Genomic DNA, 114133 nt, shown 5'->3' with positions numbered 1-114133 from the left:
CCTCGGCACGCTGGATGGCCAGGCCGACGTCGCCCATCTCCTCCGAGATGCCGGAGAAGGACTCGGCGATGCGGGTCTGCGCCTGGGCCGCGGTGTAGGTGGCCTTGATGGTCTCCTTCTTGGTGCGGAAGGCGTCCACCTTGGCCTGCAGCCGCTGGGAGGCGAGCGTGAGCTTCTCCTCCTCGGCCTGCAGGGCCTGGTACTGCGTCTCCAGGTCGTTGATCTGGGACTGCATGTTGGCCTTGCGGGTCAGCGCCTCGCGCGCGAGGTCCTCGCGGCCGAGCGACAGCGCCTTGCGGCCCTGGTCCTCGTACTTCGCGGACTGCTGCTGGAGCTGGGTCAGCTGGAGTTCCAGGCGCTTGCGCGAGGTCGCGACGTCCGCGACACCACGCCGTACCTTCTGCAGCAGTTCGAGCTGCTTCTGGTAGGAGTAGTCAAGCGTCTCACGCGGATCCTCCGCCCGGTCCAAGGCCTTGTTCGCCTTGGAGCGGAAGATCAGCCCCATACGCTTCATGATTCCGTCGCTCATGGGCCTCGGGTGCCCCCTTCTCCGGCCTGCGGTGTATATCTCGTTACCAGACACGACGAGTGTATGTGCAGCGAGCCCGTCGCCGCAGTGCACCTGCCTGCAACAAGACTGCTACAGCGACCGGTGGCAGTTCCTCATCCCCCGGGTGGATCCGACTCTCATCCTCCCCATAGTCCATCCGACTGATCCCCTACGGGAAGGGCTCGGGAAACCCGGTTCGGGGCCGGACCCGGAGGATCGATATGCGTTTGGGTCCGAGGGGACCCGTGGTCGCGGCGACGCACCCCGTACGCTGGTGGTGTGTTCCGACGCCGTTCAGATGATGCCGCCGCCTCCGCCACCGTGCTGGAGAAGCAGGACGAGACGACCCAGGCCCGCCACCCGCAGGCCAAGAAGGGCCGCCCCACCCCCAAGCGCAGTGAGGCCGAGGCCAACCGGCGTACCCGGGTGACGGTGCCCAAGGACCGCAAGGAGGCCTCCCGCCAGGCGCGCGACCGGATGCGGGTCGAGCGCGAGAAGCAGCGCCAGGCCCTGATGGACGGCGACGAGCGCCACCTGCCGGCCCGCGACAAGGGCCCGGTGCGTAAGTTCGCCCGTGACTACATCGACTCGCGCTGGTCGCTGGCCGAGTTCTTCCTGCCCGCCGCCGTCGTCATCCTGGTGCTCAGCATCATCAAGGTGCAGGCCCTGCAGCTGCTGTCGACGCTGCTGTTCCTGCTGTTCTTCGTCCTGGTGGTCCTGGACTTCGTGCGCCTCGGCTTCGGCCTGCGCAAGCAGCTGGGCGAGCGCTTCGCCGGGCAGAACACCCGCGGCGTGGTCGCCTACGGCATCATGCGCACCCTGCAGATGCGCCGGCTGCGCCTGCCCAAGCCGCAGGTGCGGCGCGGGGAGAAGCCCTGACCGCCGAACCGGTGGACTCCGGCTGGGCCCCGCCCTCCTGGGAGGGGCCCGGCCTGTACGCGCTTCCCGGACAGGGGGACGGCGGCCACGACCGGCTCGGCCAGGAGCGTCGGCTGCCCTCGCGCAGCGGCTCCTTCGCCGGCGGCGCCGGCGCCTGGCTGGACCGGCTCGGCGGACTGCGCAACTTCGTCCGCCAGGAGCTCGTCTCCCGCCAGCTCGCCGAGCAGCTGACCGGCCGCACCGCGCAGCGCGTCCTCGACATCGGCTGCGGCCAGGGCACCCAGGCCCTGCGGCTCGCGCGGGCCGGCCACTACGTCACCGGGATCGACTCCGACCCGGTCGCGCTCGACGTCGCCCAGGGGGCGCTGGCCGAGGAACCGTCCGAGGTGCGCGGCCGGCTGCAGCTGCTCAGCGGTGACGGCCACCAGTGCGGGCGCTGGTTCGGCCCGCGCAGCTTCGACGTGGTGCTCTGCCACGGCGTCCTGATGTACCTGCCCGACCCGGACCCGATGATCGCCTCGCTGGCCCGGCTGCTGGCGCCCGGCGGTCTGCTCTCGCTGCTGGTCCGCAACCGCGACGCGCTGGCGCTGCGGCCCGCCGCCGCCGGGGACTGGCGGGCCGCCCTGCACGCCTTCGAGAGCGACCGGTACTACAACCGGCTCGGGCTGGCCGCCCGGGCCGACCGGCTCGCCGACCTGACCGTCACCCTCTCCGAGGTGTCGGTGCCGCTCAAACACTGGTACGGCGTGCGGGTCTTCACCGACAACGCGCCCGACGACGCGACCCCGCCGGTGGACGGGCGCCAGCTGGCCCAGCTGCTGGAAGCCGAGGACCGGGCCGCCCGCACCGACCCGTACCGGCGGGTCGCCGCGCTGCTGCACGTGATCGGGGCGAAGTAGCGGCTGATCGCCCGCCGTCCCCCGGGGCGGGGGCTCAGGCCTCGTGCAGGCTCATCGCGTAAATCTGCTGACCGTCGTCCAGCAGGACCGCGGTGTCCACGCCGTCCTCGACGAGCTGCTTCCAGCTCTCCCCGATCCAGGTCTCGGCGTCCCCCTGGCCGGCGAACTCCTCCTGGCCGCCGGTGGGCGTCACCGCACTGCCGTCCGCCTTCTCGTACCGCCACGTCCAGACCATGCCCGGCTCCTCCCGCGCTTCCCGCTGCCTATGTGGTGCGCACCATAGCCTGCCCGGCTCGATCTTCCGTATGCCTGGTCGGGCAGGATGGGCGCCATGTCGCCCCACTCCCCGCTCCCCCGCACGCTGCTGCTCGGCGGCGCGCGCTCCGGCAAGTCCACCCGCGCCGAGCAGTTGCTCGCCGACCGGCCGGACGTCCTGTACGTGGCCACCGGCGGCACCCGGGACGGCGACGCCGAGTGGGCCCAGCGGATCGAGCTGCACCGGGAGCGGCGGCCGGCGAGCTGGCGCACCGCCGAGACCTGCGACCTGGAGGCCGTGCTCACCGACGCCGCCGACCCGTCGCCGGTGCTGATCGACTGCCTGGCGCTGTGGCTGACCTCGGTGATGGACGAGTGTGACGCCTGGGACGACCGGGCCTGGGCGGACGGCGGCGAGGCCGCGGTGCAGCGTCGCTGCCAGGCACTGGCCGCGGCCTGGGCGGCCACCTCACGGACGGTCGTCGCGGTGAGCAACGAGGTCGGCATGGGTGTCGTCCCGGCGACCGCCGCCGGCCGCCGGTTCCGAGACACCCTCGGACGGCTGAACATGGCGGTGGCGGACGCCGCGGACCGGGTACTGCTGGTCGTGGCCGGACAAGTCCTGACCATCAAATCCGTTGGCGTGTAGCCTTCCGGACGGTGACTCCTCCGCCTCAGCAAGTGAGGCGGCTTCTCACTCGACCGCTTGCGCAGTCTCATGACGGCCAAGCCCTGACCACTGCCTGGTGCAGACCCCGAACGTACCTCGCGCATCCTGCGCTGTGAGCGAGAAACGGATATATGGACAAGACCGTGGATCTCGACGCGTTCTCCTCGCTCGTCGAGCGCCCCGACGACAGCGCCCGGCGGGCCGCCGAGGAGCGCTGGCAGGAGGCCGGCCGACCGCGCGGCGGGCTCGGCAAGCTGGAGGAGCTGGGCAGCTGGCTGTCGTCCGTACAGGGGCACTCCCCGGTGCGGCCGGTGTCGGCCCCCAAGGTGCTGCTGTTCGCCGCGGACCACGGTGTGGCCGCGCTCGGGGTCTCCCGGCTGCCCGCCCAGGGCGGCACCGCGGCCCGGGTGCGGGCGGTGCTCGACGGCACCGCGCCGGTGGCCCGGCTGGCCGCGCGCTACGGCGCCGAGGTACGGGTGGTCGACGTCGGCGTGGACACCGACGCCGCGAACTTCCCGGACGAGGTGGTCACCCACCGGATCCGGCGCGGCTCCGGCCGGATCGACGTCGAGGACGCGCTCACCCCGGAGGAGACCGTACGGGCGTTCCGGGCCGGCATGGCCGTGGCCGACGAGGAGGCCGACTCCGGCACCGACCTGGTGCTGCTCGGCGACCTCGGGGTCGGCGCCACCACGGTGGCCGCCGTGCTGGTCGGCGCGCTGTGCGGGACGGACGCCGCCGCGGTCTGCGGACGCGGCTCGGGCATCGACGACCGGGTGTGGATGGTCAAGTGCGCCACCATCAGGGACTCGCTGCGGCGGGCCCGGCCGGTGCTCGGCGACCAGATCGCCCTGCTCGGCGCGACCGGCGGGGCCGACTTCGCGGCGATCACCGGCTTCCTGCTGCAGGCCGCCGTCCGCCGGCTGCCGGTGGTGCTGGACGGTGTGGTCTCGGCCGCCTGCGCGCTGGTCGCGCAGCGGATCGCCTTCCGGGCCCCGGAGTGGTGGCGGGCCGGGCAGTCCAGCGGCGAGCCGGCCCAGGCGAAGGCGTACGACCGACTGACCCTGACGCCACTGCAGGACCAGGGGATCACCATGGGCGAGGGTGTCGGCGCGCTGCTGGCGCTGCCGCTGCTCCAGGCGGCGGGCGACGCGCTCGCGGACGAGGCGCCGAGGCCGTTCGTCCCGGCGGCTCCCAAGGAGCAGCCGAAGCTGCCCTCGGCGGCGGATCTGCTCAGGAGGCTGTAGCAGGGGCGGGGCGCCTGCGACTGAGCGTTGGTGCTCAGGCGGCAGGCCCGGCCCTTCCGCTTCGCGCAGTTCCCCGCGTCCCTTTCGGGGCGCGGGGATTCTGTTTGTCCGGGGCGCGGGGCTTCGGTCGGTGCGGGGCCCGGGGGTTTGGTTCGTGCGGTGCAGTGCGGTGCGGTGAGGGAGTGGGAGCGATGGCCGGCGACGGCGAGCGGGCGACGTGGGGCGAGGGGCTGCGGTTCACGTTCGGGACGCTGTCGGTGCTGCGGGTGCGGGTGGAGCGGTGGGACCGCGCGGCGGGGGCGCGGGCGATGACGGTGGCCCCGGCGGTGGGGTTGGTGCTGGGCGCCGTCGCGGCCGGGGCGGGGGCGCTGGTGGCCTGGCGGGCGGGCGGGCTGCTCGGGGCGGTGACGGCGGTGGGGGCGCTCGCCGCGCTGACCCGGGGGCTGCACCTGGACGGTCTGGCGGACGTCGCCGACGGGCTGGGCAGCGGCAAGCCGGCCGAGGACGCACTGCGGATCATGAAGCAGTCCGACATCGGCCCGTTCGGCGTACTGACCCTCCTTCTCGTACTGCTGGCCCAGGTCGCCGCGCTGGCCGGGCAGTTCGGGCACTCGGTGCCGCGCGGCGCGCTCGCGGTGCTCGCCTCGGCGGTGGCCGCCCGGTGCGCGCTCGGCTGGGGCTGTCTGCGGTCGGTGCCGGCCGCCCGTCCGGGTGGGCTCGGGGCGATGGTGGCGAGCACCGTGACGCCCGCCGGGGCCGCCGCCGGGACGGCCCTCGGGGCACTGGCCGTCGCAGCGGCCGGGCTGTTCGACGGATGGTCAGCTCTTCGACTCCCGCTGGCCGTTGTGCTCGGCGTCGGCTGCGCCCGGCTGCTGCTCGGACGCTGTGTCCGACGGTTCGGCGGAATCACCGGGGACGTGCTCGGCGCGACGGCGGAGACGGCGGCCACCGGCACGCTGTTCGCCTTGGCGTTGCTCGGCTGACACCGGGCGGCGCGTGATCCCACCATGCGGACTACCATGCGTGAAGCACCGCAGCCCTGCACCGTGGCAGGTCCTGCCCGCCGGCGGGTACCGAGGAGCCGGGGCCTCTGGTGTGCGCGGCCGCCACGGCGGACGCGCGCACCAGGGGGCCCGGACCCGCAGACCCGTCGGCGGACGGCCTGCCACGGCGGGCTGCGCCGGTTCGGCAGTCACGCCGCGACCGGCCGTGGACCCGCGAAAGAACAGGACGCATTACGTGACTGCATTGTCTGTGAGCACCTCCTCCGCCGCCTCGCTGCGCGCGGACGCCCTGGTGGTCGGTCTCGCGAAGGGCCCGAAGGGCATCGTGCTGGCCCCCGGCGCCGAGGCCGTGAACGAGGCGTTCGAGGGCAAGCTGGCCGAGGTCCTCAGCACCCTGGGCGCGACCGGCGCCGAGGGCGAGACCGTCAAGGTGCCCTCCCCCGCCGGCCTGAAGGCCCCGCTCGTCCTCGCGGTCGGCCTCGGCGAGGCTGCCGAGGAGCGTTACGAGCCGGAGGCGCTGCGCCGCGCCGCCGGTGTCGCCGCCCGCGCCCTGGCCGGCGCCAAGAAGGCCGCGCTGGCCCTGCCGACCGAGTCCGCGGACGACGTGGAGGCGCTGGCGCTGGGCGGTCTGCTCGGCTCGTACGCCTTCGGCACGTACAAGGGCAACGGCAACGGCAAGGAGCCGGTCGGCGAGCTGGTCGTGCTGGCCGCCCGCAAGGGCAGCAAGGACGCCAAGGCCGCCGTGGAGCGCGCCGCCGCGATCGGCGAGGAGATGAACCGCGCCCGCGACCTGGTCAACGCCGCGCCGAACGACCTGAACCCGAAGAGCTTCGCCGCGATCGCCCAGGCGGCCGGCAAGGAGCACGGCCTCAAGGTCGAGGTGCTGGACGAGAAGGCCCTGACCAAGGGCGGCTACGGCGGCCTGCTGGGCGTCGGCGGCGGCTCGGCCAACCCGCCGCGGCTGGTGAAGGTGGCCTACACCCACCCGAAGGCGAAGGCCACGCTGGCCTTCGTCGGCAAGGGCATCACCTACGACTCGGGCGGCATCTCGCTGAAGCCGGCCGGCCACAACGAGACCATGAAGTGCGACATGGCCGGCGCCGCCGCCGTGTTCGCCGCCGTGGTGGCCGCCAAGCGCCTGGGCCTGGCCGTCAACGTCACCGGCTGGCTGGCGCTGGCCGAGAACATGCCGTCCGGCTCCGCCACCCGCCCGGGTGACGTGCTGCGCATGTACGGCGGCAAGACCGTCGAGGTGCTGAACACCGACGCCGAGGGCCGTCTGGTGCTGGCCGACGCGATCGTGCGGGCCGGCGAGGAGAACCCGGACGTCATCGTCGACGTGGCGACCCTGACCGGCGCCATGGTGCTGGCCCTGGGCACCCGCACCTTCGGCGTGATGTCCAACAGCGACGAGCTGCGCGAGAACCTGCACGCCATCGCGGGCGAGGTCGGCGAGCAGTCCTGGCCGATGCCGCTGCCGGCCGAGCTGCGCAAGGGCTTCACCGAGTCGACCATCGCCGACCTGGCCAACATGGGCGAGCGGATGGGCGGCGGCCTGGTGGCCGGCCTCTTCCTGAAGGAGTTCGTGGCCGAGGGCACCGACTGGGCGCACCTGGACATCGCCGGCCCGGCGTTCCACGAGAGCGCGCCGTTCGGCTACACCCCGAAGGGCGGCACCGCGAGCGCGGTGCGCACCCTGGTCCGCTTCGCCGAGCAGACCGCGGCCAACGGCAAGGCCTGATCCGACCGGACCTGAGCCTCCACGGGGGCCCGGCGCACACGCGCCGGGCCCCCGTCGGCGTTCCCGCGGGGGTTACCTGCGAGTAGGCCGGGACACCCGGGCGCACCTCTGTTCGCCACGGGCGAAACTTTGTTCCACAGAGCGGAAGAGGTAGCGGCGAACAGGGCGGAAGGCGCCCGTCCGGCGGCTGTCAATACCGCGTTGAGCTGCGATGATGCCCTTCCGTCTGGGGTGTTCCCGCCCCGGCGACCACCCTGTGGGACACCCCTGGGGCGGACCCGGACATCAGCCGCCGCGAACAAGTGCGAAGATGTATTTCCGGCACGACTGGGCGCCTCACAAAGGCATCCGACCCACCGGACCGCGACCGGCCCGGCGACCCACCCCATTGCATGGAGGACGTGACGTGGCGAACGACGCCAGCACCGTTTTCGACGTAGTCATTCTCGGAGGCGGAAGCGGCGGTTACGCCGCGGCGCTCCGCGCCGCTCAGCTGGGTCTGAGCGTTGCCCTGATCGAGAAGGGTGAGCTGGGCGGCACCTGCCTGCACCGCGGCTGCATCCCGACCAAGGCGCTGCTGCACGCCGCCGAGATCGCGGACGAGACGAAGGAGGCCGCCGAGTTCGGCGTGCTGGCCACCTTCCAGGGCATCGACATCAACGGCGTCCACAAGTACAAGGACGACGTCATCGCCGGCCTGTACAAGGGCCTGCAGGGCCTGGTGGCGTCCCGCAAGGTCACCTTCATCCAGGGCGAGGGCAAGCTCTCCTCGCAGACCTCGGTGGACGTCAACGGCCAGCGCATCGAAGGCCGCCACATCGTCCTGGCCACCGGTTCGGTGCCGCGCTCGATCCCGGGCCTGGAGATCGACGGCAACCGCGTGATCTCCTCCGACCACGCCCTCAAGCTCGACCGCATCCCGAAGTCGGCCGTCATCCTGGGCGGCGGCGTCATCGGCGTCGAGTTCGCCTCGGTCTGGAAGTCCTTCGGCGTCGAGGTCACCATCGTCGAGGCGCTGCCGCACCTCGTCCCGCTCGAGGACGAGAACTCCTCCAAGCTGCTGGAGCGCGCGTTCCGCAAGCGCGGCATCAAGTTCGAGCTGAAGGCCCGCTTCTCGGGCGTCGAGTACACCGAGAGCGGTGTCCGCGTCTCCACCGAGAACGGCAAGCAGATCGACGCCGACCTGCTGCTCGTCGCCATCGGCCGCGGCCCGGTCTCGGCCGGCCTCGGCTACGAGGAGAACGGCGTCGCGATGGACCGCGGCTACGTCCTGGTCGACGAGTACATGCGCACCAACGTGCCCACCATCTCGGCCGTCGGCGACCTCGCCCCGACCCTGCAGCTCGCCCACGTCGGCTTCGCCGAGGGCATCCTGGTCGCCGAGCGCCTGGCCGGCCTGAAGCCGATGCCGATCGACTACGACGGCGTCCCGCGGGTGACCTACTCCAACCCCGAGGTCGCCTCCGTCGGCATCTCCGAGGCCAAGGCCGTCGAGCTGTACGGCAAGGAGAAGGTCGTCACCCTCAAGTACAACCTGGCCGGCAACGGCAAGAGCAAGATCCTGAAGACCGCCGGCGAGATCAAGCTCGTCCAGGTCAAGGACGGCGCCGTGGTCGGCGTCCACATGGTCGGCGCCCGCATGGGCGAGCAGGTCGGCGAAGCCCAGCTGATCTACAACTGGGAGGCCCTGCCGGCCGAGGTCGCGCAGCTGATCCACGCGCACCCGACCCAGTCCGAGGCCCTGGGCGAGGCGCACCTGGCGCTGGCCGGCAAGCCGCTGCACGCGCACGACTGATCGCGCCCACCACCCCCTTTTCCAGTACTTCCCGTACGCAAGACTTGATAGGAGTCGCTGAAACCATGGCGGTCTCAGTAACACTGCCCGCGCTGGGCGAGAGCGTTTCCGAGGGCACCGTCACCCGTTGGCTGAAGGCCGAGGGTGAGCGTGTCGAGGTCGACGAGCCGCTGCTGGAGGTGTCGACCGACAAGGTCGACACCGAGATCCCGGCTCCCGCCTCCGGCATCCTGGCCTCGATCAAGGTCGGCGAGGACGAGACCGTCGAGGTCGGCGCCGAGCTGGCGATCATCCACGACGGCTCCGAGGCCGCCGCTGCCGCCCCGGCGCCCGCCGTCGAGGCCGCTCCGGTCGCTGCCCCGGCCGCCCCGGTCGCCGCTCCGGCTCCGGTCGCCGAGGCCCCGGCTGCCGCTCCGGTTGCTGCCGCGCCGGCCGGCGACGCCCACCCGGTGCTGCTGCCCGCGCTGGGCGAGTCGGTCACCGAGGGCACCGTCACCCGCTGGCTGAAGGCCGAGGGTGAGACGGTCGAGGTCGACGAGCCGCTGCTCGAGGTCTCCACCGACAAGGTCGACACCGAGATCCCGTCGCCCGTCGCCGGCGTCGTCGTCAAGATCCTGGTCGGCGAGGACGAGACCGCCGAGGTCGGCGCCCAGCTCGCGCTGATCGGTGCCCCGGGTGCTGCCGCTCCGGCCCCGGTCGCTGCGCCGGCTCCGGTCGCCGCTCCGGCCCCGGTCGCCGCTCCGGTCGCCCCGGCTGCCCCGGCTCCGGTCGCCGCCCCGGCCCCGGTTGCCGCTCCGGTCGCCCCGGCTGCCCCGGCCCCGGCTCCGGTCGCCGCTCCGGCTCCGGTCGCCGCTCCGGCTCCGGTCGCCGCTCCGGCCCCGGTCGCCGCTCCGGCCCCGGTCGCCCCGGCCGCCGACGCCGGTGACGCCTACGTCACCCCGCTGGTGCGCAAGCTCGCCGCCGAGCAGGGTGTCGAGCTGTCCTCCGTCGCCGGCACCGGCGTCGGCGGTCGCATCCGCAAGCAGGACGTCATCGCCGCCGCGGAGGCCGCCAAGGCCGCCCCGGCCCCGGTCGCCGCCGCCGCTCCGGCCGCCGCGCCGAAGGCCGCCGCCGCGCCGTCCGTCCTGCGCGGCCAGACGGTCAAGATGACCCGCATGCGCAAGGTCATCGGCGACAACATGATGAAGGCCCTGCACGAGCAGGCCCAGCTGACCAGCGTGGTCGAGGTGGACGTCACCAAGATCATGTCGCTGCGCGCCAAGGCCAAGGACGGCTTCCTCGCCCGCGAGGGCGTCAAGCTCTCCCCGATGCCGTTCTTCGTCAAGGCCGCCGCCCAGGCGCTGAAGGCCCACGCGGTCGTCAACGCCCGGATCAACGAGGCCGAGGGCACCATCACCTACTTCGACACCGAGAACATCGGTATCGCGGTGGACTCCGAGAAGGGTCTGATGACCCCGGTCATCAAGGGTGCGGGCGACCTCAACATCGCCGGCATCTCGAAGAAGACCGCCGAGCTGGCCGCCAAGGTCCGCGACAGCAAGATCACCCCGGACGAGCTGTCCGGCGCCACCTTCACCATCAGCAACACCGGCTCGCGCGGTGCACTGTTCGACACCGTGATCGTGCCGCCGAACCAGGCCGCCATCCTGGGCATCGGCGCCACCGTGAAGCGCCCGGTCGTCATCGAGGCCGACGGCGGCACCGCCATCGGCATCCGCGACATGACCTACCTGTCGCTCTCCTACGACCACCGCCTGGTGGACGGCGCCGACGCCGCCCGCTACCTGGTCGCGGTCAAGGAGATCCTGGAGGCCGGCGAGTTCGAGGTCGAGCTCGGCCTGTAAGGCACCCCGGTCGTACCGAACCCCGCGTCGTCCCCGGACGGCGCGGGGTTCCGCCGTTCCCGGACGGCGCGGGATTCCGCCGTCTTCTCCTCGGGTCGCGGCATGCGCCGAGGCGGCCGAGCGGGGATGCTGGAGCGGTGATGGACGAGACCGACTTCTGGCAGATCATCGACGAGACCCGGGAGGCCGCCGAGGGCGATCCCGACGAGCAGGCCGACCGGCTGGTCGAGCACCTCGTCCGGCTGACCCCGGACGACGTGATCGACTTCGCCCGGCTGTTCGAGGCCCGGTTCCAGCGCGCCTACCGCTACGACCTGTGGGGCGCGGCCTACCTGCTGCTGGACGGCGCCTCCGAGGACACCTTCGACTTCTTCCGCTGCTGGCTGATCGGCCAGGGCCGGGAGGTCTTCGAGGGCGGGCTGGCCGAGCCGGACGACCTGGCGGACCTGCTGCCCGAGTTCGACGAGGAGGAGGACGGCGAGGCCGAGGACCTCGGCTACGCGGCCGACGAGGCGTACGAGCGGCTGACCGGCCTGCCGTTGCCCGAGGTGGGCGGTCGACAGGCCGGGCGGCCGGCCGGGGCGGCGCTGGACTTCGACGACCCGGACGTCATGGCGAAACGCTTCCCCAAGCTCTGGGAGCGCTACGGGGACTGATCGGGATCGGTCAGGTGCTGCTGCCCGAGCTGCCGTCCTGCTTGATGCCCTTGAGGATCTGGTCCAGCACCGAGGCGTCCGGCGCGGCCGGGTCGTCGTCCACACCGCCCTCGAAGACCACGTAGCCGCCGCCCTTGGCCGGGACGGCGGCCAGCAGGACGTAGCCCTGGGTGCCGTCCGAGGTGCGGACGTGCCAGCGGGTGGCGTAGCCGAGCACTCCGGCGACGCTGACGGAGCCGGAGCCGGAGTCGGTGTGCGAGGTGATCCCGGTGAAGATGCCCCCGGCGTAGGCCGGCATCGCGGCGTCGGCGGCCGCCTTGGGCGAGTCGCCCTGGATGGTGTCCTTCTCCACCGAGAACTGGCCGCGGATGCACGCGTTGCCGTCCGCGCAGGTGTAGCGGCCGCTGCCGAGGTAGACCGTGGAGTGCGCCGGGTTGGGCGACACGTCCCAGCCGTCCAGCACCGGGACGGTTATCGCGTGCTGGGCGTCCGGGACGGTGCTCTTCACGACCGGGACGGGCTTGGGCGGCGCGACGGTGGTCGTGCTCTCGGTCGGGGAGGGGGTCGGCCCGGGGCTGTCGCTCCGGCTGACCGACACGGTGGGGCTCGGGGTCGGGCCCGCCTTCGGGTCGCCGCCCTGGCTGAGCACGAGCCCGGTGATGATCACGCCCACGGCCAGCACGCCGACCGTGATCCCGATGATCACACCGGGCTTGGTCCCCGCGGGGGCGGGCGGCTGGTAGCCCTGGCCCGGGTAGTAGCCACCGCCCTGGTAGGCCTCCTGGCCGGGGTAGCCGTACCCGGGGGTCTGGCCGGCGTCCTGGCCCGGGTAGCCGTAGCCGGGGGCCCGGCCGTCCTGGCCGGGGTAGCCGTAGCCGGGGGCGGGCGAGCCGCCCTGCGCCGGGTAGCCGTAGCCGGGCTGCGGGGGCTGCGGGGCCGGCGGCTGCCAGGCCTGGGTCGGGGCGTCGGCGAGCTGTCCGGCGCCGCCCTGGAGCGGCCGGACCTCGCTGGTCCAGGCATTGCCGTCCCACCAGCGCTCGTGACCGGGGGTGCCGTCCGCACCGGGGACCGGGTACCACCCGGGAGGCGTCGAGTTGCTCACGGGCGTACGGTACCCGGCGGGGCACGGCTCCAGACAGGGTGGGTACGTCACGACTCTGCAGCGCCCGCTCCACTGACGCCACGTCAGCTCGTGTGCCTCAGTCGACCAGTCGGCGGGCCATCCAGATGTCGTCCACGTACTGGCCGTCGATCAGGAACTCCTCGGTCAGCGAGCCCTCCACGACGAAGCCGCAGCTCTCGTACAGCCGACGGGCCGGGGCGTTCCAGCCGAGCACCCGCAGGGTCAGCCTGCGGGCGCCCTCGGCCCGGGCCGCGGTGCAGGCCGCCTCGACCAGGCGGCGGCCGATGCCCCGGCCGCGGACCGTGTCGTCGACGACGAGGCCCTGGATCTGCCGGACGTGCCGGTTGCTGGCCAGCGGGGTCGGCGGGACCTGGCGGGTGTAACCGACGATCCGGCCGTCCAGCACGGCGAGCAGGTACTGGTCGGGAGTGTGCCGCTCGTCGAAGATCCCGTCCCTGGCCTGCGGCTCCGGGGAGACGTCGGAGAGGGTGGACCAGGAGGCCCGGTCGAGGGCGGCGAGCTCGCGGTCGTCCTCCGACCGCGCCGGACGGATGATCAGATCGCCATGGGAGTCACGGGGCATGCGCGTCAGCCTAATGACGCGCGTACGAACGTGACGGGGATTAAGTACTGCGAGGATGGGGCCCATGCGCATCGCTGTCACAGGCTCCACGGGATTGATCGGTTCGGCACTCGTCCGCTCCCTGCTGGCGGACGGCCACGAGGTGGTCCGGCTGGTCCGGCGCCGCACCAGGACGGGCCCGCAGCCCGACGGCAGTACGGCGATCGGCTGGAACCCGCTGCTCGGCCAGGTCGAGCGGGACGGCCTCGCCGGAGTCGAGGCGGTGGTGCACCTGGCCGGTGCCGGGGTCGGCGACCGGCGCTGGACGGACGCGTACAAGCGGGAGATCCGGGAGAGCCGGGTCTACGGCACCGAGACCCTGGCCGTCGCACTGGCCGAACTCAAGGAGCCGCCGCGGGTGCTCGTCAGCGCCTCCGCGGTCGGCTGGTACGGACAGACCGGCGACCGGGTGATCGACGAGGACTCCCCCGCCGGGGACGACTTCCTGGCCGAGGTCTGCCTGGAGTGGGAGGCGGCGGCGCGGCCGGCCGAGCGGGCCGGGATCCGGGTCGTGCACCCGCGCACCGGGATGGTGCTCTCCACCGCCGGCGGGGCGGGCGGGCGGCTGTTCCCGCTGTTCAAGCTGGGCCTGGGCGGACGGCTGGGCAACGGGCGGCAGTACTGGAGCTACATCTCGCTGGCCGACGAGGTGGCCGCGCTGCGGTTCCTGATCGACCGGGAGGACCTCTCCGGCGCCTTCAACCTCACCGCACCGGAGCCGGTGACCAACGCCGAGCTGACCACGGCGATCGGGCGGGCACTGGGGCGGCCGACGCCGTTCCCGGTGCCGGAGGCGGTGCTCAAGGCGGTGCTCGGGGAGCTGGCGGTCGAGGTGGTCGGCAGCCACCGGGTGGTGCCGCGGCGGCTGTTGGACGCGGGGTTCCGCTTCGCGCACCCGGACGTGGACTCGGCGGTGCGCGCGGCGCTCTGACTCCCGCTTCGCGCGTAGGCCTCCTACGGCATTTGCCCTGGCCAGGGGCATATGCCGGGCGGGGGTCGGACGGGGCTCCGGCAGGGGGCGCACGGGAGCACATGGCGGGCGCGTCGCACGCCCCCGGTGACCGTACGCGCCCGCCGACCCCGCATCCCGGCCACCACGGCGCACTGTCCGTGACCGCGCCCCCGCCCGGCGCCGCACAACCCCTCCCGACCCCCGCATCCGGTCCGTTGCGCTTGTCTGACGCTCACACTGACTGGGCATCACCTTCCACGGACCGTGTCCCGGCACCCCGCTGCCTGCGTCGGCCGGAGCCCCGGGACCAGGGAGGGAGCACGCCAGTGCCCACATACGACTTCACCCGCCGCGCCCGTCGACCGTCCGACCCGGACGTCGTCGTGGTCGGCGCCGGACTCGCGGGCCTGGCCGCCGCCCGCGCACTCACCGGCCGCGGCCTCGCCGTTCAGGTCCTGGAGACCACCGACCGGATCGGCGGCCGGATGGCCACCCGCGAGCTGGACGGATTCCGGCTCGACGACGGCAGCCACCTGCTGAACACCGCCTTCCCCGAGCTGCGCCGGGCGCTCGACCTCGACCGCCTGGACCTGCGCCAGCTCACGCCCGGCGTGCTGGTGCACAGCGCCGGACGCCGCTACCGCGCCGGGGACCCACAGCTCACCACCGCCCGCCAGGCCGCCACCCGGGCGCCGCTCGGCAGCCCGCTGGACAAGGCCCGCCTCGGCAGCTGGCTCGGCCGGATCGCCACCACCCCGGCCGGCCGGCTGCAGGCCCGCCCGGAGACCACCGCCGCCCGCGCCCTGGCCGGCCACGGCCTCGCCCCGCGCACCGTGGACGGCTTCCTGCGCCCGTTGCTCAGCGCGCTGCTCAGCGATCCGGCGCTCGGCACCAGCAGCCGGATCGCCGACCTGGTGCTGCGCTCCTACGCCCGCGGACGGCTCTGTCTGCCCGCCGACGGGATCGCAGCCGTGCCCGCCCAGCTGGCCGCCGCACTGCCCGCCGGCACCGTGCGGACCGGGGTGCAGGTCACCTCGGTCACCGCCGACGGCGTGGAGACCCTCGCCCACGGGCGGATCGGCGCCCAGGCCGTCGTGGTCGCCACCGACGCCCGCTCCGCCGTCGAACTGCTGCCCGGGCTACGGCTGCCGGACTTCCACCCCGTCACCACCTTCTTCCACGCGGCCGACCGCGCCCCGCTGAACGAGGCCGTACTGCTGCTCGACGGCGACCGGCCGAACGGGCACCCGCCGCTGGTCTCGCACTCGCTGGTGCTCAGCGAGCTGCACCCGTCCTTCGCCCCGGCCGGGCAGGCGCTGGTCGCCACCACCGTGCTCGGGCGGCGCTCCTTCGACGCGGGCGGCCCGGCCGGACTGGAACCGGCCGTCCGGGCCCGGCTGGCCGAGCTGTACGGCGCCTCGACGGCGGGTTGGCAGTTCCTCAGCGTGCGGCACGTCCCGGACGCGCTGCCCGCGATGCCGCCGCCGCACAACCCGCGCCGACCGGTGCGGGTGCTGGCCGGGCTGTACGTCGCCGGGGACCACCGGGACACCAGCACCGTGCAGGGCGCACTGGTCTCCGGGCGGCGGGCGGCGTGGGCGGTGCTGCGCGACCTCGGGCTGCCGGCGGACGCGCGGGAGGCCGAGGCGGCGGCCTGAGGCCGTAGGCCTTGGGGCGTGCTGCTCGGACGTGCCGCTCGGGCGTGCTGTTCGGTCGTCCGAACACGCCAGCGGTCTGCCGGGGTGACAGACCGACGGCGTGCCGGGATGCCGATGTACACGCTCTGACCGTTCATCGGATGACTTCCGCCGATCGACCGTCTCGCGGTGAGCGCCTCCGCCCAGCCGGTCGCACTGATCCTGATCCCCGCGGCAGCCGTCGCCGCGCCACTGCTCACCGACCGGCTGCCGCGGCGGATCGCCGTACCGCCGTACCGACCGTCGTGTTCGAGATCGTGCTCGGTGCCCTGATCGGCCCGGGCCCTCGGCTGAGCAGCCGAGGGTCCGGGCCGGGAGCCGGTAGTCCTGCTCGGCCCGGTTGTCGGGTGGTCGGGCGGGTGATCCGTGTGGTCGGGTGTCGTCAGGCGCGCGCTCAGATCACCCCCGCCTGGCGGGCCGTCTCCTCGAAGGCGCGGGCCACCGGGCTGCCCCGGTAGGGGGTGAGACGGCGGTGGAAGTCCCGGACGTACTCCAGCGAGCGGGCCGAGCGCATCTCCCCCGCCGCCCGCAGCGCGTCGGTGGCCATCGTGCAGGCCTCGTCGAGGTCGCCCATGCCGAGCCGGGCGGTGGCCAGCACCAGCCGGCAGAAGATCCGGCTGCGGGCGTAGGCGGGAGAGCGCAGCCGCAGCGACTTCTCGGCGTGCTGCGCGGAGGTGCGCCACTGCTGGAGGTCGCGGTAGCAGTGGGCGAACTCGTCGGAGAGCTGCGCCTCGTCGAAGTACCGCGCCCAGGAGGGCAGTTCGTCGCCCGTCCGGGAGGCGGCGAGCGAGCGCTCGGCCCGGACCAGGGCGGTGGTGCAGGAGCGGACGTCGCCCAGCAGGCCGTGCCCGCGCGCCTCGGCGGCGTGCATCAGCGACTGGACCACCGGCGGAACGGCGGTGCCCACGCCCTGCTGGGCGACCCGGGCGAGCTGGACGGCCTCCCGGCCGTGGCCCAGGTGGACGGCCTGATGGCTCATCGTCACCAGGACGTAGCCACCGAGCGCGCGGTCCCCGGCGGCCTGGGAGAGGCGCAGCGCCTGGACGAAGTAGCGCTGGGCGAGGCCGTGCGCGGCGATGTCGAAGGACGTCCAGCCGGCCAGCCTGGTCAGGTCGGCGACCGCGCCGAACAGGGCCCGGCCGATCTGCTCACCGTAGCGGCCGCGCAGCATCGGCTCGGCCTCGCTCTCCAGGTAGCGGACCAGTGCCTGGCGGGCGTGACCGCCGCCGTAGGCGTGGTCGAGCGCGCGGAAGAGGTCGCCGACGGCGCGGATGGCGGCGATGTCGCCGCGGCCGACCCGTAGGGCGGGGCGCGTCTCGCGGGTCGGGTCGGTGTACGACGGCTCGACGGCGGCCGGCGGGCGGCGGCTCTGGGTGGGCACCCGGCCGATGGTGGCGGCGGTGCCGGTGGTTCCGGCGGTGCTGCGGGAGCCGGGGACGCCGGGGGCCTGGCCGCGCGCGGGGCTCAGGGCGAGGGCGCCGGGCGCGCTCGTGGCGCTCTGCGCGGGTGGGGTGGGGGCGGTGCCCGGCGGGCCGGTGGCGGCGTCCGGGCGGACCAGGGTGGAGCCGTCCCGGGCGACCCGCTCGTCGGTGCGGCCGATCAGCCAGTCGCGGCTGGGGACGACCAGCCCGGCCGGGGTGAAGGCGATCCGGCGCAGCTCGGACTGCGGGCCGTTGTCCTTGCGCCACATGCTCGCCACGATGTCCACCGCCTCCTGCGGGGTCTCGGCGAACTCCAGGCCCGCGTAGACCGGGGCGCAGGCGTCCAGGCCGAGGTCCTGGGCGGTGAGGCGGCGGCCGAGGCGGCGGGTGAAGACCTCTGCGATCAGCGCCGGGGTGGCGCCGCGGGGCTGCTGACCGCGCAGCCAGCGGGTGACCGAGGTCTTGTCGTAGCGCAGGTCGAGGCCGTGCTCCAGGCCGAGCTGGTCGACCCGGCGGGCCAGGCCGGCGTGCGAGAAGCCGGCCTCCTCGATCAGCGCGGCGAGCTGGCCGTTCTGCGGGGCCGAGCCGGAGTGGCCGGTGTGGCTGCCGCGGCCGCTGGTGGTCGCGGGGGCGGGTGCGGCGGTGGCTTCGTGCCGGTTCGGTGCGGCCTGCACGGGCAGCCGCAGTTCGTCTGCGGTCGGGGCGTCGGTGGTCAGCGTGTCGCCGGTCAGGGCGTTGGGGGCCAGGGCGTCGGGGGCGTCCGGAAGGGCCCGGCCGACCGGACCTCGGTGCTGGCCGAGCGGGTCGAGCGGTCCGTACGCCGGGCTGTCGGTTGCAGGCCGTTGGGGCATGTCAGTCAACACCTCTCGGACGTCGCACCGGGCTCTACCAGCACTTCGGCGGCCTGGGGCGGCGCCCCCTGTCGGGAATCGGCGTGAATGTAGCGAGCATTCGGGCGCTATGGGTGGATCTGACCGAGCAATCCTCCGAACGGGTGAAGCAACCGCGCCCATTGTGGGGAAGCGAGGTCAGGATGGGTTTGGCCTTCCGGGGTCGAACCGCCGATCGACCGTCATGTCGGTTTCCGACATGGGGAACCCTGCTGCTGTAGCGGCCCGCCACATGGGAGCCGCGCCGCCGGATTCCTACCGTTCTCGGCCATGGACACCTCTACTGCCCGCCCGCTCGACGGCCGCACGGCCCTGGTGACCGGCGCCGCCTCGGGCATCGGCCGCGCCTGCGCCGAGGCCTTCGCCGGGGCCGGCGCCCGGGTCTACGTCGTCGACCTCGCGGCCGGCCCGGCCCGGGACCTCGCCGAGCGGATCGGCGGGCGCGCGATCGTCACGGACCTCGCGGACCCCGAGGCCGTGGACGCCCTGCCGGACGACGCCGACATCGTGGTCAACAACGCCGGCCTGCAACACCTCGCGCCCGTGCACGAGTTCCCGCTCGACCGCTTCACCCTCATGCAACGCGTCATGGTCGAGGCCCCGTTCCGCATCCTGCGCCGCACCCTCCCCCACATGTACGGACAGCGGTGGGGCCGGATCGTCAACATCTCCTCCGTCCACGGCCTGCGCGCCAGCGCCTTCAAGTCCGCGTACGTCACCGCCAAGCACGCCCTGGAAGGCCTCAGCAAGACCGTCGCGCTCGAAGGCGCCCCCCACGGCGTCACCAGCAACTGCCTCAACCCGGGCTACGTCCGCACCCCCCTGGTCGAGCGGCAGATCACCGCCCAGGCCCTCGCCCACGGCATCCCCGAGGACGAGGTCGTCGACCGCGTCATGCTCGACCGCACCGCCGTCAAGCGCCTCATCGAACCCTCCGAGGTCGCCGCCCTCGCCCTCTGGCTCTGCTCCCCACCCGCCTCCTACATCACCGGCGCCAGCCTCCCGATCGACGGCGGGTGGACGGCGCACTGAGTCGATCCCCTACGAGCACCTGGCGCGCATCCTCAAGTGAGAGAGGGAGAAAGAGAGATGTGAGGGAGGGCGAGAGCGGTAGCTCAGCTCCCGCTACTTCAACTGCTTCGGCAGCGCCGAAGCGGTGACGGGCGGGACGGGACGGGGTCAGGGGTGGGAGGTGGGCAACGGCCAGGGACTGAGGCGGTCATGGGGTGGTCGGCCATATCCATCCGAGGCGATGTGTGAGTCGGTCACATAGTCCCGGGGGCGTGGGGTTCCTACCTTGTGGCGACATCCTCCCCCTCTGGACCTGGAAGTGGTGACCCATGAAGGCCCCTGCACGTGGTTCGGCGGCGACCAGCTCACTCCCGCGAGTGGTGGCCGCGAGTCTGATCGGCACGACGATCGAGTGGTACGACTACTTCCTGTACGGAACGGCGGCGGCGCTGGTGTTCGGGAAGCTGTTCTTCCCGAACACCGATCCGCTCACCGGGACGCTGCTGTCGTTCCTGACCTATGCGATCGGGTTCGCGGCGCGGCCGCTCGGGGCCTTGGTGTTCGGTCACTTCGGGGACCGGGTGGGGCGGAAGAAGCTGCTGGTGGTGAGCCTGCTGCTGATGGGCGGGTCGACCACGGCGATCGGACTGCTGCCGACGTACGGGTCGATCGGGGTGGCGGCGCCGGTGCTGTTGACGACGCTCCGGCTGGTGCAGGGGTTCGCGCTCGGCGGGGAGTGGGGCGGGGCGGTGCTGCTGGTGTCGGAGCACGGGGACCAGCGGCGGCGGGGGTTCTGGGCGTCGTGGCCGCAGGGCGGGGCGCCGGCCGGGAACCTGCTGGCGGCGGGGGTGCTGTCGTTGATGACGACGGTGCAGTCGGACAGCGCGTTCCTGGCGTGGGGGTGGCGGGTGCCGTTCCTGTTGTCGGCGGTGCTGGTCGGGGTCGGGATGTGGATCCGGCTGGCAGTGGACGAGTCGCCGCTGTTCCGGCAGGCGCTGCGGGCGGCGCAGGCCCGGAAGGAGGCCGAACCGGCGCCACTGGTGGGGGTGTTGAAGCACCACTGGCGCGAGGTGCTGGTGGCCATGGGCGCGCGGATGGCGGAGAACATCTCGTACTACGTGATGACGACCTTTGTGCTCACGTACGCCGTCAACCACGCGCACTTCGACAAGCAGAGCGCGCTGAACGCCGTACTGATCGCCTCGGCGATCCAGTTCGCGCTGATCCCGCTGTTCGGGGCGCTGTCCGACCGGGTCGGGCGCAAACCGGTGTACCTGGTGGGAGCGGCCGGGGTCGGCGTCTGGGCGTTCGTGTTCTTCGGGATGGTGGACACCGAGTCCTTCGGGGCGCTGGTGGTCGCGGTGACCGTCGGTTTGGTGTTCCACAGCGCGATGTACGCGCCGCAGGCGGCCTTCTTCACCGAGCTGTTCGCGACCAGGCTGCGGTACTCGGGGGCCTCGATCGGCGCCCAGTTCGCCTCGGTGGCCGCCGGGGCGCCCGCCCCGCTGATCGCCACCGCGCTACTCAGGGACTACGGCAGCGCCACCCCCATCGCGGCGTACGTGGCCGTCGCGGCGGCGATCACCGTGCTGGCGGTGCTGTGCGCACGGGAGACCAGAGGGCAGGACCTCACCGAGGTCGAGGAGCAGCCGGCGGACGGTGCCGCGGCCGGAAAGCCCGCCGTGGCCCGAGGGTTGAGCCGATAGCATCGCGGTTCCTCGCAACCGTCGGAACCGACGCCGATTGGCGGCCCGCACCATGAACCACCCCGACGAGGGCGCCGCACCCGCGCTGCGGCGGCTGCTCGACCTGCTCGCCTCCGGCGCCGCCACCGAGGACTTCGCCGAGGTGCTGGCCGACGCCCGCCGCCGCGGGGCGCCGGCCGGCGTCCTCGCCGAGATCGACGACGCCACCTGGCAGGCCCTGCGGGTGCACCGTACGTTGCATCAACACCGGCGCCGAGAGGCCGAGTTGACCGCACTGTTCGACACCGCCGGGGACCTGGCCGCCTCCCGGGAGCTGGACACCGTGCTGCAGGCGATCGTCCGCCGGGCCCGGATGCTGCTCGGCACCGACACCGCGTACCTGACCCTGCCGGACGAGGCCGCCGGCGACACCTACATGCGGGTCACCGACGGCTCGGTCTCCGTGCTCTTCCAGACCCTGCGGCTCAGCCTCGGCGACGGCCTGGGCGGGCTGGTCGCCCAGACCGCCCGCCCGTACGCCACCCCCGACTACCGCACCGACGAACGCTTCCACCACACCGGCACGATCGACGCGGCCGTGCTGGACGAGGGCCTGGTGGCGATCATCGGGGTGCCGCTGCTGCTCGGCGGGCAGGTCATCGGCGTCCTGTTCGCCGCCGACCGCTCGCCGCGCGCCTTCTCCCCCGACGAGGTCGCGCTGCTCTGCACGCTGGCCGCGCACGCCGCGATCGCCCTGGACACCGCCAAGTCCCTGGCCGACACCCGGGCCGCGATCGCCGAGCTGAACACCGCGAACGAGCTGGTCCGGGCCCACTCCGCCGCCGTCCAGCGCGCCGAGCAGGCGCACGACCGGCTCACCGACCTGGTCCTGCGCGGCGCCGAGGTGCCGGACGTCGCCGCCGCCGTCGCGCTCCTGCTGGACGGGGAGATAGCGGTCCTGGACGCCGAGGGCGAGCCGCTGGCCGGGCGGCCGACGCCCGCCGCCGAGCTGGCCGGGGCAGTGGCCGCGTCCCGGGCCGAGGGCCGGTCGGTACGGCACGGCGGGCTGTGGGTGTGCGCGGTGCTGGCCGGACACGACGCGCTCGGCACCATGGTGCTGCGCGGACGGCCCGACCTCGACGACGCCGACCGGCGGCTGTTCGAGCGGGCCAGCGTGGTGACCGCGCTGCTCCTGCTGCTGCGCCGCTCGGTGGCGGAGACCGAGAACCGGGTCCGCGGCGAGCTGCTCACCGACCTGCTCACCGCCCCCGAGCGCGACCCGGCCGGGCTCACCGCGCGCGGCCGCCGGCTCGGGGTCGACCTCGCCCGGCCGCACCTGGTGCTGGTCGCCGAACCGGCGCACGGCGACGGCGACGAGCGGGGACGGCTCGCGGGCGCCGCCCGGCGGTACCTGTTCGGCGCCCGGGGCGTCGGCGCCGAGCACGGCGAGGCGGTGGTGCTGCTGGTGCCGCTCGAAGCGGGCACGACCGGCGACGCCGAGGGGACCGCCCGGCAGGCCGCCGAGCGGCTGGCCCGGCTGGCCGGCTTCCCGGTCACCGTCGGCGCCGGCCGCCCCGCCGCCGGACCCCGGGCACTGGCCGCCGCGTACGCCGAGGGCCTGCGCTGCGTGCGCGCCCTGCGGGTGCTCGGCCGCGCCGGGGAGGGCGCCTCGGCCGACGCGCTGGGCTTCCTCGGGGTGCTGCTCGGCGACGGCCACGACGTGGACGGCTTCGTCGGCGCGACGCTCGGCCCGCTGCTCGCGTACGACGCCCGGCGCGGCACCGAGCTGGTCCGCACCCTGCGCGCCTACTTCGACTGCGGCGGCAGCCTCACCCGGGCCAAGGACGAGCTGCACGTCCACGTGAACACCGTGGTGCAGCGGCTGGACCGGGTCGAGGCGCTGCTCGGGCGGGACTGGAGCCGGCCGGAGCGCTCGCTGGAGCTGCAGTTGGCGCTGCGGCTGCAGCTGCTCTCGGGCGGCTGAACGGCCGGTACGGGCGTGGGCGTACAGTGGCGAGGTTGGTCTCGAACGCGAGGCTGGTCCCGTAACGCAAGGCCGGCCCCGAACGCCTGGCGAGGAGCGCGGTGCGGTGAGCGATAACGTGCGGTTCGTGCGGATGGGCATAGGCGAGCACGTCGTCCCCTATGAGGAGGCGTGGGAGGAGCAGCAGCGCCTGCACGCACTGCGGGTCGCGGACGAGATCCCCGACACCGTGCTGCTGCTGGAGCACCCGCCCGTCTACACCATGGGCAAGCGCACCAACCCCGCCGACCTGCCGCTGGACGGCACCCCCGTGGTCGAGGTCAACCGGGGTGGGGAGATCACCTGGCACGGCCCCGGCCAGCTGGTCGGCTACCCGATCATCAAGCTGCCCGACCCGATCGACGTGATCGCGTACGTCCGCCGGCTGGAGGAGGCGCTGATCCGCGCCGCCGCCGACTTCGGCGTCGAGACCACCCGGGTCGAGGGCCGCAGCGGGGTCTGGGTGCTGGGCCAGAACATCCCGGACGCCGTGGTGGACCCGGCCGAGGTGGTGGACATCGGCAAGCTGACCCTGCGGATGGGCCTGCCGCTGGGCATCGACCCGCGCCTGGCCGGGCCCGAGTACGCCCCGTCCAACGCCGGGCAGCGCGGCGGCGACCGCAAGCTCGCCGCGATCGGTGTCCGGGTCGCCCGCGGGGTGACCATGCACGGCTTCGCGCTCAACTGCGACCCCGACATGACGTACTTCGACAAGATCGTGCCCTGCGGCATCCGGGACGCGGGCGTGGCCTCGCTGGCCGGCGAGCTGGGGCGCGATTTCGGTGTCGGCGAAGCGCTGCCGGCCGTCGAGCGGCACCTGAAGGACGTCTTCGCCGAGCTGCCGGAGCCTGCGCTCAGCCGCTGAAGCCCGCCGCCGTTCAGCCGCTGAAGCCCGGTGCCGATGCGGCTGGAACCGCCAGCCGCTGGGAATCTACTGGCCGGTAGCCGCGTTGCCCTGCGATTGCAGGGCGGCAGGCCCGGCACAGGCCGTACAACCACAGGCGTACCCTGGGGGTACCCCGTCTAGTTCTAGGAGTCGCACGTGTCCGCTGTCGCGCCCGACGGCAGGAAGCTGCTCCGCCTGGAGGTCCGCAACAGCGAGACCCCCATCGAGCGGAAGCCCGAGTGGATCAAGACCCGCGCGAAGATGGGCCCGGAGTACAACGCCCTCCAGTCGCTGGTGAAGAAGGAGGGGCTGCACACGGTCTGCCAGGAGGCCGGCTGCCCCAACATCTTCGAGTGCTGGGAGGACCGCGAGGCGACCTTCCTCATCGGCGGTGACCAGTGCACCCGCCGCTGCGACTTCTGTCAGATCGACACCGGCAAGCCCGCCGAGTTCGACCGCGACGAGCCGCGCCGGGTCGCCGAGTCCATCGTCACCATGGACCTCAACTACGCCACCATCACCGGCGTCGCCCGCGACGACCTGGAGGACGGCGGCGCCTGGCTGTACGCCGAGACCGTGCGCCAGGTGCACGCGATGACCGCCGAGCGCGCGGGCGGCCGTACCGGCGTCGAGCTGCTCATCCCCGACTTCAACGCGGTGCCCGAGCAGCTGGCCGAGGTCTTCTCCTCCCGCCCCGAGGTGCTCGCGCACAACGTCGAGACGGTTCCGCGCATCTTCAAACGGATCCGCCCGGCGTTCCGGTACGAGCGCTCGCTCGACGTCATCACCCAGGCCCGCGCGGCCGGGCTGGTGACCAAGTCCAACCTGATCCTGGGCATGGGCGAGACCCGCGAGGAGGTCAGCCAGGCGCTGGCCGACCTGGTCGGGGCCGGCTGCGAGCTGATCACCATCACCCAGTACCTGCGCCCCTCGCTGCGCCACCACCCGGTGGAGCGCTGGGTGAAGCCGCAGGAGTTCGTCGAGCTCCAGGAGGAGGCCGAGGAGCTGGGCTTCGCGGGTGTCATGTCGGGGCCGCTGGTGCGTTCGTCGTACCGGGCCGGCCGGCTGTACCGGCAGGCGCTGGAGCGGCGCGCGCAGGCCACGGTCTGACGTTCCGGGGCAGGATTCGGCCACTGAGCCATTCGAAGGGCGGAGCTGCGGCTCCGCCCTTTCGAGCTTCACCACGCTTTGACTGCCTGGTCACGGGCTGGTAACACGGGGTGGGGATGATGGACGCCTAGTGAGCGTTCGATTCTTCTCAGCCACGAGAGGAGCTGTTCGGCATGCGGATGCGGATCCGGTCGGTGGGGGTGGCGCTGCGGTTCGCCGAGAGCGTCCTGCTGGCGCCCGGCCAGCGGCACGCGCGACTCAACGCCTGGGCGGCGGTGTGCGAGAACCGCCGGTACGCGGCGGACCGCCGGCACGACGCCCTGGCGGGCGGGGCGGCGGCAGGCACGGCGAGGGCACGCTCCGTACGCCCCTGAGGCCCCGCCGTCGCTGTGCGCGACGGTGCACGCGCACACAGGTCACGGTTCGGGCGAACGGGTACCCGGGCTTGGATATCCCGTACCCGCGCCACGTACCATGAGCGTTATGGCGAGGGAAACATCCGAGAACCCCGGGCGACTGAAGCAGATCCGCCTGGCGTACACCATGACCAAGAAGGTCGACACCAAGATCGGCCTGATCATCGCCGGCGTCGGCCTGCTGACCTTCGGCGTGTTCCTCGCCATCGGCTTCGCGATCGACCACCCCATCTACCTGGGCATCCTGGGCTTCATCGTGGCCGTCCTGGCCATGGCGATCGTCTTCGGGCGCCGGGCCGAGCGCGCCGCGTTCGGTCAGATGGAGGGGCAGCCGGGCGCCGTCGCGGCGGTGCTGAACAACATCCGGCGCGGCTGGAGCTCCAATTCCACCCCGGTCGCGGTCACCCGTAACCAGGACGCGGTCTACCGCGCCGTGGGCCGGGCCGGCATCGCGCTGATCGGCGAGGGCAACCCGAACCGGGTGCGCCAGCTGCTGGCCTCCGAGAAGAAGAAGATGGCCCGCGTGGTCGGCGACGTGCCGGTGCACGACATCGTGGTGGGCAACGGCGAGGGCGAGATCCCGCTCAAGAAGCTGCAGATCCACCTGATGCGCCTGCCCCGCGCCATCACCGCCTCCCAGGTCACCGAGACCAACGACCGCCTGCGCGCGCTGGGCGACCTGCTCTCCAAGGCGCCGATCCCCAAGGGCCCGATGCCCAAGGGCGCCCGAATGCCCAAGGGCGGCCAGGCCCGCTGACCTCTCCCCTCCCCTGACGACACGAGAACGGCCCCGCTGAGTTTCCTCAGCGGGGCCGTTCGGCGTTCAGCCGTTGGGCGGTCGCAGCTGTCGTGCGTGACCGCCCACGTGGACGTCGTCAGATCCGGACCTCGACCGTGCCGACCGCCTTGTCGTGCAGGCCGCGGGTGTCGCGGTCCCAGACCAGTGCCGGCACCACCAGGCAGAGCAGGACGGTGCGCAGCAGGACCTGCGGGATGGTCGCGCGGCGGCCGTCCAGGCGGACCACCCGGAGGCCGAACAGCCGCTTGCCGACGGTCGTGCCGGTGGTGGCGAGCAGGACGGCGGCGACCAGGAAGTAGAGCGGGAGGGTCCACAGGTTGGCCTCGGCCTGGTCACCCTTGGCGATCAGACCGTAGGAGACCAGGGCGACCAGCCAGCCGTCCACGAACAGGGAGCCGATCCGTCGGCCGGGGCCGGCGATCGAGCCGGGGCCCTCCTCGGGCAGTCCGAGGCGCTCGCCGCGGTAGCCGAAGTCGGCGCCCATCTTCTCGGCGGCCGCCTTCGGGCCGTCGATCCACGATCCCAACGCTTCTCTGGTGTCCACGAATCCACACTAACCGGGCTGACCCCGGGCGCCCGCACCGGCTCCCCTCCGGGCGGGGCGCGGCACCGGGCCCCGCCCCGACCGGGTGAATCCCGATCACCGGGCTTACCAAGTGGTCCAGACCATTTGCCCAAGGGTCTCCAGGTCGGCGGGGTGATTTGCCCCGTGCCGTACACCTTTGCCACCCGTTCGGCGGTCCTGGTTAACATCTAGGAAACGAGCGGGTCACCGACTGGAAACGACCCATTCCTAGGGTGAGCCCAATTCGCACGCCGAGGAGGATGGATGTTCAACAACGCCGCCGAAGTGAAGCAGTTCATCCAGGACAACGACGTGAAGTTCGTCGACGTCCGCTTCTGCGACCTGCCGGGCGTACTGCAGCACTTCTCCGTACCTGCGGCGACCTTCGACCCGTCCGAGATCCTGATGTTCGACGGCTCGTCGATCCGCGGCTTCCAGGCCATTCACGAGTCCGACATGGCCCTCGTGCCGGACCTCGCCACCGCCCGCCTCGACCCGTTCCGGGCCGAGAAGCACCTCAACATCAACTTCTTCATCCAGGACCCGGTCACCGGCGAGGCCTACAGCCGTGACCCCCGCAACGTCGCCAAGAAGGCCGAGGCCTACCTCGCGTCCTCCGGCATCGCCGACACCGCCTTCTTCGGGCCCGAGGCGGAGTTCTACGTCTTCGACTCGGTGCGGTTCGAGACCAGCGCCAACGCGTCCTTCTACCACATCGACTCGGAGGCGGGCGCCTGGAACACCGGCGCCGCCGAGGGCGACGCGCGCGGCTACAAGGTCAAGTACAAGGGCGGCTACTTCCCCGTCCCGCCGGTGGACCACTTCGCCGACCTGCGCGCCGAGATGTCGCTGGAGCTGGCCAAGGCCGGCCTTGAGGTCGAGCGCCAGCACCACGAGGTCGGCACGGCCGGCCAGGCGGAGATCAACTACAAGTTCAACACCCTGCTGCACGCCGCCGACGACCTGATGCTGTTCAAGTACATCATCAAGAACGTCGCCTGGCGCAACGGCAAGACGGCCACCTTCATGCCGAAGCCGATCTTCGGCGACAACGGCTCGGGCATGCACGTCCACCAGTCGCTGTGGAGCGAGGGCTCGCCGCTCTTCTACGACGAGCAGGGCTACGCCGGCCTGTCCGACACCGCCCGCTACTACATCGGCGGCCTGCTCCGGCACGCCCCCTCGCTGCTGGCCTTCACCAACCCATCGGTGAACTCCTACCACCGTCTGGTGCCGGGCTTCGAGGCGCCGGTCAACCTGGTCTACTCGCAGCGCAACCGCTCGGCCGCGATCCGCATCCCGATCACCGGCTCCAACGCCAAGGCCAAGCGCATCGAGTTCCGCGCCCCGGACCCGTCCTCCAACCCCTACCTGGCCTTCTCCGCCATGCTGATGGCCGGCCTCGACGGCATCCGCAACAAGATCGAGCCGCTGGAGCCGGTCGACAAGGACCTCTACGAGCTCGCCCCCGAGGAGCACGCCAACGTCCCGCAGGTGCCCTCCTCCCTCCCCGCCGTCCTGGAAGCCCTGGAGGCCGACCACGAGTACCTCCTCGCCGGCAACGTCTTCACCCCGGACCTGATCGAGACCTGGATCGACTTCAAGCGCACCAACGAGATCGCCCCGATCGCCCTCCGGCCCCACCCGCACGAGTTCGAGCTGTACTACGACCTGTAAGGAAGCACCCACCCTGCGGGGGCGCGGACGCCACGTCCGCGCCCCCGCAGGCGTTTTCGCCGGCGGGAATCCGGTTGCGGGGGTGGGTTGGATGGGGGCATGGGAAGCAGGAACGGCGGGATGACGCCGACGGTGTACGTGTCGGTGGACGTGGAGGCGGACGGGCCGATCCCGGGGCCGTACTCGATGGTGAGCTTCGGGGCGGTGGTGGCCGGGTGGCACGACGGGGAGGGGTTCCGGCGGGCGGAGCCGGGGGTGGCGGCGGCGTTCTACCGGGAGTTGCGGCCGATCAGCGCGGAGTACGACCCGCAGGCGCTGGCGGTGTCGGGCTTGGAGCGGGCCGCGCTGGAGACGGGTGGGGCGGAGCCCGGGGCGGCGCTGCGGGAGTTCGGGCGGTGGGTGGAGCGGGTGCGGACCGGGCCGCAGGGGCGGCGGTACCGGCCGGTGATGGTGGCCTACCCCGCGGTGTACGACTGGCAGTTCCTGTACTGGTACCTGATGCGGTTCACCGGTGCCAGCCCGTTCGGGCACTCCGGATGCCTGGACCTGAAGACGCTGTACGCGGCGCGGGCGGGGGTGCCGTTCGCCGGGATCGGGAAGCGGTCGATGCCGCCGGAGCTGCTCCCGGACCTGCCCCACACGCACCACGCGCTCGACGACGCACGCGAGCAGGCGGTGCTGTTCGCGAACCTGTGGGAGTGGCAGGGGGCTACTCCGGGGTGAGGGCGAGGACGGCGAGGTCGTCGGCGAGCAGGCCGGCGAACCCGTGGACGTCCTGGGCCAGGAAGGAGACCACCCGGTCGGGGGCGGTGCTGCCCAGGGCGGCGAGGCGCGGGGCCAGCGGGTAGAAGGCGCCGGCGCCGTCGCGGGCCTCGCTGACGCCGTCGGTGTAGACCAGGACGGTGTGGCCCGGGGGCAGGGCGACGGTGGTCGGTTTGGCGGGCTCGTCGTCGGGCCCGAGGTGGCCGAGGCCGAGCGGGAGCTCGTCGGCGCAGGCCACCGGGGCGATGGTGCCGGCGGCGAGCAGCAGTGGGATGGTGTGGCCGCGGTTGACGATCTCCACGCAGTCGGTGCCCGGCCGGTACTGGAGCAGGACGGCGGTGACGAAGAGCTCGTCGTCGCCGCGCTCGGCCGCGTCGCGCAGCACCGCGCGGTCCAGCTGGTCGGCGAGCTCGACCAGGCCCAGGGTGTCGTGGGCGGCCGCCCGGAAGGCGCCGAGCACGTCGGCCACCGTACGAACCGCGCCGAGGCCCTTGCCGCGGACGTCGCCGAGCAGCACCCGGACCCCGAAGCGGGTGTCGCACACCTCGTACAGGTCGCCGCCGACCAGCACCTCGGCCTGGGCCGGGCGGTAGAGCCCGGCCACCCGCAGGCCGCCGACCCGCTCGGGGACCGGCCGCAGCACGGTGCGCTGGAGGGTCTCGGCGACCGTGCGGGCCTGGAGCAGGTTGCGGTTCTGCCGGGTGCGCTGCCAGGACAGGACGGTGCCCATCACCCCGGAGAGCAGGGTGGCGATGTAGACCCAGACGTGGTGCTGCTCGTTGATGTGGCCCACGCGCAGGGCCAGCAGCAGTTGCAGCACCAGCGAGCCGCCGGTGGCGCCGGCGGTCAGCACCGGGCCGTAGCTGAACGCGGCCACCACCGGCAGAGCGGTCAGCAGGAAGCCGGCGGCGACGGCGTCCGGGACGACGGCCTCGGCGATCAGGTCGATGACCAGCAGCAGGACGGGCAGCCAGGGCACCCAGCGCGGCACCCGGGACTGCGCGACCGCGAGCTGCGGCGGGCGGGGTGCTGACACGACGGGGACCTCCTGGCTGACCGGCCAGGCCGGTCCGGGAGGAAAGGCCCGGAATGGCCGGTTCATCCCTCCATGGTCCCCCACGAACGGGCCCGGTCACGAACGGCCGAACGTCCCGGATTCCGAAGCCGACGGGGCCGGCAGGGCCGGACGGGGCCGACGGCGGCCCCGGAGGCGCAGGGCCGCCGGGGGCCGGGGGCCGGCCCCCGGCCCCCGGGGTCAGCGAACGGTCACCGGCAGGGACTCGAAGCCGCGCAGCACCAGGCGGTCGCGCCGGGTGGGGACCCCGCCCGGGGCGAGCCGGGGGAAGCGATCGAGCAGCGCCGGGATCGCGACCTCGGCCTCCAGCCGGGCCAGCTGGTAGCCCAGGCAGAAGTGCTGGCCGCCGCCGAAGCTGAGCGGCTGGCTGTCGGTGCGGGTCGGGTCGAACACCTCCGGGCGCTCGTAGCGGGTCGGGTCGTGGTGGGCCGCGCCGATCAGCAGGGTCACCCCGCTGCCGAGCGGGACGGGCAGGCCCTCGACGCTCAGCCCCTCCTCCAGCGCGACCCGGCCGGTGGCCTGGACCGGGGAGTCGAAGCGCAGCACCTCGTCGGTGAAGCCGACCGGGGTGACGGCGCCGCTGCGCAGGCCGGCGGTCGCCCCGGGGTGGCGGAACAGCAGTGCGAGGCCGTTGCCGAGCAGGTTGGTGGTGGTCTCGAACCCGGCCACCAGCAGCAGCACCAGGTTGGCCAGCAGCTCCTCGGCGGCGAGCCGCCCGTCGTCCTCGGCGGCGATCCGGGCCAGGTCGCTGACCAGGTCGTCCTGCGGACGGGCCAGGCGTTCGGCGGCCAGCTCGGTGAAGTACCCGGACAGCTCGTCGGCGGCCCGGTCGGCGTCGTCCAGCTCGTCGAGGTCCTGGATGATCTCCAGGGCGACGGTCAGGTCGGCGGCGAGGCCGCGGAAGCGGTAACGGTCCTGCTCGGGGACGCCGAGCAGCTCGCAGATCACCCCGACCGGCAGCCGGAAGGCGAAGGCGTCCATGAAGTCCACCGGCGAGCCGTCGGCGCCCTGCTCGGCCATCCCGTCCAGCAGCCGGTCGACCGCCGCCTCCACGGCCGGGCGCAGCGCGGCGACCCGGCGGGCGGTGAACACCGAGGCGATCAGCGAGCGGACCCGGGGCTGGTCGGGCGCGTTGCGCTGGAGGATCGAGCGGCCGAACAGGGCCAGTGAGGAGTGCGAGGCGAACTCCGGGGCCAGGCCGGCCATCATGTCGGCGGTCGCGACACCGAAGGCGGGGGTGCGCAGCACCTTGTTGACCGCCGCGTACCCGCTCACCACGTACATCCCGTCCCCCGCCGGGACCGCCGGGCCGAGCTCGTGCGCCCGCGCGTACAGCGGGTACGGGTCGGTCCTGACCTCCGTCGTCATCAGCTGCTCGATGATCGTCGCGCCGTCCATCCGGTGCTCCCCTCCGAAGACGATGGTTCCTGATGCGTGAACCACCGGCGGGTACGCCACAGTTCCCGTCCGGGCGGTTCGGACGCGGGTCCGGGGAAGGGCCCTCGATAGGCTGGCCGACATGGAGATCTGGATCAACCCGCGCTGCGGCAAGTGCAGGACGGCCCTCAGCGAGCTGAACGGCGCCGGGGTGGAGTACACCGTGCGGCGCTACCTGGAGGATCCGCCGACGGCGGCCGAGCTGGAGCAGGTGCTGGAGCGCCTGGGCCTGGAGCCCTGGGACATCACCCGCACCGACGAGCAGGTCGCGAAGGACCTGGGGATGAAGACGTGGCCCCGGGAGGCGGGCGAGCGGGCGCGCTGGATCGCCGCCATGGCCGAGCACCCGGTGCTGATCCAGCGGCCGATCATCACCGCGGACGACGGCCACGCCGTCGTGGCCCGGACCCCCGAGGCCCTCAAGTCCGTCTTGCCGTAGAGCGGTTGGCCGTTCCCGGCGGCCGTTTCCAGCGACCGTTCCCGGCGGCCGCCGCGGCTGCCGGGAACGGTCGGGAGCGGTCAGTGGAGCCGGGTCGTCTCCACCGGCCGGCCCGGGTGCCAGTTGTGGACCAGCAGCTGGTCGCCCTCCAGGGCGGTGTGCACCACCTGCTGGAGGTCCAGCCGGAACAGGTGGAACGGGGTGGGCGGCGGCTCGGGCAGCTCGGCCGAGAAGGCGGCGATCTCGTCCTCGTCGGTGACCTCCACCGCGCGGCCGGAGAGCTTGGAGTCCCCGCCGGCCATGGTCTCGTCGCCCGGGCGGGCGTGCAGCGCGAAGCGGGCGTCCCGCTGGAGGTCGCGCGCCTTGACCGCCTGGTACATCGATCCGAGCCAGGCGTCGGCGCCGATGAAGTCGACCTCCGTCCCGCTCACCCGGGGTGAACCGTCCCTGCGCAGCGTCGCCAGGACGTGGTGCTTGTTCGCCTCGAACCGGGCCCGTACCAGGGCTGCGAGTTCGGGGGCCTCGTGCTCGAAATCCTGCCAGGTGGCCATGGCGCCAGTCTGGCAGCCGGCGCCGACAACCGCCGGGTACGAGCGACCGGGCGCAGCACGCGGTCCGGACCGGGCGTTGTCGGCGGCCGGTGCCACACTGGCGGGGTGACCACCACGACCACGTACATCGCATTCCTGCGGGCCATCAACGTCGGCGGCCGGACGGTGCGGATGGAGCGGTTGCGGGCGCTCTTCGCCGAACTGGGGCTGGCGAACGTCCGCTCGTACATCCAGAGCGGCAACGTCTTCTTCGACACCGACGGACCGGACCGGGCCACCGACCGCGCCGCGCTGACCCGGCGGATCGAGGAGCACCTGGAGCGGGCGTTCGGCTACCCGGTGCCGGTCATGCTGCGGACGGTCGACGAGGTGGCCGGGCTGCTCGCCGCCGAGCCGTTCCGGGGCGTCGAGGTGACGCCGGACGTGCGGCTGGTGGTCGCCTTCCTCTCCGAGCCGCTGCCGGCCGAACTCGCCCTCCCGCGCCGCTCGGCGAGGGGCGACGTCGAGGTGCTCGGCGCCGATCCCGGGGCCGCGTACATCGTGGTGCGCCTCCAGAACGGCAAGTGGGTCACCAAGGACATGTTCGGCAAGGGCTACCGGGGGTCGGTCACCTCCCGGTTCCTGCACACCACGGAGAAGATCCTCGCGGCCGCCCGCAAGGTCTGACGACCCGTCCGGGGAACTGGAACCGCGTCCCCGGTCCGGGCGTCTGGAGTGCAGTGACGTACGAACCGAGCGCCGGAGCACGGCGCGATCTGGACAGTCCGAGCCGGTCGATCCGACAATCGGGCCATGACGCAGCCTGAGCTCCCCACCGGCCAAGCCCGGCCCTCCGACGCCGAACGGGAAGCGGCGCTCGGGGTGCTGCGCGAGGGCGCGGGCAGCGGCCGACTGTCGCACGACACCTTCCTCGGCCGGATGGAGATCGTCCTCCAGGCCACCAGCCGCGCCGAGTTGGACGCGGCGGTGACCGGGCTGCCCACCGGCGGGCCGGTGGAGCGCTTCGCACTGCGGCTGGTCGGCCGGGTGTCCGGCTTCGGCGACCGGCTGAACCGGGCCTGGCGCACCGAGCGACTGCCCGGGCTGAGCCTCCCGCACTCCGGGGCCGGGCAGTTGACGATCGGACGGATCCCCGGCTCGGGGCTGCGGCTGCACGACGCCTCGGTCTCCCGGCACCACGCGCAGCTGCGGCACGAGAACGGCGGCTGGGTGCTCTACGACCTCGGTTCGACCAACGGCACGCACGTGAACGGGCGGCGGATAGCGGGCGGGGTGCCGGTCCGGCCGGGCGACCAGGTGCGGTTCGGCAACCTGGAGTTCCGGCTCGCCGCGCACTGACCCGGTCACCGGCGGGCGGCGGCGCACCGGCGGGGGCCACGCCGGTGGATCGTCAGTGGTGGGTGCGAGGGAGGCGGAGCGGATCGTCGCTCCGCTGGAGTGGCTCAACCGCCTGCCGGAGTGGGCGCCGGGAGCACGATCCCCCACGGGGCAGAGAAGTTGGGCACACCGACCGGATGTCGTCATGTGCCCGCGGCCGGTGCCACGCGCGTAGATCAACGGCCCGCGAAAAGAGCCGCGGGTCAGTCGACGACGCTCCCCAGGCCGCCGAGGCCCTCGCCGAAGATGCTCAGGTTGCCGCCGACCGGCCCGCCGTCGACCGCTCCCCCGCCCAGGTCACCCGACGGCCCCCACAGCGGCGCCGTGCAGCGCTGGTAGGTCGCCTGCCAGTGCGGCCAGTTGCGGGCCACGTCGTCGTCGCACTCGGCCAGCAGCCGCTCGACCGTCGCCGGCTCCACCCCGTCCAGCAGCCAGGCCAGCGCGTCCGCGCTGCCCGGGCCGTCCGCCGAGCGCAGCAGGTCGAGCAGTTCGCCCAGGCCGCCGAGCCGGGAGTTGTCGGTGACCACCCGCTCCATCCGGGGCAGCAACTGCCGCTCCTCGACCCGCAGATGGGTCTCCAGTCGGGCCGCCAGGTCCTCCATCGCGTACGCCACCGGCCAGGCGCTGCCGGTGTCCCGGCTGGCGATCCGCACCAACGTGGTGACCCGGGTGAAGGAGTGGTCGAGGTTGTGGTGGTCGGCCTCCAGCCAGTTGAGCAGCAGCCGCAGCTCGGGTGCGAAGCGCCGCACGATCGGCCAGATCCGGGTGTCCTGCTGCTCGTGGTGGCAGGTCAGCATCGCGGTCATGAAGGTCCAGTGCCGCAGCAGCGCCTCGCCCTTGTGCTCCTCGTCGGGCTGGAGCAGCCGCAGCGCGTTGGGCAGTCGGGCGAGGTCCCGGCGCAGTGCGGCGTGCACCAGCCGCAGCCCGGCGAACCGGGCGATGAGCGGCTCCTCGTCCGCGGTCCGCCCGTACGTGTCCGTCCCCCGGGAGTCGGCAGCGGACTCCGCCTGCGCGGGCACGGAGCGAGCGGGCTGGGGCAGCAGGTGGATCGGCATGAGGCTCTCTTCACGACGTGGCAGGACGGCTGGGGCGGCCCGTGAAGGCCGCCCCAGCCAAGGTGCTCGCAGTCGATCAGAAGCGAATCAATGTCCGATTGACGCGCAGGTCACGGGCCTGCGCACGGGCCGAAGCCCTCCCGCCGAACCACCCTCCGGCTCAGTCCGAGGCGGGGCCCGCCAGGTTCTTGGTGAGCCACTGCAGGGTGTCCGGGATCATCTTCTTGAAGTCCGAGGTGAGGTGCTTGCCGCCGGGCTGCTCGTAGTACTCGATGGACACCGGCGGGACGGCCTTGGCCACCCAGCTCTTGACGACGTCCTTCTCGTAGCCGTTGGCGCCGCCCGCGGTGACGTACATCTTCACGTCGGCCTTGCCCTGGGTGATCAGCTGGTTGGGGCTGTTGGCCGCCTTCTCGGCGTCGTGGCCCTTCCACAGCCCGGAGTCCGGGATGAAGTAGCCGTCGATCGGCACCGCGGCCTTGTAGACGTCCGGGTGCTGCAGGGCCATCTTGGCGCTGCAGAAGCCGCCGGTGGAGGCGCCCATCACGCCCCAGCTGTCGCGGCCCTTCAGGGTGCGGAAGCTGGCGCGGACCCAGTCCGGGATGTCCTCGGCCATCCAGGTGCCCATCTTGGGCTGGCCCGGGATGTCGGAGCAGTCCAGCGCGTTCTTCTCGTCGCTGTTGAAGTTCTGCACCGGCATGATCATGATGAACGGGTGGGCCTTGCCCTCCTTGACCAGCCGCTCGTCCTCCTCCTGGATCGGCAACTGGTTGTCGGTCCAGGTGTTGTAGCCGTTGCTCTGGCCGCCCGCGTAGAGGGTGAGCACCGGGAAGCCGGTCTTGGCGAACTTGGGGTCGTTGTACTCGGGCGGCAGCCAGACCCAGACCTGGCCGGTGACACCGGACTTGGCGCCGGCCACCTTGGTCATCATGATCGGGCCGGCCGCGGTGTCCCGGACCTTGCTCATGGCGGGGGCCGGGCCGGTCGGCATCTGCACCGCCCCGTTGGCCGCGGTGGGCTGCTCGACGGAGGGCACGGCCGAGACGGCGGCGCCGGCGCTCGGGCTGCTCGCACCACTGGTCGCTGCCGGGGTGCCGTCCGCCGAGACATTCCCCTTCCCGCCGCCGGAACTCCCGCAGGCCGCGAGCGAGGCGGCCAGAGCAAGGACGGCGGCGCCGGTCAGGACGGCACGGGAACGGGACGACTGCCTAAGCACGGTGAGAACTCTCCGACCGATGTCACGCCCGGTCCGTCTGACCGGGCGGCGGCCCCCCGGTGGGGCCGGACAGGCCCGGGGGCGCGGTGCTGGTGCGGTCCCCGGAGTGGTGGGCGCGACGTCCCTTACGGAACCGCACCTTCCTGCGATCTTATGACGTGGGCCGGGGTGGGCCGGTTGCGAGGTGGCCACCGGAAATCCAATGTTTGTTCGCGATCAGGTAAAGGCCTTCACCCCTCCCGCCGGACGGCGGGGGCCGGACGGCGGGGCCCACAGCCGCCCACCGGTCGGGCCGTCCGGTTTTTGGGTGCTTTGACCAGTGACGGCGGCCCGCACATCCGGAACGATCTCCTCAGCACGCCCGGAGAGTGACCGCACCGGTACCCGTCCACCGAGGAGAGCACCATGTCCGAGCAGATCACCGCCGCCACCGCCGGAACGGCCCCGGCTGCCGGAGTCGCCGTCGTCACCGGGGCCGGGAGCGGGGTCGGCCGGGCCGTGGCGGTCGAGCTGGCCGCGGCCGGCTGGCGGGTGGTGCTGGCCGGACGCCGCGCCGAGCCGCTGCGGGGGACGGCCGCGCTCTGCGCCGCCCCGGCCGAGGTGGTGCCGACCGACGTCACCGATCCGGCGGCGGTGGACGCGCTGTTCGCGACGGCCGTCGAACGCCACGGCCGGGTGGACCTGCTGTTCAACAACGCCGGCACCTTCGGCCCGGCCGTCCCGGTGGAGGAGTTGGCGGTCGAGGACTGGCGGGCGGTGGTCGACCTCAACCTGACCGGCGCCTTCCTCTGCGCCCGGGCCGCGTTCCGGCAGATGCGGGCCCAGGACCCGCAGGGTGGCCGGATCATCAACAACGGCTCGATCTCCGCACACGTCCCGCGCCCGCACTCGATCGCCTACACCGCGACCAAGCACGCGATCACCGGCCTGACCAAGTCGCTCTCGCTGGACGGCCGTCCGTACCGGATCGCCTGCGGCCAGATCGACATCGGCAACGCGGCGACCGACATGACGGCCGCGATGAGCGTCGGGGTGCGGCAGGCGGACGGCCGGATCGCGCCCGAGCCGACCATGGACGTGGCCGATGTGGCGCGCACCGTACGGCACATGGCCGGGCTGCCGCTGGAGGCCAATGTGCAGTTCGCCACCGTGATGGCGACGGCGATGCCGTACATCGGGCGGGGCTGAGGACGTCGGCCCGTACGCCCTCACCCGGCGTCTCCACGGGCTTTCGAGCCCGAAGGCTCCGCTCCCGCCCGTCCCGCGGCACCTGACGGGGACTCCCACCCGAAGGAGTGACCCCCGTCGGTCCGGGCCGACGGGGGTCACCAAGGGTCCCGGGGCTACGACTGCCAGCTGTCGTTCAGCGTGACGTTCCCCGAGGAGGGCGCGGTCGCCGTGCGGTTGGCCCCGGACTCCCAGGTCACCGCCCCGCTCGCGTCCTTGCGGACGTACTTGTACTGGAAGGACGTGCCGCCCGGCAGCGACAGCGCGAGCGACCAGACCGGGTAGCCGGCCGAGGAGAGCGGCAGCGCCTTGGCCGGGTCCCAGCCGCCGAGCGCGGGGATGTCACCGACCACATAGATGTTCTGACCGTACGAGGTGGTCGCGTTGACGTTGAAGGAGGCGCCGGAGACGTTCGTCCCGGGCTGCACGTACAGCGCGACCGCGTCGCCCGCGCCGACCGTCGCGGTGAACTGCCCGTTGGCGCCCACCTGGTACGTCGGGCCGGTGCAGCCGCCGCCCGGCTGCGGGTCGCCGTGCTGGACGTCGCAGTACGTCCCGGCCGGCAGCCCGGTCTGGAAGGTCTGGGTGATCGCGCCGCTCTCGTGGTTGATCGCGACGTAGCCCCGGTTGCCGCGGCCGAAGGCGATCGCGTTGTTGCCGTTGGACCACCAGTCGGTCACCCCGGTGCCCGCGACCGCGTTGCGGAAGCCGACCATGTTGGCGATCTGCCGCCAGGCGTGGGTGCAGTTCCAGCCGTCCCGGTAGCAGGCGTTCACGGTGCCGCCGTTGGGCGGGCCGTCGTCGTTGTTGGTGAAGCTGTAGCCCGAGTAGATGTTGGGCGAGCCGTAGGTCGAGGCCAGCAGGAAGATGTTGGCCAGCGTGTAGGTGTTGCCGTAGGTGTAGTTGAGGGTGGAGCCGTTGCGCTCGGTGTCCCAGTTGTCGATGAAGCTGCGCGCCTGGTTGCTCGGCAGGTAGCCCCAGGAGGCACCCCAGCCGCTGAGGTTGGCGAGCTTGTCGCTGGTGAAGATGCGCTTGAGGTCGGTGCCGACCCGGAACTCGTCGACGTCGCCGTTGCCGGTGTACTCGGAGGGCTGGATCGGCTCGCCGGCGCCGTAGATGACCTCCTGCACCCAGTAGGCGTTGGGGTTGGCCATCTTGGCCTTGATCGCGGCGAGCTCACCGGCCGCGATGTGCTTGGCGGCGTCGATCCGGTAGCCGTCGACACCGAGCGAGCCCAGGTCGTCCAGGTAGTGCGCGATGGTGGTCTGGACGTAGGCGCTGCCGGTGTCCAGGTCGGCCAGGTTGACCAGTTCGCAGTCCTGCACGTTGGTGCGGTCCTGGTAGTTGGTGATCGGCTGGCGGCAGGTGTGGAAGTCCTGGTCCTGGTACGTGCCGGGGTAGTTGTACTTGGTGTACACCGTGCCGCCGGTGCCCGTCCCGGAGCCGGCCGTCATGTGGTTGACGACGGCGTCGGCGATCACCTTGACCCCGGCCGCGTGGCAGGTGTCGACCATGTTCTTGAAGGAGGTGCGGTCGCCGAGCCGCCCGGCGATCTGGTAGCTGACCGGCTGGTACGAGGTCCACCACTGCGGGCCCTGGATGTGTTCCTGGGGCGGCGAGACCTCGACGAAGCCGTAGCCCTTCGGGCCGAGGGTGGAGGTGCAGGCCTGGGCGACCGAGTCGAAGCGCCACTCGAAGAGGGTGGCGGTGACGTCCTTGCCGTTGTTCGCGGGCGGGGTGGCGTGGGCGGCGGGGGTGCCGAGACCGCCGGTGAGCGAGAGCGCGAGCGCCGCCGAGGCGGCGAGCGCACCGGCCGCGCGGGCGGGCCGGCGGGTGGGGGTGGTGACCACGTTGTCTCCATGGGGGTGGCTGGGGTGGGGCAGCCGGGATGAATCTCTGGACCTGGTCCTGCAAGAAAATTCTGTAACTTGCCGGAAACTTGCAGAGAACTTAGAGCCATGGAAAGACAGCGTCAAGGCAACCGACAGAAACGTTTCCGCATCAGTATCGGAGTTGAGCATCCCGAGCACGGCATCCGGAGCACGGCGAAGGCCCGGCAGCCCTGGCTGCCGGGCCTTGCCTACCGACCGGACGTCAGCTGGTCTGGATCGAGGTGTCGTCGATCACGAAGCTCGTCTGCAGCGAGGAGTCCTCGGTGCCGGTGAACTTCAGGGTGACCGTCTGGCCCGCGTAGGACGAGAGGTCGAAGGTGCGCTGCTGGTAACCGGCCGCGGCGTCCACGTTGGAGTAGGTCTTCAGCGTGGTGCCGTTCACCGACACGGCCAGCTTGTCGTACGCGGTCGAGCCCGACTCGGCGGTGTCGATGTGCAGCCAGAAGCTCAGCGTCGCCTTGCAGCCCGCCGGGATCGTCACCGTCTGGGACAGCGTGTCGGTGTGGGTGCTGCCGTAGCCGTTCAGCCACGCCTTCCACGAACCGCCGTGCGCCGCCTGCGAGGAGCTGTTGTCGACCACGCCCGAGCTCGCCGTCCACGGCGCCGCCGTGCCCGTCTCGAAGCCCGGGTTGCCCAGCAGCTGCGCCGGGGTGCAGCCGCCGCCGCCACCACCGGTGACCGCCCAGGTGAAGCTGGTGGTCCCGGTCTTGCCGGCCGAGTCGGTGACCGTGACCGTCACGTTGGAGTTGCCCGCGGTGGTCGCGGTGCCGGTGATCACGCCGGTGCCGGCGTTGATGGCCAGGCCGGCCGGCAGACCGGTGGCCGAGTAGGACAGCGGAGCCGTCCCGCCCGAGGCCTTGATCTGCAGGTTGACCGAGCCGCCCACCGCGGTGGACTGGTTGCCCGGGCTGATGACGGTGATGCCGCCCGGGTTGGGCAGCGAGCCGACGTTGACCGCGGCCCAGGCGGTGGCGACCTGGTTGTACTCGGTGCTGTTCGCGCCGTACAGGTCGGTGGCCGCGTTCAGGGTCGCGGTGCGGGCGGCGGCGTAGTCGGTGGTGGAGGTCATGTAGGCGGTCAGCGCCTTGTACCAGACCTGCAGCGCCTTGTCCCGGCCGATGCCGGCGACGGTGATGTTGTTGACCGTCGGGCTGTTGTAGCTGAAACCGTTGATGGTCTTGGCGCCGCTGCCCTCGGACAGCAGGTAGAAGAAGTGGTTGGCGACGCCGGACGAGTAGTGGACGTCCAGGTTGCCCACGCCCGAGTACCAGGAGTCGGCCGAGGAGCCGTCCTTGGAGGGCTTGTCCATGTAGCGCAGCGGCGTGCCGTTGCCGTTGATGTTGATCAGCTCGCCGATCAGGTAGTTCGGCGGGTTGGCGGGCAGGTTGGCGTAGAACTCGACGCCGGTGCCCATGATGTCGGAGGTCGCCTCGTTGAGGCCGCCGGACTCGCCCGAGTAGTTCAGGTTGGCGGTGGCCGAGGTGACGCCGTGGCTCATCTCGTGGCCGGAGACGTCGAGTTCGGTGAGCGGGTGGGTGTCGCTCGCGCCGTCGCCGTAGGTCATGCAGAAGCAGCCGTCGTCCCAGAACGCGTTGACGTAGCCGGTGTCGTAGTGGACCCGGCTCATGGCGCCGACACCGTCGTTCTTGATGCCGCTGCGGCCGAAGGTGTTCTTGTAGAAGTCCCAGGTGGCCGCGGCGCCGAACTGGGCGTCCACGGCGGCGGACTGACGGTTGCCGACCTGGCCGTTGCCCCAGGTGTCGGTCGAGTTGGTGAACAGCGTGCCGTTGCCGGAGGTGCCGTTGGCCATGTCGGTGGTGTACTGGCCGCCGCGACTGGCGTCCTTGAGCTGGAACTGCGAGCCGCTCTGGGTGGTGGTCAGCGGAACCTGACCGACGAACACGCCGGTGCCGCTGCCGCGCTTGATGCCGTCGGCCTTGCTGAGCACGTCACCGGTCCTGGCGTCGGTGACCACGTGCAGCTTGCTCGGGGTGCCGTCGGACTCGCGGCCGTTGACGACCGTCTCCCAGGCGAGCTTCGGGGCGCCGTCGGCAGCCCAGACGACCAGGCGCGGGGCGGAGTCGACCGAGCCCTGCTCGGCGGCGAGGGCAGCCTCCTGGGCCTTCGGGGCGGCCAGGGCCGGGGTGGTGTCGACGCCCGCGAGGCTGGCCTCGCTGGCCTTGGTCACGCTCTTGGTGGCGCCGGCCGCGTCCTGGTGGACGATCAGGTCGCCGCCGAGGACGGGGAGTCCGGCGTAGGTGCGCTCGTAGCGCAGGTGGCGACCGCCGTTGGCGTCCTGGACGACGTCCTTGGTGACCAGCTTCTCCTTGCCGTCCAGGCCGAGGGTCTGGGCGAGGGAGGCGGTCTGCTGGTTCGCCGAGGCGATCAGCGCGGCCCGGGTGGTCTGCTGGGCGGCGACGGCGGCCGGCGCGTCCGGGGCGGCCTGGGCGATCACGGGTATGCCCGTGACCAGCAGCGCGGTGGTGGCGGCCAGGACGACCGCCGCCTTCCGGGTGTGAGCGTAACGGGACATGCGGACTCCTTTTCCGACCGGCGCCGGTTCGCGCGCGGTGGAGAGAATCTGGGCCGCGGGGTTGCGGCGCAGTGGGGGCCCCCGCCTGGTGCAACGGGGGTGCGGTTGCGGTGCTCACGGGCGTTGCAGGGGTTCGTTGCAGGGTTGGGACGCGCTGCACCTCAACTGGAGCGACTGCACCGGGGGGTGGGGCCCCCTCGTCTGCAGCCGGAGGAATCGTGGCAGCAAACGCGCCGTTAATGACAGATGCATGCCACTAATTGGCCGATTCATTACCGAAACCGTATGCACGACGGTCCGTCAGCTGTGTTACGGCATGACCAAGTCTTGAACACGGTTTTCATGGTCCTGACAAAGTTCGATCACGGTCGGAGGTGACTGACCAGCGCTCAGTCCTCCGGCGCCTACCGCGCGGTGGGCGGCAGCGTCGCGCGGGTGCGGCACGTCACAGTTCCGGCCGTGCCACCGCCGGATTCCGGCCATTCCCCGGCCGAAACGGAACCGGGCCCCGCACGGCTGCAACAGCGGTGCGGGGCCCGGGAGTTACCGGACAGTCGGAATCAGTTGGTCAGTTCTGGACGAATACCGCCACGGTACGACCCGGCACGGTGAAGGTCCCGGTCGCGGCGTCGAAGCCGGATTGCTTCACCACCTGGTCCGCCCCGGCCGCCTGGGCGGGGTGCAGCGCCTGGCCGGTCCCCTTCAGCTCGGCGACGGCCTGGGTCTGGGTGGTGGGCGTGGCGTTGAAGACCACCGTGATGCCCTTCTCCGCGCCCGGCAGCCCGGTGCCGTCCAGGTGCAGGGTGATCACCCCGGGCGTCTCGCCGGACGTGCCGGAGAGCGGGTACGACAGCCGCTGCTGGACGTCGGCCAGGGTGGGGAGCGAGAACAGCGGCGAGGACTGCTTGATCCGCAGGAAGTCCTGGAACTGCGCGGTCGTCGCCCGGATGTCGGCCTCGCCCACCGTCAACTTCGGGTTGGCCAGCAGGGATCGGGCGGTCGGCCACATCTCCTGGTTGTCCTTGGCCATCGGCAGGCCGCGGCCCCAGCCGTTGCCCTGAGTCGCGTCCCAGTGGATGGCGTTGAACCAGTCGCCCGAGTCGTAGGCGTTGGAGTCCAGCGACTTGGAGCGCAGCAGGTCGCTGCCGGCCTGGGCGAAGCCCGCGCCCTGGGTGAGCGCGGTCAGCGACAGCCCGAGCGCCTGCATCCGGGCCCGGTCGGCGGGCGCGGTGCCGGTCGGCAGCTTGTACGCGAGCGCGTCGAACAGGTCGGTGTTGTCGTGGGCGTCCACGTACTCCACCGCCTCGCCCGGCTTGGCCGCGTACCCGGTCGGGGCGCCGTTGTAGTCGACCTGGGCGCCGGTGACGGCCTTGCCCGAGCTGTCGGCGAAGGAGTAGCCGGCCAGGTTGCCGGTCAGCCCGACCTTCAACTGGTCCATCTGGTGCAGCAGTCGGGCCTTCTGCTCCTCCGGGTCGCCGTTCGCGGGCGAGCCGTTGGGGTCGGTGTACAGGCCCGAGGCGAAGCCCTGCTGCGGCGCCGAACTCAGCATGAAGTTGCCGCCGCGGGCGGCGTCGCGGATCCGGTCGTCGAAGGTGGCGATGCCGGTGCCGGCCATGTTCTGCTGGGTGGCCTGCTCGAACCGGGCGTTGTTGGCGACGGTGCCGAAGTTCCAGCCCTCGCCGTAGAGGAAGATGTTCTTGCCGTCCACGCCGTCCGACTCGGGCGTCATCTTCCGCAGCGCGGCCTGCACGTCCAGCATGGTGGACTTCGGGTCCAGGCCCATCAGGTCGAAGCGGAAGCCGTCGACCTGGTACTCGCGGGCCCACAGGGTCACCGAGTCGACCACCAGCCGGTTCATCATGGCGTGCTCGGGCGCGGTGTCGGCGCAGCAACTGTCCGCCGTCACCTTGCCGTCGGCGTCCAGCCGCTGGTAGTAGCCGGGGACGACCTTGTCCAGCACCGAGTGCTCGGCCTGGCCGCTGGCGGCGGTGTGGTTGTAGACCACGTCCAGCACCACCCGCAGCCCGGCCGCGTGCATCGCCTGCACCATCTGCCGGAACTGCACGGTCCGCGCCGTACCGTTCGGGTCAGTGGCGTAGGAGCCCTCCGGCACGTTGTAGTGCAGCGGGTCGTAGCCCCAGTTGTACGCGTCGTCGGCGGCGACGGCCGCCACGCACTCCTGCTGCTTCGGGCTGTCCGGCGGCAGGGACTTGAGGTCGCAGGCCGGCAGCTTCTGGTCGGCCCGGTTCTCGTGGATGGTGGCGATGTCGAAGGTCGGCAGCAGGTGCACCGTGGTCACCCCGGCCTTGGCGAGGTCCCGGAGGTGCTTCATCCCGGCCGAGTCGGACTCGGTGAATGCCAGGTAGGTGCCGCGCTCGGCCTCCGGGACGGTGGTGTCCTCCACCGAGAAGTCCCGGACGTGCAGCTCCTGGATCTGCTGCCGCGCGGGCGGGACGGCCTGCGGGCGGGGCTGGTCGTCCCAGCCCTGTGGCTTGAGCTCCTTGGCGTCCAGGTCGGCGACCAGGCTGCGCTTGGAGTCGGTGGACAGCGCCACCGAGTACGGGTCGGTGACGGTGTTGACCACCAGCTGCTGCACCGACGGCGCCCAGACCTTCACCTGGTACAGGTAGTACTTGCCGTCCAACTCCTGCTTGTCGCGGACGACCTCCCACACCCCGGTCTCGTCGTCCAGCTTCAGCGGCAGCGTCCTCGGGGTGCCCCCGGTGGCGCTGTCGAAGACCTGGACGGAGACCTCCTGGGCGGTCGGCGCCCAGAGCGAGAGCGCGACCTTGCCGTCGTAGTACGCCGGACCGAAGTCCACCTTGCCGGTGCGGCGCGCGTACAGGTCGTCCAGCACGCCCGGGGTCTGGACGCCCGTCCCGGCCAGCACCGCGCCGCTCGGCAGGTGTTCGGTGAACAGCAGCTGGCCGCGCAGCGCGGCCGGGACGCGGGCGGTGTCCCGGGCGTCCACGGTGAAGGCCCGGTAGCCCGCCAGGTGCGGGTACTTGGCCTTCTGGGCGTCGGTCAGCCCGCCGGCCACGGGGTTGAGGCGGATCCACTTGCCCGGCTTGGTCAGCACGCCCTTGTCGGCGCGGATGCCGCCCTCGGGGTCGTAGACGAGCTGGGCGCTGGTGCCGCCGGCCAGGGCCTGGTCGGTGGCGCCGTAGTTCGCCGGGACGACGACGGTCTTCGCGTCGATCCACTGGGCCTTGGCGCCGGAGAGGTCCAACTGCGAGGAGGCGGCGGGGTTCTGCGGCAGCAGGTAGCCCTCACGGCCGCCGAGGATCCACACCTCCTTGCCGTTGACGGCGAAGTCCAGCGACTGGTCGGCGGGCAGGTCCTTGTCGTTGCCGTTGTGCAGGATGTAGCTGAGGCTGGTCGCCCCGGGGGCGAGCGGCACCTCGAAGACGGCGCCGAAGGCGTCCCGGCGGGCCGGCATCAGCGGCTTGCCCCAGTCGGTGGGGTTGGCGGCGCCGGTCCAGTCGTGCAGGCCCCAGCCGTCGTAGTTCCCGTCGGCCCGGTTGTAGTGGATCACGGCGGTGTTCGCCGGGATTCCCGAACCGGTCGACCCGGCCGCCGGGCCGGGGTCGGCCGTGCGGACGGTCGCGTCGCCCTGCTTCAGCCACACCTCGCCGGTGGCACCGACGTCGATGTGCCGGTCGGCGTCCACGTCCTTGACGCCGTTCTTCTCGACGATGAAGCCGACGTCCGAGGCCCCGGGCTTCAGCCGCACGTAGGCGAAGGCCCCGTACGCGTCCCGCCCGACGAAGGGGTGCCCGGCCGGCCACTGGGTGCCCTCGCCGTCGGCGAGGTCGCCCCAGGCGTAGAGGTTCCAGCCGTCGTAGTCGCCGTCCGGCCGGTTGTAGTGGACGACGGCGTACGGGCGGGCGCCGGCGGTGGGCACCGGCTTGGGCGCGGGGGTGCCGGTGGTGAAGCTCGCAGTGGCGGAGCGCAGATGGCCGCTGGAGTCCTGCACGACGGCCTTGTACCGCACGACCGTGCCGGGCGCGACCGCGCTCAGGTCCTGGGTGACGGCGAAGAGCCTCTGCCCGTCGGAGCCGGACTTCCCGGTGTCGGCCGTCCCCAGGGTCTGCCAGGGCCCGTTGCCGATCTGCGCGGCGAAGCTCACCCGGTTGAAACCGCCGCCGTCCGCCGTGGCGCCGACCGTGACCGGGCCGGTCGAGCCGTCCGCCGGCGGCTGCACCGAGAGCTGCGGCGCGGCACTGGTTTTGGAGGCGGTGGCGGCGGCCAGCTTGGCGCCTGCCTTGAGCACCACGGAGGACAGCGCCGGGACGGTCACGGTCACCTTGCGGTCCGCGCCGCTGGTGACCCGCGCTCCGGCCGAGGGGTAGATCGGGTCGAAGCCCATCCCCGCCGAGAAGGTGTCCAGCGTGACGGTCTTCGCCTCGGTGGCGTTGTTGACCGCCACCAGGTACTCGACCTGCTGGCCGGCGTCGATCCGGGAGAAGGCGTACACGCCCGCGCCGTCGGCCGCGTAGCGCTCGATCTGCGCGCCGTCGGCCAGCGCCGGGTTGTCCCGGCGCAGCTTGGCCAGGCCCGCGACGCCCTGGTAGAGCTCGCCGCCCTGCCCGTACCGGTCGGCCGGGCCGGAGGCGCCGCCGAGCACCCGGTCGCTGTTGTAGGAGGGCGTCCTGGAGGCGAACATGTCCTGCCGGGCGTCCTTGTCGCCGCCCGCGCCGGTGAAGCCCTGCTCGTCGCCGTAGTAGACGACGGGCTGGCCGCGGGTGAGGAACTGCAGCTCGCTGCCGAGCCGGTCCTTCCTCAGCAGGGTGGCGTCGTCGGCGCCCGGGTTGTCGGCGAGCAGGAAGGAGCCGAAGCGGCCCATGTCGTGGTTGCCGAGGAAGGTCGGCAGCTCGTACGCGTCGGTGTCGGCGCTGGTGTAGCGGTAGTCCTGGGCGTAGACGTCGGCGAGGTTCCTGGCCGAGCCGCCCTGCGAGACGTAGGAGCGGGCCGCGCCCTGGAACGGGAAGTCGAGCGTGGCCTGCAGCTTGCCCTTGGTGACGTACGGCGAGGTGACGGCCGGGTCGCCGGAGTAGACCTCGCCGAACATGAAGAACTTCTTGTTGCCCTGCTTGGTGGCGAAGTCCTTGAGCGCGGGCGCCCACTGCTGCCAGAAGGCCATGTCGACGTGCTTGACGGTGTCGATCCGGAAGCCGTCCACACCGGTGTCCTTGACCCACTGCTGGTAGACCTGCTCGAAGCCCTTCACCACCCGGGGGTTCTGGGTGTCCAGGTCGTCCAGGCCGTTGAAGTCGCCCTCGGTGGCGGACTCGCCGACGAAGGTCGAGTCGCCGCGGTTGTGGTACAGCGCCGGGTCGTTGAGCCAGGACGGGCTCTTGGCCTTGGCGTCGGCCGGGGTGCGGAAGACCGGGGTGTAGGGGAAGGAGTCCTTGGTGATCTTCGGCCAGGGGGCCTGGGCGTCGGCGATCGCGGTCTCGTCGACCGGGTTGCCGTCGGCGTCGAGGGTCGGGTACACGCCGACCGAGCGGTAGCCGTGCTGCTGCTCGGCGTCGTCGATGACGTCGGCGGTGTGGTTGGTGATGACGTCGAAGAAGACCTTGATGCCGCGCGCGTGCGCCTTGGCTATCAGCTCCTTCAGCTGCTCGTTGGTGCCGAAGTGCGGGTCGACCTGGGTGAAGTCGGTGATCCAGTAGCCGTGGTAGCCGGCCGAGGCGTCGGCTCCGCTGCCCTGCACCGGCTTGTTCTTGAAGATCGGGGCCATCCAGATCGCGGTGGTGCCGAGGTTCTGGATGTAGTCGAGCTTCTGGATCAGTCCGGCCAGGTCGCCGCCGTGGTAGAAGCCCTTGTCGCCGGGGTCGAAGCCGTTGTCCAGCCGGCCGCCGGTGATGCCGCCGGTGTCGTTGGCGGTGTCGCCGTTGGCGAAGCGGTCGGGCAGGACGAAGTAGAACTGCTCGCGGGTGAGGTCGTGCCGCCCGGCGGTGGCCGCCAGCGCGGCGTCCGAGGGCGGGGGCGGCGGAGCGGCGGCGAGGGCCGCGGGGGCGCCGCCGAGGGTGGCGGCGGTCAGTGCGGCGGCCAGCAGCACGGCCGTGCGGCCGGGTCTGCGGCGGCCGGTGCTCCGTCGGGCGGTGCTCCGTCGGGGGCGGAGCGGCGTATCGGCCACTGAGGGGCTCCCTTAGGGGGAAGGGCGATCGATTTCCCAGGAAGCTAGCGGCCTGCAATATGTTTCAGCAAGATGCAGAAAGCGTTTCGTGCCGGGAAAATCCAGGCCACGGGCGCTCCGGACCACCCCGGTTACGCCCCTTCGGCCGCCGGCCTGACAATGGGACGTATGTCCGCTCCACCGGTAAGCACCAGAACCGATCGCACCCCCTACCCCGGTGGGATCCGCCCCCTAGCCCTCAAGGGGGACAGCCGGTGAAGAATCCACTTCCAGAGGATGAGCAGACGGCTACGAGCGGTCTGGCAGACTTGCCGACCATGGGGGAACCGACCGAGATCCAGCGAGGCGACGCCGGGCGCGCCGACGCGGCCCACGGTGGCGGTTCCGAAGCAGCGGCGGCCACCCCGGCCCGGCTGCCCGATGGAGCCACCCGTGCCGCCCAGTCCCGCACCGCCGCCCTGCGCGGCCGCATCCGCGACCAGCGCCGCTCACCGGCCCGGCCGCGGATCTGGTTCGAGTTGGCCCTGATCGGGATCAGCTACTGGCTCTACTCGATCGTGCGCAACGCCGTCCCCGAACAGGAGGCGGTGGCGCAGCGGAACGCACACTGGATCTGGGAGCTGGAGCAGCACCTCGGCATCGCCGTCGAGCATTCGATCAACCACGCCATGGACAGCGTCGGGTGGCTCATCACCGGGATGAACTACTACTACGCGACGCTGCACTTCATCATCACGATCGGCGTGCTGGTCTGGCTCTACCGCAGTCACCCCGGCCGCTACGTCGCGGCCCGCACGACGCTGTTCGTCACCACCGGGATCGCCCTGATCGGCTTCTACTTCTTCCCGCTGGCCCCGCCCCGGCTGATGACCGGCGGCGGTTTCATCGACACCGTCCAGGTCCACCACACCTGGGGCTCCTTCGCCTCCGGTCCCGCCGCGCACGTCTCCAACCTGTACGCGGCCATGCCCTCGATGCACATCGGCTGGTCGATGTGGTGCGGTCTGGCGATCTTCTACCTGGCCCGCCGGACCTGGGTCCGGGTGCTCGGCCTGATGTACCCGCTGACCACCCTGACGGTCATCATCTCGACCGCCAACCACTTCTGGATGGACGCCGTCGGCGGCGAGATCTGCCTCGCGGTGGGCTTCCTCACCTCCCGCTGGATCTACCACGAGTGGGTCTACAAGCTGCCGCAGGTGCCCGCCCGGGAGACGGCGACGGAGGAGCCGATCACCGTCCCGGAGCAGTGGAGCGAGCCGGCGGTCAGCACCGCGCGGCGGTAGCGGTACCGAACGGGGCCCCTCACGCAGGGGCCCCTTTCACATGCCCGTGAAGGCTCAGCCGGACCCGTAGAACAGCCGGTCCACCACCGCCCGGGCCCGCCGGGTGGTGCGCCGGTAGTCGTCCACCAGCTCCCCGCTGTGCCCGGCGCCGTACCCCAGGTAGCGGGCCACCCCGGCCAGCTCCCGGGCCTCGCCCGGGAAGCTGTCCCCCGGCCGCCCGCGCACCAGCATCACCGCCGCCCGCACCCGCGAGGCCAGCACCCAGGCCGTGTCCAGCACCTCCGCGTCCGTCGGCTCGACCAGCCCGGCCTCCGTGGCGGCCGCCAGCGCGGCCCTGGTCCTGGTGGTGCGCAGGGCCGGCAGCTCGTGCCCGTGCTGGAGCTGGAGCAGCTGCACCGTCCACTCCACGTCCGCCAGCCCGCCCCGGCCGATCTTGGTGTGGGTGGTCGGATCGGCCCCGCGCGGCAGCCGCTCGGCCTCGATCCGCGCCTTGATCCGGCGGATCTCCACCAGGTCCCGCTCCGGCACCCCGGTGCCCGGGAAGCGCAGCGGGTCGATCAGCTGCCGGAACCGCGCCCCCAGCTCCTCGTCCCCGGCCACCGGCTCGGCCCGCAGCAGCGCCTGGCTCTCCCAGGCGTGCGACCAGCGCCGGTAGTAGGCGGCGTACGAGGCCAGGGTGCGCACCAGCGGGCCGCTGCGCCCCTCCGGCCGCAGGTCGGCGTCGACCAGCAGCGGCGGCTCGGTGGACGGCGCGGCCAGCAGGGTCCGCAGCTCGTTGCAGACCGCCTGGGCGGCCCGGGCCGCCTCCTGCTCCAGCGAGCCGAGCAGCGGCTCGTGGACGAAGAGCACGTCGGCGTCCGAGCCGTAGCCCAGCTCGTGACCGCCGAAGCGGCCCATCGCGATCACCGCGATCCGGGTCGGCAGGTCCCCGTGCTCGGCCTCCCAGCCGGCCACGCAGGCGCGCAGCGCGCCCTGGAGGGTGGCGCCGTTGAGCGCGGTCAGCGCCTCCCCCGCGGTGTCCAGCGCCTCGCCCGGATCCTCCCCGAGCCGGCCGAGCACGTCCGCCGCAGCCGTACGGAACAGCTCCCGGCGGCGCACCGACCGGGCGGCGGCCACGGCGGCGGCGGCGGACCCGGCCCGGCCGACGGCGGCCAGTATCTCCGACTGCAGCGCCGCCCGGCCGCGCGGCACCAGGCCCTGCGGGTCGCCCAGCATCGCCACCGCCTCGGGGGCGCGCAGCAGCAGGTCGGGGGCGAGCCGGCCGGCCGACAGCACCCGGGCCAGCTGCTCGGCGGCGGCGCTCTCGTCCCGCAGCAGCCGCAGGTACCAGGGGGTGCGGCCGAGCGCGTCGGAGACCTGGCGGAAGTTGAGCAGCCCGGCGTCCGGGTCGGCGGAGTCGGCGAACCAGCCGAGCAGCACCGGCAGCAGGGTGCGCTGGATCGCCGCCTTGCGGCTCACCCCGGAGGCGAGCGCGCTGATGTGCCGCAGCGCGGCGGCCGGATCGGCGTAGCCGAGCGCCTCCAGCCGGGCCCGGGCCGCGTCCGGGGTCAGCCCGGCGGCGCCGGGCGGCAGCTCGGCGACGGCGTCGAGCAGCGGACGGTAGAACAGCTTCTCGTTCAGCCGCCGGACCTCCACCGCGTGCCGCTTCCACTCGCGCTGCAGCGCGGCCACCGGGTCGGAGCGGGTGTCGTCGTTGATCAGCGCGGCGAGCGAGCGGGCGAGGCGGCGCTGGTCCTCGTCAGCGGTGGGCATCAGGTGGGTGCGGCGCAGCCGGTGCAACTGGATGCGGTGCTCCAGCGAGCGCAGGAAGCGGTACGCGGCGTCCAGCGAGGCGGCGTCCGCCCGGCCGACGTACCCGCCCCGGGAGAGCGCGGCCAGCGCCTCCAGGGTGTTGCCGCTGCGCAGCGCCGGATCGGTGCGGCCGTGCACCAGCTGGAGCAGCTGGACGGAGAACTCGACGTCGCGCAGCCCGCCCGGGCCGAGCTTGAGCTGGCGGTCCAGTTCGGTGGCCGGGATGGAGTCGATCACCCGGCGGCGCATCTGCTGCACGTCGGTGACGAAGTTCTCCCGGGCGGCGGCCTGCCAGACCATCGGGGCGAGCGCCTCGACGTACGCGGCGCCGAGTTCGGCGTCCCCGGCGACCGGGCGGGCCTTGAGCAGCGCCTGGAACTCCCAGGTCTTGGCCCAGCGCTGGTAGTAGGCGAGGTGGCTGGCCAGGGTGCGCACCAGCGGGCCGTTACGGCCCTCCGGGCGCAGGTTGGCGTCCACCGGCCAGATGGTGCCCTCGCCGGTGGTGTCCGAGCAGAGCCGGGTGAGCGCGGCGGCCAGCCGGGTGGCGGCCTTGACCGCCTCGTGCTCGTCCACGCCCTCGCGCGGCTCGGCGACGAAGATGACGTCCACGTCCGAGACGTAGTTGAGTTCGCGGCCGCCGCACTTGCCCATGCCGATCACCGCGAGCCGGCAGGCCGCGGCGGCCTCCGGGTCCTGCTCGGCGGCGAGGTCCAGGGCGGTCTGCAGGGTGGCGCCGGCCAGGTCGGCGAGTTCGGCGGCGGTCTGGGCGAGGTCGGTGGTGCCGGTGAGGTCGCGGGCGGCGATGGCCAGCAGGCAGCGGCGGTAGGCGACCCGCAGCGCGTTCGCCGGGCCGAGGGTGTCGTCCCGGACGCCCTCGGCGAGGGCGCGGCGGAAGTCCTCCGGGCCGGGGTGCATGTCGCGCAGCTCGAAGGTGACCAGCACGTGCCAGTCGTGCGGGTGCCGGGCCAGGTGGTCGCCGAGCGCGGTGGAGACGCCGAGCACGCCGAACAGCCGGTCGCGCAACGGCTTGGAGGTGGCGAGGGTGTCGCGCAGGGTGTGCCGCTCGCCTTCGTCGGCGGCCTCCAGCAGCCGGGCCAGGCCCAGCAGCGCGAGGTCGGGGTCGGCGGTGGCGCCGAGCGCGTCCAGCACCACCGGGTCGTCGGCCAGGCCCACCAGTGCGGGGCCCGCCAGCAGCCGCACCGCCTGCGCGGGGTCGGTGAACCCGCGCCGGACCAGCCTGATCTCGGGCCGGCTGACCCGGCTCCCGGCCCGCTGTTCCTCCGCCGCCATCGGCCCCTCCATCCGTCCCCCCAGCAGGTTACGCGCCCGCGCGACGCGGCGCCGGGCATGACCGGCGGGTGGACCGGCCCGGCCGTTCGAACCCGCCCCCGCCGCACCGCGGGCCCGCCGTCGTCCGAACGAACGACAACGGGCCCGAAGGGGTTTGAGCCGGACTCAGAGCACCTGGAGGTTCTTCCGCAGCTCGAACGGGGTGACCTCGGAGCGGTACTCCTCCCACTCCTGGCGCTTGTTCCTGAGGAAGAAGTCGAAGACGTGCTCGCCCAGCGTCTCCGCGACCAGTTCGCTGCGCTGCATCAGGTCGATCGCCTCGCCGAGGTTCTGCGGCATCGGCTGGATGCCGAGGGCACGGCGCTCGGAGTCGGACAGCGCCCACACGTCGTCGTCGGCGCCGGGCGGGAGCTCGTAGCCCTCCTCGATGCCCTTGAGGCCGGCCGCGAGGGTGACGGCGTAGGCGAGGTACGGGTTGCAGCCGGTGTCCAGGGAGCGGACCTCGATCCGGGTGGAGCCCTGCTTGCCCGGCTTGTACATCGGCACCCGGATCAGCGCCGAGCGGTTGTTGTGGCCCCAGCAGATGTACGAGGGGGCCTCGCCGCCGGCGCCGGCGGTGCGCTGGGAGCCGCCCCAGATCCGCTTGTAGGAGTTCACCCACTGGTTGGTGACGGCGGCGGTCTCGGCGGCGTGCCGCAGCAGGCCGGCGATGAAGGATCTGCCGACCTTGGAGAGCTGGTACTCGGCGCCGGACTCGTGGAAGGCGTTGCGGTCGCCCTCGAACAGCGAGACGTGGGTGTGCATGCCGCTGCCCGGGTGCTCGGAGAACGGCTTGGGCATGAAGCTCGCGTGCACGCCCTGCTCCAGCGCGACCTCCTTCATGACCAGCCGGAAGGTCATGATGTTGTCGGCGGTGGACAGCGCGTCGGCGTAGCGCAGGTCGATCTCCTGCTGGCCGGGGGCGCCCTCGTGGTGCGAGAACTCGACCGAGATGCCCATCGACTCCAGCATGGTGATCGCCTGGCGGCGGAAGTCGTGGCCCACCCCGCGCGGGGTGTGGTCGAAGTAGCCGGACTGGTCGGCCGGGATCGGCGGGGTGCCGTCGCCCGGCAGGTTCTTCAGCAGGAAGAACTCGATCTCGGGGTGGGTGTAGAAGGTGAAGCCCAGGTCCGAGGCCTTCTCCAGGGTGCGCTTGAGCACGAACCGGGGGTCGGCGTAGGAGGGCGAGCCGTCCGGCATCAGGATGTCGCAGAACATCCGGGCGGTCCCCGGGGTCTCCGAACGCCACGGCAGGATCTGGAAGGTGGTCGGGTCCGGCTTGGCGATCATGTCGGACTCGTAGACCCGGGCGAAGCCCTCGATCGCCGAGCCGTCGAAGCCGATGCCCTCCTCGAAGGCCTGCTCCAGTTCGGCCGGCGCCACCGCGACCGACTTCAGGAACCCGAGCACATCGGTGAACCACAGCCGGACGAACCGGATGTCACGCTCTTCGAGCGTCCGAAGCACGAACTGCTGCTGCTTGCCCATGGGGACAGTCTCACCTCTGCTCTTTACGCTCGTGTTACGCCCGGGCGACCCCCGAAAGACCTCGCGCGGCGACTGCCCCCATCATGGCCGATCATCGCGCCGCCCGGCAGTGCCGACCCCGGTTCCGGACCCCCTCGCGGGACATTGCGTCAGTTAGACGATTACACTCGGGGCATGCCCAATCTCCGTCTCGCCCTGTGCCAGATCGACCCCTGGGTCGGTGACATCGCCCGCAACAGCGATGAGGTGGTGCGCTGGACCAGGCAGGCCGTCGAGGCCGGTGCCCAGCTGGTCGCGTTCCCCGAGATGGCCCTGACCGGGTACCCGGTCGAGGACCTCGCCCTGCGCAGCTCGTTCGTCGAGGCCTCCCGCGGTGCGCTGGTCGAGCTGGCCGGGCGGCTGGCCGACGACGGGCTGGGCGAGGTACCGGTGGTGGTCGGCTACCTCGGGCGCTCCGACCACGCCTCGCCGCGCTTCGGCCGCCCGGCCGGGTCGCCGCAGAACTGCGCCGCCGTACTGCACCGGGGTGAGGTGGTCACCCGCTTCGCCAAGCACCACCTGCCCAACTACGGCGTCTTCGACGAGTACCGCTGGTTCGTCCCGGGCGACCAGCTGCCGGTGCTGCGGGTGCACGGGGTGGACGTCGCGCTGGCCATCTGCGAGGACATCTGGCAGGACGGCGGCCGGGTCACCGCCGCCCGCGAGGCCGAGGCCGGACTGCTGCTGGTGGTCAACGGCTCGCCGTACGAACGGAACAAGGACGACCAGCGGCTGGAGCTGGTCCAGCGGCGCGCGGCCGAGGCAGGCTGCACCCTGGCGTACGTCAACATGGTCGGCGGCCAGGACGAGCTGGTCTTCGACGGCGACTCGATCGTGGTCGGCGCGGACGGCGAAGTCCTCGCCCGCTCCCCGCAGTTCGAGGAGCACCTGCTGGTGCTGGACCTCGATCTGCCGGCGGCCAGCAGCGACCACACCGACGGCCTGCTGCTGAGCGACGGGCTCCGCCTGGTCCGCACCGAGCTGGGCGGCGAGCAGGCCGGGGCCCCCGCCGGACGGCTCGACGCCGGGGTCGCGCCGCGACTGTCCGACGAGGCCGAGATCTGGGCGGCACTGGTCGCCGGCACCCGGGCCTACGTGACCAAGAACGGCTTCGAATCGGTGCTGATCGGCCTCTCCGGCGGCATCGACTCGGCGTTGGTGGCCTCGATCGCGGTGGACGCGATCGGGCCCTCGAACGTGTACTGCGTCTCGATGCCCAGCCGCTACTCCTCCCAGCACTCCCGGGACGACGCGGCCGAGCTGGCCCGCCGCACCGGGCTGCACTTCCGGACCGTCTCCATCGCCCCGATGTTCGACGCCTACCTGAGTGCCACCGAGCTGACCGGCCTGGCCGAGGAGAACCTGCAGTCCCGGCTGCGCGGCACCCTGCTGATGGCGATCTCCAACCAGGAGGGGCACATCGTGCTCGCGCCCGGCAACAAGAGCGAGCTGGCGGTCGGCTACTCGACCCTGTACGGCGACTCGGTGGGCGCGTTCGGGCCGATCAAGGACGTCTACAAGTCGCTGATCTTCCGGCTGGCCCGCTGGCGCAACGAGGAGGCCGAGCGGCGCGGCGAGGTGCCGCCGATCCCGGCGAACACGATCAGCAAGCCGCCGTCCGCCGAGCTGCGGCCGGACCAGAAGGACACCGACTCGCTGCCCGACTACGACCTGCTGGACAGCGTGCTGGACCGCTACATCGAAGGCGACGAGGGCCGGGACGCGATCGTCGCGGCCGGCTTCGACCCGGCCGTGGTGGACCGGGTGGTCCGGCTGGTCGACACCGCCGAGTACAAGCGGCGCCAGTACCCGCCGGGCCCGAAGATCTCGGTGAAGAACTTCGGCCGGGACCGCCGGCTGCCGATCACCAACCGCTGGCGGCGCGGCTGACCTACGAGGAGTACCGGTAGGCGGCGGCCACCGCGAGGTGGTCGCTGCCGTCCCGGGGCAGGGTGCGGGAGTCCACCGGCTTGAGCCCACCCTTGCTCATGATCTGGTCGATCCGCGCCATCGGGAAGGCGGACGGCCAGCTGAAGCCGAAGCCGTCCCCGGCGGCGCCCTGGGCCGAGCGCATCTGCGAGGTGACCGGCGCCAGGCTGCGGTCGTTCATGGTGCCGTTCAGGTCGCCGAGCAGCAGGACCTTCTTCTGCTGCTCGCCCTGGATCGCGTCCCCGAGCGCCTGGGCGCTGACGTCCCGCTGGTCGACGGTGAAACCGCTCTCGGCCTTGAGCCGGACCGACGGCAGGTGCGCGACGTACACCGCGACCGGGCCCTGCGGGGTGGCCACCTGGGCCCGGAACGCCCTGGTCCAGCCCATCTTCAGGTCCACCGGGGAGACCCCGCTGATCGGGTACTTCGACCAGAGCCCGACCGTCCCCTCCACCGCGTGGTACGGGTACGCGTCGGCGAGGCCGGTCTCGTAGGCCCGCAGAGCCTTGCCGGCCAGCTCCTGCAGGGCGACGATCTGGGCGTCCGAGGCCACCAGGCCGCGGATGGTGCCCGGCACGTCGGTGTTGTCGGCGGCGACGTTGTGGCTGACCACCGTCCAGTCGCCCTTGCCGCCGCTCTTGTCGGTCAGCAGCCCGCCGAACAGGTTGGCCCACAGCACGGCGGGCAGCAGCAGGGCGAGCAGCGCGGTGGCGGAGCGGCGCAGCAGCGCGGGCACCAGCAGCACCGGGACGGCCAGGCCCAGCCAGGGCAGGAAGGTCTCCAGCAGGCTGCCGAGGTTGCCGACGCCGTTGGGCACCTCGGCGTGGAAGGCCAGCAGCACGGCGGTGAGCACGGCCAGCAGGGCGATCACCAGTCCGCGCCGCCAGGTGCTGCTGCCGCGGCCGTCCCGGCCCCAGTCCCGCAGGCCGAGGAAGCCGCCGGTACGGCCGCCGGGGGCGGCGCCCGTGCCCCAGGCGGCCGTGATGCGGTCGGTGCTGTCCGCCTGCGTCATGCCGTGGCTCCCTCGTTCGTGCCGTCGCCGGTCCGGCGTCCGGTCCGTGCGGGTACGGGCGGAGTGCCGGACTGGTGCCGGTTTGATCGGATACCCGGCTCAGCCTATGCCGGGACAGACGCCCGCCCCCGGGAGCGGGTTCCGGCGTGGCCCGGTTTGGTGAGCCAGGCCACGTCCGGACACGATCCACTCGGGCGCTGCGTGGGCGCTGCGTGGGCGCTACTTGGGCGCGAGACCGTCGAGCAGGGCGTCGACCATCTTGCGGGCGAGGTCCGGGTCCTCCAGGTCGGAGTCGTCCCACAGGATGCTGCGGTAGAGGATCGGGCCCATCAGCAGGTCGCCGAGCAGGTCCAGGTCGAGGTCGTCACGGATGATGCCCTCGGCGACGGCCTGGCGGATCAGGCCGAGCCCGGCCTCCCGGCGGGGCTTGATCACCCGCTCGCGGTACGCGGTGTACAGCTCGGGGAGGGTCTGCATCTGGCCGAGGGCGGCCTTGAGCACCCAGCGGGTGCGCTTGGCGAGGCCGCGCCGGCGGACGTAGTCGATCATCTCGATCAGGTCGTCCCGGGCACTGCCGCCGGACGGCTCCGGCACCGGGACCTCCAGCCGGCTGACCACGTCGACCAGCAGGGCCTCCTTGTTGGACCAGCGCCGGTAGATGGTGGCCTTGCCGACGCCGGCGGCGGTGGCGATGCCCTCGATGGTGAGCTCGGAGAGTGTGGTGCCGGCGGCCATCATGTCCTCGACAGCGGTGAAGATGGCCTGCTCGGCGGCCTCACTGCGGGGCCGGCCGCGGCGTGCGGCCGCACAGTGCTGCCCGGTGTCGGCGCTCGGCGTGTCCGTCCTCATCCCCGATGTCTCTCCCTCGCTGACCCCGGGCGCGCGGGCGCCGTGGCGTTTCGGTAGGTGGGTCCGCGGGCGGGTGGCCCCGCCTGGACCGAGGCCCTGCCGACCGGGTGCACCGGTCGGCAGGGCCATTGTCGCGCAGCTGATCCGCAGATCAGGCGTCGGCGGCCGCGGCCTCCCGGGTCTGGCCCGGCTGCGCCGGGGCCGGTCCGGCCGGGCCGCCGGGGGCGGCGGTGCGGCGCGGCAGCAGGAACCAGGCGACCAGCGCACCGACCAGCGAGATGCCCACCGAGAGCGAGGCCACGACGTGCATGGCGTGGATGAAGGCGTCGTTCGCCGGGGCGATCAGCGCCTTGCCCGCGCCGTTCGGGATCCGCTCGGCGATGGCCAGGGTGGACTCCAGCGACTCGCCGGCCTTCTCGCGCAGCCCCTCGGGCAGGTGGTTGAGGGTGTCGGCCATCCCGTCCCGGTAGACGGTGGAGAGCACCGCGCCGAGCACGGCGACCCCGAGTGAGCCGCCGACCTGGCGGAAGGTGTTGTTGACGGCCGATCCGGCGCCGGCCTTCTCGCGGGGCAGCGAGCCCATGATCGCGACGGTGACCGGCGGCATGACGTGCGCCATGCCCGCACCCATCACCAGGCCGAGCACGATCAGCACCCAGATCGGGGTGGTCGCGGTCAGCACGGTGTAGCCGACGAAGCCGATCGCGACCAGCACCATGCCGCCGGCGGCGGTGGCGGCGACGCCGAGGCGGTCGACCACCAGCCGGGCCCGCGGGGCGAACATCAGCTGGGCGACGGCCAGCGGCAGCATCAGCAGACCGGCCTGCAGGGCGCTGTAGCCGCGCACGCTCTGGGTGTAGAAGACGCCGAAGAAGGAGACGCCCATCAGCGCGAAGAAGATCACGGCGACGACCACCACCGAGGCGCTGAACACCTTGTTGCGGAACCAGGTGACGTCCAGCGCGGGGAACGGCGTGCGGCGCTCGAACCAGACGAAGGCGACCAGCGCGAGCACTCCGAGCAGGGTCGGGCCCCAGGCCTCGAAGGAGGTGAAGTCGGCCAGCTCGCCGCCCTTGATGATGCCGTAGATCAGCGCGACCAGGCCGATGATCGACAGCAGCACCCCGACCGGGTCCATCTTGCCCGGGCTGGGGTCCTTGGACTCGGGGACCAGGATCGCCATCGCGATCACCGCGACGACCACGATCGGGACGTTGACCAGGAAGACCGAGCCCCACCAGAAGTGCTCGATCAGCAGGCCGCCGGTGATCGGGCCGATGGCGATGGCCAGGCCGACCGCGCCGGCCCAGATGCCGATCGCCTTGGGCTGCTCCTCGCGCTCGAAGACGTTCATGATGATCGCCAGCGTGGCGGGCATCGCGAGCGCGCCGCCGACGCCCATCAGGGCGCGGTAGCCGATGAGTTCACCGGGCGAGCCGGCCATCGCGGACAGCAGCGAGGCGATGCCGAAGACCACCATGCCGGCCAGCAGGGCACGCTTGCGGCCGAAGCGGTCACCGAGCAGGCCCGAGGTGAAGAGCAGCCCGGCGAACACCAGGGTGTAGGAGTTGATCGCCCATTCGAGGTCACTCTGGGTGGCACCCAGACCGACCGGGGCGGGGGTCGCGATGGTCTTCATCGCGACGTTGAGGATCGAGTTGTCGAGCACGACGACGAGCAGGGCGAGCACCAGGGTGCACAGGATCGCCCAGCGTCTGCGGTGGATGGCTTCCGGCACACGGGGTGGCGCGGCTGCGGTGGTCATTGGTCTTCCCGTCCGTGTTGGCGTGGCACTGGCGGGCATTTGCGAGTCGCGGACGTCTCGTAACCCCCCGCACCAGAGTAGCGGCCAATACGATACGAGACGACTCCGTTTCGCAAAATGGAGGCAAAGCCCAGATGGCCCGGAGGGGCCGGTGTGGCGTGGATCGCACCCGGTCGCGCGCACCCCTCTTTGCGCTCACGTCGGGGCGTGCAAGCATGGAGGTGATCCGGGGACGCCGCACGGCGCCACGAGACGACAACCCTTCAGGAGTCCGTTCGATGAACGCTTCTTCGCCTTCGCCTGCCCAGAACCAGGCGTCGACCACCACCCTCTACGGCGGGGTCACCAACCGCCGCGTCACCGTCCGCGACCTCGCCGCCGCCAAGCAGCGCGGCGAGAAGTGGGCGATGCTGACCGCCTACGACGCCCTCACCGCAGGGGTGTTCGACGAGGCCGGGATCCCCGTCCTGCTGGTCGGCGACTCCGCCGGCAACTGCCACCTCGGCTACGAGACCACCGTGCCGGTGACCATGGATCAGATGGCGATGCTCTCCGCCGCCGTCGTCCGCGGCACCCAGCGCGCGATGATCGTCGCCGACCTGCCGTTCGGCTCGTACCAGGAGTCGCCCGCCCAGGCCATGCACAACGCCGCCCGGCTGATGAAGGAGGCCGGGGTCGGCGCGGTCAAGCTGGAGGGCGGCGAGCGCAGCGCCCGCTCGATCGAGCTGCTGGTCGAGGCCGGCATCCCGGTGATGGCGCACATCGGCCTCACCCCGCAGTCCGTGCACGCCTTCGGCGGCTACCCCGTCCAGGGCCGCGGCGACGAGGCGGCGCACCAGCTGCTGCGCGACGCCAAGGCCGTCCAGCAGGCCGGTGCCTTCTCGGTGGTCCTGGAGGCTGTCCCGGCCGAGCTGGCCGCCCAGGTCACCGAGCAGCTGGCGATCCCGACCGTCGGCATCGGCGGCGGGCCGGAGACCGACGCCCAGGTGCTGGTCTGGACCGACATGGCCGGCATGACGGCGGGCCGGGTGCCCAAGTTCGTCAAGAAGTACGCCAACCTGCGCGGCGTCCTGGGCGAGGCCGCCCGCGAGTTCGCCGAAGAGGTCCGCACCGGCGCTTTCCCGGCGGCGGAGCACAGCTTCCACTGACGCCCACCCGCTTCACCTCGTCGCCGCTTCGACATCGCCGAAGCGGCGACGAGGCAGGTCCACGAGCAGAACAAGGCCCTGAAGGAGAAGATCAAGGCCCTCAAGGCAGACCTCGCTACCGAACGTGAGAAGAGCAAGGTCCTGACGAAGATCGCCGTAGAGCTGTCGCTGGAATTGGACCAGGCCAGACAGGAGCTCGGCAGCGCATCAGCAGTCACCCCCTTGAGCCGCAGCAGGTCATCTCGACCGTAGTGTGGCGGGGCCCTCGGGAAATCCGAGGGCCCCGCCACTCGCGCCACCTCAGCGGGCGATCAGCTGGCGGACCGCGTCGCTGACCTCGGGGAACTCGGTGGGGAGTGCCCACTGGTGGGCGTCGTGTTCGGTGAGGACGATCGGTTCGGTCTTCTCCACGATGACGGCGAAGTTGAACTGCCGGGTCGTGCCGCCGCGGCTGTTTTGGTAGTCGAAGTGCCCGATGTAGCCGGTGACCTCCTTGATGGTCAGCCCGGTCTCCTCCTCGGTCTCGCGGTACAGGGCGTCGAGGATGGTCTCTTCCTCCTCCAACTCGACGGTCCCGGAGGGGATCTCCCACATCCCGCCCATGTAGTCGTCGGGGTTGCGCCGTACGAGCAGGACCCGGCCGTCGTGGTTGATCACGGCGGCGGCGACGAAGCCGGTGATGCCTGCGGCTTCGGCGTCGGCGGCCAGGCCGGCCACGAACTCGGGGGAGGTGACGGTCACTGCAGCTCCTTGTGATGGTCGCTGATCTTGGTGGCCGCGCGGACGTACTGCTCGGCCACCTCCAGATCCTGCTCACGATGCCAGACCGGGAGCTTGATCGTGTGGGCGTGGGCGTGCTCGGCGACGGGGAAGTCCCCGGGCTTGTAGCGGCGGTGGGAGTGCGGGTGGCCGGGGAAGAGCGTGCTGGGCTGCTGGTACAGCGGGAGCTGGTTCATGGGGCAGGTGGAGCCGGGGCGGTCGAACTCGGTGGCGCCTTCGGCGATCAGCGCCTGGTGGAAGCGCTCGATCGGCAGGCCGTCGAGCTCGTCGGGCCGGTAGGTGAGTGTCAGCCCGTACCAGGACGGGACCACCCCTTCGGGCATCTCGGTGACCTCCAGGCCGGGTATCCGGGCGAGTTGGCCGGTGAGGTAGCGGGCGATCTCGGCCCGGCCGGCGAGGTAGCCGTCGAGGCGGGCGAGCTGGTCGTGGGCGTTCGCGACAGCGACGATGTCGGTCATGTCGGCGGGCTTGCCCCACAGGTGGGTGACCATGATGGCCCGGGTGCGGGGGGTGATCAGCTCCTCGATCCGGTTCGGGTCGATGTTGCCGTCCGGTCCGGTCTCGCACAGCACCGGCACCGCGCGGAGGTGGAAGAGCGGGGATGCGGTGGCGTGGAAGGTCCAGGCCGGGACGATGACCTCGTCGCCGGGCTTGATCCTCGCGGCCCAGTAGGTGGCGTGCAGAGCGGCGGTGCCGGAGCTGGTGGTGACCGCGTGCCGGACGCCGAGGTACTCCTGCAGGCCGTCCTCCAGCTCGGCGACGATGCCGGACCGGCCGGGGATGGAGATCGACTCCTCCAGCTGGCTGGCAACCTTGGCGCGGGTGGTGTCGTCGATCGGCGGCCAGGTGAAGTGCGGGCCCGAGGCGGTCACTTCGGGCTTGCCGCCGAGCAGGGCGAGGGGGCTGGTCACAGCATCTCCTTCGGGTCGATGTAGCGCCCCGCTGCCTTGGACTGGTAGCAGGAGGCGATGAACGCGGCGTGCGCGAGGTGCTGGTCGGGGCCGGAGGTGTTGGGCCGCTCGCCGTCCAGGACCCGGCAGAAGTAGTCGATCTGCGCGGTCGCGGCCGAGGCCGGGGCGTGGGGGCGGGTGAGCTCGTCGATGGCCGCTCTACCGTGCGCTTGAGCGAGCCCGGCGAACCCGGAGGATCCGGTTGTACTGCTTCGGCGTGGGCTGTGACGCGCTCACGTTGGCGGCAACCATCCCGACAGCGCTCGTGATCGAAGACGAGGTCTTCGAGGAGTTGTTCGGCGAGGTCGTTAAGACCAACGCCGAGGGGGTGACCGCCACAGAGTGGAATGGCCAGGACACCTCTGCCGGCATCCCGTTCACCGAGCAGAACGCCCTACAGTTCATCGGAAATGAGCCCATGGCGCCGCCAGGCGCGGCATGCTTGGCCCTGGCCTGGAAGTACCGCGATCTGCTGCTCGGCTCGTAGCCGACTGCAAAGCATCGCGCCCACATGCACAGAAGGAGCATCGTGCCCAGCCCGCCCGTGGCAGACGTCCAGCCCACCCCATTCGACAGTGGAGAGCAGTGGCGACGGGTACGCGGCTTCCTGAACGATCAGCGTCACGCGTTGACCGGTCGGCTGCTGGCAGAGCATACGCCCAAGAGTCTCATTCCGGGGACACCCCTTCTGGCCCGACGGCACTGGATTCCGGAACAGCCGGTGCCGCTGGAGCACGTCCGGCTGAACTGGAAGCCAGACGCGCCCGCAGCACCGTTGAACGGCAGTGAGCCAGAGCTCGATCACATCCGACCGCACCGGGAGGACGGGAGCGTCTACCGAAGCTATGCGGACGCAGTTCGGGAACTCGCCAAACCAAGGCTGTTCGAGAACCGAAGCTGCTACCGCCTGCTCGACGTTGAGGCATCAGCCACTGGTCCGACGCTGACCTTCGGCCGTGGCCAGTACTTCGACGTGATCAACATCTGCGAGGCCGCCGCGCACGAGTACGCTGCGGCAGTCCTGGCGAGCTCGGACAAGCCAGTGGCCCCTTCGGCAACGCCCTTTCGCGCATCCATCGCCGATCCGACCGACCTCACGCGTCGGCCCGTCATGGCGGCGACGAGCACGCTGACCATCCGGAACGATCTTGCGTCCGGCGAAGCCGAGTTCGTGTTGCACTGGCGCGACCCTGAAAAGGTCGCCAGCGGTGGGGGCCTCTACCAGGTCATGCCTGTCGGGATGTTCCAGGCGTCACACGACGCGCCGTGGAATGAGGGGAACGACTTCGATCTCTGGCGAGCGATCCTCAGGGAGCTGAGCGAGGAACTGCTCGGTGACACCGAGGACTACGGAAGCGACAGGGCGCCGATCGACTACGCGGCCTGGCCGCCCAGCAAGGCACTCACGGCCGCTCGCGAAGACGGGAGACTGCGGGTCTTCTGGCTCGGCCTCGGCATGGATCCGCTGACCTTCGTCACCGACATGCTGACAGTGGCCGTGTTCGACGCCGACTTGTTCGACGAGACGTTCCAGCGGATCGTCTCCACCAACGACGAAGGCCACCGCGTCGGGCAGGAGGACGCGACCGGGCGCTCGACGGGGATTCCGTTCACCGCTGAGCAGGTAGATCGCCTCACAGGCACCGAACCGATGCAGCCCGCCGGCGCGGCCCTGCTGCGGCTCGCCTGGCAACACCGGAAGGCTCTGCTGGGCGGTATTCAGAAGTAGCGGGAGATGCTCCTAGGATCCTCAGCTGTGCCCCTCGGCTGACCGAGGGGCACAGCTGCTAATCGATCGAAATTCTCGTGGTCTTTAAGGCGGCGGCCTCCTCGCCAGAGGAGGCCCGCGCCAAAATTTCTCTTCAGCCGCCTAGGCAAGGCGGTCGGCCCGTTTCGCCGACCATCCTCCTGTTAATTTTTGCATGTCCTATCGCCAGGAAGCTTCCTCGATAGGTCGCGAGTATCTTCTTAAATCCTGGTCCCTCGGATTGCCGAGGGACCATTGATCTTTCCCTGTTTGTTCAAAATTGATTTTTCTTTCAGTGGGGCCTCCTCGATCGAGGACGCCCCACCCGGACGGCGGTGACAGCGCGGTGACAGCGCGGTGACAGCGGGCACGGCCGCGCGACAGGGGGCCGACAGCCGGGGCGGACAACCTGGGGGCATGACAGGAATCGCCACCGCCCCGAACACGCGGGGAGCCGCCGGGAATGCCGTCGAGGTGCACGGCATCGTCAAGCACTACGGCGCCACCAAGGCCCTCGACGGGGTCGACCTCACCGTCCGCGAGGGCACCGTCCTCGCCCTGCTCGGCCCCAACGGCGCGGGCAAGACCACCCTGGTGCGCGTTCTCTCCACCCTGATCAAGCCCGACGCCGGCACCGCGTACGTCGGCGGCTACGACGTCCTGCGCCAGCCCAAGCAGCTGCGCCGCACCATCGGCCTGACCGGCCAGTACGCCTCGGTGGACGAGCTGCTCTCCGGCTACGAGAACCTCTACCTGATCGGCCGGCTGCTCGACCTCTCCAGCCGCGAGGCCAAGGCCCGGGCCGCCGAACTGCTGGAGCGCTTCTCGCTCACCGAGGCCGCCAAGCGGCCCGCCAAGACCTACTCCGGCGGCATGCGCCGCCGCCTCGACCTGGCCGCCAGCATGATCGGCCGCCCCCGGGTGCTCTACCTGGACGAGCCCACCACCGGCCTGGACCCGCGCACCCGCAACGAGGTCTGGGACGAGGTGCAGCGGATGGTCGCCGAGGGCAGCACCGTGCTGCTGACCACCCAGTACATGGAGGAGGCGGAGCAGCTCGCGAGCGAGCTGACCGTCATCGACCGCGGCAAGGTGATCGCCAACGGCGCCGTCGCCGAGCTCAAGGCCAAGGTCGGCGGCCAGATCCTCCAGGTCCGCCCGGCGCACCCGGCCGAACTCCCGGAAATGGCCCGCTGCCTGCACGAGAGCGGCATCACCGGCGCCGCCGTCTCCGCCGACGAAGGCCTGCTCGCCGTCCCGCTCACCGACGAGGAGCAACTGACCACCGTGATCGGGGTGCTCGGCACCCGCGGCTTCGCGATCGCCGGCGTCGACACCAAGGTTCCCAGCCTGGACGAGGTCTTCCTCGCCATCACCGGCAAGCCCACCACCGACGCGGCCACCGCCCCCGCCGCCGACCTCGTCAAGGAGCCCGTCGCATGACCACCGCCACGCTCGCCCCCGCCCGGGTAGAGGACACCCGGATCGGCCTGGCCGGAACCATGCGCCACATCGGCGCGCTGACCAGGCGCAACCTGATGCGGATCAAGGCCGACCCGGAATCGATGTTCGACGCCGTGCTGATGCCGATCGTCTTCACGGTGCTGTTCGTCTACGTCTTCGGCGGCGCCATGTTCGCCGGGAACCAGGACGCCTACAAGCAGTTCATGATCCCCGGGCTGCTCGGGCAGACCGGCATGACGCTGGCGCTGGCCGTCGGCACCGGCCTGAACAGCGACTTCCAGACCGGGGTGATGGACCGCTTCCGCACCCTGCCGATCGGACGGGCCTCGGTGCTGCTCTCCAAGATCATGGCGGAGACGCTGCGGGCGCTGCTCTCCTCCGCGATCCTGCTGACCTTCGCCTTCCTGCTCGGCTTCGAGCTGAAAACCGGTGTGCCGGAGCTGCTGGCCGCGGTCGGCCTGTCGCTGGTGTTCGGCATGTCGATCGTCTGGATCTCGATGCTGCTGGGCATGTCGCTGCGCAGCGCCCAGGCCGTCCAGGGCGTCTCCATGCTGGTCCTGATGCCGATGCAGTTCGGCAGCTCGATCTTCGCGCCGACCGACACCATGCCCGGCTGGCTGCAGGCCTTCACCAAGGTCAACCCGCTGTCCGCGCTGGCCGACGCCTCCCGCGCGCTGCTCAACGGCGAGGGGGCGGTGGCCCACCCGGTGATGATCGTGCTGATCTGGTCGGTCACCACCACCGCGATCTTCGCCCCGCTCGCGGTGGCCCGCTTCCGCAAGCGGACCTGAGCGAGCGGCGCGAGGCCCCGCGACGCGAGGACGCGCGTCGCGGGGACGGGGCCGGCCGGCGACCAGGGGACGGGCGCCGGCCGGCCACCGCTATCCGATCAACTCGTCCAGCAGCTCGTGGGTCTGCTGCTGGGTCATCCCGTCGCCCTCGGCGCGGGCCTCCTCGTACCCGGCGTCGCCCAGCAGCTCCCGCAGCTGGACGGCCATCCGCTCGTACTCGACCCGGTCCAGGTAGCCGCCCTTCGGGCCGTGCAGCCCGCTCTGCGCGCCCTGCAGCACCGCCGCCAGCCGGGCCCGCACCAGGTCCCCGTCGCGCGCGGCGAAGGAGCACAGCACCCCGCACACCGCGGGCACCACCATCCCGGACATGTGATCCGCGAAACCGCTCGCGGCCGTCATCGCCCGCAGCGACCGGCGGCCCTCGCGCAGCATGGCGAGCCCCCGCTCCGGCTCCCCTACCCGGGCGATGATCCAGCCCCGGAAACTGAGCATCAGCCCCTTCACTATGGTCGGCACGAAGCCGCTCACCGTGATCCTGTCGAGAACGTCCAGCTCGGCCAGTGCCTCCTGGTAGTCGCCGCGTTGGGCCCGGATGGCGCAGAGCGTCAGGTGGCCCATCATCAGAGCGCCGGTGGTGGACTGGTTGGCGCCCGAGGAGCCGACGGACTCCACCGCCTCGCGGATCACCCGCTCGCCACGCGCCAGGTCGCCCTCCAGCAGGGCACTGCCGAGGTGCACCTTCAGGAGCGGCACCTCCTGCGGCGCCCCCAGCTCCTCGGCCAGCTCGATCGCCCGCTCGTACGCGGCGGCGGCGGCCTCGGCCTCGCCCCGGTTGGCCATCGACTCGCCGCGGGCCGCCAGCGCCTGCGAGACCCCCCACAGGTTGCCGGCCTGCTCGTACAGCTCCAGGGAGCGCTCGCCGTCCCGGATGCTCTGCTCCGCGCCGTCCGGCCAGTCGTTCAGCATCCTGGCCCGGGCCTGCAGGATGAACGCCAGGTCGTTGGGTGCGCCGTGCACCTCGCAGCCGCGGACCGCGTCGTCCAGCAGCTCCTTCATCAGGTCCAGCCGACCGGACAGGAAGGCGCCGAACACCCGCATCAGCGCCGGGAACCGGTAGGACTGCGGCAGTTCGGGGGTGTAGGCGTCCGTCAGGCACTGGGCGACCGCGACCGCCTCCGGGTCGCCGAGCACGTCCAGGTTCCCCTCGAACAGCCCGAGCAGCCGGAACATCGCGAGCAGCCGGCGGGCCTCCCGGAGCACCTCGTCGGACATCGGCAGGCCGTACGCGAGCACGTTGCGCTCCAGCGGCACCGGCGGCGGGACGTCCGGGCCGAACGGGTCCGAGCCCAGGGCCGCGATCGCGGTGTACCAGCCGCGGGCCTCCAGGCTGTAGCCGCGCAGCGACCAGTACCAGCTCATGCCGAGGGCGAGGACCAGCGCCGGCTGCTCGTCACCGCGGTCGACCGCCCGGCGCAGCGCGGCCCGGATGTTGTCCTGCTCCCGCTCCAGCACGGCCAGCCAGTGCAGCTGCCGGTTTCCGTGGACCTCCTGGTCGGCGGACGCGACGACGGAGCAGAAGTGGGCCAGGTGGGCGGCCTCGGTGGCGGCGCGCTCGGTGGCGGACCCCGCCAGCCGCTCGGTGGCGTACTCGTGGATGGTCTCCAGCATCCGGTAGCGCGGCAGGCTGTCGTCGTCCAGGTCGGCCACCAGCAGGGACTTGTCGACCAGGGACAGCAGCAGGGCGGCGACCTCGCCCCGGGCCACCTCGGCGCCGTCGGCGCAGATCGCCTCGGCGTCCTCCAGCTGCCAGCCGCCCGCGAACACCGACAGGCGCCGCAGCACCGCCCGCTCCCGCTTGCCCAGCAGGTCCCAGCTCCAGTCGACGACCGCGCGCAGGGTCTGCTGGCGCGGCAGCAGGGTGCGGCTGCCGGCGGTGAGCAGCGCGAAGCGGCCGTCCAGGCGTTCGGCTATCTGGCGGGCCGTCATCACCCGCAGCCGGGCGGCGGCCAGTTCGATGGCCAGCGGCAGGCCGTCCAGGCGGCGGCAGATCTCGGCGCAGGCCCCCGGGTCGCTCTGCGGGTCGAAGCCGGGACGGGCGGTGGCGGCGCGCTCGGCGAACAGCCGCAGCGCCACCGGGTCAGGCAGCGGCTCGACCGGCAGCACCATCTCGCCGGGCACGCCGAGCGGCTCGCGGCTGGTGGCGAGCACGGTCAGCCCGGGGCACTCGGCGAGCAGCACGTCGGCAAGGTCGGCGGCGGCCTGGATCAGGTGCTCGCAGTTGTCCAGGATCAGCAGCATCCGACGGTGGCCGCAGTGTTCGACCAGCCGGCGCACCGGGTCCTCGGCGCGCTTGTCCATCACCTCGGCGACCATGTTGGCGCTGTGCAGCTGGATCTCGCGCAGGCCGAGCGCGGAGACCACGGCGGCGGGGACGGCGTCCGGGCTCTCCAGCGGGGCGAGTTCGGCCACCCAGACGCCGTCCGGCCAGTGTCCGGCGGACTGTTCGGCGCGGCCGGCCTCGATCGACATCCTGGTCTTGCCGGAGCCGCCGGGGCCGGTCAGGGTGACGAGCCGACGGCCCGTCACCATGCCGCGCAGGGCGGCTATGTCGACCTCACGGCCGACGAAGCTGGTCAGCCGGCCGCGCAGGTTGCTTCCGGCGCGCGGGAGTTGGGGGGCTGGCGCGGGCGGCACGGGCGGCGCGGGCGGCACTGCCGTGGCGGGCCGCGGAGGCTCCGATGAGGCGAGCAACTCGGCGTGCACGGACTGGAGTTGACGAGCGGGGTCGACGCCGAGCTCCTCCGCCAGGGCCCGCCTGGTGCGCTCGTAGTGGCGCAGCGCCTCGGCAGTGCGGCCGCTCTCGTGCAGTGCCCGGAGCATCAGCAGCTGCAGGGGCTCGTCCAGCGGCTGCCGTTCGCACAACTCGGCGAGTTCGGCGACCAGCTCGGCGGCCCGGCCGAGCCCGAGGTCGGCGGTGATCCGGTGGCGGCGGACCTCGTCCCGCTGAGCCTCCAGCCGGGCGGCCGGGCCCGCGCGGTCGGGCAGGTCGGCCAGGGCCGGGCCGCGCCACAGGGCGAGTGCGGCGCGCAGCCGCCCGGCGGCCAGCGCGTGGTCGCCGGCGTCCAGGGCGCGACGGCCCTCGCCGCTCAGCCGCTGGAAGTCGGCGAGGTCGGTGGCCGGCTCGGTCAGCCAGTACCCGGCGGGGCCGGAGCCGACCCGCTCCCGACCGATGGTGCGGCGCAGCCGGCCGACCAGGGTCTGCAGCGCGGCGGAGGAGTCCTGCGGGGGCTCGGCGTCCCACACCTCGTCCACCAGCAGGTCGGCCGGGACCGGCCGGCCCTGGCGCAGGGCCAGCGCGGTGAGCAGGGCCCGCAGCCGGGCGCCGCCGAGCGGGACCGGTGTGCCGTCGTCGTGGTGGGCCGTGGTGGTCCCGAGGATGCCGTAGTGCACCGGTCCATTCTGGTCGATGGGCGGTGGCGGGGCCGCACAATTGTGTCGGCTCCCACGGCCGACTCCCACGGCCGGCTCCCACGGCCGGCCCGGACGGCGGCGGAACCGGGGACGAGCCCTCGGACGTTCACCCCACACGGCTTGTCCGGCCACCGGCCCGCCCGGCATGATCGGTCCCTGCCGGTATTCCCCTTCCCTCTGCCCACGGAGCACCCCCACCATGACCTTCGCCGCCACGCCGCGATCCCGCAGCGAGGACCGCCGGATCAGCCCGGTGTTCTGGGTGCTCCTCGCCACCCTCGGCACCTCCGCCTGGGCGGTGTACGCCGGCTACGGCAACGCCCGGTTCGGGGTGTTCCTGTTCGTGGTGTCGGGGTGGATGGTCTCGCTCTGCCTGCACGAGTACGCCCACGCGCGCACCGCGCTGCACGGCGGCGACATCACCGTCGGCGCCAAGGGCTACCTCACGCTCAACCCGCTGAAGTACGCGAACGTGCTGCTCAGCTTCGTGCTGCCGATCGTCTTCGTGATCCTCGGCGGCATCGGTCTGCCCGGCGGCTCGGTGTGGATCGAGCGGCACCGGATCCAGGGCCGGCTCAAGCACAGCCTGATCTCGGCGGCCGGGCCGCTGGTGAACCTGGTGTTCGCGGCGGCGCTGCTGATCCCGGTCGGCGCCGGCTGGCTGGACGACTCGACCGTGCACGCCTCCTACTACGGCTACGAGCTGACCGTCTCGCCCTTCGCCTGCGCCCTCGGCTTCCTCGGCCTGCTGCAGCTCAGCGCGGCCCTGCTGAACCTGCTGCCGGTGCCCGGCCTGGACGGCTACGGGATCATCGAGCCCTGGCTCTCGGTCAAGACCCGGCGCGCGGTCGAGCCGTTCGCGCCGTACGGCATGCTCGCGGTGTTCGCGCTGCTGTGGCAGCCCGAGGTGAACTCGTTCTTCTTCGGGATCGTCCACGACCTGATGAACCTGTTCGGCGTGGACACCGACTACGCGACGGTCGGCCGGTACCTCTTCAGCTTCTGGAAGAACTAGTCCTGCTCGGCCGCCGTCGCGGCCTCGGCCAGCTTCGCCTTGCGGCGGTTCAGCCACAGCACGTTGCTGGCCACACCGGCCAGCGGGAGCCAGATCAGCCCGATCCAGAAGCCCGCGATCACCGAGACCACGGCGGCCGCCAGTGCGAGGACGGTGACGATCAGGGCGATGAGGGACGTGCGAGGCATGACGCGGGGCTCCTAGGCGCGGGTACGGACGGCCGGGTTGCGACCGCCACCCATTGTCGCCGACCTCACCTCCGGAGACGGTCCAGGGGTGAGGCCGACACGGCGTCCGTCGATCACACGTCGGTGATCCGCAGGCCCGCGTGGGCCTTGTAGCGGCGGTTGACCGAGATCAGGTTGGCCACCAGCGCCTCCACCTGGTGGGCGTTGCGCAGTCGGCCCGCGAAGATGCCCCGCATGCCGGGGATCAGGTCCGCCAGCGCCCGCACCACGTCGGTGGCGGCCCGGTCGTCGCCGAGCACCATGACGTCGGTGTCGATCCGCTCCACCGACTCGTCCTGCAGCAGCACCGCCGAGAGGTGGTGGAAGGCGGCGGTGACCCGGGAGTCCGGCAGCAGCGCGGCGGCCTGCTGGGCGGCGCTGCCCTCCTCCGGCTTCAGCGCGTACGCGCCCTGCTTGTCGAAGCCGAGCGGGTTGACGCAGTCCACGACGATCTTTCCGGCCAGCTCCGTGCGCAGCGCGGCCAGGGTGGCGGCGTGGCCGTCCCACGGGACGGCGACGATCACCACGTCGCTCTCCCGGGCGACGGTGGCGTTGTCGGCGCCGCGCACGCCCGGGCCCAGCTCGGCGGCCGAGGCCTCGGCCCGGGCGGCGTCGCGGGAGCCGATGATCACCTGCTGGCCGGCCTTGGCCAGCCGCAGGGCCAGTCCCCGCCCCTGGTCGCCGGTGCCGCCGAGGACGCCGACCACCAGCTGCGAGACATCCGGCGCGTCGTGGGCCGGGTTTGTCGCTGAATCGAGGGAAGTCATGGGCCGATCCTGCCAAATCCCCGGCCGGGCGCGACATCCTGGCCCGCATGGACGCGGTGAGAGTTTCAGCACTCCGGGAGCGGCTGGCGGGCACCGGCTGGCTGGAGGCGGTCGGCGGCTTCGCGGGCTCGCTGCGGCGTTCGGTGGATCGGCGCGGGGCGGGCGAGTTGCTGCTGGTCGGCACCGAGGCGTACGAGCCCTGGCACCTCGCCGCCCACCTGGAGGACGAGGCCGCCTGGTCGGCCGTCCCCCGGCTGGCGCCCACCCTGCTGCGGCACCGCCCGCCCCCCGCCGCCCCGGCCCACCTGGGGCACGGACTGCGCCGGCTCACCGAGGCCCGGCGCGGCGCCACCGTCCTGGTGGTGGCCCCCGCGGCGGCCGACGCCCCGCTGCTGGAACGGGTGCAGCACGCCCGCCGGCACGGCGCGACCGTCCTCGCGCTGGACGGCGCCGCCCCCGGCGCACCGGGCGACCTCGGCGGCATCGCCCATGAGCGGCTGGCCGTCGGCACCGCCGCCGAGGAGCCCTTCGACCTCGCCCAGCACCTGGTCACCGCCGCCGCCGGGCAGCCGGCCGGCCGCCGATCCGCCCTGGACCGGCTGGCCGAACTCGCCGGGCGGCTGACCTCGGCGCCCTCGCTCAGCCGCTGGTGAAAAACCCGTTGCGGGGGCCGAAGCAGCCGCCCGAGGATGGTGGTTCGTGGACGACGACGAACCATCACATACCGGTCGGCCGCGCGCGCTGCTGCGCTCGCTGACGCCCGACCTGTCCCCGTGGCGCGCCTCGCGCGACTTCCGCCGCCTGTGGACCTCCGGCTGCGTCACCAGCTTCGGCAGCTTCCTGACGTACGTCGCCGTGCCGATGCAGATCAAGGAGCTCACCGACTCCTCCCTCGCGGTCGGCCTGATCGGCGCCGTCGAACTCGTCCCGCTGATCGTCTTCGGCCTCTGGGGCGGCGCGCTCGCCGACGCCCTGGACCGGCGCAGGCTGGTGCTGCGCTCGGAGGCCGCGCTCGGTCTGCTCGCCGGCCTGCTGCTGCTCAACGCCCTGCTGCCGCACCCGGTGCTCTGGCCGATCTACCTGGTCGCCGCGCTGGTCGCGGCCTGCGACGGCCTGCAGCGCCCGGCACTGGACTCGCTGCTGCCGCGGATCGTCGCGCACCAGCACCTGACCGCCGCGTTCGCCCTCAAGTCCCTTTACCACAACGTCGCTTCGGTGGCCGGGCCGGCACTGGCCGGCGTCGTGGTGGCCTTCTCCGGGGTGCAGACCGCGTACGCGCTGGACGTGCTCACCTTCGCCGTCTCACTGCTGCTGCTCCTGCAGATCAAGGCGGTGCCGCCGCCCACCGGCGCCGAGCGCCCGTCCGTACGGGCGGTGCTCACCGGGGTGCGGTACGCGTGGAGCCGCAAGGACCTGCTGGGCACCTACGCGATCGACACCTGCGCCATGCTGTTCGCCTTCCCGGTGGCCGTCTTCCCCTTCCTGGCCTCGGAGTTGGGCGCGAACTGGGCGCTCGGCCCGATGTACGCGGCCTCCGCCGTCGGCGGCCTGCTGGTCGGCGCGACCAGCGGCTGGACATCCCGGATCCACCGGCACGGGCGGCTGCTGGTGGCCGCCGCGGTCGGCTGGGGCGCGGCCATGGCGCTGGCCGGGCTGTCCGGGAACGTCTGGGTGGTGCTGCTCGGGCTGGCGCTGGCCGGCGGCGCCGACGAGATCAGCGGGATCGCCCGCTCCACCATGTGGAACCAGTCCATCCCGGACGCGGTCCGCGGCCGGATGGCCGGCGTCGAACTGCTCAGCTACTCCGCCGGCCCCCAGCTCGGCCAGGTCCGGGCCGGCACCATGGCCGGGCTGATCGGAGTGCGCGCCGCCGTCTGGACCGGCGGCCTGGCCTGCGTGGTCGCCGTGCTCGCGGTCGCCGCCGCGCTGCCGAGGCTGCTCGCGTACGACGGCCGCACCGACCCGCACACCGCGGCCGTCCGGGCCGAGCACGAACGTGCCGACCGCGAGGCGGCCGCCGCGGCGTGACCGGACCGGGCGGCCTCCCTGTCGCGGCGCCTGATCACGGCGCTACTCGCCCCCCTCGTCCTTCGGCTTGTCGCTCCAGCGTGGATCGTTCTGCCACTCGCGGTTGCGCTCGTCCACGGTCTGCAGCGCGTGGGCGGCCTCCTCGGGAGTGGCGTACGGCCCGAGGCGGTCCTTGGCCGGGCACTCGGGGCCCTCCTCGACCTTGCCGTGCTTGATGCAGTAGAACCACTCGCCGGGCTGGCCGGTCGGCTTGCGGTGGAATCCCAGGGGCATGACGCTCTCCCGTTCAGACGGATGGGTCGATACCGATCATTCCCCGGCCCGAGCGGCTGCGCACACCACCCGGGAACGGCGGGGCCCGGCGGCTAGACTCGCCGCCATGGCTCTCGTACCCGGCATCCAGTCCCCCACCCGCAAGGTCCCGGCGCACATCACGCGTCCCGAGTACGTCGGGCGGCCCGCCCCGACGCCGTACACCGGGCCCGAGGTGCAGACCGCCGAGACGATCGAGAAGATGCGGATCGCGGGCGGGATCGCGGCCCGGGCGATGGAGGAGGCGGCCAAGCTGATCGCCCCCGGCGTCACCACCGACGCGCTGGACGTCGTGGCCCACGAGTACATGTGCGACCACGGCGCCTACCCGTCCGACCTCGGCTACCGGGGCTTCCCGAAGTCGATCTGCACCTCGATCAACGAGGTGATCTGCCACGGCATCCCGGACTCGACCGTGCTGCAGGACGGCGACATCGTCAACATCGACGCCACCGCGTACATCCACGGGGTGCACGGCGACCTCAACGCCACCTACCTGGTCGGCGACGTGGACGAGGAGTCCCGGCTGCTGGTCGAGCGCACCCGGGAGTCCCTCAACCGGGCGATCAAGACGGTCAAGCCGGGCCGTCAGATCAACGTCATCGGACGGGTGATCGAGTCCTACGCCAAGCGCTTCGACTACGGCGTGGTGCGGGACTTCACCGGACACGGCATCAACACGTCGTTCCACTCCGGCCTGATCATCCCGCACTACGACAGCGAGCGGGCCACCGAGGTGATCAAGCCGGGCATGACCTTCACCATCGAGCCGATGCTGACCCTGGGAACGTACGACTACGAGATCTGGGCGGACGGCTGGACGGTCGTCACCAAGGACCGCAAGCGCACCGCTCAGTTCGAGCACACCCTGGTGGTCACGGCGGACGGCGCGGAGATCCTCACCCTGCCGTGACCCCGACCGCCCCGAGTGGCTCTCCTCAGCCGATGAGCCACTGCTCCTCGGCCACCGCGCCCACCTCGGTGCAGGCGTCGGTGAGCACGTCCAGGACGCGCAGCGGGTCCGGCAGCGGCTGCTCGGGCCCGCGCAGCCACCGCACCTGGGAGCCGTCCGGCAGCGCGGCCGGCGGGAGCAGGGTGTACGAGCCGCGGCAGTGCCAGCGCAGGCCGGGGTGCTCGGACATGGTGTCGGGGGTGGAGTCGAGCGCGCTCGGCCACCACTCGTCCTCGTCCTGCGGGGTGCCCCGGGTGGCCGTGAAGAACAGGTAGCGGTCCTCGCCGACGGCCGCGACCGGCCCCTCGACGCCCAGCGCGGTCAGCCGCTCCAGCGCCAGCCGGCCGGCCTCGGCCGGGACGTCCAGCACGTCGTGGACCCGGCCGGTGGCGGTGATGAAGTTGGCCTGCGGGTCGCGGGAGAGCCAGCGGGACAGCTGCTCGGCATCGGTGGTCGCCTGGGTCTGCCAGGCGAAGGAGACCGGGTGCTGGGCCGGAGCCGGGCAGGCCACCCGGTCACAGGAACATCGGTAGCCGGCCGGGTGGGCGGCGGGTGCGATCGGGAATCCGGCGCGCACCGCGCCGAGCAGCTGATCCAGTCCGGCGGACGGGTCCTCGCCCCCCGGGCGGGCCCGCTGTCGATCACGCCTCTGCCACCAGGTCGTCCACCTGCCGCCGGCTTCCATCGGGCCCCTTCCGCGCACTGCTGTGCCTGGTGCGACACAGCGTTCGACGTACCACTCCGACGCAACGCACAGCGCCCCCCGCTGCTTCCCAGGTAGGTGCTCGGCCCTGCTGTCCGCGCCCTGCCGGCCGCGGCCCGGGGTCACCGGACGGCCGACGCCCGGGTCACGGTACGGAGTCGCGGCAGCACGCTGTCCGCGCCGGTTCCGGCCGGACGGCACGCCGACCCGCGCCTCGCCCGGCCCGTACGGGCCCGCTGACCCGGGTGAACCCCGAGGGCGTACAGGAAAGGATAGGGGTGCGCAGGGCCTCCGGATGACCGGGGGCGGTGCCTCTCCGGTCACACTCCGGGCACCCGGCCCTCACCGGACCTCCGCCTCGGGGTGCCCGGGCCATGCTCTGGGCGTGGCCCCCACGTGGAGGTGAGACCCTGGAGGGGTGAAGAGCGCGGACACCGAATTCGTCGGCGGCCCCCTGGACGGGAAGATCCTCCCGATCCCGCTGGGACCGATGCTGGGCGTGCCGAAGAAGTACAAGGTCCCGGTCCCCGCGCACGGCGAGACTCCCGCGCGCACACTGGTGTACGTCCGGAGCAAGCAGGTTCGGGGCCTGAGCTGGTTCTGGCGCTACGAGTACGACGAGGCGGCCACCGCCAAGGCCTCCGGCTGACGGGCCGCCCGTTCCGCTCCCCCCATCGCCCCCCAGGAGCGTCGGCATGGCCAGGACGGTACGGCACCCCGCACGACACCACCGGAACCGTTCGCGGGCGGTCGCCCACCACAACCGGCAGGTCGCCGGGGTCACCGGGGTGCTGCTGCTGGCGGTGTCCCTCTACAGCGTGACGATCGGCCCCGACGGCCGGCTCTGGTTCGGCTGGGCGGTGCTGCTGCTCGCCTGTGTGGCCCTGTTCGTGGTCCGGCCCTGAGCCTCCAGGACCCGGAGAGCAGCGGCACCCGCCCGTCGCGTCCGTCCCCCCGCGCCGGTCAGTCATCCTCGGCGAGGATCAGGTACAGCTTCTTGCGGGCCTCGGTCAGCACCGCCAGGCCCTTGGCGCGCTGCGCCTCGGTGCCCGTCCGCATGACCTGGTTGACGGCCAGGTCGACCGCGGCGAGCGCCTGGCCCACCTCCTGGATCGCCTCCCAGTCGACCTCCCGGCCGGCCTCCGCCCACGGCTCCGCCGGCCCGGCCTCGGCCTCGGCCCGGCCCGCCTCGGTGAGCGAGACCAGCCGCTTGCCGCCGACCTCCTCAGCGGTGATCAGACCCTCCTCCTCCAGCAGCTGGAGGTTCGGGTAGATCGAACCCGGGCTGGGCCGCCAGGCCCCGCCGGTCCGCTCGGTGATCTCGGCGATCATCTCGTAGCCGTGCATCGGGCGTTCCTTGAGCAGGGCCAGCAGCGACGCGCGGACGTCCCCGCGTCGGGCCCGGCCGCCGCGCCGCCCGTGTGGGCCGCCGCGCCGGGCGCCGTGGCCGCCGAAGCCGTGCCCGAACGGGCCGCCGCGCTGCGGGCCGAACCCGCCGAAGGCCTCCCGCCCCTCGAAGCCCTCTCCGGGCATCCCCCGGAACTCCGGGCCCGGCCCGCGACGCCTTCCGCCGCCGCGCGGGCCCTCTCCACGAAATCGCTTTCCTGAGCGCATGGCGCCCACCTCCTTGTTCACCGAAACAGTCGAGTTACTGTCTCGATAGTTCGACGATATATCGGCGACTGTCGCTCGTCAACGAATAACGACACAGCGGCCCCGGCCGACGACACGGCCGTCCCACAGGGCGCGCGGGCCTGTCGGCGGCTACGGTGACGGGCATGGCCGGTGAACGAGACCTTGCGACCCTGCTGCGCGGGATGCGACCGCAGCTCCACCCGGGGCGGTACGTCTACTGCACCCTCCCCGCGAAGGTGCCCGCCGGGATGCGGCCGGTGGTGACTGTCGCCGAACCCGAAGGGGTGACGATGGTCGTCGCCCAGGAGGAGGCCGATGCGCTCGGGCTGCGCTACGAGTACGTCGCGGCCTGGATCACCCTGCAGATCCACTCGGCGCTGGAGGCCGTCGGACTGACCGCCGCCGTGGCCGGGCGGCTCGCCGAGGAGGGCATCAGCTGCAACGTCGTGGCCGGCTTCCACCACGACCACCTGTTCGTCGCCGCCGACGACGCCGACCGCGCCGTCCGCGCCCTGGAGGAGTTCTCCGCCCGCTCCGCCTGACGGTCCCGCCGGGTGGCCGCCGCCGACCGACCCTTCGACACTGGAGACAGCCGCCCCGCCAGGGCCGGCCCCACCGGAAGGAGACGGCCGCCATGGCCATCTGCGTCACCTGCGGCAACGACTACTGGCTCGCCTTCGAGATCAAGACGGTCACCGGCGACACGTACACCTTCGACAGCTTCGAGTGCGCGATGGAGAAGCTCGCCCCCCGCTGCGAACACTGCACCGTCCGCATCGTCGGCCACGGCGTCGAGGTGGCCGGCATGTTCTTCTGTTGCGCCAACTGCGCCCGCGTCAACGGCGGCCTCGGCGAACAGATCCGCGACGCCGTCGGCTCCCACCCCGGCTGAACCCCGCCACGCCCCACGACGCACGAAGGCCCTCCGGCCCGCGCAGGAAGCGCGGGCCGGAGGGCCTTCGGATGTTCAGGGGCGGAAGAGTCGGCCTGTACGCCGGGTTCTGTCTCCCGGGTTGCTCGCGCGGCCCGGGGAGGCGGCCATCCATCTAGGGCTGCCGTTGCCGACAGCCTCGTGCGGTCCACCCGCGGACTCGGGCGAGCAGCCTTCAGACGTCCGCGCACGGTGCCCGAGGGCACCGATCTTGACCTTGCTCCAGGTGGGGTTTACCTAGCCGGCCGGGTCACCCCGGTCGCTGGTGGTCTCTTACACCACCGTTTCACCCTTACCCACGCGCCGTAGCGGTGGGCGGTCTGTTTTCTGTGGCACTGTCCCGCGGGTCACCCCGGGTGGGCGTTACCCACCACCCTGCTCTGTGGAGCCCGGACGTTCCTCGGCGGGTCAGGGACCCGTCGCGACCGCCCGGCCGGCTCTTCCGCCGTAGTGGTCATCGTAGCCGCTCGGGCGGGGCCTCCCGTACACCGGACCGGGCCACGGGCGGCTCGGCGCCGAGGCGGGCCGCCACCCGGGCGGCGGTGCCGGTGGCCCAGGCCGTGGTGGTGAGCAGCCCGAGGGCGAGGATCACGGCACCCAGGCCGACCAGGATCCACCAGCCGGCGTGGCTGGCCGGGGCGAAGCCGGTGGCCACCGGGCCGACCACGGCCGAGGTGACGACCGTGCCGATCACCGCCACACCCAGCGACTGGCCGACCTGCCGGCTGGTCGAGGCGACCGCCGCGGCCACGCCTGCCTGGGCGCGCGGCATGCCGGAGACCGCCGCGTTGGTGATCGGCGGGTTCACCATGCCGAAGCCGAAGCCGAACAGCGCGTACGCGACCAGCAGCAGCGCCGACGGCGAGTCGGCGGACAGCCGGGTGAGCAGCAGGCCGCTCGCGGCGAGGCAGAACCCGGCCACGGCCAGCGGCACGCGCGGACCCCGGCTGCTGACGATCCGTCCGGACAGCGGCGCGCAGACCAGCATCATCCCGGCCATCGGCAGCGTCCACAGACCCGCCTCGACCGGGTCGTAGTGCCGGACGTCCTGCAGGTAGAGGGTGTTGAGGAAGAGGAAGCCGCCGAGCGCGGCGAACGCGCAGACCGCGGTGACGGTGGCGCCGGTGAACGGGGCGCTGGCGAAGAACCGTGGGTCCACCAGCGGCTCGGCCACCCGCCGCTCCCAGAGCGGGAAGGCGACCAGCGCGGCCACCGCCGTGGCGGCCAGGGCGAGGATCAGCGGGGAGGTCCAGCCGTTGCCCGGGCCCTCGATGATCGCGGCGGTGCCACAGCCCAGTAGGACGATCATCAGCGACTGCCCCACCGGGTCCAGCCGGCGCGGCCTCGGCGCGCGCGACTCGGGGACGTAACGGGCGGTCAGCAGTATGGCGGCGAGCGCCACCGGGACGTTGATCAGGAAGATCGAGGGCCAGCCCGCGCCGTTCACCAGGAAGCCGCCGAGCAGCGGCCCGAGCGCCATCGAGATGCCGACCACGCCGCCCCAGACGCCGATCGCCCGGGCCCGCTCCTTCGGGTCGGTGAAGGTGTTGGTGATGATCGACATCGCCACCGGGTTGAGCATCGAGCCGCCCACCGCCTGCACCGCCCGGAACACCACCAGCCACTCCAGGTCGGGCGCCAGGCTGCACAGCAGCGAGCCGAGCGCGAAGCAGGTCAGCCCGATCTGGAACACCCGGCGGCGGCCGAAGCGGTCGGCCACCGAACCGAACAGCATCAGCAGCGAGGCCAGCACCAGGGTGTAGGCGTCGATGATCCACTGCAGCCCGGAGGCCGGGGCGTCCAGGTCCTTCTGGATCGCCGGCAGGGCGATGTTCACCACGGTGTTGTCCAGGCCGACGATGAACAGGCTCATACAGCAGATCGCGAGGACGAGCAGACGGCGGCGTCGCCCGGAGGCGGGGGCGTCGAGTGAGGCGGCATGGGACACGGACCGATCTTCCCATCCGCTGGCAGGCGCGGGGCCACGAATCGGACCGTCCGGGTGGCGGCTCCGCGGTGCACGGACCGCGACCGTGCGGGGGGCCGCTCAGACGGCGGCGAAGCGGACCGTCCGGGTGGCCGAATCAGCCATGGTCAGGCGGACGCCGATCACCCGGCCGAGCGGGAGCGGCCGCCCGGCGGCGGTGCCGTCCGCGGCGCCGTCCGCGGCGCCCTCGGCGTGGTCGGCTCCGCCTGGTCCGCCTGCGCCGTCGGCCGGGCCGGCGCGGTCACAGCGGGCCCGGACGGCGGGCCCGCGCAGCTGGACGGTGCCGGAGCCGGGGCGCTTCCCGTCCACCTCGATGACCACCGCGGAGAAGTCCTCGCCCTCCCGGCCGACCAGCAGCTCCGCCTCCACCAGGTCCACGCAGGCCCGTTCCACCTCGGCCGCCCGGCGGTCCCCGCTCGCCATCAGCGCCGGTACGGCCGGCAGCGCCTCGCGCGCCCAGTCCGGCACGTCCTCCCCCGCCGCCACCGCCGCGCACACCTCCTGCGCGAAGCGGTCGCCGAGCCGGCGCAGCGGCGCGGTGCAGTGCGCGTACGGGGCGGCCAGCGCGGCGTGGCCCGGCTCGGGCGGGCAGCCCGCGGGACTCGTCGAAGGCGTGGTAACCGACGCCACGCAGCAGCCCGGTGCAGGCGTTGAGGAAGGCGGCGTTCAGCGGCGCTTCCGGGTCCAGCGAGCGGATCAGCTCCGGGTACGGGAGCGCCTGCGGCCAGTCCACGTCCAGCGCGGCGCCGATTCGGCGCAGCCGCTCGTACGCGGCGGCGGGCGCGGCCGGCAGGGTGCGCAGCAGGCCGACGCCGGCGTCCAGCATCAGTTCGGCGGCGGCCATGCCGGTGAGCAGCGAGATCTGCGCGTTCCAGCCGTCGGCGGGGCTCGGCGCGCGGTAGCCGAGGACGTAGCCGTGCAGGGTCTCCTCGACCTCCTGTTCGGGCACCGACAGGCTGATCCCGCCCCGGGCCCGCTCCTGCTCCTCGCGCAGCCGGCCGACGGTGGCGAGCAGGGCGAGCTGCTCGTCGGCGCCGCCGAGGTCCACGGCGCGCTGGACGGCGGCGTAGTCCAGGCGGCGGTGCGAGCGGACCATGGCGCGGCGGACGTCCGCCAGGACGACGGCGCCGTCGGCGTCCAGGTCCAGCCGCCAGAGCAGGGCGGGACGCGGCTCGCCGGGCAGCAGGCTGGCGGCGTCCTCGGAGATCCGGGCGGGGTGCAGCGGGACGCGGTGGTCCGGGAAGTACAGCGTCTCGACCCTCTGGGCGGCGTCGGGGGCCGGAGCGGCCGCAGTAGGGTGGCGGGGTTGGTCCGCCACAAACTGTTGAGGAGTCCGCTGTGCTGGTGCTGTTGCCGCCCTCGGAGGGCAAGGCCGGGTCCGGGGACGGCGAGCCGGCCGCGCTCGACCGGCTGTCGCTGCCGGGGCTGACGGCGGCGCGCGGTGCGGTGCTGGACGCGCTGGTCGGCCTCTGCCGGGGTGACGAGGACACCGCCGCCGAGGTGCTGGGCCTCACCCCCGGCCTGCGCGGCGAGATCGCCAAGAACGCGGGCCTGCCGACGGCGGGGGCCCGTCCGGCGGCCGAGGTGTACACCGGGGTGCTGTTCGACAACCTGGGCCTGGCCACCCTGGACGCCGCCGCGTACGGCCGGGCCGAGCGCTCGCTGCTGGTGTTCTCCGGGCTGTGGGGCGCGGTGCGGATCTCGGACCGGATCCCGTCCTACCGCTGCTCGATGGGTGTGAAACTCCCCGGCCCGGGGGCGCTCGGCGCGTACTGGCGGGGCGCGATGGCCGCGGTGCTGCCGGAGGTGGCGGACGGGCTGGTGCTGGACCTGCGCAGCTCCGCGTACGCGGCGGCCTGGAAGCCGGCCGGCGAGGTGGCCGCCCGGACCGCGACCGTCCGGGTGCTGCAGGAGCGGGGCGGCAAGCGCACGGTGGTCAGCCACTTCAACAAGGCGACCAAGGGCCGGCTGGTCCGGGACCTGCTGGTCACCGGGGCCGAGCCGAAGACGCCGGGCGAGCTGATGGACGCGCTGCTGGGGCTGGGCCACCGGGTCGAGCTGGCGGCGGAGGGCACGGCGCGCAAGCCGTGGCAGCTGGACGTGGTGGTCACGGACGTGCACTGAGCGGGGTCGGGCCGGCCCGGGGGCCCGCCCGACCGCCGACGTCAGCGCAGGTGCGAGGTGTCGTTGAGCAGCCGCAGCGAGGCGTTGCCGTCGGCGTAGTACTGGACGGCGCAGATCGAGGCGGCGGACAGCTCCATCCGGTACATCGAGTCCGGCGGGGCGCCGAGCGCCAGCCGGACCAGGGTCTTGATCGGGCTGACGTGCGAGACCACCAGCACGGTCTTCCCCGCGTACCGGGCGAGGATCTTGTCCCGGGCGACGCCGGCCCGGTGGGTGAGCGTGGTGAAGCTCTCGCCGCTGCCGGTCGGCTTGGCCTTGGCGGAGCCGAGCCACGCCGACAGGTCGTCCGGGTAGCGCTCCTGGACCTCGGCGAAGGTCAGGCCCTCCCAGTCGCCGAAGTCGACCTCGCGCAGCCCGTCCTCGATCCGGACCTCCAGGCCGAGCCGGGCGGCGACGGTCTCGGCGGTCTGCCGGGTGCGGCGCATCGGGGAGGCGACGACCGCCTGGATGCTGCCGCGCGCGGCCAGCGCCTCGGCGGCCCGTTCGGCCTGCCAGCGACCCTTGTCGGAGAGCTCCGGGTCGGTGCCGCCGCTGCCGGAGAAGCGCTTCTCCGGGGTGAGCGGGGTCTCGCCGTGGCGCAGCAGGACGAAGGTGGTGGGGGTGCCGAGGTCGGCGGGGGCGGCCCAGCCGGCCTTCGGGGCGGGAGTCTCCAGCGGCGGCTCGTCGGCGACCACGGCCTTGGCCTTGGCCTTCGGCTCCCACCGGCGGCCCGCCTGGCCGGCGTCCATGGCCTCGTTGGCCAGCCGGTCGGCGTCCTTGTTCCGCTCGCGCGGGATCCAGGTGTAGGTGACCCGGCCGCCCGGGAAGAGCGTGCGCGCCTCGGCGGCGAGCGGCCGCATGTCGGGGTGCTTGATCTTCCAGCGCCCGGACATCTGCTCGACGACCAGCTTGGAGTCCATCCGGACGTCCACCGAGGCGTCCGGGTCGAGCTCGCGGGCCGCCTTGAGGCCGGCGATCAGGCCCCGGTACTCGGCCACGTTGTTGGTGGCGTGGCCGATGAACTCGGCGGCTTCCGCGACGATCTGCCCGGTGTCGCCGTCCCGGACCACCGCGCCGTAACCGGCCGGCCCCGGGTTGCCCCGGGACCCGCCGTCGGCCTCGACGATGAAGCGCGCCGTCACCGGCTCAGACGCCCGAGTCGGCGGTGCGGACCAGGATCCGCGAGCAGTTCTCGCAGCGGACGACCTTGTCGGCCGGCTCGGCCTTGATGGCGTTCAGCTCGGTGATCGAGAACTCGGTGCGGCAGCCCTCGCAGCGGCGCTGGTAGAGGCGGGCCGCGCCGACGCCGCCCTGGGTCTCGCGCAGCTTGGTGTAGACCTTCAGCAGGTCGGCGGGGATGACGGCGGCCACGGTCTCGCGGTCGCGCTTGACCTTCTCGGCCTCGCCGTCGATCTCGGCGAAGGCGGCGTCGCGGCGGCCCTCGGCCTCGGTGAGGACGACGGTGGAGTGCTCCAGGCGGGCGCTCAGCTCCTCGACCCGGGCCTTGGCGGTCTCCTGGCGCTCCATGATCTCCAGCACGACCTCCTCCAGGTCGCCCTGGCGCTTGGCCAGCGAGCCGATCTCGTGCTGGAGGTTCTCCAGGTCCTTCGGCGAGGTGATCGCGCCGGAGTCCAGGCGCTGCTGGTTGCGGGCGGCGCGGGAGCGGACCTGCTCGACGTCCTGCTCGGCCTTGGTCAGCTCGCGGGCGGTGTCGCCCTTCTGGGCCTCGGCGGCGACGACGAGGTCCTTGAGGGCGGTGTGGTCGGCGGTGGCCTTCTCGATCTCGGCGTGCTCCGGCAGGCTCCGGCGCCGGTGGGCCAGCTGGTCGAGCTTCGAGTCGATGGCCTGGAGGTCGAGCAGGCGGATCTGGTCGGCGGGCGCGGCGTTCAAGCGGAAAGCTCCTGTGAATCGGGTCAGGCGGTGAAGGACATGGGGGCGTGCGCGGTCCACGGGTCGGTGACCCGGTGGGAGACCTTGGTCTCCACGGCCCAGCCGCGCTCGTCGGCGGCGCCCCGCAGGGCGCGCTCGGCCAGCGCGAGCCAGGGCCACTCGGTGGCCCAGTGGGCGGCGTCGATCAGCGCGACGGGCGCGGCCTCGGCGGCCTCGGACGCCGGGTGGTGGCGCAGGTCGGCGGTCACGTAGGCGTCCACGCCGGCCGCCCGTACGTCGGCGAAGAGGCTGTCGCCCGAGCCACCGCACACCGCGACCCGGCTGACCAGCCGGTTCGGGTCGCCGGAGACGCGCACCCCGGCGGCGGTGGCAGGCAGGCCCGTGGCGACCTGCGCGGCGAAGGCGGACAGGGTCAGCGGGGGCTCCAGCAGGCCGATCCGGCCGGTGCCGCGGCGGCCCAGCGGATCGGTCGGGTCCGGCACCAGCGGGCCGGTGACCCGCAGGCCGACCGCCTCGGCGAGCGCGTCCGAGACGCCGGGGTCGGCGTGGTCGGCGTTGGTGTGGGCTACGTGCAGCGCGATGCCGTTGGTGATCAGCGTGTGCACCACCCGGCCCTTGAAGGTGGTGGCGGCGACGCTGGTGGTGCCGCGCAGGTAGAGGGGGTGGTGGGTGACGACGAGGTCGGCGCCCCACTCCACGGCCTCGTCGACGACCGCCTGGACGGGGTCGACGGCGAACAGCACGCGGCTGACCTCGGCCTGAGGGTCTCCGCAGACCAGGCCGACGGCGTCCCAGGACTCCGCCCACTGCGGAGGGTAGACCTCTTCGAGCGCGGTGATGACGTCGGACAGTTTCGGCACCTGTCGAGACTACCGTGCGCGCGGGGGCGGTCGGGCCTCGGCCGTTCGGGGGGCGGCGTCCTCGGGTGTCCGGGCGTAGCCGCCCGGGGTGTTCGGACGTCACCGCCCGGGGTGTTCGGACGCGGGTGCCGTGGGCGCACGGATGCGCGTCAACCTGCGACGGAGGCGTCGGATGCGCCCCGCGCGGGCCGCGCGCTCCCGCGCGCCCCGCGCCTGCTACTCACAGCAGGGTTCTCGTACGAATTCGAAACCGCCCCTGGATCACCCTTACGAGTGAAGTGACCGGCTCTGCGTTGAGCCGCCGGATTTCTCGAAACTAACTTCAGTCCTGCGAACGGGAGTTGCCCCGGCAGTAGCCCCGACCGGTGGGTCGGAGGTCCGGGTGAGGACTCCCGCGCCGGAGCGGCGCTCCCGCTCCTTCCGAGGAAACCGATCAGGCCGTGCCGCCGTGTCCGGGTGCCGAGCAGTGGCACCCGGACACGGCGGTCGAGACGAAGGGATGTGGTGGCGAATGGCGGCGGGCACATCGCTGCGTACGGCCGGGGGCCGGGGGTCGGCGGGGCGCGAGCCGGGTGCGGCCGGTTCGTGGCCGGAGACGACGCGGGCGGCGCTGGCCGGTGCCGGAGGCCGGGGAGGCGACGGCGACTGGGACGTCACCGTCGGCGGCTTCTGGTGCACGGCCAGGCCGTCCGCGTCATCGCCCCTACCGGAGCAGGGCTGGAAGCTCCACGTCAGCGCGGCGTCGGTGGTGGGCGGGGAGGTGCTCGCGGCGGTGGTGCGGGTGCTCGCCGCCGACCCGTGCGACTTCAAGTTCGCCGCCGGGGAGGAGCGCCTGCGCGAGCTCAACTCCCGCAACAGCGAGCGGGGTTCGGCGGGCAAGTTCATCACCGTCTACCCGGCGGACGATGCGCAGTTCCAGCGGCTGGCGGCCGAGCTGGACCGGGCCACGGCCGGGCTGCCGGGGCCGGTGGTGCTGTCGGACCGGCCGTACCGGCCGGGCAGCCGGGTGCACTACCGGTACGGCGCGTTCGCGTCGCGGGCGGAGCTGGGCAACGACGGGGAGTACCGGTCCGTGCTGCGCGGGCCCGGCGGGGAGCGGGTTGAGGACGTGCGCGGGGGGTCGTACCGGGTGCCGGGGTGGGTGCGGGACCCGTTCTCCCCTCCCACCGCCGGGCGGCGCAAGGGCGGGGTGCTGCTGGCCGGGCGGTACGCGGTGACCGCCGCCGTACGGCACGGCGCGAAGGGGGGCGTGTTCCTCGGGCGGGAGGCGGCCGGCGGCGCGGAGGTCGTGGTCAAGCAGGCCCGCGCGCACATCGAGGTCGACCGCGCCGGGACGGACGCCCGCGACGCGCTGCGGCACGAGGCCGCGCTGCTCGCCCGGCTGGACGGGCAGGAGCTGGCGCCGCACGCCGTCGAACTGATCGAGCAGGACGACTCCGTCTTCCTGGTGCAGGAACGAATCGCCGGACAGCCGTTGGGCGCCTGGGTCGCCGCCCGGCTGCGCCGCGACGGCAGCCCGGACGTGGACTGGGCCGAGGCCGAGCCGGTGGTGCACGGGCTGCTCGACCTGGTCGAGCGGGTGCACGCCCAGGGGCTGGTGCTGCGCGACCTCTCCCCCGGCAATGTGATGGTCCGCCCGGACGGCGGCCTGCGGCTGGTCGACCTCGAACTCGCCGCCGAGACCGGCCACCGGGCCGGCTCGGCCGGCACCCCCGGCTACCGGGCCCCGGAGCAGGGGCGACTGGCCCTGGCCGGCTCCTGCATCGCCGACCCGGCCGTCGACCTGTACGCGCTCGGTGGGCTGTTCTTCCTGCTCGCGACCGGGCACGACCCGCTGCTGCCGGAAGACCTGCCGGAGGATCCGCCGCAGGCCCGTCCGGTCGCCGAGCGCCTCGGGCGCTGGCTCGCCCTCGCGGCCCGCACGGGTGCGACGGCGCGGCGGCTGGCGCCGGTGGTGCTGGGGCTGCGGGCGGATGAACCGGGGCAGCGGTGGGGGGTGGCGAGGGCTCGGGCGGAGCTGGGCGGCGTCGCTCCGGTCACCGTCAGTCCGCTGTGGCATGCGGCCGCCGCCCGGCAGGGCGCGGGCGCCGCCGTGCTGCGCGGCGACGGCCCGCCGCTCGACCGACTGCCACTCGACCGGCTGCTGTGCGACGGCCTGCGACACCTCACCGCCACCGCGACGCCCGAGCGGGCCGACCGGCTCTGGCCCGTCGTCCCCGCCGGAGAACGGACGGACCCGTGCAACGTCCAGCACGGCGCGGCCGGTGTGCTCGCCGTCCTGGCGCGGGCCGTGACGGCCGACGGGCTACCGGAGGACGTCCGGGCGCAGGCCGCGCGCACGGCCCGTACCGCCGCGAACTGGATCGAGCGGCGCGTCGCGGCCGAACCGGTGGTGCTGCCCGGCTTGCACTTCGGGCGGTCGGGCACGGCGTGGGCGCTGCTGGACGCCGCCCGCGCACTCGGCGACGCCGGGTTGGCCGAGCGGGCCGCCACGCTCGCCCGCCGGGTCGCCGTCGAATGGCCCAACCCCGACGTGTGCCACGGCGCGGCAGGCGCGGGCTTCGCCCAACTGCGCTTCGCCGCCGAGAACTTCGGCGAGAACTTCGGCGAGGACTCCGGCGGCGGTTCCGGCGACGGCTTCCTTTCCCGGGCCGCCGACTGCGCCCGAACCCTGCTCGCCGCCGCGCGGCAGGAGCCGTACGGGGCGGTCTGGCCGGTGCCGGCGGACTTCGACTCGGCGCTCGCGGGGATCACCCATCTCGGTTTCGCGCACGGGGTGGCGGGCGTGGGCGCCTTCCTTCTCGCCGTCGCCGAAGCTCTCACCGTCGATGACCTGCGCGACGGCCCTCTCACCTCCGGCGCCCTCACCTCCGGCACTCTCGCCACCGGCCCGCTGGCCGCCGACGCGCTGGCCGCCGCCGCCGACGCCGGGCGGACGCTCGCCGCGACCGTACGGTGGGGCTCTGACCGGCGGACCGCCTGGTGGCCGCAGAGCGCGGCCGACCCCGAGCACATCCGGCTCTCCCACTGGTGCAGCGGCTCCTCCGGCGCGGGCAGCTTCCTGCTCCGGCTCTGGCGGGCCACCGGCGAGCCCGCCACCCTCGACCTCGCCCGCGCCGCCGGGCGGGCCGTGCTGGCCGGCCGCTGGCACAGCGGGGTGAGCGCCTGCCACGGGCTGGCCGGCGACGGCGAGTACCTGCTGGACCTCGCCGAGGCCACCGGAGATCCCGAATTCCGCACCGGCGCCGAGGAGTTGGCGCAGCTGATCGCCTCCCGAGCCGCCCTGCGCGACGGCCTGCTGACGCTCCCCGACGAGACCGGTACCGGCTGCGCCACCGCCTACGGCACCGGCACCGCGGGCCCGCTGGCCTTCCTGCTCCGGCTGCGTCACGGCGGCCCCCGGCTCTGGCTCGACCCGGTCCCGCCCGCGGAACGCCGACTCCCCTCCGGCACAGGCGGGGTGAGCGAGGCATGAACGTGGCCACCCGCACCACCACCCAGGCCCTGCGGCGCCTCAGCTTCACCTTCGCCGCCGGCGGCAGCCACGCGGCCTGCCTCGCCGCGGCCGCCGACAGCGGCTGGTACGTGGAGAGTTGGCGACTTCCGTCGAACGGCGAACCGGCCGTACCGACCGCGCTGCCGCTGTCCGGCAACCGCTCGGAGAACCTCCGCTCACAGCTGGTCGCGCTGCCCGACGGCTCGGCGCTGATCTGCCGGCACGACGGCGAGCGGCACGACCTGGTCCGCCTCTCGCCCGGCCCATCCGGCTCGCACGGCTCATCCGGCTCGCCAGGCCCGTCCGGCCTGCCTGGCTCGCATGGCGAAAACACCGCCGTGGAAGAGCAGTTGGCCGCGTTCCGGATGCCCGGACTGCGCCTGCTGCCGCTCCCGGTGCCACCCCACGCCGGCCCGCGCACCCCGGTGGCGCTCGCACTCGGCACGGACACCCGTCCGGCGACCACCGTCTGGCTGGTCCGGGCGGACGGCAGCCAGCCCGAGCAGCTCGCCGAGATCCCCGGCCTGCACGGCGGCGGCGCCTGGCTGGACCACGCGGGCGCGCTGCTCGCGCTGGACCGGGTGGCCGGCGGACTGGTCCGCACCGTCGTACTGGACCTGCGCAGCGGGACCACCACCCCGCTGCTGGAGGTCGGCGAGCGCAGCAACGACCGGCTGGTGCTGTTCGACCCGGGCACCCGCTTCGCGATGGTGCGCAGCGACGCGCCCGGCACCGACCGGCTCGGCTGGGGCGTCCTGGGCGGCGGCGAACCGCTGCGGTTCCCGGAATGCCTGCACGTCGCGGGCATGTTCCTGCGGCCGGTCGCACTGCGGCAGGCGGCGGACGGCCCCCGGGTAGCCGTACAGATCGACCACGGCGCCGGGTCGGCGCTCGCCCTGTGGCGGCCCGGCGCCGGCCGGCTGGACCCGCTGCCGGTGCCGCCCGGGCGGCTCGGCGCGGTCGCGCACTGGAGCGAGGCGGGGCTGCGACTCCCCTACTCCTCGCCCGACCACCCGGCGGCACTGGCCACCCTGGACGTGGACGCACTGCTGGCACACGGCCCGGTCCCGGCCGGTTCCAGCCCCGTGCCGCTGCCGCTCCAACTCGCGCCGCTGGGTTCGGGGTTGCCCGGCCCGTGGCGGGACACCGTCCTGCCCTGGCAGCCCGGCGGGCTGCGCGCCGCCCGCACCCCGCCCGCCGGCTGGCGCCTCGACGGCAGCACGCCACCCGGCGACGGCGGCCGCTGGCAGCCCGCGCAGAGCCTCGAACTGGCGGGCCCGGCAGGTCCGTTGGAGGCCGTGGTGTACGGCGGGGACGCCTGGCTGAGCAGCCCGCACCTGGTGCTGGCCCTGCACGGCGGCCCGGCGGACGCCTGGCGGCTGGAGTTCGACCCGGCGCTGCAACGGATGGCCGCCGAAGGCCTGGCGGTGGTCGCGCCCAACCAACGCGGCTCCACCGGCTACGGGGTACCGCACGCGCTGGCCATCCGGGGCGCCTGGGGCGGACCCGACCTGGACGACGTGCTGTACCTGCTGGACGGCATCGCCGGCCAGCGTGCGGCGCTCGGCCTGGAACCGCCCGCACTGTTCGGCGTCAGTTACGGCGCGTTCCTGGCGCTGCTGGCCGCCGCGCACGCGCCGGCCGAGCAGGTCGCCCGCTGCGCGGTGGTCGCGCCGTTCCTGTCCGGCGCCCGACTGCTGGCCGAAGCGGCGCCCCCCGTACGGGCGTTGACCACTCGACTGGGCGGCGGCGAGCCGATCGCCGACGCCCGCGGCCCGCGCGACGTCCTCCAGCTGGCGCACCGGCTGAGCGCGCCGCTGCTGGTGGTGCACGGCAACCGGGACGAGGTCGTACCGGTCAGCCAATCCCGGTCACTGCGGCACGAGTTGCTGCGGATCGGCCGGGTCGAGGGCGCGGACTTCCGGTACGTCGAGGCGGCCGGATCCGGGCACGAGGTGCTCGCCGAGGAGGGCGCCGCCGTGCTGCACGAGCTGCTGGCCGCCTTCCTGCGGACCGGCCGGCCGGGCTGATCCCGACGCCGGACTGACCCCGGCTTCCCACAGACTCCCGGACCCACAGCGGTCCGGGGCACCACCCCCGGTGCGGCGGATGGAGGCCGCCCGGGGGGCGACACCCGACGCCCGCAGGCAGATCGCGGCGGGCGTGAACCCAAGGGGAGGACCCGATCATGGAGAACATGGTGGACTTCGAGACCGATCTCGCGGCGCTGCAGGACCTGCCGGAGACCGAGTCCGTCGAGCTGACCGGCCACGGCAGCGGCTGCCAGTACACCTGTCTCATCCTGACCTGCCTGATCTTCACCAACAGCTGAGCCATCGGCTGACCAGGCGGTAGCCCGCGGGTGCCGTCCCTGCCTGTCCGGACAGGCGGGGACGGCACCCGTCTTCCTCGGTCCACTCCGGCCGACTTCCCCTTCCGTTGACTTCCCGATTCACCGACGGGAGCCATGACTTGCCCCGCCTCCCCACCGGATGGACCCTCGCCCTGGGCGTCGCCCTGCCGGTCGGGGCCGCCACCACCCTCGCGCTGCCGGCCGTGCTCGCCGGAGCCGTCGACGCCGTCCTCGGCCACCGGTCCGGGCCCGGCGCCTTCGCGCTGCTCGCCGGCACCCTGGGCGCTGCGGCCGCCGCCGACGCCACCGCCGCGGCCGCCGGACCGGCCTGCTCGGCTGAGGCCACCGCCGCCCTGCGCGGACGCCTGGTCCGCCACCTGCTCACCCTCGGGCCGGGCGGCCGACTGCACGGCGGGCCACCTCCCGGCGACCTCGCCGCCCGGCTGCTGGGCTCGGCGGGCGACGCGGGCGGCCGGCTGCCCGCCGCCCTCGGCGCCGCCACGGCGCTGCTCACCTCGGTGGGCGCGATCCTCGGGCTCGCGGTGCTGTCGCCGTGGCTGGCACTGGCCTTCTTCGCGGGCGTGGTGCCCGGTGTGCTGCTGATCCGGCTCTTCCTACGCCAGGCCCGGCCGGTCTTCGCCCGCTACCAGGAGGTCCAGGCCGAGATCGCCGCCCGGCTCAGCGGCGCCCTCTCCGGACTGCGCAGCATTCACGCCGCACGGGCCGAACAGCGCGAGTCCGCACGGGTGTTGGCGCCACTGCCGGAACTCTCCGCGGCCGGGCACGCGCTCTGGGCGGCGCAGCGGCGCACCGCCTGGCAGGCGACCGCGCTGATCGCCCTGGTCGAGGTCGCGGTGCTCACCACCGCCGGCACTCTGCTCGCGGACGGCGCCCTCGCCCCCGGCGCGCTCGCCGCGGCGGCGGGCTGGGCGGCGCTGGGCGCGGGGCTGTTCGAGCAGGTCGAGGCGCTCGTCGGGGTCGCGCACGCGCGCGCCGGACAGGCCCGGGTGGACGACCTGCTGGCCCTCGCGCCCGCGCCGATCGGTACGGCGGCGCTCCCGGCGGGCGGGCCCGGGGAGGTCTCGCTGCGGGGCGTGGTGGTGCGCGACGGCGACCGGGTGCTGCTCGGGCCGCTCGACCTCACCGTCCCCGGCGGCCGTACGGTCGCCCTGGTAGGACGCTCCGGCTCCGGCAAGTCGCTGCTGGCCGCCCTGCCCGGACGGCTGCGCGACCCGGACGAGGGCACCGTACTGATCGACGGCGTCCCGGTGGGCGCTCTGTCGGCCGCCGAGCTGCGGCAGGCGGTCGGCTACGCCTTCGCCCGTCCGTCACTGGTCGGCCGTACCGTCCGCGACGCGCTGGGCGGAGCCGGCCCGGACGAGGCGGCGTCCGCCCGGGCGGACGGCTTCCTGCAACGGCTTCCCCAGGGGTGGGACACCCCGCTGGACGACCTCCACCTCTCCGGTGGCGAACTGCAACGCCTCGGTCTCGCCCGCCTCCTGGCCCGCCCCACCCGGGTCGTCATCCTCGACGACGCCACCTCCGGCCTGGACCTCGCCACCGAGTACCAGGTCACCCAGGCCCTCGATCGCGCCACCCACGGCCGCACCCGCCTCGTCATCGCCCACCGCGCCACCGTCGCCGCCCGCGCCGACCTCGTCGCCTGGCTCGACGCCGGCCACCTCCGCGCCCTGGCCCCCCACACCACCCTCCTCCCCCACCCCGACTACCGCGCGGCCCTGTCCGACACGGCACTGAGCGCCGCCACCGCCTGACCCCGGGCCCGCGGCTGCCGCGGCCGCACAGAAAGCCGACCCGAGCGGAGAAGCACCCCGGACCGCGCACACCCACCTCCACGGGAAGTCGGCCAGATCGACTTCCCGTGCGACCCGAACAACCCGACCACACGGAAAGCCGGCTGAACCGACCACCCATGCAACCCACCGCAGCAGACCGAATGAGCTCCCACGCGGAAGGTCGACACGGCCGACTCCGCACTCCACAGAGCCTCACCTCAGCGCGCTCCCCAGCCGCGCGCGCCCGCGTGAGAAGTCGGCGGGGCCGACTTCTCACGCGGCAACGGGCCGTTCAGGCTCCGGGTGGGCGGCGGAGGCGGCGGGTCTCGGGGTTCGGAGGGCCGGGGTGGGGGTTGCTGTTCCGGCAGTTGGGGAGCACCCGGGGGGCGTTGGTGCGGCTGCTCCTGTGGTCCGGGGTGGAGGCGCTGCCGCCGCTGCTCTCCGGGTTGTTCGTCTCGGCCGCGGTCGATCAGGGGTTCCTGGCCGGGCGGCCGGCAGTCGGGGTGGCCTGGTTGGCGGGGTTCGGGGCGGCGATGGGGGTTCGGGCGTACGCGGCGCGGGCCGGGTTCCCGTACCTCGCGGGGGTGGTGGAGCCGCTGCGGGACGCGTTGGTCGAGCGGGTGGTGCGCAGTGCGCTCGCGCGCCCCTCGGCGGATCCGGCCGAGGTCGCCAGGCTCACCGAGCAGGTCGAGTCCGCGCGGCAGTTGACCGCGACGTTGCTCCGCACCCTGCGCGGGGTGGGGGTCACACTGGTCGCCGCCCTGATCGGGCTGACGCTGCTGGCGCCCGCCGTCCTGCCGTTGGTGCTGCTGCCGCTGTCGGCGGCCGGGGTGCTGTTCGTCCGGCTGCTGCGCCCGATGGTGTCCCGGCGGAGGGCGGTCGTGCTGGCGGAGGAGCGGCTCGCCGCCGACGCCGGACGAACCCTTCACGGGCTGCGCGATGTCCAGGCGACGGGCACCGGGGAGGAGGTCGCCCGGGCGCTGACCGAGGCCGCGCAGGAGAGCGCGGCCGCCTCCCGGGCGCTGGGCCGGGCCTCGGCCCTGCGTGCGCTCGTCGTGGCGCTCGGCGGACGGCTGCCGGTCCTGGCCGTCCTCGCGGCGGCACCGTGGCTGCTCGCGCACGAGGCGCTGACCGCGGGCGAGCTGCTCGGCGTCGCCACCTACCTGCTGCAACAACTCGACCCGGCCGTACGGACCTTGGCCGGTACGGTCGGCGGGTGGCTGCTCAACCTCGCTGTCGTGCTGGACCGTCTGGCGACGGTCACGGCCGACGGCGACCCGTCCGGTGCGACGACGGGCGCGGACGGGCGGCGCGGTGCCGGCCGGGCACCCGGGGCGCAAGCCGCGGGCGCGGAGGGCGCCGCACCCGAGGCCCCACCGCCGCCCGCCGGAGAGGTGCGGCTGCACGGCGTTCGGTATGCGCACGGCTTCACCGCCGCCCCCGTGCTCGACGGGCTCGACGCCGTGTTCCGCCCCGGGGAGCACGTCGCCGTCGTGGGGCCGAGCGGGACCGGGAAGTCGACGTTGGCGGCGCTGTTGGCCGGCCTGGTGGTGCCGACGGCGGGGACGGTGACAGCGCCGCCGGCCTCGCTGTTACCGCAGGAGGCGTATGTGTTTCCGGGGTCGGTACGGGAGAACCTCGCCTGGCTCGCCCCGGGCAGCAGCGACGAGCGACTGGCCGAGGCGGTGGAGCTGCTGGGCGCCGGGGAGTTGGTGGAGCGGCTGGGCGGGCTGCACGGCACGCTGGGCGATCCGGATGGACTGTCGGCGGGTGAGTGTCAGTTGATCGCACTGGTGCGGACGTATCTGTCGCCCGCGTCGCTGGTGGTGCTGGACGAGGCGACCTGCCATCTGGACGCGGCGGCCGAGGAGCGGGTGGAACGGGCCTTCGCCGCGCGGCACGGGACGCTGGTGGTGATCGCCCACCGGATCAGTTCGGCGTTGCGGGCGGACCGGGTGCTGCTGTTGGACGGTGGCCGGGGCGTGCTCGCCCGGCACGGGGACCTGCAGGTGCTCTCACCGCTCTACCGGGAGCTGGTCGGACACTGGCTCGGCGCGGGACTCGCGTCATGATCTCGATAGGATCTCGTCCGTCCCGGCCGTTATGGTGGCCGGGGCACGGGCCGCGATCACCGGCTGTGGGCGCGTACCGAGCGCCCGATCGGGGACCCGACCGTGCGCCGCAGGCGCCGGACGGGCGCCGATGACCTGCACCCTCGCACGGAAGACGATTCTCATGTCCGACACCCTCACCGACACCACCGGACCCGCGACCAACGGGACCGACGCCGACGAGAAGACGGCCGAGGACACCGCGACGCACGGCCGCCACCGCGGCGCGTCCGCGGCCGACGAAACTCCTCGTTCCGACCCGCACGGCCGCCACCGCGCGGCCGGTGCTCAGGCCTGAGGACAGGCCTGAGCCAGGGGAAGACCCCAGGGAGACACCACGACGAGGGCCCGCCGGAAGCACACCGGCGGGCCCTCGCGCGTCGTCACCGAAACGTCACCGCCGGAACGCCGTCACCCCAGCGAGACCACCGTCCGCAGCGCCTCGCCGCTGCGCATCTGCGCGATCGCCTCGTTCACGTCCGCCAGCCCGACCCGGTGCGTGATCATCCCGTCGAGGTCGATCCGCCCGGCCCGCCAGAGGTCCACGATCAGCCCGATGGTGCGGGCGACCGGCGCCCCGCCGTACAGCGAGGGCAGCAGTCGCTTCTCGTTGAAGAACAGCTCGCCCATGGTGAACTGCGCGCGGTCGTCCTGCGCGCCCGCCCCGATGACGACCAGGGCGCCGCCGCGCCGGGCCGCGTCGTAGCCGGCCCGGACGGTGGCGGAGCGGCCGACCGCCTCGAAGACGTAGTCGAAGCCGCCGCCCGGCAGGCCCTTGGCGACGGCCTTCAGCTCCTCCGGCGCGATCGCCTCGGTGGCACCGAAGGCGAGCGCGCGTTCGCGGCGCGAGACGACCGGGTCGACGACGGTGATCCGGGCGGCGCCGCAGACCCGGGCGCCCTGGACGGTGGCCACTCCGACGCCGCCCGCGCCGATCACGGCGACGGAGGCGCCGGGCTCGACCTTCGCGGTGTTGACCGCGGCGCCGATGCCCGTGGTCACCCCGCAGCCGATCAGCGCGGCGGCCTCGTACGGCAGGTCGGCCGGCACCTTGATCACGGCGTCGGCGGCGACCACGACCTCCTCGGCGAAGGCCCCGGTGCCGTAGAAGCCGGAGGCCTCCGTACCGTCCTGCGCCAGCCGGAAGCCGGGGGCGCCGAGCCGCCGCAGGCTGGCGACGCACAGGTGGCCGCGGCCCTGCTCGCAGTGGGCGCAGCGGCCGCAGGGGGCCATCCAGCAGAGCACCACGCGGTCCCCGGGCGCGACGCCGGTGACACCCTCGCCGACCTCGACGACGTCCCCGGCGCCCTCGTGCCCGGGGACGAACGGCGCGGGCTGCGGCAGAACACCGCTCATCGCGGAGAGGTCGGAGTGGCACAGGCTGGCGGCGCGCATCCGGACCCGCACGGTGCCCGGTCCGAAGCCGACCGTCGTGACGTCCTCGCGGACGTCGAGGGTGTCCTGGCCGGTCTTGTGCAGGACGGCTGCGCGCATGGGGCTGCTCCCGGTGTGCCTCGTGTGCCTCGGTCTGACCAACTCGATCTGACGACTCGTTCCGAACGACTCGTTCCGAACGACTCGCCCCGAACGACGATCGGCCCGATTCTGGCACGGGCGGCCGGGCTGGACTAGAACGCGTTCCAGAACAGGCAGTGGGCACACGGACGCCTCCCACCCGCCGACCCACCCGCGGATCGCCCTGGTCGAGCGCGCCGAGGCCCGACCGACCGCCGCCCGGCCCCCGCTCTCGCCCGCCACTACCGTCGAGTAGGGTCCGAGCACGTCCGTCCGCCGTACCGAAGCCGTACCGAACCCGAGGAGCACCGCATGTCCGACCTGCTGGAGAGCGCCCGCCCGGCGCCCGAGGTGCTGGCGGCGTTCGAAGCGGCCACCGGGTTCATGCCGGTGGACGAGGGCCTCGCGCTGTACGCGGCGGCGGTGGCCGCGGCCCGGCTCACCGGGCTGCCGGTGCTGGAGATCGGCACCTACTGCGGCCGCTCGGCGATCCTGCTGGCCGCGGCGGCCCGCGAGGCCGGAACCGTCGCGCTGACCGTGGACCACCACCGCGGCTCGGAGGAGCAGCAACCCGGCTGGGAGTACCACGACACGACCCTGGTGGATCCGGAGGTCGGGCTGATGGACACCCTGCCCCGGTTCCGCCGCACCCTGCACGCCGCCGGGCTGGAGGACCACGTGGTCGCGCTGGTCGGCCGCTCGCCGCGGATCGCCGCGCTGTGGGGCCGGCCACTGGGCCTGGTGTTCATCGACGGCGGACACACCGACGAGCACGCCACCGGCGACTACGAGGGCTGGGTGCCGCACCTGGCGCCGGAGGGCCTGCTGGTCGTGCACGACGTGTTCCCGGACCCTGCGGACGGCGGCCAGGCCCCGTACCGGGTGTACCTGCGGGCGCTGGCCGAGGGCTTCGAGGAGGTCTCGGTGACCGGCTCGCTGCGCGTCCTGCGCCGCGCCGCCGCCTGAGCTGATCGCGCCCGCGGCCCGGTACGGATGCTCTAACGTCGTGCCGGGGCTGTCGGCCGGGGGTTCGAACGGTACGGTGTCCGCGCAGCACCAGGCGGCTGCACCGGGCAGCACCAGGCAGCACACGAGGCAACAGGACCAGGCAGAGCATCGGCGGACCGTGGGGGCCAGCGGCACATGACGGACCAGCAGAACACCGCTCCGGCGGTCTGGGACCCGACCGCGCGCGGCGGCGCGGGCGGCTGGGTCCGCAATCCGCAGCGGCAGGACGCCGAGCCCGCACCCGCCGCCCAGTCGGCCCCGCCCACCCAGAGCGCCCAGCCGGCCCCGCCCGCCCCCGGCGCACAACCCCCGGCGCCCGGCCCGGTCGCCCCGCCCCCCACCGCGGGCGCCGTCGGTGACCAGGGCCCGCCGCTGGGCGCCCGCCCGTACCTGGCCACCGCGCCCGGCTTCGGCCCGCCCCCGCCCGCCGCCACGCCGTTCCCCTCCCACGCGACCCCGCAGGACCGGGGCCCGCAGGGAGCGCCGACGACCCCCGGCCCCGGCTACGTCTACCCGCCGCCGCCCCCGGCGGCCGCGCCGCCGCAGTCCCCGTACGGGGCCCAGCCGGACTACCCGACCCACTACCCGGTCGACGACGAGCAGGAGCGGGAGCGCCCGGGCAAGGGCAAGGCCCCGCTGCTGATCGGCTTCGCGCTGCTCCTGGTGCTGGCGGTCGGCGGCGGCCTGCTGTACGCGACCCAGGGCGGCGACGACAGGAGCGGCCAGGCCGCGCCCGCCCCGACGGCCGCCCCCGCGACCGGCTCCGGCAACCCGCAGCCCGCCCCGGCGCCGACCGGGACGGACGCCGCGCCGGGCACCGCCCCGAGCACCCCGGCCGACGGGACCCCGTCCCCGACCGCGACCGGCCCCGGCCCCAACGCCCAGTCCCAGGCGCAGGCGCTGGACGGCCTGCTCAGCGAGGGCGAGAACGCCAAGGCCCCGATCGGCAGCGCCGTCGCCAAGGTGAGCAGCTGCCCGTCCAAGGCCGACATCGAGAGCGCGGCCCAGACCTTCGACAACGGCGCCAAGCAGCGCGACGGGCTGCTGACCAAGCTCGCCAAGCTGAGCATGACGGACGTGCCGGGCGGCGCGGACGCGGTGAACTCGCTGAAGTCCGCCTGGCAGCTGTCCGCCGACATCGACCGGGCGTACGCGAGCTGGGCGCGCGCCGTCGCCAAGCAGGGCTGCTCCGGCAAGGCCCCGACCACCGCGGACAAGACGCACGCGGACGAGCTCAACCCGCAGGCCACCCAGGCGAAGACGGACTTCATGACCAAGTGGAACCCGATCGCGGGCGGCTACGGCCTCACCGCACGGACCCAGGACAGGATCTGACCCACCCGTGACCGGCCCCACCTCCCCACCGCCCCGCCGCCGTTCCGCCCTGCTGCGCGCCACCACGGTGGTGGCCGCGGTCGTCCCGCTCTGCGCGGCGGGCTGGTTGGGCTGGCGGGCCCTGGACGACTCCGCCCCGGCGGGTGCCACGGCCGCGCCGCCCGGCGCCGTCCGGTCCGCCACCACGGCCCCCGCCACCCCCGAGGCCCCGCCGACCAGCGGCACGCCCACCGGGACGGCGACTCCCACGGAAACACCCGCGCCCTCCGGCACACCGTCCGCGAGCCCCACCGCACCCCCCGAAGGCACCGCCGACCTGACCGGCCGCACCATCGTGCTGGACCCCGGCCACAACCCCGGCAACTTCTCCCACCCCACCGAGATCAACCGCCAGGTGGACATCGGCAACGCCCACAAGGAGTGCGACACCACCGGCACCGAGACCAACTCCGGCTACACCGAGGCCGACTACACCCTGGACGTCTCCCGCCGGGCCCGCGCCCTGCTGACCGCCCGGGGCGCCAAGGTGGTGCTGGTGCAGGACGGCGACCGCGCCTGGGGCCCGTGCGTCGACGAGCGGGCGAGGGCGGGTGCCGACGCGCACGCCGACGTCGCGGTCTCGGTGCACGGCGACGGCGGCCCGGCGAGCGGCAGCGGCTTCCACGTGATCATGCCCGCCAAGGTGGTCGCCGGTAAGGCGGACAACTCCGCGATCGTCGAGCCCTCGCACCGGCTCGGTCTGCTGCTGCGCGACCACTTCCACGCCGCGACCGGCGAGCCGTACGCCGACTACATCGCCGACCAGGGCCTGGACACCCGCTCCGACCTGGGCGGCCTCAACCTCTCCGCGGTCCCCAAGGTGTTCATCGAGTGCGGTAACATGCGCAACTCCGCGGACGCCCGGCGGATGACGGACCCTCAGTGGCGCCAGCAGGCGGCCCAGGGGATCGCCGACGCGCTGGCCGCATTCCTGACCGCGCACTGAGCGGGCCCGGCAAGGGAGTTGGGGCGGGCAGGTCTGGTGGACGACGCTCCGCCGGACCCGCACGGTTTGCAACGACTTCGACCCATTCCCGGTCCCGCCGTGCACCGGCAGGACGGTTGGCCCTAGGCTTCTGGTCCGTTCGGGAGTTTCGGCCGGTCAGCCCGACCGCACGAATCACCGTCCACGAAACGTCAACGAGGGGAACGTTAGTGAATCTGCGCGCTCTCACCAGGGGAGACGCCGCCGTCGCAGGCGGAGCCGTCCTGCTCTTCATCGCCTCCTTCCTGCCCTACTGGACCGTGGACTGCAGCGGCCGGTTCTGCGGAAACGCCTCGCAGAACGCGTGGAGCACCCAGCTGTTCCCCATCCTGCCGTCGATCTACCTGCTGGGCATCGTCGCCGCAGTGCTGATCCTGGTGCAGCGCTTCCAGGGCCCCGCCGCCACCAACCGCCAGGTGCTCGGTCTGCGGCTGGACCAGTGGGGCATCGCGTTCGCCGTCTGCGCGCTGTGGACCTCGATCTGGGCGCTGGGCGGAGGCTACGACGGCGCCGGCATCAGCCACGGCTTCGGCGCCTGGCTCGGCCTCATCTCGCTGATCGTGCTGGCCGGTGCGGCCGCCGCGAGCCCGCTGGTGCCCGCGCTGAAGGCCCCACTGGTCACCGACCGTCCGGCCGTCCCGTACCAGGGCGGCTACCCGATGCCGGGCCAGCCCGGTCACCCGGGTGCGCCCGGTCAGCCCGGCCAGTACGGCTACCCGGCCCAGGGCCACGACCCGGCCTTCGGCGGCCAGCCGGCCGGCGGTTACGGCTACCCGGACGCCGGTCAGCCGCTGCCGGGTCAGCCCGGTCAGCCGGTGGCCGGTCAGCCGCAGGACGCCGCCGTCCCGGCCCCGCAGCCGACCCCGGCCGCCCAGCAGCCGGCCGCCCCGGCGGCGGACTTCCAGCCGTACTGGTTCGCCGTCCCGGCCCCGCGCCAGCTGGCCCCGAAGGACAACCCGGCCGGTGCCCCGGTCGGCGAGGTCGTTCCGGGCACCTGGTACCTGGCCGTCGAGCAGCGCGGCGCCGCGCTGGTCGCGCAGCTGCCGGACGGCACCCAGGGCCTGCTGACCGACACCTCGAACCTTCAGCGCGGCTGACGCCCGCCACGTACGCGGAAGGGGCGGGACCGGATCCACCGGTCCCGCCCCTTCCGCGTTCACGTCCTCAGCTGACGGACTCGGTCGACGACCACGGTCCGCGCCCTCAGCAGCAGTCCTGGACCACCAGCCCGGCCGGCAGCTGGTCCCCGCCGAACACCGTGACCGTCGCCGGGTCCCCGCCGAGCGCGGCGACCGCGAGCAGCAGCGCCCCGGCCGTCCAGGTGGTGCGCTCCTCGGGCCAGATCGCGTCGTCCTCGAAGACGTACCCGGTCCAGTACGAGCCGTCCTCGTGCCGCAGGTGCTTCTGGATCCACCGCAGGATGTCCACCGCACGGTCGGACTCCCCGATCGCCCAGAGCGCGAGGGCCAGTTCGGCGCTCTCGCCGCCGGTCACCCACGGGCGGTCGCTGACGCAGCGCACGCCGAGGCCCGGGACGACGAAGCGGTCCCAGTCCCGCTCGATCCGGGCCACCGCCGCGTCGCCGCGCAGGCCGGTGCCGAGCACCGGGTAGTACCAGTCCATCGAGTAGCGGCCCTTGTCGAGGAACCGCTCGGGGTGGTGAGTGATGGCGTGCCGCAGCCGCCCGGCCGCGAGCTCCCAGTCGGGCTGGGGCTCCTCCAGGTAGTCGGCGACGGCCAGGCCGCAACGCAGCGCGTGCAGGATGCTGGACGAGCCGGTGAGCAGCGCCTCGTCGGTGGCGGCGCCGTCCTCGTCGACCCGCCAGGCGATCGGGCCGCCGGGCAGCCGCAGGCCGACGATGAAGTCCAGGGCCCGCCGGACCACCGGCCAGATCCACTCCAGGAAGGCGTCGTCGCCGGTGCTGAGGTGGTGATGCCAGACCCCGACCGCGATGTACGCGCAGAAGTTGCTCTCCTTGGCGCGGTCGGTGACCACGCCGTCGGTGTACGCGGCGTACCAGGAGCCGTCCGGGTTCTGCTGGGCGGCCAGCCAGCGGTAGGCGGCCTCGGCGGCGGCGTGCTCGCCGGCGGTGTCGAGGGCCATCGCGGCCTCGGTGTGGTCCCAGGGGTCGAGGTGGTGGCCGGCGAACCACGGTATGGCGCCGTCGGGGCGCTGCTCGGCCAGGATGCTGCGGACGGTGCCGGCCGCCTGCTCGGCGTCCAGCACCCCGTCGAGCAGCAGCACCTCGGGGACGGCGGCGGTCATGCGCCCGCCCGGCCGGACTCGACGCGGTTGGGCTTGGAGGCGTACGCCACGAAGCTCTTGCCGATGACCGGGTTGAGCGCCTTCTCGGCGGCCTTGGTGAGGGTGCTGATCACCGGGGTTCCGACGATGTCCCAGACCAGCAGCTGGTGGTACGCCTTGACCGGCAGCGCCTTGTCGTTGTCCACGCCGACCGCGCACTTGATCCACCAGTACGGCGAGTGGAGCGCGTGCGCGTGGTGGGTGCCGTACGGCTCCAGGCCGGCGTCCTTGAGCTTGCCGAGCAGCTCGTCGCCCCGGTAGATCCGGATGTGGCCGCCCTCGACCTCGTGGTACTCGTCGGACAGCGCCCAGCAGATCTTCTCCGGCAGCCAGCGCGGCACGGTGACGGCGAGCAGGCCGCCCGGCTTGAGGACCCGGAACATCTCGTTGAGCACGCCCTTGTCGTCGGGTATGTGCTCCATCACCTCGGAGATGATGATCTTGTCGAAGTACTCGTCCTCGAACGGCAGCGCCAGCGCGTTGCCCTCCATCGCGACGGCCGAGGCGCCCTCGGGGGCCTCACCGGCCAGCTCCATCGCGGCGAACCACTTCTTGACCTCGGCGATCTCCTCGGCGTTCTGGTCGAGGGCGATCACGTTGGCGCCGCGGCGGTAGCACTCGAACGCGTGCCGGCCCCCGCCGCAGCCCAGGTCGAGCACCCGGTCGCCGGGGGCGAGCGGGAAGCGCGAGAAATCGACGGTCAGCACTGCAGGGCTCCCATTCCTATTGCTAACAAGCGTTCTTGACGCTTCGTCAGGCCACCACTCGCCCGGTGTCCCGGGGCGCGTCGGTCAAGAGCGCGCCGCTCGGGGCGCGTCGGTCAAGAGCGCGCCGCTCGGGGCGCGTCGCTCAAGAGCACGTCACTCAGGGCACGTACCGCCAGCCGGGCCCGGAGCGGGCCCGGGCGCCGACACCGGTGGCGATCGCCGCACGGTACGCCTCGGCGGTCAGCTCGGCGGCCCGCGCCCAGGTGAACCGGGCCAGTACCCGCTCCCGCCCGGCCGCGCCGAGTTCGGCGCGCAGCCGCGGGTCGTCCAGCAGCCGGCCGAGCGCGGCGGCCAGCACGTCCGCCTCCCCCGGCGGCACGGCCAGGCAGGTCACGCCGTCCGGCCCGGCCACCTCGGGGATCGCCCCGCCGGTGGTGGCGACCAGCGGGGTGCCGGTGGCCATCGCCTCGGCGGCGGGCAGCGAGAAGCCCTCGTACAGCGACGGGACGCAGGCCACCTCGGCCGAGCGGTACAGGTCGACGAGCTCCTCGTCGCTCAGGCCGGTGCGGAACTCGATGTGCTCCCCCAGCCCGAAGCGGCGCACCGCCTCGGCCACCGGTCCGTCGTCCTTCTGCGGCTTGCCGACCACCACCAGGTGCGCGTCGCGCTCGGTGCGGACCTTGGCCAGCGCCTCGACCAGGAAGACCAGGCCCTTGAGCGGCACGTCCGCGCTGGAGGTGGTGACGATCCGGCCGGGGACCCGCTCGACCTCCGCCGAGGGCGACCAGAGCCGGGTGTCGGCGCCGATCGGGACCACCGAGATCGCGCCGGGGGCGGCGCCCAGGTGCTCGGCGATCTCGCGCTGCGAGGAGCCGGAGACGGTGATCACGTGGTCCAGCCGGGCGGCGACCCGGCGCTGCATCCGGGTGAAGGCGTACCAGCGGCGCAGCGACAGCCGCTTCAGCCGGGTGGTGGCCGCGTCCAGCTCCAACTGCCGGTCCACGGTGATCGGGTGGTGGATCGTGGTGACCAGCGGGAAGCCGTGCCGGGCCAGGCCCAGCAGGCCGTAGCCGAGGGTCTGGTTGTCGTGCACCACGTCGTAGCGGCCCTTGTGCCGGGCCAGGTACTGGCGGGCGCGCAGCGAGAAGGTGAGCGGCTCGGGGAAGCCGCCGGTGCGCATGGTGGCGAACTCCAGCATGTCCACCGGCCCGCGGAACTCGCCGCGGGCGGGCGTGCGGAAGGGGTCGTCGGCGCGGTAGAGGTCCAGGCTGGGCAGCTCGACCAGGCGCACCGAACCGGGCCCGTCGACCTCGTCCAGTACGGGGTAGGGCTGGGCGCCGATCACGTCCACGTGGTGGCCGAGTCTGGCCAGCTCACGGGAGAGGTGCCGTACGTACACGCCCTGACCGCCGCAGAACGGGTCCCCGCGGTATGACAGCAGGGCAATCCGCAGCGGCTGCGCGGTCATCCTCGGCCCTCATCTCTGGCTGCTATCGGTGCTACTGGTGCTGCCGGTCGCTAAAGTAGATCAGGTTTCAGTGGCTGTGGAACTCTTCATCGACCGTGTGAACAATGAGAGACCTCGAAGATACCGGCCCGTAGCTTTCGCTCAGGAGCCAGGGCTGGTGATTCCCGCCACGCCGGCCCGACCGACCGGCCGCGGGTCGACTTCGAGTCGACTTCGTGTCGACCCGTTCTGGAGCACGCCGCCACCCACGCGCCCCCGGGAGCACACTTGCCGTCGCCGACCACGTCCGTGAGCCCCACCCCCGCGTCCTCGGGCGAGCCGCCGCTGACCGCGCGCCAGGCCGAGCGGCGCCGCCGGATCCTGCGCGCCGCCACCGCGCTGGCCGCCCGCGGCGGGTACGAGGCGGTGCAGATGAGGGAGGTCGCGGAGAGCGCGCAGGTCGCCCTCGGGACGCTGTACCGGTACTTCCCGTCCAAGGTTCACCTGCTGGTCGCGGTCATGCTGGAGCAGCTGCAGGACCTCCAGGAGCACATCCGGCGACACCCGCCGACCGACCAGGAGCCGGCCCTGCGGGTCGCCGACGCGCTCACCCGGGCCTTCCACGCGCTGCAGCGCGAACCGCTGCTGGCCGAGGCGATGGTCCGCTCGATGTGCTTCGCCGACCGCTCGGTCGGGGCCGAGGTGGACCGGATCAGCGCGGCCACCGGTCAGCTCATCCTGGACGCGATCGGCCAGTCCGCGCCGCCCAGCGAGGGTCAGCGGGCGGCCGTCCGGGTGATCGAGCACACCTGGCACGCGGCCCTGGTCGCCTGGCTCTCCGGGCGCGCCTCGATCGCCGAGGTGCGGGCCGACCTGCACACGGCGGCCCGGCTGCTGACGCTGGCCTGAGCCCGCGCGGACTGGAACCTGTTCCTGCTGCCGGGGGCCGGTCCGGCCCGGCCCGGCGGCTAGAGTCGACGGGCACCACAACTCCATCCCGCTCCTCCCCCGGGGGAAGCCGGTGTGAATCCGGCGCTGACCCCGCAACCGTGAGCCCGGCCGCCGCACCGCGCGGCCCGGACGAGTCGGAGCACCCGGGGAGGGGCGAGCGGCCAGACCGGGCGCGCCCGCGCCCGGCACCCGTCGAGGACTACGGAACGGCCCCCGCCCGGGCCACCACCGCTCACCGAAAGGCACACCCGCACCATGCTGAACGCCGCCCGACTGGGCGCCGCCGCCCTGTCCGCCGCGCTGCTCGCCGGCGTCGCCGCCGGACCGGCCCTCGCCGACAGCCCCTCGCCCTCCGACGGCCCGACCACCCCGGCGGCCCCGGCCGCTCCGGCGGCTCCGGCCGTCCCGGACGGCCTCTACGGCAAGAGCGACCCGACGTACGACGGCGTCTGGCGGCAGTCACTGGCGCTGACCGCGCTGTCGGCCGCCAAGGTCACCCCGGCCGACTCCGCCGTCGCGTGGCTCACCGGGCAGCAGTGCGAGGACGGCGGCTGGCCCTCCTACCGGGCGGCCGGCGCGGCCTGCGACGCCAAGACCGAGGACAGCAACGCCACCGCCGTCGCCATCCAGGCGCTGGTGGCCCTCGGCGGGCACCAGCCGGCCGTCGACAAGGGCGTGCAGTGGCTCAAGGCCAACCAGAACGCCGACGGCAGCTGGCCCTACAACCCCGGCAGCCCGGGCGACGCCAACTCCACCGGCCTCGCCGTCAACGCGCTGTTCGCGGCCAGGACCGACCCGGCGAGCGTCGCCAAGGCGGGCAGCGGGGGCGCGGCCGGGAAGAACGCCTTCGACGGCCTCGCCCACTTCCAGCTCGGCTGCACCGCCCCCGCCGACCAGCGCGGCGCCTTCGCCTTCCAGCCGGACCCGGCCGCCGGCACCCTCGCCCCCAACACCCTGGCCACCGCCCAGGCCGCGCTCGCCGCCGCCGGCGGGCACCTGCCGGTCACCGCCTCGGTGCGCGCCGACTCGACGCCCAAGCCCCTCGCCTGCGCCGACGGCTCCGCGCCCACCGCCGTCCCGCACGCCGAGGCCGGCGAGGCCGTCGGCGCCTACCTCACCGCCCAGCTGTCGGCGGGCGCCCAGCACCTCACCCTCACCATGCCGGGCGCCGAGCCCAAGCCCGACTACACCGCGACCGCCTGGGCCGCGCTCGCCCTCACCCAGAGCGGCCACCCCGAGCAGGCCTCCGAGGCCGTCGACTGGCTTGAGGGACAGGGCGCCACCTGGACCAAGAACGGCACCGACGCCGCCGCCACCGCCACCCTCCTCATGGTCGCCCAGGCCACCCACCGCGACACCGCCGACCTCACCGGCCAGCTCACCGCCCTCGGCCCGGCCCCCAAGGCCGCCGCCACCACGGAGGCCACTCCGGCGAAGAAGAAGAGCGACGGCTTCGGCCAGTTCTGGCTGATCATCGTCGGCCTGCTCGTCGGCATCGGCGGCGGCCTGCTGCTCAGCCTCCAGCGCAAGCGCAACCCCAACCTCTGATGCGCCCGGTGGTTCACGGCCTCCCGGTCGGCGGGCGGCGGCCGTCGGCCGTCCTTCTCGCGCTGCTCGGAACGCTGCTGCTCGGAACGCTGCTGCTGACCGCCGGCGCCGCGCCCGCGCACGCCGCCTCCGGATACCGGTACTGGTCGTTCTGGCGCGGGGCCGACGGCGGGGCGTGGACGTACCAGCAGCAGGGGCCCGCGATCGCCGTGCCGCCGGACGGCGCCGTCGACGGCTGGCGGTTCGCCGTCAGCCCCGACGGCGGGCAGGACGCCGCGAAGCCCCGCGCGCAGGCGCGCTTCGACGCGATCTGCGCGAACACCCCCGCCCAGGACGGCCGCAAGCGGGTGGCCGTCGTGCTGGACTTCGGGACCGCCGAGGACGCCGGGGCCTCCGCCGCGCAGCCGCCCGAGCAGCGGACGACGTGCGCCAGCGTCGCGCCGCGCGCCAGCTCGGCCGAGGTGCTGGCCGCCGTCGCGCCGCCGCTGCGGTACGACAGCAACGGGCTGCTGTGCGCCATCGCCGGCTATCCGAAGGCGGGGTGCGCCGAGCAGTTGGGCGCGGCCGCCGCGCCGCCGGACAACACCGCCAAGGCCGCCCCGCAGAGCGGCGGCGGCAGCAGTGACGGCAGCGGCCCGGACATCGGCCTGGTCGCGGGCGGCGCGCTGGTCGCCGTCCTCGCCGGGGGCGCCGTCTGGCAGGCGCGCCGCCGCCGCAACCCCTGACCACCTCGCCCGGCCCCTGGCCTGGGCTCCCGGCCTCGGCTCCCGACCTCGGCTCCTGACCCCGTCCTCCGACCCGCCGCCTGGCCCCGCCTCCTGACCCCGTCCTCCGACCCGCCGCCTGGCCCCGCCTCCTGCCCCCGTCTCCCAGGACAGAATCCGTGAGCAGCACCGCCCGCCGCACCCGACCGCCCACCGGCCCCCGCCAACTGCACCCCGGGGCCTGGTGGTTGTGGGCGCTCGGGCTGGGCGCGGCGGCGACCCGCACCACCAACCCGGCGATCCTGCTGCTGCTCGCGGCGACCGCCGGTTACGTGGTCGCGGCGCGGCGCGGCGATGCGCCCTGGTCGCGCTCGTACGGGGCGTTCCTGCGGCTCGGCCTGCTGGTGCTGGGCATCCGCCTGGTCTTCGCCGTCCTGCTCGGCTCGCCGATCCCCGGCACCCACGTGCTGCTCACCCTGCCCGAAGTCCCGCTCCCCGCCTGGGCGCAGGGTGTGCGGATCGGCGGGCGGGTCACCGTCGAGGGCCTGATCGCCGCGCTGTACGACGGGCTGCGGCTGGCCACCCTGCTGGTCTGCGTCGGCGCCGCCAACTCCCTCGCCAGTCCGGCCCGTCTCCTGCGCGCCCTGCCCGGCGCGCTCTACGAGGCGGGCGTGGCCGTGGTGGTGGCGATGACCTTCGCACCCAACCTGGTCGCCGACGTCCGCCGGCTGCGCGCCGCCCGGCGCCTGCGCGGCCGCACCGACAAGGGCATCGCGGCCGTGCTGAGCGTCGGACTCCCCGTCCTGGAGGGCGCGTTGGAGCGGTCCATCGCCCTCGCGGCGGCGATGGACACCCGAGGCTTCGGCCGCACCGCCGACGTCCCGCGCCCGCTCGCCCGGGCCACCGCCGCGCTCACCCTGGCCGGACTGCTCGGGGTCTGCCTGGCCGCGTACGGGCTGCTCACCGCCGGGGGCACCGGCTGGGCGCTGCCCGTCCTCCTGCTCGGCCTGGCCGCCGCCTTCGCCGGGCTGCTGCTCGGCAACCGGCGATCCGTCAGAACCCGCTACCGGCCCGATCCTTGGGCCGTTCCCGAGTGGCTGACGGCGGGATCCGGCGCCACCGTGGCGGCCCTCACCACCTACCTGGCCACCCAGGACCCGGCCGCCTTCGCCCCCACCGTCGTCCCGCCGACCGTCCCCGCGCTGCCGCTGGCCGCCGTCCTGGCCGTACTCCTCGGCCTGGTACCGGCGTTCGCCGCCCCGACTCCGCCCCGGAGGGCTTCGTGATCACCTTCGAGCAGGTCTCCGTACGGTACGCGGACTCCGCGGCGCCCGTTCTGAACGACGTCGACCTCACCGTCCCCGAGGGCGAACTCTGCCTGCTGGTCGGCCCGTCGGGCTCCGGCAAGTCCACCCTGCTGGGGACGGTCAGCGGCCTGGTGCCGCACTTCACCGGCGGCGTGCTGCACGGCCGGGTCACCGTCGGCGGCCGGGAGACCCGCGAGCACCGCCCGCGCGACCTCGCCGACCTGGTCGGCACCGTCGGCCAGGACCCGTCGGCGCAGTTCGTCACCGACACCGTGGAGGACGAACTCGCCTACGGCATGGAGTCCTTGGGTCTGCCGAGCGACGTCATGCGGCGCCGGGTCGAGGAGACCCTCGACCTGCTCGGCCTCGCCGACCTGCGCGACCGGGCGCTGGGCTCGCTCTCCGGCGGCCAGCAGCAGCGCGTCGCGATCGGCTCGGTGCTCACCGTCCACCCGCGCGTGCTGGTCCTGGACGAGCCCACCTCGGCCCTCGACCCGGGCGCGGCCGAGGAGGTGCTCGCCGTCCTCCAGCGGCTGGTGCACGACCTCGGCACCACCGTGCTGATGGCCGAACACCGGCTGGAGCGGGTCGTCCAGTACGCCGACCAGGTGCTGCTGCTGACCCCGGGCGCGCCCCCGGTGCTGGGCGAACCGGCCGAGGTGATGGCGCACTCGCCGGTGCACCCGCCGGTGGTCGGCCTCGGCCGGCTCGCGGGCTGGCGGCCGCTGCCGCTGTCCGTGCGCGACGCGCGCCGCAAGGCGGCTGCGTTGCGCACCGAGCTGGACGGCCGGGTGCCCGCCGCGGGCGCCGTTCCGGACGGTGCGCCGGTCGCCGTCTCCGAGCGCCTCGCCGTCCGACGCGGCCCGGTGCAGGCCCTGCGCGGAGTGGACCTCGCGCTGCACCCCGGCGAGATCACCGCCCTGATGGGCCGCAACGGCGCCGGCAAGTCCACCCTGCTCGGCAGCCTGGTCGGCCTGCACACCCCCGCCTCCGGCAGCGTCACCGTCGGCGGCCGCACCCCGCACCGCACCCGCCCCGCCGAACTGATCCGCCAGGTCGGCCTGGTCCCCCAGGACCCGCGCGACCTCCTGTACGGCGAGAGCGTCACCGCCGAGTGCGCCGCCGCGGACGCGGACGCGGGCGCGGCCACGGGTTCGTGTCGCGCCCTGGTCGAACGCCTGCTGCCCGGCATCGCCGACACCACCCACCCCCGCGACCTCTCCGAAGGCCAACGCCTCACCCTCGCCCTCGCCGTGGTGCTCACCGCCCGGCCCCCGCTGCTGCTCCTGGACGAGCCGACCCGCGGCCTGGACTACGCGGCCAAGGCCCGGCTGGTGGAGATCCTGCGCGACCTGGCAGCGGAGGGCCACGCCGTGCTGCTGGCCACGCACGACGTCGAGCTGGCCGCCGAACTGGCGCACCGGACCGTGATCCTGGCCGAGGGCGAGATCGTCGCGGACGGCCCGACGGCGGAGGTGGTGGTCTCCTCGCCGGCCTTCGCGCCGCAGGTGGCCAAGGTGCTGGCACCCGGGCCGTGGCTCACCGTCCAGCAGGTCGCGGAGGCACTGAGCGCATGAGCAGCCGTCCTGTTCCGCTCGGGCGCCGGTCGGTCACGGCGCTGCTGCTGGTGTCCTTCGTCGGCGTGACGGCCTTCGGCTGGCCGCTGCTCGCCTCCACCAAGTCGGCCCTGGTCGGCCACTCCGCCGACGCCCCTTGGCTGTTCGCCTTGCTGCTGCCGTTGTTGCTCGCCGTCGTGATCGCCCAGATCTCCGAGGGGCGGTCGGCGGGTGGTGGGGCACCGGGGCTGGACGCCAAGTCGGTTGCGCTGCTGGGGGTGTTGGCGGCGGCCGGCGCCGCGCTCCGGCCGCTCGGCGCGGGGACGGCGGGGCTGGAGCCGATGTTCTTCCTGATGGTGCTGTCGGGGCGGGTGCTGGGACCGGGCTTCGGCTTCGTGCTGGGCTCGCTGTCGATGTTCGCCTCGGCGCTGCTCACGGGCGGGGTGGGGCCGTGGCTGCCGTTCCAGATGCTCGCGATGGGCTGGGTCTGCCTCGGCGCGGGGCTGCTGCCGGGCGCTGCCACACTGCGCGGCCGCCGCGAACTGCTGGTGCTGGCTGTTTACGGCGCGCTGTCGTCCGTGTTGTACGGCACGATCATGAACCTCCAGGGCTGGCCGTACATCGGAGGGCTGGCCGGGTCCATCTCCTTCGTCCCCGGCGACCCGCTGCCCGCCAACCTGGTCCGCTTCGCCGCCTACTGCCTGACCACGTCGCTGGGTTGGGACCTGCCACGCGCGGCCCTCACGGTCGTCCTGTGCCTCACCCTCGGCACGCCCGTCCTGCGCGCGCTGCGCCGCACCACGCGGCGTGCGGCCTTCGACGCGCCGGTCGACTTCCGGCCGCCGCCAGCCGGGTGAACCGCCGTCGCGCTTGCGCGCCGCACTCCCTCGCCCCTCCCGTTCGTCCACGATCATCGCGACCGTGACCCGAACCCTCGCCCGCACCACCACCGTCGCCGCGACGGCCCTCACCCTCGCCGCCGCCCTCGCCTCCCCCGCCGAGGCCGTCACCTTCATCGGCCGCGACGTCCCCACCAGCGTCACCATCGGCCCCGGCCAGACCGGCCCGGTGCCGTGGACGTACCAGAACACCGGCGGCGCCGGTCTGCTCCCGCCCTCCGGCATGACGGCGGTCTTCACCGCCCCCGGCGACACCACCTTCCCCGCCCAGACCACCGTCCCCACCGAGTACAGCGGCGACGGCGCGTCCTGGACCGGCAACAACGTCGGCCTGCGCAACTGCACCCTCAGCAACGGAAACCGCACCCTCACCTGCGACGGCTACGGCCGCAACGGCGGCAACAGCGGCTGGCCGTCCAACGGCTACTTCCGCTTCTCCCCACAGGTCACCGTCGACCCGTACGCGCCGGACAACACCACCCTCCCGCGCGGCAACGGCAGCTTCCGCTACATGCGTCCCGACAGCGGCACGGTCTACACGATCGACAACGGCACCCTCAACGTCGCCACCCCGCCCCAGACCTCCAGCGCCATGTGCCTGGACGTCGGCAACACCCGCCACAACGCCGACGACGTCCGGATCTGGCAGTGCCTCGACCACACCAACCAGCGCTTCGTCCTGGACGGCGGGCGCGTGAAGGTCGCCGACACCGTCGGCACCGCCCAGGAGATGTGCCTCGACGCCGACTACACCGGTGAGAACGGCGACAACGTACGGATCTGGGCCTGCGAGTACTCCCAGGCCGCCCGCGCCAACCAGACCTGGCTGCTGCACGAGGGCTCGTTCGTCCTGCAACGGACCGTCGGCACCGCCGACGAGATGTGCATCGACGTCGGCTCCGACCGTGACAACGGCGACAACGTCTTCCTGTACACCTGCGGCGCCACCAACTCCAACCAGAAGTTCGTGGTGGAACGCGGCTACATCAAGGTCCGCGACACCCTCTGAGCAGGCCCGGCACTAGGGTGAACGTTCGAACCGCCAGCCAGAACGGGAGTTCACCCCAGTGTCCGAAGAGCCCCTCGACATCGACGAAGACGACGAGGACCCGTACGAGGACGATCCCTGGATCGTCGCAACCTGCCCCGTCGGCCCCGAACTGGCCGCCCAGATCGCGGGGATGGCGGAACTCGACTGGGAGGACTTCGACGCCAGTCGGCAGGCGATGATCGACGCCGGCTGGCGCTCGACCGGCGACTACCTGGGCGAACTCGACCAGAAGGCCAACACCCCCGCAGGCCACTTCGTGTACGGCGACGACTGCTTCGCCATGCCCTTCGCGTACGAGTACTTCACCCACCCGGACGGGGCGATCACCGAGGACTTCTGGGGCACCCTCCCCGGCTGGCAGAGCATCGTCGACCCGCCCGTGGGCACCTTCGACGCCCAGCTGGACGCCGTCGTCGACCAGTTCACAGCAATTCTCGGACCGCCCGACCACGACATCACGCACGACCGACGCCCGGAACTCAACTACCAATGGCGGTACCGCATCTGGCGTCGGGGCGGCAATGTCCTGGTGGTGGCCCCGGGGCTGGACGGCTTCTCGTACTCCCAGTTCGAGCACGCCTTCATCCAGATCCGCCCCCTCCCGGTGGACGCGCCGCTGCCGCCCGCCACCGAACTGCCCAACTTCTTCTGGTGACCGCCGCTCAGGTCTGACCCGCCGGGCAGGCGCCACACACCTGCCCGGCAAACGCGACGGGCCTCCCGCACATCCCGTCACGTCCGGGACACTCATGCCGGCGTGGCCCATCGCCTTGCCACCGTTGAGCCGGAACAAGCGGCACCTTCGCCAACCGCCCCGCAAGGATCGCCCCCACGCTGTGCGTGACCTTCTCCGGCAAGGGCGCGGCCAGAATCCCCGCCAGCGCCTCCCCGCTCCACCCACCCGCGAGCAAACCCTCAACTCGGGCGGCCTGATCGCTCAGCGGCTTCCCCGCCAACGCCATGCGCGGTTCCCGGCGCCCGAGTTCGAGCAGCAGCGACATCCCAGCCGTCATCTTCTCGGAGGGACGGACGGAAGGTCCTTCCACTTCCTTCACCGCCACTTCCTTGGAAGGGCTTCCCGCTTTCCCGGCGCCTGCTGAACCAGCTCCAGGCGCCCCGGCGGCCGGAGACACGGGAAGCGGCGGCGGCACGGTGTGAACCGCCTTTCCCACCACCGGAACCTCGTGAACGGACACCACCGTCCGAACCTGCCCCGTCACCGGATCCCGGAGCGTGCGCCGAACGTAGTGCCCAGCCACCTCAAGCTCCCGCAGCGCCCGCGCGACGGTCGCCCGCCCCTCCACACTCTTCGCAGCGAGCGTCCGGACGTCCTCCCGCGCCCCATCCGGCAGGCTCAGCAGGTAGCCGAGCAGCCCTCGGGCCACCCAACTCAGCGAGTGCTTACGGACGACGTGGCCGTTGTCCAGGATCGTGTACCCGGGAGCATGCTGCGGGATACGATGAATCTGCATTCGGGAGCCTTTACTCCTGGTGTGAAGTTCCACCCTCTGGTTGGACACCTGGACACTGGGGCGTATGAGCCCAGAGGAAGCAGTCACAGGTGGGAACCAGGAGCAACATGAGTAAGC

At 73.2% G+C, this 114133-nt stretch carries 94 protein-coding genes, 1 other RNA gene, 2 pseudogenes and 1 riboswitch (1 of these 98 cut by a window edge); of the genes and pseudogenes, 59 read left to right on the top strand and 38 right to left on the bottom strand.

Translation table 11 applies throughout. The features are described 5' to 3' along the window. Positions 1-529, bottom strand: partial view of a PspA/IM30 family protein gene (locus ACIRYZ_RS05225; protein ID WP_387623123.1) — the 5' portion only. 278 nt of this gene lie to the left of the window's left edge; only the first 529 of its 807 coding nucleotides appear in the window; it begins with the start codon at positions 527-529; its stop codon lies off the left edge, out of view. A 300-nt stretch (positions 530-829) separates the two neighbouring features. Between ACIRYZ_RS05225 and ACIRYZ_RS05220 the strand changes: the two genes are divergently transcribed. Beyond that, positions 830-1429: a DUF3043 domain-containing protein gene (locus ACIRYZ_RS05220; RefSeq protein ID WP_402939773.1), complete on the top strand. Its 600-nt coding sequence runs from the start codon at positions 830-832 to the stop codon at positions 1427-1429. Positions 1430-1587: 158 nt separating this feature from the next. Further along, on the top strand, positions 1588-2328 hold the full coding sequence (locus ACIRYZ_RS05215; protein WP_402940530.1) for a class I SAM-dependent methyltransferase: 741 nt from the start codon (positions 1588-1590) through the stop codon (positions 2326-2328). Between the two features lie 34 nt (positions 2329-2362). Here ACIRYZ_RS05215 and ACIRYZ_RS05210 read toward each other — a convergent pair whose 3' ends face one another. Then, positions 2363-2563, bottom strand: a complete 201-nt coding sequence (locus ACIRYZ_RS05210) for a hypothetical protein (protein WP_387623127.1) — start codon at positions 2561-2563, stop codon at positions 2363-2365. 120 nt (positions 2564-2683) lie between these two features. On the opposite strand from ACIRYZ_RS05210, the pseudogene cobU reads away from it, so the two are divergent. The 7 genes and pseudogenes from cobU to ACIRYZ_RS05175 form a co-directional block, all read left to right on the top strand. Then, positions 2684-3232, top strand: a pseudogene (gene cobU / locus ACIRYZ_RS05205) (bifunctional adenosylcobinamide kinase/adenosylcobinamide-phosphate guanylyltransferase); the annotation flags it as partial. A gap of 152 nt (positions 3233-3384) precedes the next feature. Then, positions 3385-4500: a nicotinate-nucleotide--dimethylbenzimidazole phosphoribosyltransferase gene (locus ACIRYZ_RS05200; RefSeq protein ID WP_402939770.1), complete on the top strand. Its 1116-nt coding sequence runs from the start codon at positions 3385-3387 to the stop codon at positions 4498-4500. Positions 4501-4691: 191 nt separating this feature from the next. Beyond that, positions 4692-5483: an adenosylcobinamide-GDP ribazoletransferase gene (locus ACIRYZ_RS05195; RefSeq protein WP_402939768.1), complete on the top strand. Its 792-nt coding sequence runs from the start codon at positions 4692-4694 to the stop codon at positions 5481-5483. Positions 5484-5739: 256 nt separating this feature from the next. After that, on the top strand, positions 5740-7245 hold the full coding sequence (locus ACIRYZ_RS05190; RefSeq protein WP_402939765.1) for a leucyl aminopeptidase: 1506 nt from the start codon (positions 5740-5742) through the stop codon (positions 7243-7245). A 406-nt stretch (positions 7246-7651) separates the two neighbouring features. After that, positions 7652-9040, top strand: a complete 1389-nt coding sequence (gene lpdA / locus ACIRYZ_RS05185; RefSeq protein ID WP_402939763.1) for a dihydrolipoyl dehydrogenase — start codon at positions 7652-7654, stop codon at positions 9038-9040. 65 nt (positions 9041-9105) lie between these two features. After that, positions 9106-10884 (top strand): 2-oxoglutarate dehydrogenase, E2 component, dihydrolipoamide succinyltransferase, encoded by a 1779-nt coding sequence (gene sucB / locus ACIRYZ_RS05180; protein ID WP_402939760.1) that lies wholly within the window; start codon positions 9106-9108, stop codon positions 10882-10884. A gap of 140 nt (positions 10885-11024) precedes the next feature. Beyond that, positions 11025-11540, top strand: coding sequence for a DUF4240 domain-containing protein (locus ACIRYZ_RS05175; RefSeq protein ID WP_387623142.1), 516 nt, complete (start codon positions 11025-11027; stop codon positions 11538-11540). 10 nt (positions 11541-11550) lie between these two features. Here the strand turns inward: ACIRYZ_RS05175 and ACIRYZ_RS05170 are convergent, their stop codons facing one another. Together ACIRYZ_RS05170 and ACIRYZ_RS05165 are read right to left on the bottom strand one after the other, a co-directional pair. Further along, positions 11551-12642: a DUF2510 domain-containing protein gene (locus tag ACIRYZ_RS05170; RefSeq protein ID WP_402939757.1), complete on the bottom strand. Its 1092-nt coding sequence runs from the start codon at positions 12640-12642 to the stop codon at positions 11551-11553. Positions 12643-12739: 97 nt separating this feature from the next. Continuing rightward, on the bottom strand, positions 12740-13246 hold the full coding sequence (locus tag ACIRYZ_RS05165) for a GNAT family N-acetyltransferase (RefSeq protein WP_402939754.1): 507 nt from the start codon (positions 13244-13246) through the stop codon (positions 12740-12742). Positions 13247-13301: 55 nt separating this feature from the next. Here ACIRYZ_RS05165 and ACIRYZ_RS05160 point away from each other — a divergent pair, with 55 nt between their 5' ends. From ACIRYZ_RS05160 to ACIRYZ_RS05150, 3 genes are all read left to right on the top strand, one after another. After that, positions 13302-14216 (top strand): TIGR01777 family oxidoreductase, encoded by a 915-nt coding sequence (locus ACIRYZ_RS05160; protein WP_402939752.1) that lies wholly within the window; start codon positions 13302-13304, stop codon positions 14214-14216. A gap of 347 nt (positions 14217-14563) precedes the next feature. Next, positions 14564-15895, top strand: a complete 1332-nt coding sequence (locus ACIRYZ_RS05155; protein ID WP_402939749.1) for an FAD-dependent oxidoreductase — start codon at positions 14564-14566, stop codon at positions 15893-15895. Between the two features lie 168 nt (positions 15896-16063). Then, a complete protein-coding gene (locus tag ACIRYZ_RS05150; RefSeq protein WP_402939746.1) occupies positions 16064-16207 on the top strand; it encodes a hypothetical protein in 144 nt (47 codons plus the stop codon). A gap of 121 nt (positions 16208-16328) precedes the next feature. Here the strand turns inward: ACIRYZ_RS05150 and ACIRYZ_RS05145 are convergent, their stop codons facing one another. Beyond that, on the bottom strand, positions 16329-18206 hold the full coding sequence (locus tag ACIRYZ_RS05145; protein ID WP_402939743.1) for a regulator: 1878 nt from the start codon (positions 18204-18206) through the stop codon (positions 16329-16331). Between the two features lie 309 nt (positions 18207-18515). On the opposite strand from ACIRYZ_RS05145, the gene ACIRYZ_RS05140 reads away from it, so the two are divergent. From ACIRYZ_RS05140 to ACIRYZ_RS05110, 7 genes are all read left to right on the top strand, one after another. After that, complete coding sequence (locus ACIRYZ_RS05140; RefSeq protein ID WP_402939740.1) at positions 18516-19277, top strand: 3-hydroxybutyrate dehydrogenase; 762 nt, start codon at positions 18516-18518, stop codon at positions 19275-19277. A gap of 308 nt (positions 19278-19585) precedes the next feature. Further along, entirely contained in the window at positions 19586-20962 is a 1377-nt protein-coding gene (locus ACIRYZ_RS05135) for an MFS transporter (RefSeq protein ID WP_402939737.1), read from the top strand. Positions 20963-21014: 52 nt separating this feature from the next. Further along, positions 21015-22925, top strand: a complete 1911-nt coding sequence (locus tag ACIRYZ_RS05130) for a helix-turn-helix domain-containing protein (protein WP_402939734.1) — start codon at positions 21015-21017, stop codon at positions 22923-22925. A 133-nt stretch (positions 22926-23058) separates the two neighbouring features. Continuing rightward, a complete protein-coding gene (gene lipB / locus ACIRYZ_RS05125; RefSeq protein ID WP_393030669.1) occupies positions 23059-23829 on the top strand; it encodes a lipoyl(octanoyl) transferase LipB in 771 nt (256 codons plus the stop codon). Positions 23830-24006: 177 nt separating this feature from the next. Beyond that, positions 24007-24960 (top strand): lipoyl synthase, encoded by a 954-nt coding sequence (lipA, locus tag ACIRYZ_RS05120; protein WP_402939731.1) that lies wholly within the window; start codon positions 24007-24009, stop codon positions 24958-24960. Positions 24961-25133: 173 nt separating this feature from the next. Beyond that, a complete protein-coding gene (locus ACIRYZ_RS05115; protein ID WP_387623167.1) occupies positions 25134-25334 on the top strand; it encodes a hypothetical protein in 201 nt (66 codons plus the stop codon). 100 nt (positions 25335-25434) lie between these two features. Further along, the gene (locus tag ACIRYZ_RS05110) at positions 25435-26133 is read left to right on the top strand and encodes a DUF4191 domain-containing protein (protein ID WP_393030578.1); all 699 of its coding nucleotides are present in this window, start codon (positions 25435-25437) and stop codon (positions 26131-26133) included. Positions 26134-26251: 118 nt separating this feature from the next. On the opposite strand, the gene ACIRYZ_RS05105 is transcribed toward ACIRYZ_RS05110, so the two are convergent. Beyond that, positions 26252-26719 carry an RDD family protein gene (locus tag ACIRYZ_RS05105; RefSeq protein WP_402939728.1) on the bottom strand — a complete coding sequence of 156 codons (468 nt, stop codon included), beginning with the start codon at positions 26717-26719 and terminating at the stop codon, positions 26252-26254. Between the two features lie 285 nt (positions 26720-27004). Here ACIRYZ_RS05105 and glnA (ACIRYZ_RS05100) point away from each other — a divergent pair, with 285 nt between their 5' ends. Both glnA (ACIRYZ_RS05100) and ACIRYZ_RS05095 read left to right on the top strand, forming a co-directional pair. After that, positions 27005-28417, top strand: coding sequence for a type I glutamate--ammonia ligase (gene glnA, locus ACIRYZ_RS05100; protein ID WP_393030584.1), 1413 nt, complete (start codon positions 27005-27007; stop codon positions 28415-28417). A 99-nt stretch (positions 28418-28516) separates the two neighbouring features. Continuing rightward, positions 28517-29140 (top strand): exonuclease, encoded by a 624-nt coding sequence (locus ACIRYZ_RS05095; RefSeq protein WP_402939725.1) that lies wholly within the window; start codon positions 28517-28519, stop codon positions 29138-29140. On the opposite strand, the gene ACIRYZ_RS05090 is transcribed toward ACIRYZ_RS05095, so the two are convergent. Next, positions 29127-30215: a PP2C family protein-serine/threonine phosphatase gene (locus ACIRYZ_RS05090; RefSeq protein WP_402939722.1), complete on the bottom strand. Its 1089-nt coding sequence runs from the start codon at positions 30213-30215 to the stop codon at positions 29127-29129. The two genes, ACIRYZ_RS05095 and ACIRYZ_RS05090, sit on opposite strands and share 14 nt — an antisense overlap. A gap of 219 nt (positions 30216-30434) precedes the next feature. Further along, complete coding sequence (locus tag ACIRYZ_RS05085; RefSeq protein WP_402939719.1) at positions 30435-31652, bottom strand: cytochrome P450; 1218 nt, start codon at positions 31650-31652, stop codon at positions 30435-30437. Between the two features lie 121 nt (positions 31653-31773). Here ACIRYZ_RS05085 and ACIRYZ_RS05080 point away from each other — a divergent pair, with 121 nt between their 5' ends. After that, positions 31774-32130, top strand: a complete 357-nt coding sequence (locus ACIRYZ_RS05080) for an arsenate reductase family protein (RefSeq protein ID WP_402939716.1) — start codon at positions 31774-31776, stop codon at positions 32128-32130. An 80-nt stretch (positions 32131-32210) separates the two neighbouring features. Here the strand turns inward: ACIRYZ_RS05080 and ACIRYZ_RS05075 are convergent, their stop codons facing one another. Next, positions 32211-32681, bottom strand: coding sequence for a pyridoxamine 5'-phosphate oxidase family protein (locus ACIRYZ_RS05075; protein WP_402939713.1), 471 nt, complete (start codon positions 32679-32681; stop codon positions 32211-32213). Positions 32682-32786: 105 nt separating this feature from the next. Between ACIRYZ_RS05075 and ACIRYZ_RS05070 the strand changes: the two genes are divergently transcribed. Continuing rightward, complete coding sequence (locus ACIRYZ_RS05070) at positions 32787-33347, top strand: DUF1697 domain-containing protein (protein ID WP_402939711.1); 561 nt, start codon at positions 32787-32789, stop codon at positions 33345-33347. Between the two features lie 126 nt (positions 33348-33473). Then, complete coding sequence (locus tag ACIRYZ_RS05065; RefSeq protein ID WP_402939708.1) at positions 33474-34019, top strand: FHA domain-containing protein; 546 nt, start codon at positions 33474-33476, stop codon at positions 34017-34019. 242 nt (positions 34020-34261) lie between these two features. Here the strand turns inward: ACIRYZ_RS05065 and ACIRYZ_RS05060 are convergent, their stop codons facing one another. Then, positions 34262-35113 (bottom strand): hemerythrin domain-containing protein, encoded by an 852-nt coding sequence (locus ACIRYZ_RS05060; protein ID WP_402939705.1) that lies wholly within the window; start codon positions 35111-35113, stop codon positions 34262-34264. Positions 35114-35273: 160 nt separating this feature from the next. Then, the gene (locus tag ACIRYZ_RS05055; RefSeq protein WP_402939702.1) at positions 35274-36329 is read right to left on the bottom strand and encodes an alpha/beta hydrolase; all 1056 of its coding nucleotides are present in this window, start codon (positions 36327-36329) and stop codon (positions 35274-35276) included. Between the two features lie 405 nt (positions 36330-36734). Here ACIRYZ_RS05055 and ACIRYZ_RS05050 point away from each other — a divergent pair, with 405 nt between their 5' ends. Next, positions 36735-37517, top strand: a complete 783-nt coding sequence (locus tag ACIRYZ_RS05050) for an SDR family oxidoreductase (protein ID WP_402939699.1) — start codon at positions 36735-36737, stop codon at positions 37515-37517. 155 nt (positions 37518-37672) lie between these two features. Here the strand turns inward: ACIRYZ_RS05050 and ACIRYZ_RS05045 are convergent, their stop codons facing one another. From ACIRYZ_RS05045 to pulA, 3 genes are all read right to left on the bottom strand, one after another. After that, on the bottom strand, positions 37673-39406 hold the full coding sequence (locus ACIRYZ_RS05045; protein WP_402939696.1) for a carbohydrate-binding module family 20 domain-containing protein: 1734 nt from the start codon (positions 39404-39406) through the stop codon (positions 37673-37675). A gap of 244 nt (positions 39407-39650) precedes the next feature. After that, positions 39651-41981: a M4 family metallopeptidase gene (locus ACIRYZ_RS05040; RefSeq protein ID WP_402939693.1), complete on the bottom strand. Its 2331-nt coding sequence runs from the start codon at positions 41979-41981 to the stop codon at positions 39651-39653. Between the two features lie 568 nt (positions 41982-42549). Continuing rightward, complete coding sequence (gene pulA / locus ACIRYZ_RS05035; protein WP_402939690.1) at positions 42550-48123, bottom strand: pullulanase-type alpha-1,6-glucosidase; 5574 nt, start codon at positions 48121-48123, stop codon at positions 42550-42552. A 317-nt stretch (positions 48124-48440) separates the two neighbouring features. Between pulA and ACIRYZ_RS05030 the strand changes: the two genes are divergently transcribed. After that, the gene (locus tag ACIRYZ_RS05030; protein ID WP_402939687.1) at positions 48441-49409 is read left to right on the top strand and encodes a phosphatase PAP2 family protein; all 969 of its coding nucleotides are present in this window, start codon (positions 48441-48443) and stop codon (positions 49407-49409) included. 54 nt (positions 49410-49463) lie between these two features. Here the strand turns inward: ACIRYZ_RS05030 and ACIRYZ_RS05025 are convergent, their stop codons facing one another. Together ACIRYZ_RS05025 and glnA (ACIRYZ_RS05020) are read right to left on the bottom strand one after the other, a co-directional pair. After that, positions 49464-52490 carry a bifunctional [glutamine synthetase] adenylyltransferase/[glutamine synthetase]-adenylyl-L-tyrosine phosphorylase gene (locus tag ACIRYZ_RS05025; protein WP_402939684.1) on the bottom strand — a complete coding sequence of 1009 codons (3027 nt, stop codon included), beginning with the start codon at positions 52488-52490 and terminating at the stop codon, positions 49464-49466. Positions 52491-52655: 165 nt separating this feature from the next. After that, a complete protein-coding gene (glnA, locus tag ACIRYZ_RS05020) occupies positions 52656-54017 on the bottom strand; it encodes a type I glutamate--ammonia ligase (RefSeq protein ID WP_380609224.1) in 1362 nt (453 codons plus the stop codon). Between the two features lie 174 nt (positions 54018-54191). Between glnA (ACIRYZ_RS05020) and ACIRYZ_RS05015 the strand changes: the two genes are divergently transcribed. Then, positions 54192-55946 (top strand): NAD+ synthase, encoded by a 1755-nt coding sequence (locus ACIRYZ_RS05015; protein WP_402939679.1) that lies wholly within the window; start codon positions 54192-54194, stop codon positions 55944-55946. Between the two features lies 1 nt (position 55947). Here ACIRYZ_RS05015 and ACIRYZ_RS05010 read toward each other — a convergent pair whose 3' ends face one another. The 3 genes from ACIRYZ_RS05010 to ACIRYZ_RS05000 all read right to left on the bottom strand — a co-directional run bounded on the left by ACIRYZ_RS05010 (position 55948) and on the right by ACIRYZ_RS05000 (position 59611). After that, positions 55948-56997 carry an endonuclease/exonuclease/phosphatase family protein gene (locus tag ACIRYZ_RS05010; RefSeq protein WP_402939676.1) on the bottom strand — a complete coding sequence of 350 codons (1050 nt, stop codon included), beginning with the start codon at positions 56995-56997 and terminating at the stop codon, positions 55948-55950. A 219-nt stretch (positions 56998-57216) separates the two neighbouring features. After that, positions 57217-57846: a TetR/AcrR family transcriptional regulator gene (locus tag ACIRYZ_RS05005; protein WP_402939673.1), complete on the bottom strand. Its 630-nt coding sequence runs from the start codon at positions 57844-57846 to the stop codon at positions 57217-57219. 151 nt (positions 57847-57997) lie between these two features. Next, positions 57998-59611, bottom strand: coding sequence for an MFS transporter (locus ACIRYZ_RS05000; RefSeq protein ID WP_402939670.1), 1614 nt, complete (start codon positions 59609-59611; stop codon positions 57998-58000). A 278-nt stretch (positions 59612-59889) separates the two neighbouring features. Between ACIRYZ_RS05000 and panB the strand changes: the two genes are divergently transcribed. Next, positions 59890-60759: a 3-methyl-2-oxobutanoate hydroxymethyltransferase gene (gene panB / locus ACIRYZ_RS04995; protein ID WP_402939668.1), complete on the top strand. Its 870-nt coding sequence runs from the start codon at positions 59890-59892 to the stop codon at positions 60757-60759. A 300-nt stretch (positions 60760-61059) separates the two neighbouring features. Here the strand turns inward: panB and ACIRYZ_RS04990 are convergent, their stop codons facing one another. Together ACIRYZ_RS04990 and ACIRYZ_RS04985 are read right to left on the bottom strand one after the other, a co-directional pair. Continuing rightward, complete coding sequence (locus tag ACIRYZ_RS04990; RefSeq protein ID WP_402939666.1) at positions 61060-61500, bottom strand: NUDIX hydrolase; 441 nt, start codon at positions 61498-61500, stop codon at positions 61060-61062. Beyond that, positions 61497-62450 carry a DegT/DnrJ/EryC1/StrS family aminotransferase gene (locus tag ACIRYZ_RS04985; protein ID WP_402939663.1) on the bottom strand — a complete coding sequence of 318 codons (954 nt, stop codon included), beginning with the start codon at positions 62448-62450 and terminating at the stop codon, positions 61497-61499. The genes ACIRYZ_RS04990 and ACIRYZ_RS04985 overlap by 4 nt, the downstream gene beginning before the upstream one ends. Before the next feature lie 241 nt (positions 62451-62691). Here ACIRYZ_RS04985 and ACIRYZ_RS04980 point away from each other — a divergent pair, with 241 nt between their 5' ends. From ACIRYZ_RS04980 to ACIRYZ_RS04965, 4 genes are all read left to right on the top strand, one after another. Further along, positions 62692-62976: a hypothetical protein gene (locus ACIRYZ_RS04980; protein WP_402939660.1), complete on the top strand. Its 285-nt coding sequence runs from the start codon at positions 62692-62694 to the stop codon at positions 62974-62976. Between the two features lie 42 nt (positions 62977-63018). Next, positions 63019-64218: an XRE family transcriptional regulator gene (locus tag ACIRYZ_RS04975; RefSeq protein WP_402939658.1), complete on the top strand. Its 1200-nt coding sequence runs from the start codon at positions 63019-63021 to the stop codon at positions 64216-64218. A 435-nt stretch (positions 64219-64653) separates the two neighbouring features. Continuing rightward, entirely contained in the window at positions 64654-65679 is a 1026-nt protein-coding gene (locus ACIRYZ_RS04970; protein ID WP_402939655.1) for an ATP-binding cassette domain-containing protein, read from the top strand. Beyond that, the gene (locus tag ACIRYZ_RS04965; protein ID WP_393038757.1) at positions 65676-66491 is read left to right on the top strand and encodes an ABC transporter permease; all 816 of its coding nucleotides are present in this window, start codon (positions 65676-65678) and stop codon (positions 66489-66491) included. The genes ACIRYZ_RS04970 and ACIRYZ_RS04965 overlap by 4 nt, the downstream gene beginning before the upstream one ends. Positions 66492-66581: 90 nt before the next feature. Here ACIRYZ_RS04965 and ACIRYZ_RS04960 read toward each other — a convergent pair whose 3' ends face one another. After that, positions 66582-69941, bottom strand: coding sequence for an AfsR/SARP family transcriptional regulator (locus ACIRYZ_RS04960; protein ID WP_402939652.1), 3360 nt, complete (start codon positions 69939-69941; stop codon positions 66582-66584). 220 nt (positions 69942-70161) lie between these two features. Between ACIRYZ_RS04960 and ACIRYZ_RS04955 the strand changes: the two genes are divergently transcribed. Next, entirely contained in the window at positions 70162-70977 is an 816-nt protein-coding gene (locus ACIRYZ_RS04955) for a site-2 protease family protein (RefSeq protein ID WP_393038751.1), read from the top strand. On the opposite strand, the gene ACIRYZ_RS04950 is transcribed toward ACIRYZ_RS04955, so the two are convergent. Then, positions 70974-71165 carry a hypothetical protein gene (locus tag ACIRYZ_RS04950; RefSeq protein WP_393038748.1) on the bottom strand — a complete coding sequence of 64 codons (192 nt, stop codon included), beginning with the start codon at positions 71163-71165 and terminating at the stop codon, positions 70974-70976. The genes ACIRYZ_RS04955 and ACIRYZ_RS04950 overlap by 4 nt on opposite strands. A gap of 113 nt (positions 71166-71278) precedes the next feature. Then, on the bottom strand, positions 71279-71971 hold the full coding sequence (gene npdG, locus ACIRYZ_RS04945; RefSeq protein ID WP_402939648.1) for an NADPH-dependent F420 reductase: 693 nt from the start codon (positions 71969-71971) through the stop codon (positions 71279-71281). Positions 71972-72018: 47 nt separating this feature from the next. On the opposite strand from npdG, the gene ACIRYZ_RS04940 reads away from it, so the two are divergent. Together ACIRYZ_RS04940 and ACIRYZ_RS04935 are read left to right on the top strand one after the other, a co-directional pair. Next, on the top strand, positions 72019-72624 hold the full coding sequence (locus ACIRYZ_RS04940) for a hypothetical protein (RefSeq protein ID WP_402939645.1): 606 nt from the start codon (positions 72019-72021) through the stop codon (positions 72622-72624). Between the two features lie 46 nt (positions 72625-72670). After that, a complete protein-coding gene (locus ACIRYZ_RS04935; RefSeq protein ID WP_402939642.1) occupies positions 72671-73999 on the top strand; it encodes an MFS transporter in 1329 nt (442 codons plus the stop codon). A gap of 42 nt (positions 74000-74041) precedes the next feature. Here ACIRYZ_RS04935 and ACIRYZ_RS04930 read toward each other — a convergent pair whose 3' ends face one another. Further along, the gene (locus ACIRYZ_RS04930; protein ID WP_402939639.1) at positions 74042-74272 is read right to left on the bottom strand and encodes a hypothetical protein; all 231 of its coding nucleotides are present in this window, start codon (positions 74270-74272) and stop codon (positions 74042-74044) included. A 106-nt stretch (positions 74273-74378) separates the two neighbouring features. On the opposite strand from ACIRYZ_RS04930, the gene map reads away from it, so the two are divergent. Then, positions 74379-75224: a type I methionyl aminopeptidase gene (map, locus tag ACIRYZ_RS04925; protein WP_393038733.1), complete on the top strand. Its 846-nt coding sequence runs from the start codon at positions 74379-74381 to the stop codon at positions 75222-75224. Between the two features lie 25 nt (positions 75225-75249). Here map and ACIRYZ_RS04920 read toward each other — a convergent pair whose 3' ends face one another. Then, positions 75250-75948, bottom strand: coding sequence for a bifunctional DNA primase/polymerase (locus ACIRYZ_RS04920; RefSeq protein WP_393038731.1), 699 nt, complete (start codon positions 75946-75948; stop codon positions 75250-75252). Between the two features lie 436 nt (positions 75949-76384). On the opposite strand from ACIRYZ_RS04920, the gene ACIRYZ_RS04915 reads away from it, so the two are divergent. Then, the gene (locus ACIRYZ_RS04915; RefSeq protein WP_380609242.1) at positions 76385-76615 is read left to right on the top strand and encodes a hypothetical protein; all 231 of its coding nucleotides are present in this window, start codon (positions 76385-76387) and stop codon (positions 76613-76615) included. 46 nt (positions 76616-76661) lie between these two features. Then, positions 76662-76871: a hypothetical protein gene (locus tag ACIRYZ_RS04910; RefSeq protein WP_402939635.1), complete on the top strand. Its 210-nt coding sequence runs from the start codon at positions 76662-76664 to the stop codon at positions 76869-76871. Between the two features lie 58 nt (positions 76872-76929). Here the strand turns inward: ACIRYZ_RS04910 and ACIRYZ_RS04905 are convergent, their stop codons facing one another. After that, positions 76930-77499 carry a PadR family transcriptional regulator gene (locus ACIRYZ_RS04905; RefSeq protein WP_393038722.1) on the bottom strand — a complete coding sequence of 190 codons (570 nt, stop codon included), beginning with the start codon at positions 77497-77499 and terminating at the stop codon, positions 76930-76932. 245 nt (positions 77500-77744) lie between these two features. Between ACIRYZ_RS04905 and ACIRYZ_RS04900 the strand changes: the two genes are divergently transcribed. Together ACIRYZ_RS04900 and ACIRYZ_RS04895 are read left to right on the top strand one after the other, a co-directional pair. Next, positions 77745-78143 carry an ACT domain-containing protein gene (locus ACIRYZ_RS04900; protein ID WP_393038711.1) on the top strand — a complete coding sequence of 133 codons (399 nt, stop codon included), beginning with the start codon at positions 77745-77747 and terminating at the stop codon, positions 78141-78143. A gap of 92 nt (positions 78144-78235) precedes the next feature. Then, entirely contained in the window at positions 78236-78493 is a 258-nt protein-coding gene (locus ACIRYZ_RS04895) for a Prokaryotic metallothionein (RefSeq protein ID WP_393038708.1), read from the top strand. Between the two features lie 82 nt (positions 78494-78575). On the opposite strand, the gene rnpB is transcribed toward ACIRYZ_RS04895, so the two are convergent. The 3 genes and pseudogenes from rnpB to ACIRYZ_RS04880 form a co-directional block, all read right to left on the bottom strand. After that, positions 78576-78973, bottom strand: an RNA gene (gene rnpB / locus ACIRYZ_RS04890) — RNase P RNA component class A. 13 nt (positions 78974-78986) lie between these two features. Next, the gene (locus tag ACIRYZ_RS04885) at positions 78987-80480 is read right to left on the bottom strand and encodes an MFS transporter (RefSeq protein WP_402939631.1); all 1494 of its coding nucleotides are present in this window, start codon (positions 80478-80480) and stop codon (positions 78987-78989) included. Positions 80481-80579: 99 nt separating this feature from the next. After that, positions 80580-81792, bottom strand: a pseudogene (locus ACIRYZ_RS04880) (RNB domain-containing ribonuclease); the annotation flags it as partial. A 65-nt stretch (positions 81793-81857) separates the two neighbouring features. Here ACIRYZ_RS04880 and yaaA point away from each other — a divergent pair. Next, a complete protein-coding gene (gene yaaA / locus ACIRYZ_RS04875; protein WP_402939628.1) occupies positions 81858-82643 on the top strand; it encodes a peroxide stress protein YaaA in 786 nt (261 codons plus the stop codon). A gap of 41 nt (positions 82644-82684) precedes the next feature. On the opposite strand, the gene ACIRYZ_RS04870 is transcribed toward yaaA, so the two are convergent. From ACIRYZ_RS04870 to ACIRYZ_RS04860, 3 genes are read right to left on the bottom strand one after another with little or no spacing between them, the layout of a single operon-like run. After that, positions 82685-83824 carry a bifunctional RNase H/acid phosphatase gene (locus tag ACIRYZ_RS04870; RefSeq protein WP_402939625.1) on the bottom strand — a complete coding sequence of 380 codons (1140 nt, stop codon included), beginning with the start codon at positions 83822-83824 and terminating at the stop codon, positions 82685-82687. A 4-nt stretch (positions 83825-83828) separates the two neighbouring features. Then, positions 83829-84572, bottom strand: coding sequence for a zinc ribbon domain-containing protein (locus ACIRYZ_RS04865; RefSeq protein WP_387628738.1), 744 nt, complete (start codon positions 84570-84572; stop codon positions 83829-83831). 23 nt (positions 84573-84595) lie between these two features. Further along, a complete protein-coding gene (locus ACIRYZ_RS04860) occupies positions 84596-85432 on the bottom strand; it encodes a Nif3-like dinuclear metal center hexameric protein (RefSeq protein ID WP_393038281.1) in 837 nt (278 codons plus the stop codon). A gap of 511 nt (positions 85433-85943) precedes the next feature. Between ACIRYZ_RS04860 and lanL the strand changes: the two genes are divergently transcribed. The 6 genes from lanL to ACIRYZ_RS04830 all read left to right on the top strand — a co-directional run bounded on the left by lanL (position 85944) and on the right by ACIRYZ_RS04830 (position 95486). After that, a complete protein-coding gene (gene lanL / locus ACIRYZ_RS04855) occupies positions 85944-88907 on the top strand; it encodes a class IV lanthionine synthetase LanL (RefSeq protein ID WP_402939621.1) in 2964 nt (987 codons plus the stop codon). Beyond that, positions 88904-90958: an alpha/beta hydrolase family protein gene (locus ACIRYZ_RS04850; RefSeq protein ID WP_402939618.1), complete on the top strand. Its 2055-nt coding sequence runs from the start codon at positions 88904-88906 to the stop codon at positions 90956-90958. The genes lanL and ACIRYZ_RS04850 overlap by 4 nt, the downstream gene beginning before the upstream one ends. Before the next feature lie 158 nt (positions 90959-91116). Further along, entirely contained in the window at positions 91117-91260 is a 144-nt protein-coding gene (locus ACIRYZ_RS04845; protein ID WP_157882160.1) for a VenA family class IV lanthipeptide, read from the top strand. A 140-nt stretch (positions 91261-91400) separates the two neighbouring features. Then, the gene (locus ACIRYZ_RS04840; RefSeq protein ID WP_402939615.1) at positions 91401-93056 is read left to right on the top strand and encodes an ATP-binding cassette domain-containing protein; all 1656 of its coding nucleotides are present in this window, start codon (positions 91401-91403) and stop codon (positions 93054-93056) included. A 413-nt stretch (positions 93057-93469) separates the two neighbouring features. After that, entirely contained in the window at positions 93470-95149 is a 1680-nt protein-coding gene (locus ACIRYZ_RS04835) for an ATP-binding cassette domain-containing protein (RefSeq protein ID WP_402939612.1), read from the top strand. Positions 95150-95312: 163 nt separating this feature from the next. Continuing rightward, on the top strand, positions 95313-95486 hold the full coding sequence (locus ACIRYZ_RS04830) for a hypothetical protein (RefSeq protein ID WP_402939610.1): 174 nt from the start codon (positions 95313-95315) through the stop codon (positions 95484-95486). A 113-nt stretch (positions 95487-95599) separates the two neighbouring features. Here the strand turns inward: ACIRYZ_RS04830 and ACIRYZ_RS04825 are convergent, their stop codons facing one another. After that, positions 95600-96682 (bottom strand): Zn-dependent alcohol dehydrogenase, encoded by a 1083-nt coding sequence (locus ACIRYZ_RS04825; protein WP_402939607.1) that lies wholly within the window; start codon positions 96680-96682, stop codon positions 95600-95602. Between the two features lie 333 nt (positions 96683-97015). On the opposite strand from ACIRYZ_RS04825, the gene ACIRYZ_RS04820 reads away from it, so the two are divergent. The 4 genes from ACIRYZ_RS04820 (at position 97016) to ACIRYZ_RS04805 (ending at position 101167) form a co-directional block, all read left to right on the top strand. Continuing rightward, on the top strand, positions 97016-97669 hold the full coding sequence (locus ACIRYZ_RS04820) for a class I SAM-dependent methyltransferase (RefSeq protein ID WP_387631802.1): 654 nt from the start codon (positions 97016-97018) through the stop codon (positions 97667-97669). Between the two features lie 177 nt (positions 97670-97846). Next, positions 97847-99046 carry a hypothetical protein gene (locus ACIRYZ_RS04815; protein ID WP_402939604.1) on the top strand — a complete coding sequence of 400 codons (1200 nt, stop codon included), beginning with the start codon at positions 97847-97849 and terminating at the stop codon, positions 99044-99046. Between the two features lie 7 nt (positions 99047-99053). Next, positions 99054-100031, top strand: a complete 978-nt coding sequence (locus ACIRYZ_RS04810; protein WP_402939601.1) for an N-acetylmuramoyl-L-alanine amidase — start codon at positions 99054-99056, stop codon at positions 100029-100031. 209 nt (positions 100032-100240) lie between these two features. Continuing rightward, positions 100241-101167 (top strand): hypothetical protein, encoded by a 927-nt coding sequence (locus ACIRYZ_RS04805; RefSeq protein WP_402939598.1) that lies wholly within the window; start codon positions 100241-100243, stop codon positions 101165-101167. 106 nt (positions 101168-101273) lie between these two features. Here ACIRYZ_RS04805 and ACIRYZ_RS04800 read toward each other — a convergent pair whose 3' ends face one another. The 3 genes from ACIRYZ_RS04800 to ACIRYZ_RS04790 all read right to left on the bottom strand — a co-directional run bounded on the left by ACIRYZ_RS04800 (position 101274) and on the right by ACIRYZ_RS04790 (position 104549). Beyond that, on the bottom strand, positions 101274-102335 hold the full coding sequence (locus ACIRYZ_RS04800) for a prenyltransferase (RefSeq protein WP_402939595.1): 1062 nt from the start codon (positions 102333-102335) through the stop codon (positions 101274-101276). After that, positions 102332-103081 carry a class I SAM-dependent methyltransferase gene (locus ACIRYZ_RS04795; RefSeq protein WP_402939589.1) on the bottom strand — a complete coding sequence of 250 codons (750 nt, stop codon included), beginning with the start codon at positions 103079-103081 and terminating at the stop codon, positions 102332-102334. The genes ACIRYZ_RS04800 and ACIRYZ_RS04795 overlap by 4 nt, the downstream gene beginning before the upstream one ends. 157 nt (positions 103082-103238) lie before the next feature. Continuing rightward, complete coding sequence (locus tag ACIRYZ_RS04790) at positions 103239-104549, bottom strand: glycosyltransferase family 4 protein (RefSeq protein WP_402939587.1); 1311 nt, start codon at positions 104547-104549, stop codon at positions 103239-103241. A 288-nt stretch (positions 104550-104837) separates the two neighbouring features. Between ACIRYZ_RS04790 and ACIRYZ_RS04785 the strand changes: the two genes are divergently transcribed. From ACIRYZ_RS04785 to ACIRYZ_RS04750, 8 genes are all read left to right on the top strand, one after another. Then, complete coding sequence (locus ACIRYZ_RS04785) at positions 104838-105437, top strand: TetR family transcriptional regulator (protein ID WP_402939584.1); 600 nt, start codon at positions 104838-104840, stop codon at positions 105435-105437. 102 nt (positions 105438-105539) lie between these two features. After that, a riboswitch (cobalamin riboswitch) is annotated at positions 105540-105624 on the top strand. A gap of 110 nt (positions 105625-105734) precedes the next feature. Continuing rightward, complete coding sequence (locus tag ACIRYZ_RS04780) at positions 105735-107027, top strand: prenyltransferase/squalene oxidase repeat-containing protein (RefSeq protein ID WP_402939581.1); 1293 nt, start codon at positions 105735-105737, stop codon at positions 107025-107027. Further along, complete coding sequence (locus tag ACIRYZ_RS04775; RefSeq protein ID WP_402939578.1) at positions 107027-107752, top strand: SCO2322 family protein; 726 nt, start codon at positions 107027-107029, stop codon at positions 107750-107752. The genes ACIRYZ_RS04780 and ACIRYZ_RS04775 overlap by 1 nt, the downstream gene beginning before the upstream one ends. Before the next feature lie 158 nt (positions 107753-107910). Beyond that, entirely contained in the window at positions 107911-109017 is a 1107-nt protein-coding gene (locus ACIRYZ_RS04770) for an energy-coupling factor transporter transmembrane protein EcfT (protein WP_402939575.1), read from the top strand. Then, complete coding sequence (locus ACIRYZ_RS04765) at positions 109014-110615, top strand: ABC transporter ATP-binding protein (protein WP_402939572.1); 1602 nt, start codon at positions 109014-109016, stop codon at positions 110613-110615. The genes ACIRYZ_RS04770 and ACIRYZ_RS04765 overlap by 4 nt, the downstream gene beginning before the upstream one ends. Further along, positions 110612-111451: an ECF transporter S component gene (locus ACIRYZ_RS04760; RefSeq protein ID WP_402939570.1), complete on the top strand. Its 840-nt coding sequence runs from the start codon at positions 110612-110614 to the stop codon at positions 111449-111451. The genes ACIRYZ_RS04765 and ACIRYZ_RS04760 overlap by 4 nt, the downstream gene beginning before the upstream one ends. A gap of 64 nt (positions 111452-111515) precedes the next feature. Next, a complete protein-coding gene (locus ACIRYZ_RS04755; RefSeq protein ID WP_402939567.1) occupies positions 111516-112502 on the top strand; it encodes an RICIN domain-containing protein in 987 nt (328 codons plus the stop codon). A 58-nt stretch (positions 112503-112560) separates the two neighbouring features. Beyond that, positions 112561-113199 carry a hypothetical protein gene (locus ACIRYZ_RS04750; RefSeq protein WP_402939564.1) on the top strand — a complete coding sequence of 213 codons (639 nt, stop codon included), beginning with the start codon at positions 112561-112563 and terminating at the stop codon, positions 113197-113199. Between the two features lie 7 nt (positions 113200-113206). Here the strand turns inward: ACIRYZ_RS04750 and ACIRYZ_RS04745 are convergent. After that, positions 113207-114133: helix-turn-helix domain-containing protein (locus ACIRYZ_RS04745; protein WP_402939561.1), on the bottom strand; the 927-nt coding region annotated here is incomplete at its 5' end.

Source organism: Kitasatospora sp. NPDC101155 (genome assembly GCF_044768305.1).
In the GTDB taxonomy this organism is placed as follows: Bacteria; Actinomycetota; Actinomycetes; order Streptomycetales; family Streptomycetaceae; genus Kitasatospora.
This window is presented reverse-complemented; position numbering and strand designations above follow the sequence as displayed.

Bases quoted from the DNA above. Each gene is read 5' to 3' on its own strand.
- glnA (WP_393030584.1), top strand. From the start codon at position 27,005: ATGTTCAACAACGCCGCCGAAGTGAAGCAGTTCATCCAGGACAACGAC.
- ACIRYZ_RS04790 (WP_402939587.1), bottom strand. From the start codon at position 104,549: ATGACCGCGCAGCCGCTGCGGATTGCCCTGCTGTCATACCGCGGGGAC.
- ACIRYZ_RS05195 (WP_402939768.1), top strand. From the start codon at position 4,692: ATGGCCGGCGACGGCGAGCGGGCGACGTGGGGCGAGGGGCTGCGGTTC.
- ACIRYZ_RS04830 (WP_402939610.1), top strand. From the start codon at position 95,313: ATGTCCGACACCCTCACCGACACCACCGGACCCGCGACCAACGGGACC.
- ACIRYZ_RS05080 (WP_402939716.1), top strand. From the start codon at position 31,774: ATGGAGATCTGGATCAACCCGCGCTGCGGCAAGTGCAGGACGGCCCTC.
- ACIRYZ_RS04970 (WP_402939655.1), top strand. From the start codon at position 64,654: ATGACAGGAATCGCCACCGCCCCGAACACGCGGGGAGCCGCCGGGAAT.
- ACIRYZ_RS05075 (WP_402939713.1), bottom strand. From the start codon at position 32,681: ATGGCCACCTGGCAGGATTTCGAGCACGAGGCCCCCGAACTCGCAGCC.
- ACIRYZ_RS05050 (WP_402939699.1), top strand. From the start codon at position 36,735: ATGTCCGAGCAGATCACCGCCGCCACCGCCGGAACGGCCCCGGCTGCC.
- ACIRYZ_RS05110 (WP_393030578.1), top strand. From the start codon at position 25,435: ATGAGCGTTATGGCGAGGGAAACATCCGAGAACCCCGGGCGACTGAAG.
- ACIRYZ_RS04780 (WP_402939581.1), top strand. From the start codon at position 105,735: ATGCTGAACGCCGCCCGACTGGGCGCCGCCGCCCTGTCCGCCGCGCTG.
- ACIRYZ_RS05160 (WP_402939752.1), top strand. From the start codon at position 13,302: ATGGGGCCCATGCGCATCGCTGTCACAGGCTCCACGGGATTGATCGGT.
- ACIRYZ_RS05025 (WP_402939684.1), bottom strand. From the start codon at position 52,490: ATGGCGGCGGAGGAACAGCGGGCCGGGAGCCGGGTCAGCCGGCCCGAG.
- ACIRYZ_RS04940 (WP_402939645.1), top strand. From the start codon at position 72,019: ATGGACGCGGTGAGAGTTTCAGCACTCCGGGAGCGGCTGGCGGGCACC.
- ACIRYZ_RS05095 (WP_402939725.1), top strand. From the start codon at position 28,517: ATGGGAAGCAGGAACGGCGGGATGACGCCGACGGTGTACGTGTCGGTG.
- ACIRYZ_RS05165 (WP_402939754.1), bottom strand. From the start codon at position 13,246: ATGCCCCGTGACTCCCATGGCGATCTGATCATCCGTCCGGCGCGGTCG.
- ACIRYZ_RS04955 (WP_393038751.1), top strand. From the start codon at position 70,162: ATGACCTTCGCCGCCACGCCGCGATCCCGCAGCGAGGACCGCCGGATC.
- ACIRYZ_RS04965 (WP_393038757.1), top strand. From the start codon at position 65,676: ATGACCACCGCCACGCTCGCCCCCGCCCGGGTAGAGGACACCCGGATC.
- ACIRYZ_RS04820 (WP_387631802.1), top strand. From the start codon at position 97,016: ATGTCCGACCTGCTGGAGAGCGCCCGCCCGGCGCCCGAGGTGCTGGCG.
- ACIRYZ_RS05015 (WP_402939679.1), top strand. From the start codon at position 54,192: ATGCCCAATCTCCGTCTCGCCCTGTGCCAGATCGACCCCTGGGTCGGT.
- ACIRYZ_RS05000 (WP_402939670.1), bottom strand. From the start codon at position 59,611: ATGACCACCGCAGCCGCGCCACCCCGTGTGCCGGAAGCCATCCACCGC.
- ACIRYZ_RS05060 (WP_402939705.1), bottom strand. From the start codon at position 35,113: ATGCCGATCCACCTGCTGCCCCAGCCCGCTCGCTCCGTGCCCGCGCAG.
- ACIRYZ_RS05085 (WP_402939719.1), bottom strand. From the start codon at position 31,652: ATGGACGGCGCGACGATCATCGAGCAGCTGATGACGACGGAGGTCAGG.
- glnA (WP_380609224.1), bottom strand. From the start codon at position 54,017: ATGGGCAAGCAGCAGCAGTTCGTGCTTCGGACGCTCGAAGAGCGTGAC.
- ACIRYZ_RS05130 (WP_402939734.1), top strand. From the start codon at position 21,015: ATGAACCACCCCGACGAGGGCGCCGCACCCGCGCTGCGGCGGCTGCTC.
- map (WP_393038733.1), top strand. From the start codon at position 74,379: ATGGCTCTCGTACCCGGCATCCAGTCCCCCACCCGCAAGGTCCCGGCG.
- ACIRYZ_RS04895 (WP_393038708.1), top strand. From the start codon at position 78,236: ATGGCCATCTGCGTCACCTGCGGCAACGACTACTGGCTCGCCTTCGAG.
- ACIRYZ_RS05065 (WP_402939708.1), top strand. From the start codon at position 33,474: ATGACGCAGCCTGAGCTCCCCACCGGCCAAGCCCGGCCCTCCGACGCC.
- ACIRYZ_RS04760 (WP_402939570.1), top strand. From the start codon at position 110,612: ATGAGCAGCCGTCCTGTTCCGCTCGGGCGCCGGTCGGTCACGGCGCTG.
- ACIRYZ_RS04900 (WP_393038711.1), top strand. From the start codon at position 77,745: ATGGCCGGTGAACGAGACCTTGCGACCCTGCTGCGCGGGATGCGACCG.
- lanL (WP_402939621.1), top strand. From the start codon at position 85,944: ATGGCGGCGGGCACATCGCTGCGTACGGCCGGGGGCCGGGGGTCGGCG.
- ACIRYZ_RS04825 (WP_402939607.1), bottom strand. From the start codon at position 96,682: ATGCGCGCAGCCGTCCTGCACAAGACCGGCCAGGACACCCTCGACGTC.
- lipB (WP_393030669.1), top strand. From the start codon at position 23,059: ATGGGCATAGGCGAGCACGTCGTCCCCTATGAGGAGGCGTGGGAGGAG.
- ACIRYZ_RS05030 (WP_402939687.1), top strand. From the start codon at position 48,441: ATGGGGGAACCGACCGAGATCCAGCGAGGCGACGCCGGGCGCGCCGAC.
- ACIRYZ_RS04800 (WP_402939595.1), bottom strand. From the start codon at position 102,335: ATGACCGCCGCCGTCCCCGAGGTGCTGCTGCTCGACGGGGTGCTGGAC.
- ACIRYZ_RS05140 (WP_402939740.1), top strand. From the start codon at position 18,516: ATGGACACCTCTACTGCCCGCCCGCTCGACGGCCGCACGGCCCTGGTG.
- ACIRYZ_RS04845 (WP_157882160.1), top strand. From the start codon at position 91,117: ATGGAGAACATGGTGGACTTCGAGACCGATCTCGCGGCGCTGCAGGAC.
- ACIRYZ_RS05135 (WP_402939737.1), top strand. From the start codon at position 19,586: ATGAAGGCCCCTGCACGTGGTTCGGCGGCGACCAGCTCACTCCCGCGA.
- ACIRYZ_RS05175 (WP_387623142.1), top strand. From the start codon at position 11,025: ATGGACGAGACCGACTTCTGGCAGATCATCGACGAGACCCGGGAGGCC.
- ACIRYZ_RS05005 (WP_402939673.1), bottom strand. From the start codon at position 57,846: ATGAGGACGGACACGCCGAGCGCCGACACCGGGCAGCACTGTGCGGCC.
- ACIRYZ_RS05200 (WP_402939770.1), top strand. From the start codon at position 3,385: ATGGACAAGACCGTGGATCTCGACGCGTTCTCCTCGCTCGTCGAGCGC.
- panB (WP_402939668.1), top strand. From the start codon at position 59,890: ATGAACGCTTCTTCGCCTTCGCCTGCCCAGAACCAGGCGTCGACCACC.
- ACIRYZ_RS05210 (WP_387623127.1), bottom strand. From the start codon at position 2,563: ATGGTCTGGACGTGGCGGTACGAGAAGGCGGACGGCAGTGCGGTGACG.
- npdG (WP_402939648.1), bottom strand. From the start codon at position 71,971: ATGACTTCCCTCGATTCAGCGACAAACCCGGCCCACGACGCGCCGGAT.
- ACIRYZ_RS04930 (WP_402939639.1), bottom strand. From the start codon at position 74,272: ATGCCCCTGGGATTCCACCGCAAGCCGACCGGCCAGCCCGGCGAGTGG.
- sucB (WP_402939760.1), top strand. From the start codon at position 9,106: ATGGCGGTCTCAGTAACACTGCCCGCGCTGGGCGAGAGCGTTTCCGAG.
- ACIRYZ_RS04905 (WP_393038722.1), bottom strand. From the start codon at position 77,499: ATGCCCGGAGAGGGCTTCGAGGGGCGGGAGGCCTTCGGCGGGTTCGGC.
- ACIRYZ_RS04775 (WP_402939578.1), top strand. From the start codon at position 107,027: ATGCGCCCGGTGGTTCACGGCCTCCCGGTCGGCGGGCGGCGGCCGTCG.
- ACIRYZ_RS05145 (WP_402939743.1), bottom strand. From the start codon at position 18,206: ATGCCCCAACGGCCTGCAACCGACAGCCCGGCGTACGGACCGCTCGAC.
- ACIRYZ_RS04910 (WP_402939635.1), top strand. From the start codon at position 76,662: ATGGCCAGGACGGTACGGCACCCCGCACGACACCACCGGAACCGTTCG.
- ACIRYZ_RS04815 (WP_402939604.1), top strand. From the start codon at position 97,847: ATGACGGACCAGCAGAACACCGCTCCGGCGGTCTGGGACCCGACCGCG.
- ACIRYZ_RS04920 (WP_393038731.1), bottom strand. From the start codon at position 75,948: ATGGAAGCCGGCGGCAGGTGGACGACCTGGTGGCAGAGGCGTGATCGA.
- ACIRYZ_RS05010 (WP_402939676.1), bottom strand. From the start codon at position 56,997: ATGACGCAGGCGGACAGCACCGACCGCATCACGGCCGCCTGGGGCACG.
- ACIRYZ_RS04950 (WP_393038748.1), bottom strand. From the start codon at position 71,165: ATGCCTCGCACGTCCCTCATCGCCCTGATCGTCACCGTCCTCGCACTG.
- ACIRYZ_RS05115 (WP_387623167.1), top strand. From the start codon at position 25,134: ATGCGGATGCGGATCCGGTCGGTGGGGGTGGCGCTGCGGTTCGCCGAG.
- ACIRYZ_RS05040 (WP_402939693.1), bottom strand. From the start codon at position 41,981: ATGTCCCGTTACGCTCACACCCGGAAGGCGGCGGTCGTCCTGGCCGCC.
- ACIRYZ_RS04850 (WP_402939618.1), top strand. From the start codon at position 88,904: ATGAACGTGGCCACCCGCACCACCACCCAGGCCCTGCGGCGCCTCAGC.